This window comes from Terrabacter ginsenosidimutans (genome assembly GCF_039539425.1).
Lineage (GTDB): Bacteria > Actinomycetota > Actinomycetes > Actinomycetales > Dermatophilaceae > Terrabacter > Terrabacter ginsenosidimutans.
On record NZ_BAABDC010000002.1, the window covers coordinates 797,643 to 902,404 of the forward strand.

At 70.8% G+C, this 104,762-nt stretch carries 103 protein-coding genes, 1 pseudogene and 1 riboswitch (1 of these 105 only partly in view); of the genes and pseudogenes, 55 read left to right on the top strand and 49 right to left on the bottom strand.

All coding sequences use genetic code 11. The annotated features are described in order from the left end of the window. The 3 genes from ABD831_RS09755 to ABD831_RS09765 all read left to right on the top strand — a co-directional run. Nucleotides 1-1,804, top strand: the 3' portion of a protein-coding gene (locus tag ABD831_RS09755; RefSeq protein ID WP_344945050.1) for a molybdopterin cofactor-binding domain-containing protein. The gene continues 542 nt to the left of window position 1, outside the view; 1,804 of the gene's 2,346 nt are visible here — the last part of the coding sequence; the start codon falls outside the window, past its left edge; its stop codon occupies nt 1,802-1,804. An 11-nt stretch (nt 1,805-1,815) separates the two neighbouring features. Next, nucleotides 1,816-2,292, top strand: coding sequence for a 2Fe-2S iron-sulfur cluster-binding protein (locus tag ABD831_RS09760; RefSeq protein WP_142177654.1), 477 nt, complete (start codon nt 1,816-1,818; stop codon nt 2,290-2,292). Between the two features lie 197 nt (nt 2,293-2,489). Beyond that, entirely contained in the window at nt 2,490-2,672 is a 183-nt protein-coding gene (locus ABD831_RS09765) for a hypothetical protein (RefSeq protein ID WP_142177655.1), read from the top strand. 139 nt (nt 2,673-2,811) lie between these two features. Here the strand turns inward: ABD831_RS09765 and ABD831_RS09770 are convergent, their stop codons facing one another. Further along, a complete protein-coding gene (locus tag ABD831_RS09770; RefSeq protein ID WP_344945056.1) occupies nt 2,812-4,524 on the bottom strand; it encodes a serine/threonine-protein kinase in 1,713 nt (570 codons plus the stop codon). A 151-nt stretch (nt 4,525-4,675) separates the two neighbouring features. Here ABD831_RS09770 and ABD831_RS09775 point away from each other — a divergent pair, with 151 nt between their 5' ends. From ABD831_RS09775 to ABD831_RS09790, 4 genes are all read left to right on the top strand, one after another. After that, nucleotides 4,676-5,719, top strand: a complete 1,044-nt coding sequence (locus ABD831_RS09775) for a YihY/virulence factor BrkB family protein (protein ID WP_344945059.1) — start codon at nt 4,676-4,678, stop codon at nt 5,717-5,719. A gap of 83 nt (nt 5,720-5,802) precedes the next feature. Beyond that, the gene (locus tag ABD831_RS09780) at nt 5,803-7,017 is read left to right on the top strand and encodes an FUSC family protein (protein WP_344945062.1); all 1,215 of its coding nucleotides are present in this window, start codon (nt 5,803-5,805) and stop codon (nt 7,015-7,017) included. A gap of 141 nt (nt 7,018-7,158) precedes the next feature. Beyond that, nucleotides 7,159-7,359 (top strand): hypothetical protein, encoded by a 201-nt coding sequence (locus tag ABD831_RS09785; RefSeq protein ID WP_344945065.1) that lies wholly within the window; start codon nt 7,159-7,161, stop codon nt 7,357-7,359. Nucleotides 7,360-7,392: 33 nt separating this feature from the next. Further along, entirely contained in the window at nt 7,393-7,788 is a 396-nt protein-coding gene (locus ABD831_RS09790) for a MerR family transcriptional regulator (RefSeq protein WP_344945068.1), read from the top strand. Between the two features lie 15 nt (nt 7,789-7,803). On the opposite strand, the gene ABD831_RS09795 is transcribed toward ABD831_RS09790, so the two are convergent. Beyond that, nucleotides 7,804-9,594, bottom strand: a complete 1,791-nt coding sequence (locus ABD831_RS09795; RefSeq protein ID WP_344945071.1) for a hypothetical protein — start codon at nt 9,592-9,594, stop codon at nt 7,804-7,806. 185 nt (nt 9,595-9,779) lie between these two features. Between ABD831_RS09795 and ABD831_RS09800 the strand changes: the two genes are divergently transcribed. From ABD831_RS09800 to ABD831_RS09825, 6 genes are all read left to right on the top strand, one after another. Then, a complete protein-coding gene (locus ABD831_RS09800) occupies nt 9,780-10,433 on the top strand; it encodes an MBL fold metallo-hydrolase (RefSeq protein ID WP_344945075.1) in 654 nt (217 codons plus the stop codon). A 22-nt stretch (nt 10,434-10,455) separates the two neighbouring features. Next, on the top strand, nt 10,456-11,262 hold the full coding sequence (locus tag ABD831_RS09805; RefSeq protein WP_344945078.1) for an ABC transporter ATP-binding protein: 807 nt from the start codon (nt 10,456-10,458) through the stop codon (nt 11,260-11,262). After that, the gene (locus ABD831_RS09810; RefSeq protein WP_344945081.1) at nt 11,238-12,809 is read left to right on the top strand and encodes a hypothetical protein; all 1,572 of its coding nucleotides are present in this window, start codon (nt 11,238-11,240) and stop codon (nt 12,807-12,809) included. Before ABD831_RS09805 ends, ABD831_RS09810 begins: the two co-directional genes overlap by 25 nt. Nucleotides 12,810-12,929: 120 nt before the next feature. Beyond that, a complete protein-coding gene (locus ABD831_RS09815) occupies nt 12,930-13,103 on the top strand; it encodes a hypothetical protein (RefSeq protein ID WP_185744667.1) in 174 nt (57 codons plus the stop codon). Beyond that, nucleotides 13,100-13,789 carry a cytochrome b N-terminal domain-containing protein gene (locus ABD831_RS09820; protein ID WP_344945083.1) on the top strand — a complete coding sequence of 230 codons (690 nt, stop codon included), beginning with the start codon at nt 13,100-13,102 and terminating at the stop codon, nt 13,787-13,789. Before ABD831_RS09815 ends, ABD831_RS09820 begins: the two co-directional genes overlap by 4 nt. Next, complete coding sequence (locus tag ABD831_RS09825) at nt 13,786-14,727, top strand: serine/threonine-protein kinase (protein ID WP_344945085.1); 942 nt, start codon at nt 13,786-13,788, stop codon at nt 14,725-14,727. Before ABD831_RS09820 ends, ABD831_RS09825 begins: the two co-directional genes overlap by 4 nt. A 70-nt stretch (nt 14,728-14,797) precedes the next feature. On the opposite strand, the gene ppgK is transcribed toward ABD831_RS09825, so the two are convergent. Both ppgK and map read right to left on the bottom strand, forming a co-directional pair. Further along, nucleotides 14,798-15,556, bottom strand: a complete 759-nt coding sequence (ppgK, locus tag ABD831_RS09830; RefSeq protein ID WP_344945087.1) for a polyphosphate--glucose phosphotransferase — start codon at nt 15,554-15,556, stop codon at nt 14,798-14,800. A gap of 143 nt (nt 15,557-15,699) precedes the next feature. After that, nucleotides 15,700-16,596 (bottom strand): type I methionyl aminopeptidase, encoded by an 897-nt coding sequence (map, locus tag ABD831_RS09835; protein WP_344945089.1) that lies wholly within the window; start codon nt 16,594-16,596, stop codon nt 15,700-15,702. 111 nt (nt 16,597-16,707) lie between these two features. On the opposite strand from map, the gene ABD831_RS09840 reads away from it, so the two are divergent. Then, entirely contained in the window at nt 16,708-16,914 is a 207-nt protein-coding gene (locus tag ABD831_RS09840) for a methionine aminopeptidase (RefSeq protein WP_344945091.1), read from the top strand. A gap of 88 nt (nt 16,915-17,002) precedes the next feature. On the opposite strand, the gene panB is transcribed toward ABD831_RS09840, so the two are convergent. Then, nucleotides 17,003-17,896, bottom strand: coding sequence for a 3-methyl-2-oxobutanoate hydroxymethyltransferase (gene panB, locus ABD831_RS09845; RefSeq protein ID WP_344945093.1), 894 nt, complete (start codon nt 17,894-17,896; stop codon nt 17,003-17,005). Between the two features lie 266 nt (nt 17,897-18,162). On the opposite strand from panB, the gene ABD831_RS09850 reads away from it, so the two are divergent. From ABD831_RS09850 to ABD831_RS09865, 4 genes are all read left to right on the top strand, one after another. Next, nucleotides 18,163-20,487: an immune inhibitor A domain-containing protein gene (locus ABD831_RS09850; RefSeq protein ID WP_344945096.1), complete on the top strand. Its 2,325-nt coding sequence runs from the start codon at nt 18,163-18,165 to the stop codon at nt 20,485-20,487. Nucleotides 20,488-20,639: 152 nt separating this feature from the next. Then, a complete protein-coding gene (gene glnA, locus ABD831_RS09855) occupies nt 20,640-21,977 on the top strand; it encodes a type I glutamate--ammonia ligase (RefSeq protein ID WP_142177668.1) in 1,338 nt (445 codons plus the stop codon). 51 nt (nt 21,978-22,028) lie between these two features. Next, nucleotides 22,029-25,058, top strand: a complete 3,030-nt coding sequence (locus ABD831_RS09860; RefSeq protein WP_344945102.1) for a bifunctional [glutamine synthetase] adenylyltransferase/[glutamine synthetase]-adenylyl-L-tyrosine phosphorylase — start codon at nt 22,029-22,031, stop codon at nt 25,056-25,058. Then, the gene (locus tag ABD831_RS09865; RefSeq protein WP_344945105.1) at nt 25,055-26,323 is read left to right on the top strand and encodes an MFS transporter; all 1,269 of its coding nucleotides are present in this window, start codon (nt 25,055-25,057) and stop codon (nt 26,321-26,323) included. The genes ABD831_RS09860 and ABD831_RS09865 overlap by 4 nt, the downstream gene beginning before the upstream one ends. 67 nt (nt 26,324-26,390) lie before the next feature. On the opposite strand, the gene ABD831_RS09870 is transcribed toward ABD831_RS09865, so the two are convergent. The 3 genes from ABD831_RS09870 to ABD831_RS09880 form a co-directional block, all read right to left on the bottom strand. After that, the gene (locus ABD831_RS09870) at nt 26,391-27,410 is read right to left on the bottom strand and encodes a peptidoglycan-binding domain-containing protein (RefSeq protein WP_344945108.1); all 1,020 of its coding nucleotides are present in this window, start codon (nt 27,408-27,410) and stop codon (nt 26,391-26,393) included. A gap of 149 nt (nt 27,411-27,559) precedes the next feature. Beyond that, nucleotides 27,560-29,074 (bottom strand): MFS transporter, encoded by a 1,515-nt coding sequence (locus ABD831_RS09875; protein ID WP_344945112.1) that lies wholly within the window; start codon nt 29,072-29,074, stop codon nt 27,560-27,562. Next, nucleotides 29,071-29,514, bottom strand: a complete 444-nt coding sequence (locus ABD831_RS09880) for a DUF1810 domain-containing protein (RefSeq protein WP_344945116.1) — start codon at nt 29,512-29,514, stop codon at nt 29,071-29,073. The genes ABD831_RS09875 and ABD831_RS09880 overlap by 4 nt, the downstream gene beginning before the upstream one ends. Before the next feature lie 238 nt (nt 29,515-29,752). Here ABD831_RS09880 and ABD831_RS09885 point away from each other — a divergent pair, with 238 nt between their 5' ends. The 4 genes from ABD831_RS09885 to ABD831_RS09900 all read left to right on the top strand — a co-directional run bounded on the left by ABD831_RS09885 (nt 29,753) and on the right by ABD831_RS09900 (nt 33,986). Beyond that, nucleotides 29,753-31,471: a SulP family inorganic anion transporter gene (locus tag ABD831_RS09885; protein WP_344945119.1), complete on the top strand. Its 1,719-nt coding sequence runs from the start codon at nt 29,753-29,755 to the stop codon at nt 31,469-31,471. Nucleotides 31,472-31,633: 162 nt separating this feature from the next. Further along, nucleotides 31,634-31,789 carry a hypothetical protein gene (locus tag ABD831_RS09890; RefSeq protein WP_344945121.1) on the top strand — a complete coding sequence of 52 codons (156 nt, stop codon included), beginning with the start codon at nt 31,634-31,636 and terminating at the stop codon, nt 31,787-31,789. After that, nucleotides 31,789-32,262, top strand: coding sequence for a DUF6069 family protein (locus ABD831_RS09895; protein ID WP_344945125.1), 474 nt, complete (start codon nt 31,789-31,791; stop codon nt 32,260-32,262). Before ABD831_RS09890 ends, ABD831_RS09895 begins: the two co-directional genes overlap by 1 nt. A gap of 11 nt (nt 32,263-32,273) precedes the next feature. Then, entirely contained in the window at nt 32,274-33,986 is a 1,713-nt protein-coding gene (locus ABD831_RS09900) for an alpha/beta hydrolase (RefSeq protein ID WP_344945128.1), read from the top strand. A 340-nt stretch (nt 33,987-34,326) separates the two neighbouring features. Here the strand turns inward: ABD831_RS09900 and ABD831_RS09905 are convergent, their stop codons facing one another. The 3 genes from ABD831_RS09905 to ABD831_RS09915 all read right to left on the bottom strand — a co-directional run bounded on the left by ABD831_RS09905 (nt 34,327) and on the right by ABD831_RS09915 (nt 36,658). Next, entirely contained in the window at nt 34,327-35,127 is an 801-nt protein-coding gene (locus tag ABD831_RS09905) for a hypothetical protein (protein WP_344945131.1), read from the bottom strand. A 77-nt stretch (nt 35,128-35,204) separates the two neighbouring features. Continuing rightward, nucleotides 35,205-35,924, bottom strand: a complete 720-nt coding sequence (locus ABD831_RS09910; RefSeq protein ID WP_344945134.1) for a hypothetical protein — start codon at nt 35,922-35,924, stop codon at nt 35,205-35,207. Beyond that, nucleotides 35,921-36,658: a potassium channel family protein gene (locus tag ABD831_RS09915; protein ID WP_344945137.1), complete on the bottom strand. Its 738-nt coding sequence runs from the start codon at nt 36,656-36,658 to the stop codon at nt 35,921-35,923. The genes ABD831_RS09910 and ABD831_RS09915 overlap by 4 nt, the downstream gene beginning before the upstream one ends. An 811-nt stretch (nt 36,659-37,469) precedes the next feature. On the opposite strand from ABD831_RS09915, the gene ABD831_RS09920 reads away from it, so the two are divergent. From ABD831_RS09920 to ABD831_RS09930, 4 genes and pseudogenes are all read left to right on the top strand, one after another. Beyond that, nucleotides 37,470-37,652 (top strand): hypothetical protein, encoded by a 183-nt coding sequence (locus ABD831_RS09920; protein WP_344945140.1) that lies wholly within the window; start codon nt 37,470-37,472, stop codon nt 37,650-37,652. Then, nucleotides 37,652-38,596, top strand: coding sequence for an SDH family Clp fold serine proteinase (locus tag ABD831_RS09925; RefSeq protein WP_344945143.1), 945 nt, complete (start codon nt 37,652-37,654; stop codon nt 38,594-38,596). The genes ABD831_RS09920 and ABD831_RS09925 overlap by 1 nt, the downstream gene beginning before the upstream one ends. A 108-nt stretch (nt 38,597-38,704) precedes the next feature. Beyond that, nucleotides 38,705-38,830: pseudogene (locus tag ABD831_RS22240) on the top strand (helix-turn-helix domain-containing protein); the annotation flags it as partial. A gap of 58 nt (nt 38,831-38,888) precedes the next feature. Further along, on the top strand, nt 38,889-39,179 hold the full coding sequence (locus ABD831_RS09930; protein WP_344945145.1) for a helix-turn-helix domain-containing protein: 291 nt from the start codon (nt 38,889-38,891) through the stop codon (nt 39,177-39,179). A 70-nt stretch (nt 39,180-39,249) separates the two neighbouring features. Here the strand turns inward: ABD831_RS09930 and ABD831_RS09935 are convergent, their stop codons facing one another. Then, the gene (locus tag ABD831_RS09935; RefSeq protein ID WP_344945148.1) at nt 39,250-39,966 is read right to left on the bottom strand and encodes an HIRAN domain-containing protein; all 717 of its coding nucleotides are present in this window, start codon (nt 39,964-39,966) and stop codon (nt 39,250-39,252) included. Nucleotides 39,967-40,756: 790 nt separating this feature from the next. Here ABD831_RS09935 and ABD831_RS09940 point away from each other — a divergent pair. Then, nucleotides 40,757-41,395: a hypothetical protein gene (locus ABD831_RS09940; protein ID WP_344945151.1), complete on the top strand. Its 639-nt coding sequence runs from the start codon at nt 40,757-40,759 to the stop codon at nt 41,393-41,395. A 52-nt stretch (nt 41,396-41,447) separates the two neighbouring features. Here ABD831_RS09940 and ABD831_RS09945 read toward each other — a convergent pair whose 3' ends face one another. The 3 genes from ABD831_RS09945 to ABD831_RS09955 form a co-directional block, all read right to left on the bottom strand. Next, nucleotides 41,448-42,314 (bottom strand): hypothetical protein, encoded by an 867-nt coding sequence (locus ABD831_RS09945; RefSeq protein ID WP_344945155.1) that lies wholly within the window; start codon nt 42,312-42,314, stop codon nt 41,448-41,450. Between the two features lie 242 nt (nt 42,315-42,556). Next, entirely contained in the window at nt 42,557-43,978 is a 1,422-nt protein-coding gene (locus ABD831_RS09950; RefSeq protein WP_344945158.1) for an AAA family ATPase, read from the bottom strand. Nucleotides 43,979-44,236: 258 nt separating this feature from the next. Further along, on the bottom strand, nt 44,237-44,413 hold the full coding sequence (locus ABD831_RS09955) for a helix-turn-helix domain-containing protein (protein WP_344945161.1): 177 nt from the start codon (nt 44,411-44,413) through the stop codon (nt 44,237-44,239). Nucleotides 44,414-44,490: 77 nt separating this feature from the next. On the opposite strand from ABD831_RS09955, the gene ABD831_RS09960 reads away from it, so the two are divergent. Together ABD831_RS09960 and ABD831_RS09965 are read left to right on the top strand one after the other, a co-directional pair. Continuing rightward, nucleotides 44,491-44,724: a helix-turn-helix domain-containing protein gene (locus ABD831_RS09960; RefSeq protein WP_344945164.1), complete on the top strand. Its 234-nt coding sequence runs from the start codon at nt 44,491-44,493 to the stop codon at nt 44,722-44,724. Next, entirely contained in the window at nt 44,724-45,671 is a 948-nt protein-coding gene (locus ABD831_RS09965) for a tyrosine-type recombinase/integrase (RefSeq protein ID WP_344945168.1), read from the top strand. The genes ABD831_RS09960 and ABD831_RS09965 overlap by 1 nt, the downstream gene beginning before the upstream one ends. Before the next feature lie 151 nt (nt 45,672-45,822). Here ABD831_RS09965 and glnA (ABD831_RS09970) read toward each other — a convergent pair whose 3' ends face one another. Continuing rightward, a complete protein-coding gene (gene glnA, locus ABD831_RS09970) occupies nt 45,823-47,247 on the bottom strand; it encodes a type I glutamate--ammonia ligase (protein ID WP_142177680.1) in 1,425 nt (474 codons plus the stop codon). A gap of 196 nt (nt 47,248-47,443) precedes the next feature. Between glnA (ABD831_RS09970) and ABD831_RS09975 the strand changes: the two genes are divergently transcribed. Further along, nucleotides 47,444-47,929, top strand: coding sequence for an RDD family protein (locus ABD831_RS09975; protein WP_142177681.1), 486 nt, complete (start codon nt 47,444-47,446; stop codon nt 47,927-47,929). 84 nt (nt 47,930-48,013) lie between these two features. On the opposite strand, the gene ABD831_RS09980 is transcribed toward ABD831_RS09975, so the two are convergent. From ABD831_RS09980 to lipB, 5 genes are all read right to left on the bottom strand, one after another. After that, nucleotides 48,014-48,748, bottom strand: a complete 735-nt coding sequence (locus ABD831_RS09980) for a DUF4191 domain-containing protein (RefSeq protein ID WP_344945175.1) — start codon at nt 48,746-48,748, stop codon at nt 48,014-48,016. 5 nt (nt 48,749-48,753) lie between these two features. Beyond that, complete coding sequence (gene lipA, locus ABD831_RS09985; RefSeq protein WP_344945178.1) at nt 48,754-49,779, bottom strand: lipoyl synthase; 1,026 nt, start codon at nt 49,777-49,779, stop codon at nt 48,754-48,756. 145 nt (nt 49,780-49,924) lie between these two features. Continuing rightward, complete coding sequence (locus tag ABD831_RS09990; RefSeq protein ID WP_344945181.1) at nt 49,925-50,974, bottom strand: ABC transporter permease subunit; 1,050 nt, start codon at nt 50,972-50,974, stop codon at nt 49,925-49,927. After that, nucleotides 50,971-51,933 carry an ABC transporter ATP-binding protein gene (locus tag ABD831_RS09995; RefSeq protein WP_344945184.1) on the bottom strand — a complete coding sequence of 321 codons (963 nt, stop codon included), beginning with the start codon at nt 51,931-51,933 and terminating at the stop codon, nt 50,971-50,973. Before ABD831_RS09995 ends, ABD831_RS09990 begins: the two co-directional genes overlap by 4 nt. Nucleotides 51,934-52,044: 111 nt before the next feature. After that, nucleotides 52,045-52,704 (bottom strand): lipoyl(octanoyl) transferase LipB, encoded by a 660-nt coding sequence (gene lipB, locus ABD831_RS10000; RefSeq protein WP_344945187.1) that lies wholly within the window; start codon nt 52,702-52,704, stop codon nt 52,045-52,047. 36 nt (nt 52,705-52,740) lie between these two features. Between lipB and ABD831_RS10005 the strand changes: the two genes are divergently transcribed. Continuing rightward, the gene (locus ABD831_RS10005; RefSeq protein WP_344945190.1) at nt 52,741-53,808 is read left to right on the top strand and encodes a Gfo/Idh/MocA family protein; all 1,068 of its coding nucleotides are present in this window, start codon (nt 52,741-52,743) and stop codon (nt 53,806-53,808) included. Between the two features lie 154 nt (nt 53,809-53,962). Further along, complete coding sequence (locus tag ABD831_RS10010) at nt 53,963-55,534, top strand: serine/threonine-protein kinase (RefSeq protein WP_344945193.1); 1,572 nt, start codon at nt 53,963-53,965, stop codon at nt 55,532-55,534. Here ABD831_RS10010 and ABD831_RS10015 read toward each other — a convergent pair. From ABD831_RS10015 to lpdA, 3 genes are read right to left on the bottom strand one after another with little or no spacing between them, the layout of a single operon-like run. After that, nucleotides 55,512-56,420, bottom strand: coding sequence for a TIGR01777 family oxidoreductase (locus ABD831_RS10015; RefSeq protein ID WP_142177689.1), 909 nt, complete (start codon nt 56,418-56,420; stop codon nt 55,512-55,514). The two genes, ABD831_RS10010 and ABD831_RS10015, sit on opposite strands and share 23 nt — an antisense overlap. Before the next feature lie 25 nt (nt 56,421-56,445). Beyond that, on the bottom strand, nt 56,446-58,290 hold the full coding sequence (gene sucB / locus ABD831_RS10020) for a 2-oxoglutarate dehydrogenase, E2 component, dihydrolipoamide succinyltransferase (protein ID WP_344945197.1): 1,845 nt from the start codon (nt 58,288-58,290) through the stop codon (nt 56,446-56,448). A gap of 31 nt (nt 58,291-58,321) precedes the next feature. After that, the gene (lpdA, locus tag ABD831_RS10025) at nt 58,322-59,701 is read right to left on the bottom strand and encodes a dihydrolipoyl dehydrogenase (protein WP_344945200.1); all 1,380 of its coding nucleotides are present in this window, start codon (nt 59,699-59,701) and stop codon (nt 58,322-58,324) included. Nucleotides 59,702-59,903: 202 nt separating this feature from the next. On the opposite strand from lpdA, the gene ABD831_RS10030 reads away from it, so the two are divergent. Beyond that, nucleotides 59,904-60,251, top strand: a complete 348-nt coding sequence (locus ABD831_RS10030; protein ID WP_344945203.1) for a hypothetical protein — start codon at nt 59,904-59,906, stop codon at nt 60,249-60,251. A gap of 147 nt (nt 60,252-60,398) precedes the next feature. Then, nucleotides 60,399-60,587, top strand: a complete 189-nt coding sequence (locus ABD831_RS10035) for a DUF5302 domain-containing protein (protein ID WP_020145427.1) — start codon at nt 60,399-60,401, stop codon at nt 60,585-60,587. Between the two features lie 79 nt (nt 60,588-60,666). On the opposite strand, the gene ABD831_RS10040 is transcribed toward ABD831_RS10035, so the two are convergent. After that, the gene (locus ABD831_RS10040) at nt 60,667-62,136 is read right to left on the bottom strand and encodes a leucyl aminopeptidase (protein ID WP_344945210.1); all 1,470 of its coding nucleotides are present in this window, start codon (nt 62,134-62,136) and stop codon (nt 60,667-60,669) included. Between the two features lie 195 nt (nt 62,137-62,331). Between ABD831_RS10040 and gcvT the strand changes: the two genes are divergently transcribed. Beyond that, nucleotides 62,332-63,450 (top strand): glycine cleavage system aminomethyltransferase GcvT, encoded by a 1,119-nt coding sequence (gcvT, locus tag ABD831_RS10045; RefSeq protein WP_344945213.1) that lies wholly within the window; start codon nt 62,332-62,334, stop codon nt 63,448-63,450. 219 nt (nt 63,451-63,669) lie between these two features. On the opposite strand, the gene ABD831_RS10050 is transcribed toward gcvT, so the two are convergent. The 6 genes from ABD831_RS10050 to ABD831_RS10075 are packed head-to-tail and all read right to left on the bottom strand — an operon-like array spanning nt 63,670 to nt 69,388. Further along, on the bottom strand, nt 63,670-64,479 hold the full coding sequence (locus ABD831_RS10050; protein WP_344945216.1) for an adenosylcobinamide-GDP ribazoletransferase: 810 nt from the start codon (nt 64,477-64,479) through the stop codon (nt 63,670-63,672). Further along, entirely contained in the window at nt 64,472-65,089 is a 618-nt protein-coding gene (locus ABD831_RS10055; RefSeq protein WP_344945219.1) for a bifunctional adenosylcobinamide kinase/adenosylcobinamide-phosphate guanylyltransferase, read from the bottom strand. The genes ABD831_RS10050 and ABD831_RS10055 overlap by 8 nt, the downstream gene beginning before the upstream one ends. Beyond that, nucleotides 65,086-65,934: an ECF transporter S component gene (locus tag ABD831_RS10060; RefSeq protein ID WP_344945222.1), complete on the bottom strand. Its 849-nt coding sequence runs from the start codon at nt 65,932-65,934 to the stop codon at nt 65,086-65,088. Before ABD831_RS10060 ends, ABD831_RS10055 begins: the two co-directional genes overlap by 4 nt. Continuing rightward, on the bottom strand, nt 65,931-67,553 hold the full coding sequence (locus tag ABD831_RS10065) for an ATP-binding cassette domain-containing protein (RefSeq protein WP_142177697.1): 1,623 nt from the start codon (nt 67,551-67,553) through the stop codon (nt 65,931-65,933). The genes ABD831_RS10060 and ABD831_RS10065 overlap by 4 nt, the downstream gene beginning before the upstream one ends. After that, nucleotides 67,550-68,629 carry an energy-coupling factor transporter transmembrane component T gene (locus ABD831_RS10070; protein WP_344945227.1) on the bottom strand — a complete coding sequence of 360 codons (1,080 nt, stop codon included), beginning with the start codon at nt 68,627-68,629 and terminating at the stop codon, nt 67,550-67,552. Before ABD831_RS10070 ends, ABD831_RS10065 begins: the two co-directional genes overlap by 4 nt. A 15-nt stretch (nt 68,630-68,644) precedes the next feature. Continuing rightward, nucleotides 68,645-69,388, bottom strand: coding sequence for an SCO2322 family protein (locus ABD831_RS10075; protein ID WP_344945229.1), 744 nt, complete (start codon nt 69,386-69,388; stop codon nt 68,645-68,647). Nucleotides 69,389-69,481: 93 nt separating this feature from the next. Beyond that, nucleotides 69,482-69,631, bottom strand: a riboswitch (cobalamin riboswitch). A 34-nt stretch (nt 69,632-69,665) separates the two neighbouring features. Between ABD831_RS10075 and ABD831_RS10080 the strand changes: the two genes are divergently transcribed. Together ABD831_RS10080 and ABD831_RS10085 are read left to right on the top strand one after the other, a co-directional pair. Further along, on the top strand, nt 69,666-69,881 hold the full coding sequence (locus ABD831_RS10080) for a hypothetical protein (protein ID WP_344945232.1): 216 nt from the start codon (nt 69,666-69,668) through the stop codon (nt 69,879-69,881). Further along, nucleotides 69,878-71,242 (top strand): serine hydrolase domain-containing protein, encoded by a 1,365-nt coding sequence (locus ABD831_RS10085; protein ID WP_344945235.1) that lies wholly within the window; start codon nt 69,878-69,880, stop codon nt 71,240-71,242. Before ABD831_RS10080 ends, ABD831_RS10085 begins: the two co-directional genes overlap by 4 nt. Before the next feature lie 37 nt (nt 71,243-71,279). Here ABD831_RS10085 and ABD831_RS10090 read toward each other — a convergent pair whose 3' ends face one another. The 3 genes from ABD831_RS10090 to ABD831_RS10100 all read right to left on the bottom strand — a co-directional run bounded on the left by ABD831_RS10090 (nt 71,280) and on the right by ABD831_RS10100 (nt 73,355). Further along, entirely contained in the window at nt 71,280-71,858 is a 579-nt protein-coding gene (locus ABD831_RS10090) for a DUF3043 domain-containing protein (protein WP_344945237.1), read from the bottom strand. Nucleotides 71,859-71,925: 67 nt separating this feature from the next. Continuing rightward, nucleotides 71,926-72,513, bottom strand: coding sequence for a protein-L-isoaspartate O-methyltransferase family protein (locus tag ABD831_RS10095; protein WP_344945240.1), 588 nt, complete (start codon nt 72,511-72,513; stop codon nt 71,926-71,928). 32 nt (nt 72,514-72,545) lie between these two features. Next, nucleotides 72,546-73,355 (bottom strand): methyltransferase domain-containing protein, encoded by an 810-nt coding sequence (locus tag ABD831_RS10100; RefSeq protein ID WP_344945244.1) that lies wholly within the window; start codon nt 73,353-73,355, stop codon nt 72,546-72,548. A gap of 51 nt (nt 73,356-73,406) precedes the next feature. Here ABD831_RS10100 and ABD831_RS10105 point away from each other — a divergent pair, with 51 nt between their 5' ends. After that, on the top strand, nt 73,407-74,774 hold the full coding sequence (locus ABD831_RS10105; RefSeq protein WP_344945247.1) for a dipeptidase: 1,368 nt from the start codon (nt 73,407-73,409) through the stop codon (nt 74,772-74,774). A gap of 59 nt (nt 74,775-74,833) precedes the next feature. Here the strand turns inward: ABD831_RS10105 and ABD831_RS10110 are convergent, their stop codons facing one another. Both ABD831_RS10110 and nadA read right to left on the bottom strand, forming a co-directional pair. Beyond that, nucleotides 74,834-75,640 carry a metallophosphoesterase family protein gene (locus ABD831_RS10110; RefSeq protein WP_344945251.1) on the bottom strand — a complete coding sequence of 269 codons (807 nt, stop codon included), beginning with the start codon at nt 75,638-75,640 and terminating at the stop codon, nt 74,834-74,836. Between the two features lie 6 nt (nt 75,641-75,646). Next, a complete protein-coding gene (gene nadA / locus ABD831_RS10115; protein WP_344945254.1) occupies nt 75,647-76,867 on the bottom strand; it encodes a quinolinate synthase NadA in 1,221 nt (406 codons plus the stop codon). A 109-nt stretch (nt 76,868-76,976) separates the two neighbouring features. Here nadA and ABD831_RS10120 point away from each other — a divergent pair, with 109 nt between their 5' ends. The 6 genes from ABD831_RS10120 (at nt 76,977) to aat (ending at nt 82,409) form a co-directional block, all read left to right on the top strand. Further along, nucleotides 76,977-77,702 carry an SDR family NAD(P)-dependent oxidoreductase gene (locus ABD831_RS10120; protein ID WP_344945257.1) on the top strand — a complete coding sequence of 242 codons (726 nt, stop codon included), beginning with the start codon at nt 76,977-76,979 and terminating at the stop codon, nt 77,700-77,702. Beyond that, nucleotides 77,699-78,793, top strand: a complete 1,095-nt coding sequence (locus tag ABD831_RS10125) for an S-adenosylmethionine:tRNA ribosyltransferase-isomerase (protein WP_344945260.1) — start codon at nt 77,699-77,701, stop codon at nt 78,791-78,793. Before ABD831_RS10120 ends, ABD831_RS10125 begins: the two co-directional genes overlap by 4 nt. 86 nt (nt 78,794-78,879) lie before the next feature. Beyond that, nucleotides 78,880-80,046 (top strand): glycerate kinase family protein, encoded by a 1,167-nt coding sequence (locus tag ABD831_RS10130; protein WP_344945263.1) that lies wholly within the window; start codon nt 78,880-78,882, stop codon nt 80,044-80,046. Nucleotides 80,047-80,175: 129 nt separating this feature from the next. Continuing rightward, nucleotides 80,176-80,553 (top strand): iron-sulfur cluster insertion protein ErpA, encoded by a 378-nt coding sequence (gene erpA / locus ABD831_RS10135; RefSeq protein WP_020145450.1) that lies wholly within the window; start codon nt 80,176-80,178, stop codon nt 80,551-80,553. 141 nt (nt 80,554-80,694) lie between these two features. Next, nucleotides 80,695-81,681, top strand: coding sequence for a carbohydrate kinase family protein (locus tag ABD831_RS10140; protein ID WP_344945267.1), 987 nt, complete (start codon nt 80,695-80,697; stop codon nt 81,679-81,681). A gap of 53 nt (nt 81,682-81,734) precedes the next feature. Further along, nucleotides 81,735-82,409, top strand: a complete 675-nt coding sequence (gene aat / locus ABD831_RS10145; protein ID WP_344945270.1) for a leucyl/phenylalanyl-tRNA--protein transferase — start codon at nt 81,735-81,737, stop codon at nt 82,407-82,409. On the opposite strand, the gene ABD831_RS10150 is transcribed toward aat, so the two are convergent. Both ABD831_RS10150 and ABD831_RS10155 read right to left on the bottom strand, forming a co-directional pair. Further along, the gene (locus ABD831_RS10150) at nt 82,378-82,635 is read right to left on the bottom strand and encodes a sulfurtransferase TusA family protein (RefSeq protein WP_344945273.1); all 258 of its coding nucleotides are present in this window, start codon (nt 82,633-82,635) and stop codon (nt 82,378-82,380) included. The genes aat and ABD831_RS10150 overlap by 32 nt on opposite strands. Next, a complete protein-coding gene (locus ABD831_RS10155; RefSeq protein ID WP_344945276.1) occupies nt 82,632-83,903 on the bottom strand; it encodes a cysteine desulfurase family protein in 1,272 nt (423 codons plus the stop codon). Before ABD831_RS10155 ends, ABD831_RS10150 begins: the two co-directional genes overlap by 4 nt. Nucleotides 83,904-84,047: 144 nt before the next feature. Between ABD831_RS10155 and ctaC the strand changes: the two genes are divergently transcribed. The 3 genes from ctaC to ABD831_RS10170 are packed head-to-tail and all read left to right on the top strand — an operon-like array spanning nt 84,048 to nt 87,156. Then, the gene (gene ctaC / locus ABD831_RS10160) at nt 84,048-84,974 is read left to right on the top strand and encodes an aa3-type cytochrome oxidase subunit II (RefSeq protein ID WP_344945279.1); all 927 of its coding nucleotides are present in this window, start codon (nt 84,048-84,050) and stop codon (nt 84,972-84,974) included. Beyond that, complete coding sequence (gene ctaD / locus ABD831_RS10165) at nt 84,974-86,749, top strand: aa3-type cytochrome oxidase subunit I (protein ID WP_425582802.1); 1,776 nt, start codon at nt 84,974-84,976, stop codon at nt 86,747-86,749. Before ctaC ends, ctaD begins: the two co-directional genes overlap by 1 nt. 5 nt (nt 86,750-86,754) lie before the next feature. Further along, the gene (locus ABD831_RS10170) at nt 86,755-87,156 is read left to right on the top strand and encodes a cytochrome c oxidase subunit 4 (RefSeq protein WP_344945282.1); all 402 of its coding nucleotides are present in this window, start codon (nt 86,755-86,757) and stop codon (nt 87,154-87,156) included. Between the two features lie 93 nt (nt 87,157-87,249). Here the strand turns inward: ABD831_RS10170 and ABD831_RS10175 are convergent, their stop codons facing one another. The 7 genes from ABD831_RS10175 to ctaE all read right to left on the bottom strand — a co-directional run bounded on the left by ABD831_RS10175 (nt 87,250) and on the right by ctaE (nt 94,038). After that, nucleotides 87,250-88,107 (bottom strand): NAD-dependent epimerase/dehydratase family protein, encoded by an 858-nt coding sequence (locus tag ABD831_RS10175; RefSeq protein WP_344945285.1) that lies wholly within the window; start codon nt 88,105-88,107, stop codon nt 87,250-87,252. A gap of 310 nt (nt 88,108-88,417) precedes the next feature. After that, entirely contained in the window at nt 88,418-88,771 is a 354-nt protein-coding gene (locus ABD831_RS10180; protein WP_344945288.1) for a metallopeptidase family protein, read from the bottom strand. A 52-nt stretch (nt 88,772-88,823) separates the two neighbouring features. Next, nucleotides 88,824-89,414: a DUF2231 domain-containing protein gene (locus ABD831_RS10185; RefSeq protein ID WP_344945293.1), complete on the bottom strand. Its 591-nt coding sequence runs from the start codon at nt 89,412-89,414 to the stop codon at nt 88,824-88,826. Between the two features lie 174 nt (nt 89,415-89,588). Beyond that, entirely contained in the window at nt 89,589-91,352 is a 1,764-nt protein-coding gene (qcrB, locus tag ABD831_RS10190) for a cytochrome bc1 complex cytochrome b subunit (RefSeq protein WP_344945296.1), read from the bottom strand. After that, a complete protein-coding gene (qcrA, locus tag ABD831_RS10195; RefSeq protein ID WP_344945299.1) occupies nt 91,349-92,458 on the bottom strand; it encodes a cytochrome bc1 complex Rieske iron-sulfur subunit in 1,110 nt (369 codons plus the stop codon). Before qcrA ends, qcrB begins: the two co-directional genes overlap by 4 nt. A 49-nt stretch (nt 92,459-92,507) precedes the next feature. Then, entirely contained in the window at nt 92,508-93,314 is an 807-nt protein-coding gene (gene qcrC, locus ABD831_RS10200; RefSeq protein WP_344945304.1) for a cytochrome bc1 complex diheme cytochrome c subunit, read from the bottom strand. A gap of 61 nt (nt 93,315-93,375) precedes the next feature. Next, nucleotides 93,376-94,038, bottom strand: coding sequence for an aa3-type cytochrome oxidase subunit III (ctaE, locus tag ABD831_RS10205; protein ID WP_185744669.1), 663 nt, complete (start codon nt 94,036-94,038; stop codon nt 93,376-93,378). 213 nt (nt 94,039-94,251) lie between these two features. On the opposite strand from ctaE, the gene ABD831_RS10210 reads away from it, so the two are divergent. Together ABD831_RS10210 and trpD are read left to right on the top strand one after the other, a co-directional pair. Beyond that, on the top strand, nt 94,252-94,722 hold the full coding sequence (locus ABD831_RS10210; RefSeq protein ID WP_344945308.1) for a response regulator: 471 nt from the start codon (nt 94,252-94,254) through the stop codon (nt 94,720-94,722). A 3-nt stretch (nt 94,723-94,725) separates the two neighbouring features. After that, entirely contained in the window at nt 94,726-95,775 is a 1,050-nt protein-coding gene (gene trpD, locus ABD831_RS10215; protein WP_344945310.1) for an anthranilate phosphoribosyltransferase, read from the top strand. Between the two features lie 17 nt (nt 95,776-95,792). On the opposite strand, the gene ABD831_RS10220 is transcribed toward trpD, so the two are convergent. Together ABD831_RS10220 and ABD831_RS10225 are read right to left on the bottom strand one after the other, a co-directional pair. Next, nucleotides 95,793-96,077, bottom strand: coding sequence for an Lrp/AsnC family transcriptional regulator (locus ABD831_RS10220; RefSeq protein ID WP_344945312.1), 285 nt, complete (start codon nt 96,075-96,077; stop codon nt 95,793-95,795). Nucleotides 96,078-96,096: 19 nt separating this feature from the next. Continuing rightward, nucleotides 96,097-97,899 carry a DEDD exonuclease domain-containing protein gene (locus tag ABD831_RS10225; protein WP_344945315.1) on the bottom strand — a complete coding sequence of 601 codons (1,803 nt, stop codon included), beginning with the start codon at nt 97,897-97,899 and terminating at the stop codon, nt 96,097-96,099. A 217-nt stretch (nt 97,900-98,116) separates the two neighbouring features. Between ABD831_RS10225 and ABD831_RS10230 the strand changes: the two genes are divergently transcribed. Both ABD831_RS10230 and ABD831_RS10235 read left to right on the top strand, forming a co-directional pair. Then, nucleotides 98,117-98,422, top strand: coding sequence for a hypothetical protein (locus ABD831_RS10230; protein WP_344945318.1), 306 nt, complete (start codon nt 98,117-98,119; stop codon nt 98,420-98,422). Nucleotides 98,423-98,527: 105 nt separating this feature from the next. Next, entirely contained in the window at nt 98,528-99,835 is a 1,308-nt protein-coding gene (locus ABD831_RS10235; protein WP_344945321.1) for a hypothetical protein, read from the top strand. Between the two features lie 3 nt (nt 99,836-99,838). Here ABD831_RS10235 and ABD831_RS10240 read toward each other — a convergent pair whose 3' ends face one another. After that, a complete protein-coding gene (locus ABD831_RS10240; protein ID WP_344945323.1) occupies nt 99,839-101,629 on the bottom strand; it encodes an AMP-dependent synthetase/ligase in 1,791 nt (596 codons plus the stop codon). A gap of 219 nt (nt 101,630-101,848) precedes the next feature. Here ABD831_RS10240 and ABD831_RS10245 point away from each other — a divergent pair, with 219 nt between their 5' ends. From ABD831_RS10245 to ABD831_RS10260, 4 genes are read left to right on the top strand one after another with little or no spacing between them, the layout of a single operon-like run. Beyond that, complete coding sequence (locus tag ABD831_RS10245) at nt 101,849-102,292, top strand: SRPBCC family protein (protein ID WP_344945326.1); 444 nt, start codon at nt 101,849-101,851, stop codon at nt 102,290-102,292. Nucleotides 102,293-102,298: 6 nt separating this feature from the next. Next, complete coding sequence (locus tag ABD831_RS10250; RefSeq protein WP_344945328.1) at nt 102,299-102,931, top strand: hypothetical protein; 633 nt, start codon at nt 102,299-102,301, stop codon at nt 102,929-102,931. Then, on the top strand, nt 102,928-103,896 hold the full coding sequence (locus ABD831_RS10255) for an ROK family glucokinase (RefSeq protein WP_344945330.1): 969 nt from the start codon (nt 102,928-102,930) through the stop codon (nt 103,894-103,896). The genes ABD831_RS10250 and ABD831_RS10255 overlap by 4 nt, the downstream gene beginning before the upstream one ends. 48 nt (nt 103,897-103,944) lie before the next feature. Beyond that, entirely contained in the window at nt 103,945-104,634 is a 690-nt protein-coding gene (locus ABD831_RS10260) for an endonuclease/exonuclease/phosphatase family protein (RefSeq protein WP_344945334.1), read from the top strand. Here ABD831_RS10260 and ABD831_RS10265 read toward each other — a convergent pair. Next, the coding region (locus ABD831_RS10265) for an integrase core domain-containing protein (protein WP_344945408.1) at nt 104,631-104,762 on the bottom strand (132 nt) is incomplete at its 5' end. The genes ABD831_RS10260 and ABD831_RS10265 overlap by 4 nt on opposite strands.

Sequence of the window (104,762 nt, forward strand, 5' to 3'; positions counted from 1 at the left end):
GGTCAAGGGCGGCGTCGTGACCGCTCCGGACGGCAGCAGCCGGACGTATGCCGAGCTGTCGGGTCCCGCTGCCGCCTCGACCACCACCGCCGTGGACGTGGCGCTCGCCCCGACGAGCTCCCTCGACGTCGTCGGCACCCCGCACGGGCGGGTCGACGCCCTCGAGGCCGTGACCGGACGCAAGCGGTTCACGATGGACCTCGACGTGCCCGACGCACTGCCGACCATGGTGTGCCGGCCGCCGACGCTCAACGGCACACCCCGCAGCGTCGACAACCTCGCTGCCGTCCAGGGCATGTCCGGGGTCACCGACGTCGTCGTCGTCGACACCGGCGTCGCGGTCCGTGCCGCGACGTTCGGCCAGTGCATCGACGCCGTCCGCGCGCTGCGGGTCACGTGGGCAGGCGGCACCGTCGAGGGCGAGTCGGACGACTCGGTGCTGCGCCGCCTCAAGGACGCCGAGCTGCCCATGGCGGTGCCGAAGGTGCCGTTGCTGACGCAGACCGTCGACATGAGGTTCGAGTTCATGTTCCGCAGCAGTGCGGCGCTCGAGCCCAACTGCGCCATCGCCGACGTCCGGGACGACCGGGCCACGGTCTGGGCCGGTCTCAAGGCACCGATCGTCGCCCAGCGCAACATCGCCAAGGCCCTGGGCCTGCCCGTCGCGGCGGTCACCGTGAACGTCGTGACGGGTGGCGGCTCCTTCGGGCACAAGCTCTTCGGCGACGCGGCGATCGAGGCCGCCAACATCTCCAGGGCGATGGGCAAGCCCGTGAGGCTCATGTGGCACCGGGCCGACGAACCGCGCCAGGGGCGCACGCACCCCATGGCGACCTCGCGCATCCGCGCCACGCTGCTCGCAGGTCAGGTGCTCACCTTCGAGCAGCGTCACACGAGCATCAAGACCGACTTCTCGCACGGTCTGGGTGAGCGGCTCACGGCCATGGCCTCGGAGCTGCCCGCAGGCCTCGGCAACCTCGGACTCGCCGAGTCGATCTTCACCCTCACCCAGGAGCTGCCCTACGACTTCGGGGTCGTGACCCAGCTGCTCAGCGAGGTCGACATGGGTTTCAACACCGGCAGCATGCGCAACATCTACTCGCCCGACGTCGCGTGCGCCAACGAGCTGTTCATCGACCAGCTCGCCAAGAACCTGCGTCAGGATCCCGTCGCGTTCCGCCTCGCGTTCCTGCGCCACGAGCGCGTCAAGGCGTGTCTGCGCAAGGTCGCCGAGGTCGGTCAGTGGGGTCGCGCCATGCCGGCCGGCACCGCGCAGGGCATCGCGGTGCACTCCGAGTACAAGGGGGCCACGGCAGTGCTCGTGGAGATCGATGCCCGACCCGAGACGGTGGGGCGCCAGGTGCGCGACGCCGTGACCGGGCCACGCGTCACCAAGGCCGTCATCGCCGTCGACGCGGGGCTCGTCGTCAACCCGCGCGGCCTCGAGGCCCAGATGATGGGCGGCGTCTCCGACGGCATCGCGCTCGCGCTCACGAGCAGCAACCACCTGCAGGACGGGCACTTCCTCGAGGCGAGCTGGGACAACTACTTCTACACGCGCCAGTGGAACGTCCCGCCGAGCTTCGAGTGCGTCGTCATGCCCTCGGACGCACCGCTGCCCGGTGGTGCCGGCGAGGCCGGCGTCGCGGCCTCGGTGGCGGCGACGGCGTGCGCCTACGCGCGCGCCACGGGGACCGTCCCGACCCGCTTCCCGGTCAACCACGGGACGGTGTCGTTCACCCCCAAGACCTTCGTCCCACCCGTGCCGCCGTCGCCCACCGACGGCCTGGCCCACACCTACTGAGGAGCACACGCATGGCACAGCACACCTTCCGGGTGAACGGCGAGGCCGTCACCGTCGACGTCGCCGACGACGTCAGGCTCCTCTGGGTCCTGCGCGACGTCCTCGGCATCACCGGGCCCAAGTACGGCTGCGGGATCAACGTCTGCAAGGCCTGCACCTCCCACCTCAACGGCAAGGCCTTCAACCCGTGCTCCGTCCAGGTCAAGGACGTGGGCCCGGACGACGAGATCACCACCATCGAAGGCCTTCCCGACACGGTCGGCGCCGACCTGCACCCCATGCAGGAGGCGTGGCTCGAGCGGGACGTGGCCCAGTGCGGCTACTGCCAGCCCGGCCAGATCATGGCCGCGGTCGCGCTCGTCCGCAAGGTCCGGGCCGAGGGCCGCCAGATCACCGACGACGACCTGGACGGCATACGCAACGTCTGTCGGTGCGGCACGTACAACCGCATCCGGGAGGCCGTGCGGGACGGCGCAGCGCGCATGTAGGCGCGCATGTAGGCAGGTCCGGAGACCGCCGACCCCAGGGGGTCGGCGGTCTCCGGCTGTCCTCCCTTGCACTTTTCTTGGGACTTTCTTGCAGAAATCGGGCATTGGGGATGATTCGTCGCATTGTGGCTGGTACACCTGTCCCTGGCACACACCGGCCACAGGACGAGCCGGCTGCCGCGACCAGGGAGACCTCGATGAGCGCAATGACGCCGGGCGACGACGAGACCATCGCGACGGTGATGACGGGCACGGAGCGGGCCGCGATGCTCGAGCGCCTGGTGCAGGCCTGCACGACCAGTGTCGTCGCTCCCGTCGGCGCCTCGCGGAACCGAGCGGGCCACTCCAATCGTTCACTGGTCATGTGGCGCTGCCCGTGACGGTCTGACCGGTCACGTCGGAGCCACTCCCGAGCACCCCGCCCACCGCGGCGCCCCGCCCACGAACTGAGGGCACGGCCACCCGAACGCGGTCGGCGGGGGCTCGGCACGTCCGGGCACGAGCCCACCCGTCCGTCGGTCAGAGCTGGCGGCTGCTGAGCACCGACGACCGGTCGATCTTGAGGACCCCGCCGTCGTCGACGAGGGAGTACGACGTGCGTTCCTCGAAGCGGCGGCCGTCCTTGAAGGCGTAGCGCAGGGTCGCGACGACCGAGCCGGGAGCCGATCCCGAGGCCTGCCGCACGTCGACGGCCTTGACCGAGTTCCAGAACCGCTCGTAGGTCGTTCGGCTGCCCGCGGTGGTCGACCGGTAGCGATCCGTCAGGCGCGCCCATCCGGCGTCGGTGTTGCCTGGCAGCAGCGCGTAGTAGTCGCGAACGGCACGAGCCAGCTCGGCGTCGGTGGCGCCAGACGGTGCCGTTGTCGACGGAGCGGTCGAGGGTTTCGTCGACGGTGTCCGGGACGTCGACGGGGAGGGTTTCGCGGGCGTGCTCGCCGAGGGCGACGGCTGGTCGGCCTTCGACGTCGAAGGCGTCGCCGAGCTCGCTCGCGGTGTCGCGGGTGACGTCGCCGCAGGGGGCGCCGCCTGACCGCTCGGGGCGGTCCCGTCGCCCTGGAGCGTCCACACGAGGAGCCCGACCCCCACGAGGGCGACGAGTCCGGCGAGCACGAGCATGCCTCGCCGGCGCCTGCTGGGCGGGTCGTCGCGGACAGCCGGCGTGCCGCGCGGTGGGGTGCCGAGTGGATCCGCGTATGCCGTGGGTTCGGTCGGGCCGGTCGGGCCGGCTGGACCCACTGGGCCCTCGATGGGCGAGGGGGCTGCCGAGGACGGCGAGGCCAGCGGCGCGGCGGCGAGGGCCGCCGTCTGTTGCGTCGGCGGGGTCGGTGTCGGTGCTGCGGCGGCAGCCGGCAGCACCCGGGTCCGCGTCGGGCGGTCGTCCGGCGGCAGGGGGTCAGCCCGGTGGCCAGGGCGTCCCGCGGCGATCCCGGCGAGCTCGACGGAGACCTCCTGCATCGAGGGCCGGTCCTCGGGAGAGGCGGCCAGCATCGAGAGGAGGACGGCGGTCAGGGGACCCTCCGACGGCGGATTGATCTCCCCCGACGCGACGCGGTGCAGCAGGGCCATCGCGTTGTCGCCGGTGCCGAAGGGTGGCGATCCCTCGACGGCGGCGAACAGCGTCGCGCCGAGCGAGAAGACGTCCGAGGCCGCCGTGGACGACGCGCCGCGAGCCACCTCGGGGGCGAGATAGGCCGGCGTGCCGGTGACCATGCCCGTCGAGGTGAGCGACGCGTCGCCGAGGGCGTGCGAGATGCCGAAGTCGGTGATGCGTGCCGTGCCGTCATCGGCGACGAGCACGTTGCCCGGCTTGACGTCGCGGTGCACGATGTCCGCCCGGTGGGCGGCCGCGAGGGCGGACGCGAGCTCGCTGCCGACCCTCGCCACCTCACGAGCCGGCAGGGGCCCGCGCTCCGCCAGGACGGTCTGGAGGCTGCGGGAGGGGAGGTACTGCATGACCAGGCACGGCTGACCCTCGTGGTCCACGACGTCGAAGACGGGGACGGCGTTGGGGTGGTGCAGACGCGCCGTGATGCGAGCCTCCCGCATGGCACGGTCGTGGGCGATGCGCGCCTCGGCCTCCGGGAGTCCGACGGGGGAGTGCAGCTGCTTCACGGCGACGGCGCGGTTGAGCCGCTCGTCCCAGGCCAGCCACACGTGCCCCATGCCGCCGGAACCGATCCGGTTCATCAGCCGGTACCGCTCGGCGATGAGGACGGGTGGTGCTTCCGCCATCCTCGTCTCCTTCCGGTGCGTGTGCGGGTTCGGGCGCGTCGTCGGGTGAGTCGTACCCACACCAGCGCCCCATGCTGCCATTGGCCGACTGGGCGGGTGGAACCGGGGGGCGGCACGTGCGACCCCCTCGTCCACTGGGTACGCGAGGGTCATGGCACCTGCACACGACCACGGGCGTGACGTCTCGGAGCGAGACCACCGCACGCCCGACACCCCTCCCGACACCCCTCCAGAGAGCCCGACCGACCTCCCTCGCGCCTCTCTCGTCGCCGTCCTCAAGCGGGCCCGGGTCGAGTTCAAGCGCGACAACCTCACCGACCTCGCGGCGTCGCTCACCTACTACGGCCTGCTCTCCATCGCCCCGGCGCTCGTCGTGCTCGTCGCGGCCCTCGGCCTCCTCGGCCGCGACGCGACCTCCCAGGTGGTCAGCCAGGTCCAGGCGATCGCCCCCGGCTCCAGCGCGGACTTCGTGCGCACCCTCATCGCCCAGGCGCAGGCGAACCGGACCGGCGCAGGTCTGGGAGCGGTCCTCGGCCTGCTCGTGGCCCTGTGGTCGGCGTCCGGCTACGTGTCGGCGTTCATGCGGGCCTCGAACGTCATCTACGACATCCCCGAGGGGCGGCCGATCTGGAAGACCGTGCCGATCCGCATCGGGGTCACCCTGTTCGCGGTCGTCGTCATGATCGTGAGCGCCGTGATCGTCGTGGTCAGTGGTCCGGTCGCCGAACAGGTCGGCGGACTCGTCGGCGCGGGCGACACGGCGCTCCTCGTCTGGGGCGTGCTCAAGTGGCCCGTCCTCCTGGTGCTCGTCTCGGTGCTCTTCGCGGTCCTCTTCTGGGCGAGTCCCAACGCCAAGCAGGGCGGCGTCAAGTGGGTGAGCCCCGGCGGCATCATCGCGGTGGTCATCTGGCTCGTCGTCTCGGGGCTCTTCGCCGTCTACGTGGCCCTCTTCTCGTCGTACAACAAGACCTACGGCTCCCTGGCAGGCGTCGTCGTGTTCCTCGTCTGGCTCTGGCTGACGAACATCGCGATCCTGCTCGGTGCCGAGGTCAACGCCGAGCTCGACCGCAGCCGGGCCATCGCCCAGGGCGTGCCCGAGGACCTCGAGCCCTTCGCCGAGCCGCGCGACACGAGGGCCATGGACGACATCGACAAGCGCGCCGCCGCCGAGGCGTCCGAGCGAAGGTCGGTCTGATCGCCCGCGCCCTAGAGTTGTCCCGTGGCAGACGCGGCAGGCGCCTTGCTCAACGGGTCGGCACCGTGCAGGGGCGGCGGCTCGTGAGCCAGTGGCAGGACGACACCAGGCAGCGCCTGCGTGCCCTCGGTCGGGCGTTGCGCCAGGCGGGTCCGGAGCGGGACGCGCTGCTCCTGCTGGTCAAGGCCGCCATCGCGACGGTGTTGGCCTGGCAGTTCGCCGTGCGGGTCCTCAAGAGCCCGGTCCCGTTCTACGCACCGATGGCGGCCCTGCTCGTCGTCGACCGCACGATGGTGCGGTCCCTGTCGGCGAGCGCCCAGCGCATAGCCGCAGTGGTCCTCGGGCTCAGTGTCGCCTGGGTCGTCTCGACCGTCTTCGGCGTCTACTGGTGGACGATGTTCGGCGTGATCCTCGTCGCCCTCGTCATCGGGCGGTGGTCCAGGCTCGGGGACCACGGCATCCAGGTCCCGGCGATGGTGCTTCTGTCGCTCATCACCGCCAAGGGGACCAACGAGGAGTTCACCTACCTCACGATCGTCGAGACGATTGCCGGTGGCGTGATCGGGGTGGCCACCAACGCGATCGTCTTCGCGCCCCTGCACCTGACGAAGCCACGCCAGCGGGTGGCGGTGCTGGCCAGGCAGGTGCGCGAGCTGCTGGAGGAGATGGCCGAGGGGCTGAGGGGTGACTGGGACGCCCGTGCGGCGAACCGGTGGTACCGGCGCGGCAGCGAGATCGCGGACAAGGCGCCGTTCGTGATCGATGACATCCGCACGGGTCGCGAGAGCATGCGGTTCAACCTGCGCGACAACCTGCGACCCGCTGACGTCGACTGGGAAGGCTACGAGCACACGGTCACGACCCTGCGCCGGACGCTCTGGCAGGCAACCGGGATCGCGCGGACGCTCGTCGACGCCGCCGACGAGCGGGGGCACCAGCCCACGCCGTCGGACTCGTTCCTCGCCGAGTACGCCGACGCCCTCGCCGCCCTGGCCGTCGCCGTGTCCAAGTTCGGCCGTCATGACGACGAGGCGACGGCAGCGTTCGACGCCGGCATCGCGAAGGCATACGACGTCCTGACGACGCTGCGCGAGCAGGTGCGCACGACCCCGCTCGAGGACCCCGACGAGTGGCCGGTCTACGGCTCTCTCATCAGCGACTCCCTGCGGGCCATCGCCGAGCTCGAAGCGGCGCGCGAGTCAGCCGTCCTGCCCACGGACACCGGCAACCTTCGGTTGCCACCGACCTCGTCACCGCTGTGGGGGCGACTGCGCCGGCAGCGTGGGAGCAGTCGCTGACGCCCGGCGCGTAACCCTGCCGGGAGCGCGGTCGTTCCCATGGCGCGCGACCGCGAGGGCCGCACTCAGGGCGGTGCCCGTGTCCGGGGCGCCGGCCGGGGATCACACCATGCGGTCGTCCGCCGACGAGAGGAGGGGCCCGTGCCGGAGCCGACCTGCAGTCCCGGTCTGCCCGAGAGTCCGCCCGTCGCCGCGAGCCAGTGCTGGACGTGGCCCGCGGCGCAGCACCGGAGGATGAGCGCCGTCGTCGGCGTGGGGCGCAGCCGGCAGCGCCGGCTCCGAGCCGGGCTGTGCCGCACCAGGGCCGGTGGGCGCGGGCAGGGCACCCCGCCACCCGCTTGACTTCGAGTGCACTCCAGGGCCCAGCATGGGTGGGTGACTGTCACCGCACCGGTCGAGGGAATGACCATCGCCGAGGCCGCCGAGCGCACCGGCCTGACTCCCCACACCCTTCGCTACTACGAGCGCGACGGCCTCATGCTGCGAGGGGTGCGCCGCACGAGCTCCGGGCACCGCGTCTACACCGACCTCGACCTCACGTGGGTGACGATGCTGACGCGCCTGCGCGCCACCGGGATGTCGATCCGCGAGGTCAAGGCGTATGCCGCGTTGTGCCGCCAGGGGGACGGCAACGAGGCCGAGCGCCTCCCACTGTTGCAGACCCACCGCGCCCGGGTCCTCGCCCAGCTCGCCGAGGTCCACGAGCACCTCGAGGCGATCGACGTCAAGATCGGCATGTACGCCTCGAAGGTGGGACGCGTCGACGCCTGAGCGGGCGTGTGCGGACTAGCGACGCAGTGCATCGCGCAGGTTGACCACGAGGACGACCACCGCGAGGGACACCAGGACCCAGTAGCTGACGAGCTGCCAGTGGTCCGCGAACTCACCCGCCAGCGCCACCAGGCCGATGACGATGACGACGCGGACGGCATACGCCAGCAGGAAGCCGCGGGTGAAGGCCTCGATGCCGAGGACCAGCACGAGCAGCACCACGGCGCCGAGGGGCCGGTCGGTGAGCTCGGGCTTGAACAGGCCCGCGACGAGATAGACGACGATGGGCGTGCTGACGATCGCCCACGCCCCGAGCAGCCGGTCGCGGGAGCGCTCGCTGGAGGTGATCGGGGTGCGCCGGTGCGACAGGTGCGCGTGCGGTGATGGTGCCGACAGGCCATCGTCCAAGGCGCGTTGCATCCGGAGACGCTCGTCGTGCAGCCGCACCGCGTCCATGCGCACCGTCATCAGCTCGTTCTCGTCCGAGGCCAGGCGCCGCACGTCGGGACTGTCGGGTCCGAGCCCCGCGGCTCGGGTCGTCAGGGAACGGGCCAGGACCTCCGACTCCGAGGCGAGGTCGGTGAGCCGCCGGTCGATCTCCCCGATGCGGTCGGCCACGAGAGTCACCTCGGCCTCGGGGCTCGGCGCGACCTTGGCAAGGCCCGCCCAGCCGACGGGGTCGCCCCAGGAGGCTCGCACCGTGGCGTCACGTTCGTAGCGCGGGCCGGCCGGGCCGCGCTCTCCGCCGAGCCGGTCCTTGGTGTCGTGGCCCCAGAGGCCGCGGAAGTCGCGCACCCACGGTGTCTCGTCGTCGATGACGACCGGGTGCCAGGCGAGCTCGCCGGACGGGCCGATCGAGGTCCCGTCCCCCCGCGCGTAGTCGATGTAGGGGATGCCCAGTCCCGAGCCCTGGGCGGCGCGTGCCCACGGGGCGAAGAGCCTGGCGACCTGCCGCGCCGCCGGAACGAGTCCGCCCCACGACGGGGGGACGACGGTGATGAGGTAGTCGCCGGGCAGGTAGGCGCCCGAATGGGATCCAGCGCCGGCGTGGACGACGGGATGCCGTCCGTCCACGACCGTGAGGTCGGGGTCGTCCCAGCGGCGCCGGAGGTCGTCGCCGGTCTCGTCGTGCGCGCTGAAGACGACCCAGCGGGGCGGCGGTAGGCCGTCGTCGTCGACGGTGCCGCTGCCGTCGAGGTAGACGGTCACCTGCTCCCAGTCGGCCTCGTGCTCGTTGACGCCGGAGAAGCCCGAGCGCCAGTTGTTGAACGCGTAGAAGAACCAGTACTGGCACACGGTCCAGCCGTCGGTGCGCACGACGCGGCCGTAGTACGTCGGGCGCTCAGGTGACAGGTGCTGCTGCTGGGCGGTGTGGGCGGCCGCGGCGCTGCCGCCGGGGACCGAGCCGCGCAGCAGGAGCGAGAGGCGGCTCAGGGTGTCGATGGTTCGGCCGAGCAGCCCGACCTGGGCGAGCCGGCTGCCGGACCGGAAGCCGTGCCGGGACCGGAACAGGGCTCGGGGACGTGCCCGGCGGAGCCGCTCGAGCACCGATCGCGGCGCCGTGATCCCGGACAGGGACAGGCCCGGTCCCTCGTGGTCGGCACCCAGCGCGGCGAGCCGCGCGAGGTCGAGGTCTCCGGCCGACGCGAGGACCGCCGTCGCACCGGCCTCGTCGCGGACGAGGCTGGCGTGGCCGACGTAGGCGTCGACGGCGACCGGCACGAAGAGCTCGCCGCGAGTCAGCCGGACCACGGGCTCGTGGGCGCGCAGCAACGCGAGGTCGTCGCCCAGCGGCCGCGCGTCCACCCGCCGTACCCCCGTTCCAGCCGAACCATGAGACCCGACCCGACCCGCCGACGCGGTCGTTCAGCCCCTCGCCTGCCCGTCCTGCGGCGAGTCTGTCACCTGGCCGGATCGGCCGCACGGCCTTGGGCCGGGCCTGAGGCTGTGTCTCGCAGGTCGGTACACACGGGGCGTGGTTAGGTGGTGCCATGCGCGTGACTCACCTCGGACATGCCTGCCTCCTCGTCGAGGTGGCCGACCGCCGCATCCTCATCGACCCGGGCAGCTTCTCGTCGGGGTTCGAGGACCTCACGGGGCTCGATGCGGTCCTGGTGACCCACAACCACGCCGACCACTTCGACCCGGAGCGGGTGGGCACCCTCCTGCGGTCCAACCCGGGCGCCACGGTCCACACCGACCCGCTCACGGCCGAGAAGCTGCGCGACGAGGGACTGTCCGCCGTCCCCTCGCGACAGGGGGAGGACTTCGCCGTCGGCGACGTCACGGTGAGCCCGGTCGGCGAGCTGCACGCGTTCAACCACGCCGCGATGCCGCGCATCCCCAACGTCGGCGTCGTCCTGCGGGCCGAGGGTGAGCCGTCGCTCTTCCATCCCGGTGACGCCTACGACGGCGAGCCCGGGCAGGTCGACGTTCTCGCCCACCCGCTCAACGCCCCGTGGGCGGCGAGCCGTGACTCGATCGCCTTCGTCGGGCGCATCGCCCCGCGGGTCTTCATCCCCGTCCACGACGCGCTCCTCAGCGAGGTCGGTCACCGCATGTACTCCGGGCACGTCGAGCAGTACTCGGGCGTCGAGGGCCTCACGTACGTCGCGCTCCGCGACGCCGAGTCCGCAACCTTCTGACGCCTGGGCTCGGGGGAGGGGCATGAGCGACATAGTGGATCTGCCTGCGCCGCAAGGTGGTCCGATCGAGGGTCCAGCCATCGCGGTGCGCGGGCTCGGCAAGCGCTTCGGTGACCTCATCGCCGTCAAGGGCATCGACCTCGACGTGCCGCGCGGGTCCTTCTTCGGCCTGGTCGGACCCAACGGGGCCGGCAAGACGACGACCCTGTCGATGGTGACGGGCCTGCTGCGTCCAGATGCGGGGCAGGCCTTCGTCCTCGGTCGCGACGTGTGGTCCGACCCCGTCGCGACCAAGCGCCTGCTCGGCGTGCTCCCGGACGGGCTCAAGCTCTTCGACCGCCTCACCGGCCTGCAGCTGATCACGTATGCCGGCCTGCTCCGTGGCCTGTCGCGCGAGCTCGCGTCGGAGCGGGCGGCCGAGCTGGTGGCCGCGCTCGGGCTCACCGAGGCGCAGGGCAAGCTGGTGGTCGACTACTCGGCGGGGATGACGAAGAAGGTGACGCTCGCGTCGGCGCTCGTCCACGCCCCGCGGGTGCTGGTGCTCGACGAGCCGTTCGAGGCCGTCGACCCGATCTCGGCCGCGACGATCCGGCGCATCCTCTCGGGGTTCGTCGAGTCCGGCGGCACCGTCGTGCTCTCGAGCCACGTCATGGACCTCGTCGAGCGCCTCTGCACGCACGTCGCCGTCATCTCCGACGGGCTCGTCCTGGCGACCGGCGAGCTGGACGTCGTGCGCGGGGGCCGCTCGCTCGAGGAGCGTTTCGTCGACCTCGTCGGCGGGTCGACCGAGGTGGTGGGGCTGTCGTGGTTGCGCACCTCGTCCGACTGAAGCTCACCCTGCTGCGCAACATCTTCCGGCGCAGCCGGGCCCAGGCGATCGGTGCCGTCATCGGCATCCTCTACTTCGCGGTGCTGGTCTCCGGTCTCGCCGTCATCCTCGCGTCCTTCCGTGGGTCGCTCGACGCAGCACGCGTCGTGATCCCGCTCGCGGGCGCCGCGGGCATCGTCCTCTGGACGGTCGTGCCGCTCTTCTCGTTCGGCTCCGACCCGACGCTCGACCCCGGGCGCTTCGCCACGTTCGCCGTGCCGCACCGGGAGCTGGCCGTCGGCCTGGTGGCGGCGGCTCTCGTCGGCCTCCCGGCCATCGCCTCGACGGTCCTGTCCGTCGGCGTCGTGGTCGCCTGGTCGCACACCCCGGCGTCGACCCTCGTGGCCGTCGTCTCGACGGGCATCGGTCTGCTCACCGCGATCACGACGAGCCGCTGGGTCTCCGCGATGATGACGAGCGCGATCTCGAGCCGTCGCGGGCGTGACGTCATCGCCGTGCTCGGCCTCCTGCTGCTCGTCGTCATCGGCCCGGTCATCTCGGTCGTGGCCAACCTCGGTAGCGACCTGCGCGGCCTCGCCACGGCTGCCGCTCGTGTCATCGCGTGGTCCCCGGTCGGCTGGGCCTGGGCCGCCCCGGGTGACGTGGCCGCCGGCGACGTCGGCATCGGGCTCGTGCGGCTCGCCCTGGCCGCCGGGCTGTTCGTGGTCGTCTTCGGACTGTGGTCACGGGTGCTGCGGGGCGAGGTCGACGATCCCCGAGCCGTGTCCCGGAGCGACTCGGGTGCGTCGCTGGGTGACGACCTGGGACTGCTGGCCCGACTGCCCGGCACCCCACTCGGAGCCGTGGCGGCGCGGGTGCTGACCTACTGGCGCCGCGACCCGCGCTACCAGATCAGCATGCTCATGACCCCGGTGGTCCCGCTCGCGCTGCTCATCCCGTTCTACTCCGGCGACATCGCGTGGACGCCCCTGCTCATGGGCCCGCTCGTCGCCTTCCTCCTCGGCTGGAGCGAGCACAACGCCGTCGCCTACGAGTCCGATGCCCTGTGGCTGCACATCGTCTCCGGCATCTCGGGCCGCGACGACCGGCGGGGTCGTCTCGTGCCTGCCGTCCTGCTCGCCGCCGTCCTCGTCCCCGTCTACGTCCTCGTGGGGATCGCCGTCGCGGGCCGGTGGGAGCTCCTCCCCGCAGCGCTCGGCCTGTCGGTCGGCCTGCTCGGAGCCGGGTATGCCGTGTCGAGCGTCATGAGCGTGGTGCTGCCCTATCCCGTGCCCGAGTCGGGCGAGAGTCCGTTCAACGCGCCCCCGGGGGCGGCCGGGATCACGATCGCGGCCCAGTCGTTGGCCAGCCTCGGCACCATCGTGCTGGCCGCCCCGACGATCCTGCTCGCGTGGCTGGCGTGGCAGGGCTCCGCGTGGGCGGTCTGGGTCGCCGGTCTCGTCGGCGTCCTCCTCGGCATGGTCGTCGGGGTCACTGGGGTGGGCGTCGGCGCCCGCCTCTACGACCGGCGTGCGCCCGAGCTGCTGTCGGCGCTGCGGCGCGCCTGAGGCCCGCGACCGAAGATCCGATTCCCGTGCGCGGGCGCGCAGGTCGGCCTACTCTTACGTTGTGTAGTAGATCTGCGCCGGGCAGGAGGACTCACATCTTCGCTCTCCCGGAGGCCAGAGATGATCACCCAGTTCCTCGCCGTGTCAGAGCCCGTGCCCGCAGGACCAGTCGTCCAGTGGGGCTGGGTGACGATCACCGTCGCCAACCTCGTCGTCATCCTCGCGATGATCGTCGTCTTCGTGCTGGCGCTCGTGCTGCCGTTCCCCGCCTCGCACGAAGACGAGGACCGATGAGCCGGGTCCCGGTCTCCGAACGCTCCTCGTCGATGGAGTCACCGGAACGCCGGGGGAGCACCACGTGGACCGCAGCCCTGACCAGGTGGGTCGAGGGGCTCGTGCCGAAGGGCCAGTGGCTGCCCGACCGGCAGCCGGCCTACGTCGCCTCGTGGATCTACGTCTTCGGGGTCGCCTGTCTCGCCAGCCTCGTCGTCATCATCGTGTCCGGTCTGGTGCTGACCCTGGGCGGGGCGACCTGGTGGCACACGAGCTCGGTCGGGCACTTCGTCAACTCGGTGCACCTGTGGAGCGTCGAGCTCTTCTTCGCCACCATGGTGATCCACCTCTGGGGCAAGTTCTTCATGGCCTCGTGGCGCGGGAACCGCGGACTCACCTGGGCGACGGGCGCGCTCGCCTTCTTCGGGTCACTGGGGACGGCATTCACGGGTTACCTCATCCAGACCAACTTCGACTCGCAGTGGATCTCGACGCAGGCCAAGGACGGGCTCAACGCCGCGGGCATCGGTGCGTACTTCAACGTCATGAACCTCGGCCAGATGATGCTGTGGCACGTCTCGCTGCTGCCCCTCGTCGTCGGCGCGATCGTCACGGTCCACCTCGTCCTCGTGCGACGTCGCGGGGTGGCGCCCCCTATCGGCGCGACGGATCCGACCGCGAGCGGCAGTCAGGAGCCGGAGTCATGACTGCGAGAACCGGAGGCTGGGGACCCACGCCCGATGCCCACGCCTTCCCCACCCGGCGCTACGACCTCGTCAAGGAGTTCGTCATCGCGCTCGCGGTGATGACCGTGCTCTCCGTCATCGCAGCCCTTGTCTTCTCGTCGCCTGACGAGCCCGCGATCTCGTTGCAGCAGTGGGCTCGTCAGGCGCCGGCCGATGTGGTCGCCACGGCTGCCGGCGAGCTGGCCGGGACCACGACGAGCGCCGGCTACGGCCCGCCGTACAACACCGCCGGCGAGGGCCAGAACCTCGGTCCCGTCAACCTGCAGGCGCTCCCGGGCGTGACGCAACCGGTCGACTCGGCGAAGGACCTCGTCCTCGACCCCGTGCGGACCCTCACCTCCGATGTCCCCGCTGCCACTGCCGTGCGGGTCTGGGAGGCCGCAGCCCCGGACCGTCAGCAGGCGTGGGCCACGGCTTACGTGGACGCCCTGGCCAACGCGCCGGACGGGGACCCGGCCAAGGTCGCGAGCGGCGACTACGGTCCGGTCCCGGCCATCGCGGCCGCCGAGCTGCGGCTCGCCGACAGCGGCGCCCTCGAAGGCCTGCTCACGTCCCGGACGAGCTTCTTCGGTGTCGACAGCACCAAGGCCCTTCTCCTGCTCGCCGACGGCACGCACCTCGAGGACGCGGCCCGGGCCCAGAACCTCGGCGGCGACCAGTGGGGCATCATGAACGAGACGGGCAACTACCCGGGCCAGCCGTGGCTGTGGCTCTACTCGCTGTGGTACCAGGTGCCGCCGTTCGCGACGTCCGACAACGCCGACATCCAGGTCTGGGCGCTCATGATCGTGCTCAGCATCGGCTTCGTCTGCATCCCGTGGATCCCGGGACTGCGCACCCTGCCCCGACACCTGGGAGTGCACCGCCTCGTCTGGCGCAGCTGGCGCTCCCGTCGCTGAGGCGCGACGGCACTGCGGCGGTCGGCACGGCGTTCGCAGTGCCGACCCGCCGCGGGCGGTCGCCTTGGCGTCAGGCCCGGTCGGCGGCGAGGTGCGCCGCGCCGATGATGCCGGCCTGGTTGCGCAGCTGGGCCGGGACGATCGGGCAGCGCAGCTTCAGCTTCGGCAGGAAGTCGTCGCTGTCCTTGGAGATGCCCCCGCCGACGATGATGAGGTCGGGGGAGAAGAGCTTCTCGATGGTGTCGTAGTAGGTCTGCAGCCGCTCGACGTACTCGTCCCACGAGAGGCCCTCGATGTCCTTGACCGACGAGGCCGCCCGGTCCTCGGCGTCGTAGCCGTCGATCTCGAGGTGTCCCAGCTCGGAGTTCGGCACGAGCCGGCCGTCGTGGATGATGGCGCTGCCGATCCCGGTGCCGAGGGTGGTCAGGATGACGAGGCCCTGCACGCCCTTGGCTGCGCCGTAGTACATCTCGGCGAGGCCCGCGGCGTCGGCGTCGTTGAGCACGGTCACCGCTCGCCCGGTGTGCTCCTTGATCAGCGCCTCGGCGTCGGTGTTGATCCACGAGGGGTCGATGTTGGCAGCCGAGAGCACGGTGCCACGGATGACGACCGCCGGGACGGTGACGCCGATGGGGGAGCCGCCCGTGACGTCGGCGAAGTGGTCGACGATCTGGTCGACGACCTCGGCCACGGCATCGGGGGTGGCCGGCTTGGGCGTCAGGATCTTGAGCCGTTTGCCGGCCAGCTCTCCCGCCTTGAGGTCGACCGGGGCACCCTTGATGCCGCTGCCGCCGATGTCGATGCCGAGGGGCTTGCCGTGCTTGGCCATGGTCCGTGCTTCCTTGTCGAGGACGTGGTCGAGGGTCAGCTGGTGGTGCGAGGTCGTGCGAGGTCGTGCGAGGTGGAGCGGCGTGCGAGGTCGTGAGACGTGCCAGGTGGTGCGACCTGCGAAGGTCCGCGCCGGTCAGCGGTTCAGGCGGTGGCGCCGGTGGCGCCGGTGTCGACGTCCGGGAGGGTGAGGATCTCGTGGCCGTCGTCGGTGATGAGGATGGTGTGCTCGAACTGGGCCGAGCGCCGGCGGTCCCGGGTGACCACGGTCCAGCGGTCGTCCCACATGTCCCACTCGTGGGTGCCGAGGTTGAGCATCGGCTCGATGGTGAACGTCATGCCCGGCTCGATGACGGTCTCGTAGTGGGGGGCCGCGTCGTAGTGCGGCACGATGAGGCCGGAGTGGAACTCGAGTCCGATGCCGTGCCCGGTGAAGTCACGCACGACGCCGTAGCCGAAGCGCTTGGCGTAGCTCTCGATGACCCGGCCGATGACGTTGATCTCCCGGCCCGGTCGGGCGGCGCGGATGCCCCGCATCATGGCGTCGTGGGTGCGCTCGACGAGGAGCCGGGACTCCTCGTCGACGTCGCCCACGAGGTAGGTCGCGTCGGTGTCGCCGTGCACGCCGTGGATGTAGGCCGTCACGTCGATGTTGACGATGTCGCCGTCCTCGAGCGGCCGGGCATCGGGGATGCCGTGGCAGATGACTTCGTTGACGCTCGTGCACACGGACTTCGGGAAGCCCTTGTAGCCGAGTGGCGAGGGGTAGGCGCCGTGGTCGAGCATGTACTCGTGGGCGACGGCGTCGAGCTCGTCGGTGGTGACGCCGGGGGCGATGGCCTTCGAGGCCTCGACCATGGCGGTGGCCGCGATGCGCGAGGCGATCCGCATCTTCTCGATGGTCTCGGCGTCCTTGATCCGCAGGTCGCCGTCCTCGCGCGGGTTGGCCACGTCGACGTAGTGCGGCCGTTCGATCGAGGCGGGCACCGGTCGGCGCGGACTGAGGGGGTGGGGTGACACCCGCGGCTGGAGCAACGGCATACGGTGGAGTCTAGGTCGTCGGTGGGTGCCGTCCACGCGTTGCGTTCACGACGCGGACCCGCCCGCCCCGGTGTGAAGTGGCAAGAGTCCGATGAGAGAAGGAGTGCGCACGTGAGCTTCTGGTACAACGTCGACACGGGTCAGGTCGAGACCGATGAGAACCGCAGCCGCGGCGAGCAGGTGCTCGGCCCGTACGCCACCGAGGCGGAGGCGCGAGCCGCCCTGGACACCGCCCACAAGAAGACGGAGCAGTGGGACTCCGAGGACCGCAACTGGAACGAGCGCGGGGTATCAGGGACGGGTGAGGGCGACGCCTGAGCCCGACCTCAGCCAGCACGTCACGTGAGCCCGTCCGGTCCAGACCGGACGGGCTCACGTGTGAAGCCGGGGTGGGCGCGGTCGCGGGTCAGGACTCGAAGGAGTGCTCGGTGTCGGGGAACGCGCCCGACTCGACGTCGGCGGCATACGCCCGTGCGGCACCCAGCAGGGTGCCGCGCAGATCGGCGTACTTCTTGACGAAGCGGGGGGCCTTGCCGGAGCGCAGTCCTGCGAAGTCGCTCCACACGAGCACCTGGGCGTCGGTGCCGTTGCCGGCGCCGATGCCGATCGTCGGGATGCTGAGCACCTCCGTGACGCGGGCGGCGACGGGCGCCGGCACCATCTCGAGCACCACGGCGAAGGCCCCGGCGTCCTGCAGGGCGCGCGCCTCGTCGACGAGGGCGTCAGCGGCGTCACCGCGCCCCTGCACGCGGTAGCCGCCGAGCTGGTGCTCGCTCTGGGGCGTGAAGCCGACGTGGGCCATCACGGGGATGCCCGCGTCGGTCAGTGCCTTGACGAGCGGGACCATCGCGGTGCCTCCCTCGAGCTTCACACCGTGGGCGAGACCCTCCTTCATGAGGCGGACGGCGCTCGCGAAGCCCTGCTCGACGGAGGCGCCGTAGGAACCGAAGGGCATGTCGGCCACGACGAGGGCGCGGCGGGCGGCCGACGACACGGCCCGCACGAGCGGGATCATCTCGTCGAGCGTGACGGGGACCGTGGTCTCGTAGCCGAAGACGTTGTTGCCGGCCGAGTCGCCGACGAGGAGGACGGGGATGCCCGCCTCGTCGAAGATCTGGGCGGCATACATGTCGTATGCCGTGAGCATCGCCCACTTGCGGCCCTCGGTCTTCATCGCGTGCAGGTGGGGGATGCGCACCTTGCGCGGCGACGGAGCGGTGTCCGCCGTCGCCGCGGATGGCTGCTGGGCCCGGCTGCCGGCACCGTAGGGACTCTGCTCCTCGGGGGCGTCTGTGCTCATCCGGGGAGCATATCGGTGGGGTGACGACCGACCCCCTGCTGCTGGCCGGCGGTCCATGGGGCTGGTGTGACGCGTATCCGATCTCGGCCGGGAATCCAAGACTGCCGGGTCGTTCCTTTACGAAGATTTTACGTTTCTTGCGCTGAACTACCTTGCAGCACAAGTTTTTTCGATTCCCCTGTGACTGGACGCCACATTGTCTGTGATCTGTGTTCTTATACGCGAGGCGCCCGATTTGCGGCGCCTTGTGACCAGGAGGACAGATCGTGAACAAGCGCCACTGGAGTGCTGTCTCAGGGTTGGCCGTGGGGGCGCTCGTCGTCACCGGCCTGACGGCCCCGATGCAGGCTCAGGCAACCCCCCTTGCCAAGGCCCCGGTCAGCGGAGACCCCGCTGCGGCCCAGGCCTCGCAGCCAGACAACCTGCCCAACCCCCTTGCCGACGCACAGGCGGCCGAGCGCAAGGACGCCATCGCCAAGCTCCTCAAGGGCGAGGCCTCGACCAAGACGATCAACGGCAACCGCGTCATCGAGGTCAAGAGCAAGGGCAAGGACGGCAAGCCGGGCAAGTCCAAGTACGTCAACTACCCGGTGAACCGTGAGGAGGACATCTTCACGATCCTCACGGACTTCGGCACGCAGACGAAGGCCCCGTTCGACACGACGCCGGGCCCGGTGCACAACCAGATCGCCTCGCCGGACCGCAACTGGGACGGCAACGCGACCGACGACAACTCGACGTACTGGACCAAGGACTTCAACCGGGACCACTACCTCGAGATGATGTTCGGCAACGGTGAGTCCTTCAAGGACTTCTACCAGAAGCAGTCCAACGGCCGCTTCCTCGCCAAGGGCGACGTCTCCGACTGGGTGACCGTCCCCTACAATGAGGCCCGTTACGGTGCCAAGAACAACGCCGACGGCTACTGGAACTACGTCAAGGACACGGCGACGGCCTGGTACAACGCCCAGAAGGCGGCCGGCAAGAGCGACGCCGACATCAAGACGTACCTCGCGCAGTTCGACAAGGTCGACCGCTACGACTACGACGGCGACGGCAACTTCAACGAGCCCGACGGCTACATCGACCACTTCCAGGCGATCCACGCCGGAGAGGGCGAGGAGGCCGGCGGAGGCGCCCAGGGCGTCAACGCCATCTGGTCGCACCGCTGGTATGCGTTCTCCAACCAGGCCGGCGTCACCGGGCCGAACTTCAACAAGCTCGGTGGTGTGCCGCTCGGAGACTCCGGCATGTGGATCGGTGACTACACGACCGAGCCCGAGAACGGTGGCCTCGGCGTCTTCGCGCACGAGTTCGGTCACGACCTCGGTCTGCCCGACCTCTACGACACCAACGGCGGCGACAACAGCACCGCCTTCTGGACGCTCATGAGCGGTGGCTCGTGGCTCAACCACGGCAAGGACTCCATCGGCACGACGCCGGGCTACATGGGTCCGTGGGAGAAGCTGCAGCTCGGTTGGCTCGACTACAAGACCGTGCCCTTCGGTGAGAACACCTCGGTCAAGCTGAGCCAGGCGGACCTGTCCACCAAGAACGGCTCGGTGCAGGCTCTCGTCGTCCCGCTGCCCGAGCGCACGGTGACCGCCGACCGCAACACGCCCCACTCCGGCAAGGCCGAGTGGTGGAGCGGCTTCGGCGACAACCTCAACTCGACGCTGTCGCGCACGGTCGACCTCACGGGCGCCAAGACCTCGGCGTCGATCAACGCGTGGGTCCAGGGCAACCTCGAGCAGGACTACGACTACCTCTACGGTGAGGTGTCGACCGACAACGGCGCCACGTGGAAGCAGGTCGGCACGCCGGTCAACGGCGTCTTCGGCTGGGCCCAGAAGTCGTTCGACCTGTCGGCCTTCAAGGGCCAGACCGTCCAGTTCCGCTTCCGCGTCGCCACCGACGGTGGTGTCTCGAGCGAGGCCTTCGTCGACGACATCGCCGTGACCACTGACGGTGTCGCCGGCACGGTCGACGACGTCGAGTCGGGTGCTGGTGCCTGGACCGCCAAGGGCGGCTTCTCGGTCATCGACGGCACGACCTCGAAGCAGGTGCAGGACTTCTACCTCGCCGAGAACCGCGTCTACAGCGGCTACGACAACACGCTGAAGACCGGCCCGTACAACTTCGGCTGGGGCAACAGCAAGCCCGACTGGGTGGAGCGCTTCCCGTACCAGAACGGCATGCTCGTCTGGTTCGCCAACGGTGAGTACGGCGACAACAACACGATCGACCACCCGGGTGGTGGCCTGGTCCTCCCGGTCGACGCCCGCCCGGCGCCGGTCATGCTCAACAACGCCGACGGCAGCAAGACGATGATGGGCAACCGTCGTCAGCCGTTCGACGCCACCTTCGGCCAGGAGGCCACCGACGCGGTGAGCTTCCACCGCAACGGCGTCGAGACCGTCGTCCCGTCGCAGCCGGCCATGCCGACGTTCAACGACTCGGACGTCAACCGTTACTGGTCCTCGGCGAACAAGCTGGGGTCCACCAAGGTGGCCGGCTCGGGCACGACGATGACCGTGACGAAGACCCGTGACGGCCGCGACGAGCTGCAGGTCATGGTCAAGTTCAAGTGACACCCGCGTGACCTCCGGGTCATGACCGCGAGGGCCCCCGGGACGTCCCGGGGGCCCTTCGCGTCGCCCACCCCACGGCATACGACCGGGCTCTCGTCCCGAAGGTCGTGTGTCGCAACATCCGTGAAACACCGATGCGGCAGGATCGACACATGAACCGTCAGGAAGAGTTCGTGCTGCGCACGATCGAAGAGCGCGACATCCGCTTCGTCCGTCTGTGGTTCACGGACGTCCTCGGCACCTTGAAGTCCGTCGCCGTCGCGCCGGCCGAGCTCGAGGGCGCGTTCGCCGAGGGCATCGGCTTCGACGGTTCGGCCATCGAGGGCTTCGCGCGGGTCTACGAGGCCGACATGCTGGCCAAGCCGGACCCGTCGACCTTCCAGATCCTGCCGTGGCGCGGCGACCCTCCCGGGACGGCACGGATGTTCTGCGACCTGCAGCTGCCCGACGGCACCCCGAGCTTCGCCGACCCGCGGCACGTGCTCCAGCGCGCGCTCACCAAGGCGGCCGACCTGGGCTTCACCTTCTACACCCACCCCGAGATCGAGTTCTTCCTCCTCGAGCAGGGACGGGACGCGAACGGCCGCCCGATCCCGGTCGACGACGCCGGCTACTTCGACCACGTGCCGCACGGCACCGGCCACGACTTCCGTCGCGCGGCGATCACGATGCTCGAGAACATGGGCATCTCGGTCGAGTTCAGCCACCACGAGGGCGCCCCGGGCCAGAACGAGATCGACCTGCGCTACGCCGATGCCCTGAGCACGGCCGACAACATCCAGACCTTCCGCACGGTCGTCAAGGAGGTCGCCCTGACCCAGGGCATCTACGCGACCTTCATGCCCAAGCCCTTCTCCGAGCACCCCGGGTCGGGCATGCACACGCACCTGTCGCTGTTCGAGGGTGACTCCAACGCGTTCTTCGAGGCGGGAGCGCCCTACCAGCTGAGCAAGGTCGGCCGTCAGTTCATCGCCGGCCTGCTGCGCCACGGGGCCGAGATCGCCGCCGTCACGAACCAGTGGGTCAACTCCTACAAGCGCCTGTGGGGCGGGGGAGAGGCGCCGGCCCACCTCACGTGGGGCCACAACAACCGGTCCGCACTCGTCCGGGTCCCCATGCACAAGCCCAACAAGGGCCAGTCGACGCGCGTCGAGGTGCGCTCCCTCGATGCCGCCTGCAACCCCTACCTCGCGTTCGCTGTCCTGCTCGGTGCGGGTCTCAAGGGCATCGAGGAGGGCTACGAGCTGCCCCCGGAGACCGAGGACGACGTCTGGAGCCTCACGGACTCGGAGCGCCTGGCGATGGGCATCAAGCCCCTGCCGTCCTCGCTCGGACGAGCCCTGGAGGTCATGGAGGAGAGCGAGCTCGTCGCCGACATCCTCGGCGAGCACGTCTTCGACTTCTTCCTGCGCAACAAGCGCCAGGAGTGGCTCGACTACCGCCGCGAGGTCACCCGCTTCGAGCTCGACCGTTACCTGCCTCGCCTCTGACGGTCAGCCATCAGTCCGAGCGACCCACTGGCACCTAGCGATTCGACACCGATGTCATCACGCACCAGCACCACCGAAGGGGCCCTGGCCCGGCTCGGCTTCGCCGACCCCGACCGGGCCGTCGGTCTCGTCGAGGACCGGGCGCTGCTGCCGGTCCGCGCTGCCGTCGCCGGTGGCCAGCTCGACGAGCTGGCTGGGGTCATGGGCGACACGGCCGATCCGGACCAGTGCCTGCTCGGGCTCGTGCGCGTCGCAGAGGCCCTCGGCAAGCTCGGCGACGACCCGGACTGGGGGATCTCGGCCCTCGCGGCCGAGCTCGCCCTGCCGGGCGTGGGACGGGAGCGCGTCCTGGGCGTCCTGGGCGCCTCGACCGCCCTCGTCGACGAGCTGGTCCGCCACCCGGAGCACTGGGTCGACGCCGCCCGGGCGGAGCGGCGTCCCGGGGAGCAGGTGCGCGCAGCCCTGGTTCATGCGGTGACCGAGCGCGGCGGCCTCACCGCGCACGACGCCCTGCGCATCGCCTACCGGCGCGGACTGCTGCAGATCGCGGCGCTGGACGTCACCGCGGACGACCCGCTCGCCGAGATGCCGGCCGTCGGTGAGGCCCTTGCCGAGCTGGCCGAGGCCGCGCTCGAGGCCGCGCTCGTCATCGCCCGCGAGGAGTACGGCGACGGCCACGAGGCCTGCCGGCTCGCCATCATCGGGATGGGCAAGACGGGCGGTGGTGAGCTCAACTACGTCAGTGACGTCGACGTCATCTTCGTCGCCGAGCCGGCCGACGGTGCCGACGAGGAGACCGCCCTGCGGGTCGGTACCGCACTCGCGACCGCGACGATGCGGGCCTGCTCGACGCCGACCCCGGAGGGCAGCCTCTGGCCCGTCGACGCCGCCCTGCGCCCCGAGGGCAAGCAGGGTCCGCTCGTGCGCACCATCAGCAGCCACAAGGCGTACTACGAGCGCTGGGCCAAGACCTGGGAGTTCCAGGCGCTGCTCAAGGCGTGGGTCTCGGCGGGGGACAAGGAGATCGGGCTGCGCTACAAGTCCGAGATCTCGCCGATGGTGTGGGAGGCGGCCGGGCGCGACCACTTCGTCGAGGACGTCCAGGCGATGCGTCGCCGGGTCGAGCAGCACGTGCCCGCCAACGAGGCCGGCCGTCAGCTCAAGCTGGGTCCGGGAGGCCTGCGCGACGTCGAGTTCAGCGTGCAGCTGCTCCAGCTCGTGCACGGTCGCACCGACACCGGCCTCCGCTCCGCGACGACGCTGGAGGCCCTGTCCGCCCTCGCCCGTGGCGGCTACGTCGGCCGTGAGGACGCCGCCGTCCTCGACCGGGCCTACCGGCACCTGCGCTGTCTCGAGCACCGCATCCAGCTGCACCGACTGCGACGCACGCACCTGATGCCGGTGACCGAGCCCGACCTGCGCCGGCTCGGTCGCGCCATGGGGCACCGCACCCACCCGGAACGTGCCGTCGTCGCCGACCGACAGGCCGCGGCGCGCGAGGTGCGCCGGCTGCACGAGCGGCTCTTCTACCGTCCGCTTCTCGCTGCGGCGGCCAAGCTCAGCCCCACCGAGGCCCGCCTCAGCCCGGAGGCCGCGCGGCAGCGGCTGCTCGCGCTCGGCTTCCGCGACCCGGCCGGCGCCATGCGCCACCTCGAGGCCCTGACCACCGGCGTCAGCCGGCGTGCGGCGATCCAGCGGACCCTGCTGCCGGTCATGCTCGGGTGGTTCGCCGACGAGGCCGACCCCGACGCCGGCCTGCTGTCCTTCAGGCGCGTGTCCGACGAGCTCGGCACGACCCACTGGTACCTCAAGATGCTCCGCGACGAGGGACGCGCCGCCGACCGGCTCGCCCACTGCCTCGCCCGCAGCAGGTATGCCGCGGACCTGCTCGTGCGCTCGCCGGAGAGCGTCTCGATCCTCGGCGACGACAACGGCCTGACACCGCGGAGCCGAGAGGCCATCACGGCGACCATGCAGTCGGCCGCGGGCCGGCGTGAGTCGGCCGCCGACGCCGTGGCCGCGGTCCGTGCGATCCGGCGCCACGAGCTGCTCCGCATCGTCATGAGCGACCTCGTGGGTGTCATCGACCTGGCGGGGGTGGGCGCAGCGCTGACCGACCTCACCGGTGCGACGATCCAGGTCGCGCTCGAGGCGGCCACCCGGGAGGTCGAGCAGCGCGAGGGCGGGCCCGTCGGCGGGGACATCCTCGTCGTCGCGATGGGCAGCCTCGGGGGTCGTGAGCTCGGTTACGCCTCCGACGCCGACGTCATGTTCGTGCACCAGCCGCACCCCGGCTCCTCGGAGCAGGAGGTGCAGACGCGGGCCACGATGGTCGTCCAGGAGCTGCGCAAGCTCCTGTCGGGGTCAGGCCCTGATCCCGGCCTGGGGCTCGACGCCGACCTGCGTCCCGAGGGCAAGGCCGGCCCGATGGTGCGCAGCGTCGACTCCTTCCGCACCTACTACGAGCGGTGGGCGCTCACGTGGGAGTTCCAGGCCCTGCTGCGAGCCACCCCGATCGCCGGACCGCCGGCGCTGGCCGGGGCCTTCCTCGCCCTCATCGACCCGTTGCGGTGGCCCGAGGGCGGGATCAGCGAGAGCCAGGTGCGCGACATCCGCACCCTCAAGGCTCGCGTGGAGAGCGAGCGTCTGCCGCGCGGTGCCGATCCTCGAACCCATCTCAAGCTCGGTCGTGGCGGCCTCACCGACGTCGAGTGGGTCGTGCAGCTGCACCAGCTCGAGCATGCCCATTCGCGGCCGGCCCTCCGCGTGACGGGCACCATGGCGGGTCTCGATGCGCTCGGCGCCGAGGGCCTCATCTCGGCCGAGGACGTCGACGCCCTCCGGGAGGCGTGGCGCCTCGGGGCGCTCATGCGCAACGCCGGAGTGCTGTGGCGCGGGCGACCCATCGACAGCGTGCCGTCGGACCTGCGGGACCTCGACGGCATCGGTCGGATCATGGGGCGTTCGGCCGGAGAGGGCGCTGCTCTCGCCGAGCTCTGGCGCCGGGTGGCGCGGCGATCGCGTCATGCCACTGATTTCAACTTTTACGAGTCCCCACCTCGGGGTAGCGTCGTCCCGTGATTCGGAGCGAGGGCGAGGCCGGCAGCGTGCCGACGTACGGCGCCGTTCTCCGGGTGCCGCGCTACCTGCCGATCTTCCTGGCCAATGCGCTGTCCATGTGGGGCGACTACATCGCGCGGGTCACGATCGCGGCCGTGGTCTACCAGCGGACGAGCTCGCCGCTGGCGACGGCGACGACGCTGGCCGTCAGCCTGGTGCCGACCTTCTTCGGGCGCAGTCTCGTGGGTCCCATCGTCGACCGGTTCCCCTACAAGTGGGTGCTCATCTGGTCCCACCTCGTCCGGGCCGCCTGCGTGCTCGGGCTCATGTGGCTCGTCTTCAGCAGCTCGGCGCCGTGGGTAATGTTCCTCGTCCTCTGCGCGCTCGAGCTGGTCGGTGGGGCCTCGACGGCGTCCAACATGGTGCTCCTCACCGACCTCTTCGAGGACCGTCATCTCTACGCCCGGGCCGTTGGTCTCGGCGCGATGTCCGAGCAGTTCAACCAGGCGATCGGCCTGGCCGTCGGGGGCGGGATCGTCGTGCTCCTCGGTCCGGAGACGGGTCTGCTCCTGGACCTGCTCACCTTCGTCGCCGCTGCACTCGTCATCCTCTTCGTCGTACCGCTTCGAGCCGTCACCGGCCAGCGTGGGCGCGGCCTTCGTGGCTTCTTCCACGACCTCTCGACCGCCGCCGGCGACCTCGCCCGTCACCCGGTCCTGGCGCGGCTCGTGACCCTGAGCGCGGTGGCCAGCCTGGGAATCGCCGCGCCGGAGGCGCTGGCCATCCCCATCGCGGGCCACAACGGCTGGGGCGGCGTGCTCATGGCAGCGCCCATCGTCGGGGCCATCGTCGGCATCCTCGTCATCGGCCGACGTGACGTGCACCAGCAGAACCAGTCCATCGTGCCACTCGCCCTGCTCATGCCTCTGCCGCTGCTGCTGACGACGCTGGAGCCGCCGATCTGGGTCGTCGCGGGGCTCTTCTTCGTGTCCGGCACGCTGCAGGCGTTCATGGTGCCGCTGCAGGCGACCTTCGCCCTCGTCACCGAGCCCGCCCTCCGCGGTCGCATCTTCAGCCTGGCCGGCAGCGTGTCCATCGCCGCGGCAGGTCTGTCCTTCCTGGCCGCCGGCTGGGTGGGCCAGCACACGAGCGCCCACATGGGCGTCTCGATCTGTGCAGCCGTCTGCCTCGCGCTGATCGCGATGGTCGCCGCCACCTGGCCTCACCGCCGCGTGCGCACCGCGGTGGACCACGCGTATGCGGGGCCGTCCTCCCGCGCAGCCTGACCGGCGCGCAGCCAGTCCGACGCGTTCGCCGCCGGGGCCCGCAGGTCCCGACGGCGGGGTGGTCGGATCAGCGTGGCATGCCGTTCGCGGTGAGCAGCGCACGCCAGGTCGACGCGTAGGCGACGCCGCTCGCCGTGATCCCGTGCTTGGTCTGCCAGGCCTTGAGACGACTGGTCGTCACCGACGCGAACGTGCCGGTGACCGGAGAGACGCCCACAGCCTTCTGGAGGGCCTTGACGGCAGGGCCGGACATCCCGGGGCGCAGCACCATGCCCGAGCGGGGCACCAGCTCCTTGAGCAGCGCGCTGGCTCCCGTGGGCGCCTTGACGATGGCGTAGCGAGGACAGGGCCTGGCATTGGGCGCGGCGTTCCCGGCCGACCAGTTGAGGTCGGCGGGACGGCACGGACCCCAGTCGACCGGGGCGACGGCCTTGCTCCAGAAGGAGGTTCGCCCGTTGGCGCCCTCCCACGAGAGGCTGAGGTGGATGTGGTTGCGGTGGCACGCGGTGTCGTAGGCCGACGACGGCGTCGTCGCGCAGGTGCTGTAGGGCCGCCAGCCCTCGGAGGAGCGGTAGGAGCTCCACATCTTGTTGTTCCAGATGATGTACATGACCCCGAGACGCCGGGCGTTGGCGTAGCGGTTGCCGACCTTGTCGGTGCCCAGCAGCCAGGCCAGGACCGCGTCGGCCTCGGCACGTTCGGTCGTGTTGCGCACGTTGAAGAAGGTGTCGACCGCGCGACCGTCGAAGTGCTCGGAGGACGGCGTGGTCGCCGAGGTGCAGCTGCGGGACAGGCCGTAGGTGTTCGCGTAGGTCGCCTGGATGAGCTGGGCGAGCTTCAGGGAGCCCGTCCGCGTGCGGAGGTCGCAGCCCGTCGGCGGGACGTAGGGCGAGAGGCCCTCGATGGCGGCCGGCAGACCGGCGGGAGTGGCCGGGACCCGGACGCCACCCGCCGACGCGCTCGGGGCGGCTGCGGGCAGGAACACCAGGGAGGCGACGGCGGACAGCACGAGGCCGAGGCGCCCGAGGCGCCCGAGGCGTCCGAGGCGTCCGGGGCCGGGGTGGCGAGACTCTGGGGTGGGCTTCATCGGTACGTCCAGACACAGGTTGGGAGACGAGGTCACCGGCCGAGGTGCACGGTCACGCGTTCGATTGAAACCTTTTGTCCGATTTCGCGCAGCGAGTTGGCAAAATCGGATCGACGTCGTCGCTGCTGCCGAGACGAGGCGGTATGCCGTCAGGCGGGCTCCCGCGCACCGCGGCGGCGGTTGCGCAGGTCCAGAGCGCTTGCGCCGAGGGCGACGGCGACGAGCACCGCGGCCACCCGCAGGGCCCCCGCGGCATCGAGGCTGCCACCGGCGGCGATGCCCGAGTAGAAGACGGCTCCGACGAGCGCGATGCCTGCTGCCGTGCCGATGCGCTGGCCGGTCTGGAGGAGTCCGCCGGCGGTGCCGGCCCGCTCCACGGGGACCCGGTCGACGGTCAGGGTGATGTTGGGGGAGATGACGAGACCGCTGCCGACACCGGCGACCAGCAGTGGCCCGGCGAGCCACCAGCCGAGCGAGGAGTCGTGGACCGCGCCCAGGACGACGTCGACCCAGAGCAGGCCGAGCAGGACCACCGTCAGCCCGACGGTCACCAACGAGCGCTCGAAGCGACTGACGAGGCGTCCGCCGATAGCCGAGGTCACGGCCGATCCGGCGGCGAACGGAGTCACGGCGAGCCCGGCCAGCAACGGGGTGAAGCCGAGCTGCTCCTGGAAGAAGATCGTCAGGACGAAGAAGATGCCGGTGAATCCGGCGAAGTAGATGGTGCCCACGGCCGCACCGGGCGCGTAGCCGGGCACGCGGAAGAGCGCCAGGTCGACGAGCGGGCTGCGACCTCGTCGGGTGTAGGACCGCTCCCACGCGAAGAAGGCGATGAGGAAGGCCAGACCGACCACCGCCACCCACCACGGGACGCCGGCGCCACCCCGACCGGTCTCGACGACGGGCAGCAGGATGCCGAGCACGCCGGCACCGAGGAGCACCACTCCCACGGGATCGGCGTCGATCCTGCTCTCCGGGTCCCGGGCGGGCGGGTCGGGCAGCCAGCGCATCGCGAGCAGCACGGCCGCGGCCGCGATCGGCAGATTGACGATGAAGATCCACCGCCAGCCGGTCTGCTCGCCCAGCCCGTTCAGGATCACGCCGCCGACGACGGGCCCGACCGCGGTGGAGATCCCGATCGTCGCGCCGAGCAGGCCGAAGGCGCGCCCGCGCTCTGCGCCACGGAAGAGCTGCTGGATCAGGCCTGACACCTGCGGGTTGAGGATGCCCCCGGCAGCCCCCTGCACGAGCCTCGCCACGACGAGCAGGGCGCTGTTCGGAGCTAGTCCGCACGCGAGGCTCGCCAGCCCGAAGAGCACGACACCGACGACGAAGACGGTGCGCCGTCCCAGGACGTCGCCGATGCGTCCGGAGGGCACGAGGGTCAGGCCGAAGGCCAGGGCGTAGCCGGACACGACCCACTGCAGGTCGCTCGGGCTGGCCTGCAGGCCCGTCTGGATCGAGGGGAGGGCGACGTTGACGATGCTGACATCGAGCAGGGTCATGAAGCCGGCCACGAGGCAGACCCACAGCGCCTTCCAGCGCCGCGGGTCGGCCTCACCTGACCCACGCTCGTCCCGGGCCGGCGAGGCGTGCCCGTGAGCCGTGCCCGGGGGGCGGTTCCGGCCCGTGGCGTCCGCCGCGCGGATGCCGTCGCCGGTCACGATCCGAGGATCCCTGTCGTCGCGTCGTCCCGTCGTCCGCCGAAGAAGTGCTCGAGCACTCGCACGAAGGGCTCGGCGTCGCTGACATCCTGCGCCGCCCGCTCGAAGAGCGTCATCGACGAGCGCAGCTTCGTCGCGTCCACGGGGCCGAGCACCTCGGCCGCATCTGTCGTCCCCAGTGCAGCGAGTGCCTCGGCGCACTCGCGCAGGCGTGGTCCGAGAACCGGGTGGCCCAGGTAGGCGCGGGCCTCGGGAAGTCCGGACACGGCATACAACCTCGCTGTCTCGCTGTGGCCGAGGCCGGCGACCTGCGGGAAGACGAACCACATCCAGTGGCTTCGCTTGGCGCCGGCCCCAAGCTCGGCCAGGGCGCGCGCGTACGTGCCGCCGGCGTCCTGGGCACGCACGAACCGCTCGAGGTCGAAGGAGGTGTCGCTCATGCCTCTGACGTACCCGACGCAGGACCCGCTGGGACCCGCAGCGCGTTCCCCCGCACCGAATCTCATCCTGACGGGGTGAGCATCCGCCCGTCGGCGCAGACCTAGCATGAGGCACGTCCCCAGGGAGACCGCCCATGACCTCAGTAGCCGCCCCGCTGCCTCCGTCGTTCACCACGCAGGACCACCTCGCGCGACCGCGACGGACCCACGGCCTGAACGGCACGAGCAGGCCTGGACGATGACCGAGACGCCACGGCGGACCTGGAACCTGGTTCCCCTCATCGGCCAGCTGCGGTCCTACGACCGGGCCTGGCTGAGGGGCGACCTCATCGCGGGGGTCACGGTGGCCGCCCTCATCGTGCCCAAGAACCTCGGCTACGCCGGTATCGCCGGGATCCCACTGCAGAACGGCCTCTACGCGGCCGCCGCCGGAGCACTCGTCTACGCCGTCTTCGGCAGCTGCCGACAGATCTCCGTCGGCCCAAGCTCCGGACTGGCAGCGGTGGCCGCGAGCGCCGTGCTCGCCGCTGGGCTCGTCGATGAGGCCGACGTCGCCAGCTTCGTCGCCGGGATCACGCTGGCGTCAGGGATGCTGTTCCTGCTCCTGGCTGTTCTCAAGATGGGTTGGATCGCCCGGTTCCTCTCGCGCGCAGTCGTCACGGGCTTCCTGTTCGGTGCCGCCATCGACGTCGTCATCGGCGAGCTGCCGAAGCTGACGGGCACCGAGGTCTCCGGGTCGAACCCGATCCAGGAGCTGTGGTCCTGGTTCGGCACCCTCGGCGACACCCAGACCGCGACCGTCGTCGTCGGAGTCGTCGCCCTCGTCGTCGTGTTCGGGCTCAGGGCGGTGGCACCGCAGGTGCCCGGCGCGCTGGTGCTCGTCGTGGGCGGGCTGATCGCGGCCGCCGTCTTCGACCTCGGGGCGAAGGGTGTGGCCCTCGTGGGCGACGTGCCGAGCGGGCTGCCCTCCCTCCAGCTGCCCGACCTGCAGCTGATGTGGGACCACGCCGCCACCACGTCGCTGGCAGCGGTCGCGCTGCTCCTCATCGGCTTCTCCCAGACCGCAGGGGACGCACGCGCCTTCGCGGCGAAGCACCACTACCGGATCGACATCAACCAGGAGTCGACCGCGCAGGGGCTGGCCAACACCGCCTCCGGGATCGTGCAGGGGATGCCGGTCTCGACGAGCCTGTCGGCGAGCTCGCTCAACGACCATTCGGGGGCCAAGACCGGCGTGGCGTCGCTGACGTCGGGTGTCACCGTCATCCTCACCCTGCTCTTCCTCGCCCCGCTCTTCTCCAACCTCCCCAAGCCGGTGCTCGCGGCCCTCATCATCGAGGCCGTCGTGATGGGCATGATGAACGTCCCGGAGATGCGACGGCTCGCGCGCGTCCAGCGTTTCGACTTCTGGATCGCGGTCGCCGCCATCGCCGGAACCCTGATCTTCGGGGTCCTTGCGGGCGTCATCATCGGGATCTTCCTCTCGCTCATCTGGCTCGTGTCCGTCGCCACCCGTCCGAAGATGCCAGCTCTCGGCCTCGAGTCGGGCACCCAGGTCTTCAGGGAGGTCGACGAGCACCCGGAGGACACGGTCTTCCCGGACGTCGCGGTGATCCGTCTCGACGGCGGGCTCTTCTTTGCCACCGCGGACGCGTTCGACGACCGTCTCCGCGAGGTCATCCAGGGTGGATCCGGGCTCGCCGGGGTCGTGCTCGACTGCGGCGGCATCAACTTCATCGACTCCCAGGGCGTCGACAAGATGGCCGACCTGGTCGAGGTGGCGCACGACTCCGGGGTGACCTTGCGCCTGGCGCGTCTCAAGCCGTCGGTGCGCGCCACCCTCGAGCGCGATGGCGTCATCGAGCGTCTAGGGGCCGATCACATCCACGGCAACATCTACCGGGCTGTCGAGGCCGAGCGGTCGCGCGGCGGAGGTGGGCACAGCGGAGCCGACTAGTGCCGTGACCGAAGGCGCCCCTCGTGGAGGTGCGTGAGCTGGGGCGGCAGATGCGGATATGGCCCTCAGAGGACGATGTCCCGCGAGCCCCCGGTCCAGCATCGTGGGTCTCGTCGAAGGGTCCGGTCGCTGGGGGGCCGGACCGCGCCTCAGGGGAAGGGGATGTCCGCCATGGACATGGAGCGTCTGACGACCATGAAAGGCACGCCGATGAAGATCCTGGTGACCGGGTTCGAAGCACTCAGCAGCCGTCCGCCGAGCGCGGGGTCTCGGCTTGGCACGCTCCTCCTCGCGTGCACCCGGGGGGTGGGGGTGTGATGGCACGCGCCGCCGCTCCGGGAGAGCCCCCTCACGTCGCCGTGGACGCCCGTCGGCTGTGGACGGGAGGCGCTGCGACGGCCTGCGTCGCGGCCCTTGTCGCGTGGATCGGAGTGCTGGTGGGCCAGGGGGTGCTGGACATCAGCCTGACGACGACAGCCGTGGTGGTGCACGTGAGCGACTCGCTCTCGCTGAACTACGCCGTCACGGCCTTCCTCATGGCCCTCGCCGCGACCGCCATGGCCCATCTGCTGTCGGCGACCACTCCGAGGCCGCGAGCCTTCTTCTCGTGGATCGTCGGCCTGGTGACGCTGGCCGCGATGATCCTCCCGTTCGCCCGCGGGGGAGAGACCGACGCGGCCGTCTGCGTCGGCGTCATCAACCTCGCTCTGGGTCTGTGCATCGGCTCGCTCCTCGCGGCGGTGCTCTCCCGCACCGTGGTCGACACCGAGCGCTCCTGGCAGCAACCCTGATGGCTGCGGAGGTGTCTGACCCCCCACGCTCCGACGGCACGGACGCCGCGGCCGAGGCCACGCAGCCCGTGCCGGCGGTGGACGGCCCCGGCCGGATCCGGTGGCTGTTGCACTGGACCCTCCCCGGGTGCTGGGGTGCCGTCCTCTTCGCAGCCCTGTCGTTCACGCCCTCGCTGCTCCCGCGCGGTGGCTTCGTCCAGGGCCTGGTCTGTGGGATCACCGCAGCCATCGGCTACGGCCTGGGTGTCCTGGCCGCATGGCTGTGGCGCGCCTTCGCGGACCGCGAGGCTCGAGTGCCCACACGATCGTCCTGGCGGGTCTTCCTGCTCGTCGCCGCCGTCCTGCTGGTGGTGTCCTTCGCCCTCGGGCAGTACTGGCAGCACGAGATCCGGGCACTGATGGGGGTGACGGAGTACAACGTCGCCCTGGTCGTCGCGTCGCCGGTGGTCGCGGTGTTCTTCTTCGCACTGTTCCTTCTCACCGGGCGGGGCATCCGATGGGTGTACCGCCGGGTCGCCCACCTCCTCGCTCGCGTCTTCGGCCGGCGAGCGGCCGCAGCGACGGGCTGGGTGCTCGTGTCCGTAGCCGTCGGCTTCCTCGTCAGCGGCGTCCTGCTCGACGGCCTGGTGACTGCGATGGACGAGGCCTTCTCCGTCCGGAACGGGATCACCGAGGAAGGCGTGACCCAGCCGTCCACCGGCCTTCGGTCGGGTGGACCGGGTTCGCTGGTCCCGTGGGACTCCCTCGGTCGGGAGGGCCGGACGTTCGCCGGATCGGGTCCCACTGCCAGCGACATCGCGACGATCGTCCACCACCCCGCTGAGGAGCCGATCCGGATCTACGCCGGTCTGGACTCGGCGGCCGACGCCGAGCAGCGGGCCGCGCTGGCTGTCGACGACCTCCAACGGGCGGGCGGCTTCCAGCGGGCGAACCTGCTCGTCCTGACCACGACCGGCAGCGGCTGGGTCGACCCCGCGCTGGTCGCTCCCTTCGAGTACCTCGGCGGCGGCGACGCAGCGACCGTCGCCATCCAGTACTCCTACCTGCCGTCGTGGCTGTCGTTCCTGGTCGACCAGACGAAGGCCCGGGAAGCAGGCCGCGCCCTCTTCGACGCGGTGTACGAGCGCTGGTCGACGCTGCCTGCGAACCAGCGCCCGAAGCTGTTCGTGGGTGGTGAGAGCCTGGGGACGTTCGGCGGCGAGACCGCCTTCAGCGGTGAGTACGACCTGCGCAACCGCACCGCCGGGACCGTCTTCGCAGGACCTCCCAACTTCAACACGTTGTTCCGCGACTTCAGCGACCACCGCGACCCGGGCAGCCCGGAGATCCAGCCGGTGTACAAGAACGGCCGCACGGTGCGGTTCGCAACGGACGCCGGAAGCTCGCTCCCTCCGGCGGCCCAGCCATGGGAGGGGACGCGGGTCCTCTACCTCATGCACCCGTCCGACCCGATCGTCTGGTGGACCCCTCACCTGCTCCTCACCGAGCCCGACTGGATCGGCGAGGCGGCGGGCAAGGACGTCCTCCCACAGATGTTCTGGATGCCCTTCGTGACCTTCTGGCAGGTGAGCGCGGACCTGCCGTTCTCCACCGGGGTGCCGCCGGGTCACGGCCACAAGTACACGACGGAGTACGTCGACGGTTGGTATGCCGTGATGCGACCGAGCGGCTTCACGCCGGCGGACCTGACGGCACTGAGGTCGGCGATCTCGGCCCTGGGGTAGTCCCCCACACGGCCGCGGCCGTGGTGGTGGCCTTGGTGGTGGGCCCCGCGCCGGGACCTGGACGGGGCACGACAGCACGACGCCCACGCCAGGGGGTCCCGTGGCGTGGGCGTCGCGTCAGGTCAGGGCCGGTTCCGGCCCGTGCCGTCAGATGTCGAAGTACATCTCGAACTGGTCGTGCATGACGTGTCGTCGCTGGGTGGCGACGGAAAGAGCCGCTGACCTGCGCAGACTCGATTCCGCAGTGATGGTCATTGACTGAAATCCTTGGTTCGTCTGCGGCCAATCTGCGGCCAGCGGCTGACTGGGCATGGGGCCTCCGGCGTGAGCAGGGGGGCGGTCACGGGGCCTTGCCGAAGACGATGACCGCATCTCCGTCCGAACCGTCGCTGGTCATGAACTCGACCCAGTCGTCGGTTCGGTTCAACATGGGGTGGGCAAAGGACGGCAAAGTCGGGATGAGGTTGCGCAGGTCGACGGAGGTTCGGTCGGGTCCGTACTTGACCCATTCGCTTACATCCGGAAGCCCGCTCGTTATTGGGGGGCCAAGCCCCAGTCGTTCAGGCTCCCTGTCGCTCGGGACAAGGCACCACGTGAGCGGGGGCCACACGATGTCTGCGAACGTCCAGTGCACGACTCTTTCGCGCAGGACCCGCATCGACCACACGCCGCTCGAGAGCAACCCTTGACCCGGGAAGGCTGCGTGCGTGCGTGCCATTGTCAAACTGAGTTGATCTGGCCATCTCACCTGACCAGCTCCGCGGGTGCTGTCCTGTCTGAGGTCGTCTGCGAGATCCGGAAAGATGACGCGCAGTCGGGGGTTGATGGCAAACATCCCGAACAGCACCGAGCGGGAGACCAACCCCGGTGCGAATGATGCAGCGGGGGCTTGGCCCGGCACGATGGCTAGGCGGCTTGCGATGGGGGTCGAGAGACGCTCGACCTGCCGGGCGAAATCGGCGTAGGGAACATCGAAGGTGTTTCCGGCGCGGTTGTTGCAGTCCTGGCACAAACCACGCACCCACATCCCGCCCGCGGTCCAGCGGCCCGGCTGGCGCACGCCGTTCAGCACGATGTCGGGGGCTCGGAGTACCACATTTGTGTTGCCTGATGCCCGAGGGGGCACGTGGGCCTTCGACATCTTGCGCACGTCGCCGCAGAGACCGCAGGCTCGTACGGCTACCGAGGAGAGCGTGCTCCCGATCGGCGTGTGGCGGGTCACAGTCCCGTCAGGAGCCGCGACGTAAGGGCACGAATGGCGCCGATATCTCGCGGGTCAAGGCTGCTCGAGTGCTGCTTAGCCACCGGGCCGAACACGCCGTGGGCCCAGGCGCGGTAGTGCAGGAACCACCACCGTAGGACCGAGCCGGCGAGCTCGGATCGCATCGTCACTAAGGCCGACCGGTTGTCCGGCATGGCGAGCCCCTCGAGAACGTCCGGGCGCGCCGTCCACGTCAACCGCTCCGCGGCCTCCCAAGTCGCGGCGGGGCCATTCCGCTGGACTTCGTGCCCGGCGAGCATTTCGAAGTCGCGGTAACGACCGGTGGAATCCGACCACTGGGCGAGTGCCTCGAAGATGGTCGGGAGATAGGGGTCGCCGGCCACTAGCTCAACCAGGCTGGCGATGTACGCAGCTGCCGGAGCTCTACCCAGGCGCTCGCCCAGCGCCCGATCCACGTCGGGGCGCAGGAGAAGGAGCCGATGAGCGTACGTATGCCGAATCTCGTCGGCGGGCCATGGCAGCCCGTCCGCCTCAGCGGACAGGCCGATCGTCAGCTTCAAAAGGCGCTCTGCACCCGAGGCGAGACAGGTCCATGCGGCTGCCCCACTGCTCAATCGCCAATCGGGACGCACGATCATCGAGACACCCTCGACCAGCAGAGTCGTCGTGGTCTCGGCCTCACGTATGAGCGCGAGTGCCCGAGGGTTCGGCGTCATGAGGGCGAGCCTAGGCGCAAGCCCGCCAGTTCTTCGCGAAGCGCGCGGACCTCGGCGGTCAGGGCCTCGATGTCGCGGCGCGTGGCGGCCTGCGACTCGCCTTCCACCTCGCGGACCTTGTCGAGCAGCCACGACGCGAACGATGCTGTGACGATGCCGAGCAGGGCGATGCCTGCGAGCATGAGGCCGCCGGCAATGAACCGGCCGGTGGCCGTGGTGGGGTAGCGGTCGCCGTAGCCGACGGTTGTCACGGTCGTGGCAGCCCACCACAGGGCATCCCCGAAGCTGGTGATGTTCGGCTCCGACGACTGTCTTTCAGCGTCGAGGATCGCAAGCCCGGCGACAGAGAGGACGAGCGCCGTGGCTCCGCTCACGTAGACGCCGACCCGGCCTCTGAGGGATCCGCCCATAGCGCGGTTGAGCACGGAGAGAAGGGTGACGAGGCGTAGCAGTCGAAGGGGCCGCAGCAGCGGTAGGACGACCACGGCTAGGTCGAGCAGGTTAGTGCGTACGAAACCGGCGCGACGCCGCGATAGGCCGAGCCGGACGGCGTAATCGACGGCGAAGGCTGCCCATGCAAACCAAGTCGCCAACTCGCACGCCTGCGCCAGAGCGGGGGCGAGGCCGGGCCGCAGGATGGGCAGCGCGTATGCCAGGAGAAACACGACAGCGAGTAGCGTCAACGGCCACTCGGCGCCCCGCTCCCAGTGCTCGCGGCGGAACTCATCAGTCATGGCGAGACAGTGCCACGACCGGCGCGTCTCGCGGCACTCGACGCGCACGGCAAATTGCGCGCGAGCCCGACGCAGGACTCAGCTGTCGGAGTGCAGAGGGAGGCCCGGGGCGCCGGCCCATCGGTCAATGGCGGACTGCGCCGCGGCGTCGCAGCCTTCGAGTCCGTTGCTGCCGTACTCGCGGAGGACCGAGCAGACCTGCGTTATGGCTCCCACTGTCAGCGCCGTCTCGCTTGTTTGCTGCGGCGCCAGTACCCCTACCGATCGAGCCCTGACTACCAACCAGCTCCGAAGACGAATACTGCCGCCACGATGAGCGCGCCGCGCCGACTTGCCTCGCGCTCACGACGCTTCATGAACGCCTCTAGGTCTTCACCCTCGCGATGTGCCATGCCGTGATTGTGAGGCTTCCCGCTCGCCTCGGCCCGGCTCCCGCGTCTATCGACCGATCGGCGTCAGCAGTTCGGGCGCGAGCCATTGCTGCACGACCACGCCCTCAGGCTCGATCACATAACTGACCAAGGCAACCCACCGGTCGTCGCGCTTCTGCCACTCGAGCACTATGCCGGGGTGTGGTCCGGGTGCGTCTGGTCCGCCGCGGACCCAGCAATGCCGTCGGCTGGGGGGTGTTGGGGGAATCGGGTGCTTGTGTCCCCGTCCCGATCCGCCGCCCATGACAACAGTGTGACGGATGGTCGAACGGGTGTTCGACCATCGGGGTGTCCCTCGTGCTTCGCGACTCAGGGAACTGATGACGCGCTATGTTTCGTTCATCCGATCAACAGGGAATCACTCTCCAGGGGAAGCCGACGTGGACAACACAGTTCTGCTCGAAGGTGTGCAGGAGATCAGCGACGCCATGCCGCTATATGAGCGCTACCTCGAACTAACCGCTCTGGACGCGTTGCCCCCGGCGTCAGGCGTGCATCGTGATCTGCCACAGTTCTACGCTCCCGCGATTGCACCGCTGACCGTCACCTTCACGCCCGCCTGATGGCGTCGTGGAACGACCTGCTCGCGGAGTTCCAGGCGCGAGCAGGTGATGACGTTGCGCTGCAGCAGTGGCTCGATATCACGCGGACACAGGCTGTCGCTGACGTCAGTCGCTTGCGCGGCGACCGTCAGGTGATGGTGTACGCATCCGCCTTTCTGCAGAAGCCGTCCGTGCCGTCCGAGAGCCTGATGATCACGCACGAGGATCTGAACGGCTTCATGAGTGCCATCTATGGGATGGACTGCACCAAGGGGCTGACGCTCGTCATCCACACGCCGGGCGGTGTCACTAACGCTGCCGAGACGGTGGTGGCCTACCTTCGCTCCAAGTTCACTGACATCGAAGTCATCGTTCCGGCCATCGCCATGTCCGCGGGCACCATGATCAGCCTTGCGGCCAACCGGGTCATCATGGGTCGCCAGAGCCAGTTGGGTCCCATCGATCCCCAGATGGTGGGTGGGGGACGTCAGGCGTCGGCGCGAGCAATCACAGAACAGTTCGAGCGCGCGTCCGGCGAAGTGTTGGCGAATCGAGACCTTGCGCATGTGTGGGCGCCGATCCTCTCTAGCCTTGGACCGGCCCTCCTGCAGGATGCCCAGAACGCCCTTGACTACTCCGAGCGCATGGTGGCTGAGTGGGTGAGCAAGTGGATGTTCGAGGGCGACGCTAATGCTGAGGCCCGCGGACAGGCCGTGGCCCACCACTTCAACGACGCCAGTACCCACAAGAGCCATGGGCGCCGGATCGATCGAGACGAAGCGAGGCGCATGGGTGTCGTGATCGAGGATCTCGAAGACGATCAGGCGTTGCAGACCGCTGTTCTCAAGCTCTACCACCTCATGACGATCCTGTTCGAGCAGAGCCCGATGACGAAGATGATCCTGTCGTCTACGGGGGCCACGTGGGTGAAAAACTGGGCTGGCGTAGCACAGCCTTCGCCGTAGGAGCGTAAGAGTGCCCTACCCTGGCCGCCCCGTACTGGAGGTGCTACCTGAGTTCGTCGCCACTGCCTCGACGCGCCAGAACCCCAATAGACGCCCAAGCAGCGCGGGCGTCTATTGGGGTTCTGCGCCGTTCAGTACCAAGCAGGCCGGTCGATTCACGAGCTCGCGGAGCTGACAGGCCGCAGCCAATCGGCTGTGCGCCGGGCGCTCGACCAAGCCGGCATTGCCCGTCGCGGACGTGGCGCTCAACCGGTTGGGGATCGGGCCAACGTCACCAGACATCATCTGGGCCATGCTCAGCAAAGGATCCGAGTCCGCGAGGGAAGGTGCGTCGCGACTGACGCCGCGGTTCTACACGCTCGACGACGTCGCCGTACTGCTGGCCACGACCTTGGCACAGGTCTACTCGCTCGTGCGCTCCGGCGATCTGCCGGCTATCAAGATCGGCGGGCGAGGGCGCTGGCGGGTCGAGGTCACGATGCTCGACCAATGGATCGCGGACCAGTACGAGGTCACTCGCGCCTATATCGCGGAGAATCCGATGTCGGACGCTCCAGGCAAGGTTGCTGCTCCAGAGGTATAGCCTGCCTGATCGTGTGGCGCGACGACGCCCAGCGGCACGCCAAGTTTCATGCCAGGACTGAGAGTTCGTCTCAGCGTGGTCCCATGAAGGCGGGCCGCGGAAAGGTTGCTGGACGCGTGGACCGCAGATGATCGATCAGTTCAGGCTCAGCGGCGAGAATGGCCACCTGATCGGTCACGACACCAGCCCGGTTGCCTCGCAGGCTGATCGCCTCGAGCACGGCGCCCCCGTCGATGATGCGCGACATGATGCGGGCCTTTTGCTTGTTCACATAGCCGATGACTGGAGCGCCGTCTGCGTCGGCGGTGATGGCCACGGCGTTCGCGTCGTAGGGGTTGTCCGGCTCCCGGCGTAGGCGGACCGAGACGCCCGGAGAGAAGTCGCCCGCCTTGCAGGCTGCCTTGTAGTAGGTCTCGCCGCGCACGTTGACGACGAAGATCCCGACGCCCGGCAGGCGACGATCGTTGGGACTGACGAGCAGGCCTGTGCTGTCCTCGCACAGGCGTAGCCCGTCCTGGTAGGGGATCAGGTGCAGGGGAGGCATTCCGCCGACTGGCGCAGTGAAGCGACTCTTGTCCCCGTCTGCTGGGACGTACCACTTTGGCTGAGGCTCATCGTCGTCGTCCGCCACCGGATAAGAGGGCGTGAATGTCGCAGGTGTCGGCGGCGTTGCCGTCGGGATTCGCGTGGGTGCCGACGAGGCGGTGCGCGGTTGAGGAGTCTGCGTGGTGGTCGCCGGGGGATCGCTGGAGCGCAGGGCGCCGAGGATTCGCTCTAGCCAAGCCATGCCGGCAATGTAGCCGCCCGCACGGCCTTAAGCGCTTAGGCGACTCGATTGGCGGAGGCCGGAATTGCTGAGGCGACGTCTTACACAACTTTCAGCGCTCAAGGAGGTCGACCTTGCCGTAGAGCGGGAGGTCATGTAGTGACCACTTGGGGCTCACCGAGGAAGTAGTCCAAGGCTTGACTGGATGGAATGCTGTTGGCCGCTGCCCAGGCGGTAATCGCTCGGCAGCGGTGTCCGGCGGCGAGGCTGGCGAGGGCCCAAGCATCTCGCCCTTCGGCCGGGATGCCAGAGAGTCGCATGCTGGCGTGAAGGCCTCCAGTGACAGCAGCCAAAGCTTCAACGCTTGCGCTAGCAGTCGCCACGGCGACCCGGTCCTCATTGGTCAGCCACGTCTCGACCCGGCCGTCGGCGAAGCGGTCGACGTACGGGTGGCTGACCTGCCGCCGCTTAGCCACGGCTCAGTTCCGCCTTGATCGCGTTGTGTGCTGCCCAGCGGACATTCGCCGCGTGTCGACGCTTCTTCGAGAGGGCATCCGGCACCCGGTTGCCGTCCTCTTCGGGCACAAGGGTCACCCGCGAGCAGCGCGAGCGCTTCTACGCCAGCCTGCGAGCGGCGGAACTGCGCGTCATCCAACAGGGCCCGACACTCTGACCTATTCATGGCCCTCTGATGAACGACGCTTCACGGCTCGGTTCAAATCGGGCCATTGCGGTGCTGCTTTGCGCGCGCCCGTGTAGCGTCGGCCGTCGGTCCCCCGACGCTGGGGGAGGGTTCAGGGGAGGCAAGACTTTGAGCGACTTCGGCATATGTGCCCGGTGCGATGAGACGGTCGCGCTGGCCGACAACGCCAACAGGGTCGTCGTTGCGCACGTGGCCAACGGCAAGCTGTGCTCCGGCGGCGGCAAGGCACCGAGACCATTGAAGTACACCGGGACCCGCACGGCCCCTTCGTCACATGTCGGCGCCCAGGCCGCTTCCGGTACCGGGTCTGCTGCGAATTCGCAGCTGACGTTGCAGGAGAAAATCTTGACCACCTTGGTCGTGGGCGGACTACTCGTATGGCTCATCGTCAGCATCGTGAGCGGCCGTATTCACCAGGCGCAAGCCGATGAGCGCGTTCGGCAGGGCGTGGCAGAGGTGTGCAACAACTACAAGCAGGCCGTCGCTACGCACTCGGGGGAACTGACCTTTCTGGCCTCGAATGTGAACTATTCGGAGGACATCGACTCCACGGAGTTCGCGGCGAAGGTGAAGGAGGCCTGCCCCGCCGATGTCAGTGCTCTGGACGCGCAGTGGCACCCGGCAAGCGAAAACGCGGGGGTCCAGATGTCCGACTGCGAGCGCCGCATTTACGCCGTCACTCACGTGGGTCGATTCACCGACGAAGAAGAGAACGAGCTGATTCGTGGCATCAGGGCAACTTGCTGAGTTGCCGGGGCAGTGGCGAGGCCCGGACGGGGAATCGTCCGGGCCTCGGCGCTCATGCCGGCGGCTGCGGGAAGTACCGCTCGCCCAGCTCCCTCTCATACGACGTGACGCGGTAGCGCTCGGCCGCCTCGATCTCCGCTAGCCGCATTGCGTCGTGCTCGGAGCCGTGACGGTGCACCGACTCCCGCCACCACAAGGGCGGGACGACGTCGCCACGGTCCTCCAGGTAGACCTCACCAGTGAGGGCTGGGTGCGCATCCTCTCCCAGCGCACGTCGGATCGCCGGGCCCGCGGCGTCGAGCTCGCGCTGCGCCTTGCTCATGTCGGGGTCGCGCCTCGTGACGGACACCCACTCCGTGAGCTGAGGGTCGAGTTCCTCGGCGAGGGCCTCGGCGGCTGCCTTCGCCGCTCTGAACTCGGCAAGCGCCTCGAGCAGCGCCGGGGCGGCCGCGGTGAGCCCGGACCGGGCAACTGTGAGCCGCTCACGAGCCGCGTCGGCGCGCTTCGGTGCCTCTTCGGCGGCAACGACCTCGTAGCTGTTGCGAGCGGTGGCCAGCTCCTCGCGGCGCAGGGCGACGACCGCATGCCGGCGACGCTCCTCGGCATCCCAGTCTGTCGCCTTTGACTTCGGCAGCGACTTGCCGGCGCGGACGGCCGCCAGGTCGGCGGTTGCGACGTCCCGGGCCTCCTCATCGCGATCGGCCGGCAGGACCGCGAGCTCGCTTTCCGCGGCTGCCAGGACGTTGTCCGCCTCGAGGACGGACTGCCACGCCTCGGCGGCACGATCGGTCTCGCAGTGCACGGGCTTGCGGCTGACGAGGTGGTTGCGTCGCCAGTCGCCGGCGTGGGATGTGAACCCGCGCCTGTTGCCAGTGATGGGCCGGTAGTCGAGCTCGAACGCGAACGGATTCTCAGTCATGGTGGTGCTCCTTCATTCGGTGATCGGATCGGCCGCGGGAGCGCGGGCGACGTAGCAGGCCGAGCCGGTCGGCTCGACAGTGTGAGGGAGATGCCTGCCCTCGAAAGGGGCGGTGTGCTCGTGCAGGGCTTCACTGCCTCCGTCTGCACCGTCCCCCGTCTCCCTCCTAGGGTCGGGAGACGGGGAAACGGTCAACGACCGTGTCCCGGAAACGGTGGGAAACAGTGGGAAACGGTGCTCGGTCAAGCCGATCCCCCCGGGGTGGTGGGTGGCTCGACAACGAACCGAACCGGACCCGCGTAGTGAAGTGAGGCGTTCCTGGGGCCAGACTCGACGCGGACGTGCTCGTGCTCGACCATCCAGCGCAGAGCCGCCGCCTTGTCCTCCACACGCCCGCGGATGGCCTGGTAGAGCGCCCTGGTCGTTGAGCCGGGGTGGACGTCGATCTCGTCGCGCAACTTCATCCGCAGCTCCACCCAACGACGCACCGACGTGTCCGCGTCGCCGTCTCGGCCCGGCCCCGACTCGACCAGGGCGATGCTCTCGCCGTATGGCTTGGCCTGCAGCGTGATGTCGAAGCCGGACTCGCCGTCCTTCATCTTGGCGACGCGGACTCGTAGCCGATCGTCGGACTTCTTGCAGTGCAGGACGAAGTCGGCGTCGTCCTCGATCGCGGAGGAGCCTCGGGCGTCGTTGTCGCCCTTGTCGGTGTGTGCCACAACGATGACGGTGCAGCGTTCGCCGTGCTCGGCGCGCTCCTCGGCTGCCTGTGCGATGAGGTGAAGGCGTTGGGTGATGACGCTCATGTCCGAGGCGCTGTTCTGGTCGGCGGCGCCGGCGCTGCGGTTTAGCGTGTCGACGATGACGACGTCGGGCTGGAACTCGCGGACGAAGTCGAGTAGCCCATGGAATTCGCTCTTGCCGCCGTGCAGGTTGACGGTGCCGTTGCGCACCACGATCGAGGCCTTCTGCTTCTCGGTGAGCGTGATGTCCTTGGCCCCAACGGCGGCGTCGATCCGCTTCCGCATAGAGCCGACGCCCTCGCCCTCGAGGATGAGGGCGCGGCCGTAGCCGCCGACCTCGACGAAGCGGCCTCCGTGCCAGTTCGGGCCGTGGGGCCACGCGATGGTCGAGACGGCGATGTCGAGGGCGAGGAAGGTCTTGAAGGAGCCATCACGGCCGGTGATGTAGCCGATGCCACCCTGTGGGACGACGCCGTGGATCATCCATTCGGGATCGGGCATGTCGGCCAGCCCGTCGTAGGTGAAGTACTCGTTCCGTTCCTCCGCGATGACGGGCTGAACGAGCGGCGGCGGCGTCTGCCGAGGGTCGAAGCGCGCGTCGAGGATGAGGCGCCGCTGCAGCGAACCCTCCCAGCCTTGTGGCCGACAGATCCGGCAGAACGGGTTGCCCTCACCGAACGAGTTGTGCTCACGCTCGTGGGTTAGAGCAACCTCCTCGCCGAGAATGCGGGCCTGCTGCATCACCCGCATGCTCGGCTCCATGCCGGCCGGTAGCGGCATGAGGTCGGCCTCAGTCCACCCGGCGGCAAGGTGGGCGATCCGCTCACCGGTAACAGGATGGCGGCGCTCCGGCTCGCCCGTGTTTCGGTCGAGGCCCATGAGGAGGGCGATGGTGCGCGTGTTGAGGATGTCTGCGCTCATGGCAGGCCACCTGTCAGGATGAGATAGGCAAGAGCGCACAGGCCGCCGTGCATGCTTGCTCGTGCGGCTATGGAACGGCCATGGGCTCCAAGAAAGTGGGCCAGGTCTGAGACAGTTGGTGTGGTGATAGCTCCGGCGGTTCTCTTGCGCTTGGTCTTTCGGCGCGAGAGGGCCGCTTGTGCGTGAGCGGACGTCATCGGTGATTTGCTCCGTGTGCTCGGGCTGGCCGGGGCAGGTCGGCCGAGCGGTTCGTGTGGCTCAGGCGGACTCTGCGAACTTCTGCTCGACGAAGCGCTCGAGGTCGCTTCGCCGGCAGACGATTCGCTTTCCGATCCGAACGAACTTCGGACCTGAGCCTTGGGCTCGCCAGTAGCGGACGGTCGCGACAGGCACGCGCAGCGCCTCGGCAACCTCATCGACGGTCATGAGTTCCATAGCTGCCTCCGCAGGTAGAGATTTTCTATACCTTCGGACGATAGCACCAAGTAGAGATTTCCGATACTCTCTCGGCTATGACAGTTACGGATCAGCAGATCGGGAAGCGTGTCCGAGAGCGCCGCGAGCGCCGCGACTTCTCGCAGGCACAGGTGGCAGCCGCGATGAATGTCAAGGGATTTCACACGTGGACGAAGGTGATTGTGAGCAGGGTGGAGCTGGGTACTCGCGCACTCAAGCTCCGCGAGGCGCAGGCTCTTTGCGGTGACGCGATCCTCGGCTGCACGCTCGATGAATTGGTGGCTGGCTGATGGGCAGCGTCAAGCGGCAAGAGAATGGGACGTACCGGGCTCGTTACCGAGACACGGACGGCAAGGAGCATCTGCGCCGGTTCAAGCGCTCGGCGGAGGCGCGGTCGTGGCTGGCTGACCAGGAGGCGGCCGTGCGTCGCGGCGACCACATCGACGCCAGGACGGCGCGGCTGACTGTGGGGGAGTGGCTCGACCGCTGGCTCGAGGGCTATGGCTCACGCCGCGCCTCCACGGTGCGACAGGCCAACGTCCACGCGCGGATCATCCGACAGGAGTTTGGCGATCGGCGTCTGGGCGACATCCGCCCGAGCGAGGTCAAGGCCTGGGTCGCCCGGCTGGGCGAGAAGTACGCCGACAGCACGCGCTACGCGATCTACCGACGCTTCTCCCAGGTGATGTCGGACGCTGTCCATGACGGGCTCATCCCCAGGTCACCCTGCAGCCGGAAGACGTCACCGCGACAGGGCAGCCAGCGCCCCGAGGTCGCCACAGTGGAACAGGTCTGGGAGCTGCACGACGCGATGCCCGACCACCTCCGCCCAGCCGTGCTGCTCGGGGCCTTCGCTGGCCTACGCGTCTCGGAGGTGTGCGGCTTGCGCGTGACGGACGTCGACCTGATGCGCGGCATCGTGAGTCCCGCTCAGCAGTGGGGCGGTGAGCCGCTGAAGTCCGACGCGGCCCGGACGCCGGTTCCAATTCCCAGCGACCTTTCACTCATGCTCGCCGCCCAGGCCACGGGAGAGACCTTCGTCCTGGACGAGCTGGGCAAGCCACTGGGGCCTTGGGCCGTCGAGCGCGCGGTTCGCTATCGACGCGGCACAGTCCAGGGCCTGCCTCAAGGCTTCCGCTTCCACGACCTGCGGCACACTTACGCGTCGCTGCTGATCTCGCAGGGGCTTGATGTGAAAACGCGGTGCAGACGCGCATGCGCCACGCATCGGCGATGAGGACGCTCAACACCTACGGGCACATGTTCCCCGACACAGACGACAAGAGCCGCGACGCCGTGGCTACGGCATTCGCGGCTCGTCGTGCGGCCAAGTTGCGGCCAGCAGCGAGGCCCTGACCGCGTTTCCGCAGGTCAGGGCCTCATGCTGATCAGATGTCGAAGTACATCTCGAACTCGTGCGGGTGCGGACGGAAGCGGATCGGGTCCACCTCGTTCTTGCGCTTGTAGTCGATCCACGTCTCGATGAGGTCCTCGGTGAAGACGTCACCCTCGAGCAGGTAGGCGTGGTCGGCCTCGAGCGCGTCGAGCACGGCCGGCAGGGAGCCGGGGACCTGCTGGATCGCGTCGTGCTCCTCGGGCGGCAGCTCGTAGAGGTCCTTGTCCACCGGCTCCGGGGGCTCGATGCGGTTCTTGATGCCGTCGAGGCCCGCCATGAGCTGGGCGGCGAAGCAGAGGTACGGGTTCGCCGACGGGTCCGGGACGCGGAACTCGATGCGCTTGGCCTTGGGCGAGGTGCCCGTGATCGGGATGCGCACGCAGGCCGAACGGTTGCGGGCGGAGTAGACCAGGTTGACCGGGGCCTCGTAACCGGGGACCAGGCGGTGGTAGCTGTTCACCGTCGGGTTGGTGAAGGCGAGCAGCGACGGTGCGTGCTTGAGCAGACCGCCGATGTACCAGCGTGCGAGGTCGGACAGGCCGCCGTAGCCGCGCTCGTCGTAGAAGAGGGGCTCGCCGTCCTTCCAGAGCGACTGGTGGGTGTGCATCCCCGAGCCGTTGTCACCGAAGAGCGGCTTCGGCATGAAGGTCGCGGTGTGACCCTGCTTCCAGGCGGAGTTCTTGACGACGTACTTGAACTTCATCAGGTCGTCGCCGGAGTGCAGCAGGGTGTTGAAGCGGTAGTTGATCTCCATCTGGCCGGCGGTGCCGACCTCGTGGTGGCTGCGCTCGACGTTGAGACCGACCTCCTTGAGCTCGAGGCAGATCTTGTCGCGGAAGTCGGCGAAGTGGTCGACGGGGGAGACGGGGAAGTAGCCACCCTTGTAGCGCGTCTTGTAGCCCTTGTTGCCACCCTCCTCCTCGCGGCCGGTGTTCCACGCGGCCTCGATGGAGTCGAGGTAGTAGTAGGACGCGTTCGACTTCGTCTCGAAGCGCACGTCGTCGAAGACGTAGAACTCCGCCTCGGCACCGAAGTAGGCGGTGTCGGCGATGCCGGTGGACTTGAGGTACTCCTCGGCCTTGCTCGCGATGTTGCGCGGGTCGCGGCTGTAGCGCTCGTCCGTGAAGGGGTCGAGGATCGAGAAGTTCATGACCAGCGTCTTCTCGACGCGGTACGGGTCGATGAAGGCGGTGGCGGGGTCGGGCACGAGCTTCATGTCGGACTCGTGGATCGCCTGGAAGCCGCGGATCGAGGACCCGTCGAACATCTGACCAACGGTGAAGAAGTCCTCGTCGACCGACTCAGCCGGCACGTTGAAGTGCTGCATGACACCGGGCAGATCGCAGAACCGAATGTCGACGAACTTGACGTCCTCGTCCTTGATGAACGTGAGGACCTCGTCAGCTGAGCTGAACATCCAACCTCCTGATGTGGGGCGAGGTCGTCCGGGTCCTGGGCTCGTCAGAGCGGCAGGGACCGAGGGACGGCCTCGTGCTGTCGGTGTCGACACTATCGACTGCCGATTTCTCTGCCATGACCCTCATGTTTCGCCGGTGTTACGGATGGACAGGGCCGGGCAAAGGGCACGGACCGCGTCTCGTTACGCTGGTCCCGTGGTGGACCGCAAGGACTTCGGGTCATGGCTCCAGGGGCCCCGTGAGCGCACGAGCGCCGGCGAGCAGTACCGGGGCCGCGACCTCGGCCTGCCGCAGCACGGCCCCGGCTCGGTGGCCGGCTTCGGCATCCGCTTCGTCGGGGTGCTCATCGACTGGGGGATAGCCTCGGTCATCGCCCGCGGCCTCTTCGGGGTGCCCCTGCCGTTCTCGCAGCCGCCGGCGTCCGGGGGACAGGGCTTCGTGGTGCTGGCGGTCTTCGGTGTCATGCACCTGCTGCTGGTCGGCACGGTCGGCCTCACGATCGGCCACCGGGTCGTGGGTCTGCAGGTGCGCTCGCTGGGTGGCACCGGTCGGGTCCTGCCCCTCCAGGCCCTGGCCCGCACCCTGCTGCTCTGCATGTTCATCCCCGCGGTCGTCTGGGACCGCGACGGTCGTGGCCTGCACGACAAGGTGCCGGGCACCGTCATCGTCCGCACCCGCTGACGGTCGAAGAGCCGTTCGCCCCCCACATCGAAAGAGCAGCCCCTCCCCGAGGGGAGGAGCTGCTCTTTGGACCAAGGCGGGGGATCACTTGCCGCGCAGAGCCTTCCGGTCCATGCGGGCACGCATCGGGTCGACGCCGGGCGGCAGGGGAGCGCGCAGGCCTCCGAGGGCCTTGAGGCGCTTGTTGACGAGGGCCATCTCGTCCTTGGTGATCTGCGGCTTGAGGCGCTGGACCTTGCTCGCGAGCTTGGGCAGCGGAACCTCGTTCTCGCCCGAGCCGACGCGCAGCGTGATGACCGGGACCCCGGGGGCGACCCGCTCGACGCGCTTCTTCTCGGTGGCGAGCAGCTTCTGGACGCGGGCCGTCGGGCCCTCGCCGACCAGGACGACGCCCGGTCGGCCCAGGGCGCGGTAGACCATCGCGGCAGAGCTGATGTCGCCGGGGCGGGCGACATCGGCGGCGACTGGCTCGCGGTCGGTGTACCAGCCGCGGCGGATCGAGGTGAGCGCGGCGCCGGCAGCGCCGGCCTGGCCCTCGATCTGGCTGTAGGCGGCGCGCTCGGCGCGTCGGCTCATGATGATCGTCGCGGCGAGGACGCCGAAGAGCACGCCGAAGATGCCGAAGATCCACGGCAGCTTGACGAGGAAGCCGACGACGAGGAGCACCCCGAAGACGACGAGGAACGACAGCAGCATGAACCAGCCGATGAGCGGGTCAGCTTGCTTGGAGACCCGGTAGACGTCTCGGATCTGGGACAGTCGTCCCTGCTTCTTCTCCTGGGGCGCGCTGCTCGCGTCGCCGTCCTTGTTGCGTGCCATGGTGCTCAGGATACGGCGCTCTGGGCGCGGGCCACCAACGACGCCGCCTCCTGGCGGGCGGGGGACTCGGCAGCCTCGGCGAGGTGGGACAGGTGGGGCGGGATCTCGCGCCCCCACTTGCGCATCGCGGTCGCCCAGAGGCGTCCCGCGCGGTAGGACGAGCGCACGAGCGGGCCGGCCATGACGCCCTTGAAGCCCATCTCCTCGGCCACCTCGGACCAGTGCACGAACTCCTCGGGCTTGACCCACCGGTCGATGGGGTGGTGCAGCTTCGAGGGACGCAGGTACTGGGTGATCGTCAGGATGTCGCAGCCCGCCTCGTGGAGGTCGCGGATGGCCTCCTCGATCTCGGTGTCGGTCTCACCCATGCCGAGGATGAGGTTGGACTTCGTGACCAGCTGTGCCTCGCGCGCCATCGTCAGCACCCGGAGCGACTTCTCGTAGGTGAACGCGGGCCGGATGCGCTTGAAGATGCGCGGCACGGTCTCGAGGTTGTGGGCGAAGACCTCGGGGCGCGCGTCGAAGACCTGGCTCACGAGCTCCGGCTTGGCCCCGAAGTCGGGCGGGAGGATCTCGACGCCGGTGTTGGGGTTGAGCAGGTGGATCTGGCGGATCGTCTCGGCGTAGAGGCCGGCGGCTCCGTCGGGCTGGTCGTCGCGCGCGACGCCGGTGACGGTCGAGTAGCGCAGCCCCATCCGGGCGACCGACTCGGCCACGCGGCGCGGCTCGTCGAGGTCGAGGAAGGTCGGGCGGCCCGTCGCGATGTCGCAGAAGTCGCAGCGCCGGGTGCAGACGTCACCCCCGATGAGGAAGGTGGCCTCCTTGTCCTCCCAGCACTCGAAGATGTTGGGGCAGGCGGCCTCTTGGCACACCGTGTGCAGTCCCTCGGACTTCACCATCGAGTGCAGGGCGGTGTACTCAGGACCCATCTTCGCGGTCGTCCTGATCCAGGACGGCTTGCGCTCGATGGGGGTCTCGGCATTGCGCGCCTCGACGCGCAGCAGACGACGGCCGTCGGGAACGACAGACACACGGGCTCCTTGGTCGGGATTTGCTGCTCCGCACAGGTTACGCCCCATCCCGGACATCGCCGGACGCCGGCAGGCGCCGTGGGTGCGCAGGCACGCGAGGTCCCGACCGACGGCGTATGCCGTCTGCTGCCCTCCCGCACGCCCGTCAGGTGACGTCGCGCCGACGGAAGGCGACGAGACCGGCCAGCACCACGAGGACCAGGACGCACAGCAGGTACACCCAGCCGTGCGTGTAGGTGAGGGTCTGCTGGCCCTGCTGGCACTCGGTGGCGGTGCACGTCTCGGCGAAGTAGGTGGTGCCCTTGTCGATGAACGCCTCGATGTTCTTCAGCACCGACCACTGCTGGAGGCGGCCCTGCAGGAACGCCTGCACGACGATGCCCTCGACCACGACGGCGAAGCCGAGCACGACGCCGATGACGGCGGCCGTGTGCCGCAGCAGCAGCCCCAGGGCCGCCCCGACGACACCGGCGCCGAGAGCCAGGGCCACGGTGCGCAGCCCGAGCACCCACAGCGGATCTGCGAGTGCAGGCGGCACGGGCAGCTGGAGGTCGGAACCGGGCCGGTTGACGACCGCGATCATGCGGGCCCCCAGGTTGGCCAGGACCACCCCCAGGACCGCGACGCCGGTGCCACCGACGGCGGCAGCCGCGAGCTTGCTCGACGCGACGCGGAGCCGTCGTGGCTGGAAGGTGAGCCACTGGCCCATCGACCCGGACGTGAACTCGGCACCCACGAACCCCGCGCCGACGAGCAGGGCGACGAAGGCGAGCACGAGGGCGCCGACCTTGGTGATGTCCTCGGTGATCGTGTCGGCGACCGGCAGCACGACCCCCATCTGCTCGAGGGTCGGTGTCTGGCTCTGTGCGTCGCAGCCGAAGTCGAGGGTCTGGTCACCGCTGCGGTCGCGCTCGATCGCCTGCTGCTTGCGGCACTCCTCCGCCATGCGCGGTGCCTCCTGCTGCATGGTCCGGAAGTCGGCGAGGTGCTGGGCGACGCGCTCGGGACTGCTCTCGCTGTAGGCGTTGTAGACGCTGGCGCCGATGAAGAGCACCACCGCGACGACCGCGACCCTGGTCAGTCGGCGCCACCACAGGCGACGCAGCTCGACGCCGACCAGCCCGGCGAACGACGTGCCCCTCGGCCGCCGCTCGGTGCGCGGCCTGGAGTCGGGGGAGACGAGGGTCTCGCTCATGCCGCACCTCCGCCCACGTGGCCACCGGCGACCTGGTCGGCCTCGCCCCCGAGGCCCTGGTCGGCGGTGAGCGCGAGGAACGCGGACTCGAGGTCGGGGCGGACCGGGACGAGCTCGCTGACGAAGAGCCCGTGTCCGGCGAGCGCCCGCGTGACCGACGACGGGTCCTCCGCAGCGACCACGAGGTGCTCCCCGTCACGGGTGGGCGTGAAGCCCTCGTCGCGCAGCACCTGCTGGGCGCGGTCGGGTGAGGCGACGCGAACGCGCACCTGGGCGACCCCGGAGCCGCCGAGGATGTCGCTGACGGTGCCCTCGGCGAGCAGGGTCCCGTGCCCGATGATGCTCACGGTGTCGGCGACCTGCTCGACCTCGGCGAGGATGTGCGAGCTGACGAGCACCGTCTTGCCTTGCGCGCCAAGGGATCTCATCGTGTCACGCACCTCGCGGATGCCGGCCGGGTCGAGCCCGTTGGTCGGCTCGTCGAAGATCAGCAGGTCCGGGTCCTTGAGCAGCGTGGCCGCGATGGCGAGCCGCTGCTTCATGCCGAGGGAGAAGCCGGCGTATCGGTCGCGTCCCCGGTCACCGAGGTGCGTCGCCTCGAGCACCTCGTCGACGCGGTGCCGCGGGCTGCCGATCGCACCGGCGAGCAGGACGAGGTTCTGTCGGGCCGTGAAGGCGGGGAAGAACTTCGGGGACTCCACGATCGCACCCACCCGGTCGATGACGTGGGGCAGGCGCCCGGGCACCGCCTGGCCGAACACCTCCGCGGTGCCCGAGTCGGCGCGCACGAGCCCGAGGAGCATCCGTATCGTCGTCGTCTTGCCCGACCCGTTGGGACCGAGGAACCCGTGGACCCCGCCGAGCGGCACGGCCATGGACAGGCCGGTGACGGCGACCCGTCGTGATCCTCGGCTCAGGTACGTCTTGCGAAGGTTGACGGTGCGGACGGCGACGTCCATCGATCCCCCTGGTTCGACCGGCTGGTGGTCGACACCCTAAGGGGTGCCATCGCCCGACCGGGCGGGGACTCACCGGTCACGACACGGCATACGCCCCCGAGGGCACGGGGATCAGGCCAGGACGCGACGGTTCGGTCGGAGCGTCGGCAGGATGTCGGCGAGGTGCTTCTCGACGTGGGGGATCACCTCGGTGACCGGCACGTCCCGCCCGAGCTCGAACGACAGCGAGGTCACGCCGGCACCGACGATGCCGCACGGGATGATCACCTTGCCCCAGGACAGGTCGGGGTTGCAGTTGAGGGCGAAGCCGTGCATCGCGACCTGGCGGCTGACGCGGATGCCGATGGCGCCGATCTTGCGGCGAGGACCTCGGTCGTCCTCGGCGATCCACGTGCCGCTCTCGCCCTCGACCCGACCCGCCTCGACACCGAAGTCGGCGCAGACCCGGATCATCATCTCCTCGATGTGCCGGACGTAGCCGACCACGTCGATCGGAGCCGGCAGGCGCACGATCGGGTAGCCGGTGATCTGACCCGGACCGTGCCAGGTGATCTTGCCGCCCCGGTCGACGTCGATGACCGGCGTGCCGTCCGTGGGCCGCTCCTGCGGCTCGGTGCGCTTGCCGGCCGTGTAGACCGCACGGTGCTCGAGGAGGTAGACGGTGTCCGGCTCCTCTCCCGCGACGACCTTCGCGTGGGTGTCGCGCTGGACCTGCCAGGCCTGCTCGTAGTCGACGAAGTCGGGGTCGAGGCCGAGGTGGACGAAGCGCATGCGGTCACCCTACGCCGGGCGGCATACGATGCCGGAATGCCTGCCACCGACCCGTCCCCGTCCACTCCGCTCCGTGTCGGACTCGTCGGCTACGGCTCCGCGGGTCGGGGCATCCACGCGCCCCTCATCGTCAGGGCGGGGCTCACGGTGGCCGCGGTGTCGACGTCGAACGCGACCCGCGCCGACGAGGTCCGTGCCGACCTGCCGGACGCCGAGGTGGTTCCCGACCTCGAGACGCTGCTCGCCGTCGAGGGGCTCGACCTCGTCGTGCTGGCCTCGCCGAGCGGCGTGCACGCCGAGCAGGCGGAGCGGGTCATCGAGGCAGGCCTTCCGCTCGTCGTCGACAAGCCCCTCGCCGTCGACGCGAGCCGTGCCCTCGACGTCGTGGACCAGGCGGCGCACCGCGGGGTTCCGCTCACGGTCTTCAACAACCGGCGCTTCGACCCGGAGCTCGCAGCTCTGCGGATCGTGCGTGACCAGGGGATCGTCGGCGAGATCTGGCGCGCCGAATACCGTTGGGACCGTTGGCGTCCCGTGCCCAAGCAGCGTTGGCGCGAGCAGGTGACGGCGGAGGAGGGCGGCGGCCTGCTCCTCGACCTCCAGACCCACCTCGTGGACCAGGCCGTGCTGCTGCACGGTGAGGTCGAGTCCGTGTACGCCGAGGTGGACTCTCGCACGACGGTCGCCGAGGACGACACCTTCCTCGCGTGCCACCACACCTCGGGCGTCGTCAGTCACGTCATGTCGAGCTCGGTCAACGGCGCGCCGGGCCCGCGCGCCCGCGTCAACGGCTCGGCCGGGTCGTTCGTCATCGGGCGGCAGTTCGACGACGTCAGCTCCTTCACCGAGTTCGAGAACGACGGCGACGCGGTCGGCTGGGTCGTGCGCGGAGACGAGCGGGAGCCCGGTCCCGTCGTGACCGACGCCGACCAGGCCAACTTCTACCGCGCCGTCGCGGCGGCGCTCGTGTCGTCGGACCCGCAGGCCACGATGCCGGTCGACCCGCGGGACGCCGTCCACGTGCTCGCCGTCGTCGACGCCGCCCGGATCAGTGCCCGCGACCGGCGCGTGGTCGACGTCGTGACGCCCGGCCAGACCCCCTGACGCCGGCTCTTCGCAGCACCGATCCGCGTATGCCGTGTGGGCCGGTCCGTCAGGAGCGTCCGGTGGTCGCAGGTCCGGGCTGACGGACGTGCTGGTCGTCGGCGCCTGTGGACGACCCGCTCCAGGGTGGCGGCCCGGCTGCTTGCATGATCGCGTGAGCGACAACGAGCGCCGGCAGCCGCCCCCGAGGCCCGAGGTCCCGGGGCACCACGTCGAGGCCGTGATCGGGACCGGGTCGTCGGCCGTCGTGTGGGCCGGCACCGACGCCACCGGTCGCCGAGTGGCGATCAAGGTGCCGCACCGCGGCCGGGACGAGCTCGACCGGCAGCAGTCGATCGCCGAGCAGCAGGTGCTGCTCGCAGTGCACCACGACCACCTCGTACCCCTCCGGTCAGTGGTGCCCCTCGCCGACGGCCGTGACGCCTTGGTCTTCGACGTCGTCCGAGGTGCCCAGCTCGCCGGCATGGTGCGCAGCCGCGGACACCTCCGGCCGGGTGAGGTCGTCACCGTCCTCACCCCGGTGTGCGAGGCCGTCGCCCACCTGCACTCCGCAGGTGGCCTGCACGCCGACATCTCGCCGGCCAACATCACGGTGACCCACGACGGTCGGCCGGTCCTGCTCGACCTCGGCGCCGCACGCGTGGCCGGCTGCGATCCCGGCGCCGTCGTGGGCACGCCCGGGTTCGTCGCCCCGGAGGTGCGACTCGGGTCCGAGCCGGACGAGGCCGCCGACGTCTACGCACTGGGCGCCGTGGCGTGGTTCTGCCTCACCGGCAACGGGGCTCCCGACACGATGATGCGCCTCGACCACGAGACGATCGTCAGCCATGTCGGCCGCGAGCTCGCAGACGTCGTGGCGGTCGCCATCGACCCCGAGGGGGAGCGGCGACCCAGCGCTGCCGAGCTGGCCCGGCTCTTCTTCGAGGCCGTCGCACCTGAGCCCGTCGAGGTCGTGGTCGGCTCCGACGGGGCCTCGGCACTGACCCACCGGCTGCGGGCGGACGCCGGGCGCGAACCGGCCGTCGTCGAGCCGCCGGCGAGGCGCTGGCCCGGACGGGCGCTGGCCACGGCCGTCGTCGCCGTGCCGCTGCTGGCTGCCGCCGGTTGGGCGCTGGCGGCCCGCGGGCCCGACGTGCCGCGCGAGCGCCCCGGGGTCGTCGTCCCGGGCGCCGGCCACGCCGCCCAGCCGACGGGGACCACCCCCACCTCGCGCGGCCAGAGCTCGAGCGTGGCCGACGCGGCGCCGGTGCGGCCGGCGGCGACCCCCGCGCCGGCCGCACGGTCGACGACGCCCGGCGTCCAGGTCACCGACCGGGTGCTGCAGGACGCGGCGAGCCCGTCCCTGCGGGCCGAGGACCTGCTGCAGGCCCTGAGCGACCGTCGCGCGGCAGCGCTCGCGTCCCGGGACGTGGCCGCGCTCTCCGGCGTCCACGCGCCCGGCTCGCCGAGTCTCTCCAGCGACCGGGCGCTCGTGTCCGGGCTCGTCGACTCCCGCACGAGGTGGGAGGGGCTCCGGCTCGAGGTGGCCGAGGCCGTGTTCGTCTCGGGGTCACCGTCCGAGGCGGTGGTGCGCGCCCGCGTCGACTGGACGGCATACGTCCTCGTGACCGCCGCGGGCACACGCGTCGAGCGACCGGCCGACGTCGGGCGTCAGCTCGACTTCCGACTCGTGCGCGGCGACCAGGGCTGGCGCATCGGCGCGATCAGCGCCGGACCAGCCACCTGACCGCACTGTCGAGGTCGGGGTGCTCGAAGACGAAGCCCGAGGCGAGCAGGGCTGCGGGCTCGACCCGCTGGCTGGCGATGACGTAGTCGGCGAACTCACCGATGACGGCACGCAGCGCGAAGCGGGGCGCGGGGACGAACGCCGGGCGGGACAGCGCCGAGCCGATGGCCGACGCGATCTCCCGTTGGCGTGCGGACCCGGGCGCGGTGAGGTTGAACGGTCCGGTGAGCTCGGGTCGGTCGATGAGGTGCAGGATCGCGCGCACCTCGTCGACGAGGGTGATCCACGGCCACCACTCGCGGCCGGAGGCCATCGGCCCACCGAGGCCCAGGCGGCCGAGGAGCACCACCTGCTCGAAGGCCCCACCCCGGTGTGCCATGACGAGACCGGTGCGGACGAAGGCGACCGGCAGCCCGGCATCCACGGCAGGCTGGGCCGCGCCCTCCCAGCGCACGACGACGCCGGCCAGGAAGTCCCGGCCCGGCGGGCTCGACTCCGTCAGGTGCTCCTCGTCGCGGTCGCCGTAGTAGCCGACGGCCGAGGCGTTGACGAGACGGATGGTCTCGCCGGTGCGCTCGCGGTGCGCGAGCAGCGCCTGGACGACCGTGCCCGTGGCGTCGGTGCGGGACCGCTCGACCTCACGCTTGTGCTCGGCGTTCCAGCGACGGTCGCCGATGCCGACCCCGGCAAGGTTCACGACCGCCGCGACCCCGTCGAGTGCGGCCTCGTCGAGGCGCCCCCGGGCAGGATCCCACTGGATCTCGTCCGGCGCGGAGGGGGAGTGGCGCACGAGCCGGACGACCTCGTCGCCACGGTCCTCGAGCGCACGCCGAAGCGCGCCGCCGATCAGGCCGGACGAGCCGGTGACGGCGACGCGCTTCGTCAAGGGGTGCTCCTCATGCTGGGGAACCTCAGGCCTCGAACTGGCCCTCTTCGAGCCTGGCCTTCATCGTGCCGAGGAACCGCGCAGCGTCGGCCCCGTCGACGATCCGGTGGTCGTAGGACAGGGCGAGGTACATCATCGAACGGATGGCGATGGTCTCGCCGCCGTCGGCGTCGGTGACGACGACGGGCCGCTTGACGATCGCGCCGGTGCCGAGGATCGCCACCTGCGGCTGGTTGATGATCGGCGTGTCGAACAGCGCGCCACGGCTACCGGTGTTGGTGATCGTGAACGTGCCGCCAGCCAGGTCGTCCGGCGTGATCTTGTTGCTGCGCGTGCGCGCGGCGACGTCGGCGATCGCGCGGGCGAGCCCGGCGATGTTGAGGTCGCCGGCGTTCTTCACGACCGGGACGATGAGGCCCTTCTCCGTGTCGACCGCGATCGAGAGGTTCTCGCTGCCGTGGTAGACGACCTCGTCGCCGTCGATGCTCGCGTTGACCATCGGGTGCGCCTTGAGCGCCTCGGTGGCGGCCAGCGCGAGGAACGGCAGGAAGCTGAGCTTGGTGCCCTCGCGGGCCTCGAAGTCGCCCTTCACCTTGGCTCGCAGCCGTGCCACCTTGGTCAGGTCGACCTCGACGACGGTCGTCAGCTGCGCCGAGACCTGCAGCGACTCGACCATGCGGGTCGCGATGACCTTGCGCAGACGGGTCATCTTCTCCCGGGTGCCACGCTTGGGCGAGACCGAGGCGGACCCGCTGGGTGCCGTCGATGACGTGGCCGCGGCAGGTGCCGCGGGCGCGGCAGCAGCCGCCGGCGCGGGAGCCGGGGCCTTCGCGGCCTCGGCCGCGTCGAGCACGTCCTGCTTGCGGATGCGACCGCCGACACCCGTCCCCGTCACGGAGCCGAGGTCGACGTCGTGCTGGGTGGCGAGCTTGCGCACGAGCGGCGTGACGTACGCGGCGGCGTCGTCGCGAGACGGCGTCGCAGCGGCGGGCTGGGAGGCGGGCTCGGAGGCCTGGGGCGCCTCCGGCGACTGCTGCGCCGGGGCGCGCTCGGCGTCGGCGGGCTTGCCCGCGGCCTCCGGTGCCGCCTCCTGCGGCTGCTCCTGGGCCGGAGCCTTGGGTGCCTCGGCCGCCGGCTCCGGGGCCTTCTCCGGCTCAGGCGCCTTCTCGGGCTCCGGGGCCTTGTCGGGCTCGGGTGACGCGGCGGGCGCGCCGCCGATGACGGCGAGGTCCGCGCCGACCGGGACGGTGTCGTCCTCCTGGACGAGGATCTTGGTGAGCGTGCCGGCGACGGGCGACGGGATCTCGGTGTCGACCTTGTCGGTCGAGACCTCGAGGAGCGGCTCGTCGACGGCGACCTCGTCGCCCTCGGCCTTGAGCCAACGCGTCACGGTGCCCTCGGTGACGGACTCGCCGAGTGCCGGCATCGTCACCGTCTGGCCCTCGCCTCCGGACGAGGAGGAGGCGGCCGCCTGCGGCTGCTCGGCCTGCTGCGCCTCGGGCTCGCTCGTCGCAGCCTGCGGCTCCTGCTCGGTGCTGGGGGCCTCGGGGGCGGGGGCGGCCTGCTCGGGCTCGGGCTGGGCCTCGGGCTGCGACTCGGCGGCCGGGGCGTCGCCACCGGAGGCCGGGGCGCTGCCGTCACCGATGACGGCCAGGTCCGCGCCCACGGGGACGGTGTCGTCCTCCTGGGCGAGGATCTCCTGGAGGGTGCCCGCCACGGGGGAGGGGATCTCGGTGTCGACCTTGTCGGTCGAGACCTCGAGCAGGGGCTCGTCGACCTCGATGCGGTCACCGACGTTCTTCAGCCAGCGGGTGACGGTCCCCTCGGTGACTGACTCACCCAGGGCCGGCATGGTCACGCGTTCTGACATGACGTGTTCTCTCCTCTTCCCAGTTTCTGGCTCAAGCGTGTGCGTGCAGGGGCTTACCCGCCAAGGCCAAGTGTGCCTCGCCGAGAGCCTCGTTCTGTGTGGGGTGCGCGTGGATGAGACCGGCGACGTCCTCCGGGTGCGCCTCCCAGTTGACGATGAGCTGAGCCTCACCGATCTGCTCACCCATCCGGGCGCCGATCATGTGGACACCGACGACCGGCCCGTCGACCTGGCGCACGAGCTTGACGAAGCCCTGCGTCCCGAGGATCTGGGACTTGCCGTTGCCGCCGAGGTTGTACTCGTACGTCGCGACGTCACCGTGCTTCTCGCGGGCCTGAGCCTCGGTCAGGCCGACGCTCGCGATCTCGGGGTCGCAGTAGGTGACGCGCGGGATGCCGCTCTCGTCGATGGTCGCGGGCGCCAGCCCGGCGATCTCCTCGGCGACGAAGATGCCCTGGGCGAAACCTCGGTGCGCGAGCTGGAGGCCCGGGACGATGTCGCCGACGGCGTAGACGCCCGGGGCGCTCGTGCGCAGGCGCTCGTCGGTGGGCACGAAACCACGGTCGACGGTGACGCCGGCTGCCTCGTAGCCCAGTCCGTCGGTGACCGGCCCGCGGCCGACGGCCACGAGCAGGAGGTCGGCCTCGATCGTCTCGCCCGACTCGAGCGACACCGAGACGACGTCGCCGTGCTGGGTGGCCCCGGCGAAGCGCACCCCGGTCTTGAACGAGATCTTGCGCTTGCGGAAGGACCGCTCGAGCTGCTTGCTGATGGCCTCGTCCTCGGCCGCGACGAGTCGGGGCAGGGCCTCGACGATCGTCACCTCCGAGCCGAAGCTCTTGAAGACGGAGGCGAACTCGACGCCGATGACGCCGCCGCCGAGCACGATGACCCGGGCCGGCACGTGGTCGATGGACAGGGCCTGCTCGCTCGTCATGATCCGGCCGCCGATCTCGAGGCCGGGCAGCGACTTCGCGTAGCTGCCGGTGGCGAGCACGACGTTGCGGCCAGTGAGCCGGCGGTCACCGACGACGACGGTGTGGGGGCCGTCGAGAACGCCTGCGCCCTCGACGTAGTCGATCTTGGCGGCCTTGACGAGGCCCTGGAGCCCCTTGTGCAGCCGGCTGACCACACCGTCCTTGTAGGCGTTGACGCCGGACATGTCGACCGACTCGAACGTCGTCTTGACGCCGAACGAGGCGCCCTCGCGGGCGACGTCGGCCACCTCGGCGGCGTGGAGCAGCGCCTTGGTGGGGATGCAGCCCTGGTGCAGGCACGTGCCGCCGAGACGCCCCTTCTCGACGAGCGCCACCGAGAGGCCCAGCTCTGCCGACCGGAGTGCGCAGGCGTAGCCGCCCGACCCTCCACCGAGAATGACGACGTCGTAGTCGCTGGCGGCATCAGCCGGCATGTGAATGTGCTCCTTCGGGGCGGATCGTCCACTCCGGCCGGGGTGCAGCAGGAGCAGGGGGGACGTGCCGGAGTACGCGTTGGTGGGCGTACAGGCGGTGTGCAAGAGCATCTTGTCATTGATCGTGGGTGAGGGCACAGGCAGGTCACGGCCCCGCGCGTGCTGTCCTCGTGCGCACGGTTCGACCACGTACAGTGCCGACATGGGCTGGTTCTCACGACGCGGCAGCCGCAAGGGTCTCGCCTTCCCCGGCCGCTCCGACGGACCCAAGATGGAGATCGACCGGAAGGCGGTCGAGCAGCACCTGCGCTCCTTCGTCGAGTCCCGGCTCGGTGTCGAGGCCTACGTCGAGCCGGCCACGAGCGTGACGCCCACGACGATCGTGCTCATCGCCTGGGACGGCGAGTGGACGCGCCGCGCGGTGGGCTCGCCCAAGGACGGCTTCGAGATCAGCCAGAAGCTCGGGGTCCCGGTCTACGACGTCAACAAGACCGGCTACCCCAACCGGATGCGCGAGTGGAGCAAGCGCCGCCGGCAGGGGGACGCGTGAGCCGGCCACCCGGCATGCGGCAGTCTCGTACCGCGGCGGGTCGGCCCGCGCAGGAAAAGGGAGTGGACCGGGCTACGGTTCGCTGACAGGGTGAAAGTTGTTCAGTCCGTGCCGGATTCGGCGCCACAGCACACAGGAGGTTCTCGAATGTCGAAGCAGGATGGCGAATCCAGCGGTCCCAGCGAGGAGATGAAGGCCAAGTTCCGCGCCGCGCTCGACAAGAAGCACGCGCACGGCGGCAAGGACGTCTCCGACGACCACGACCGCACCAAGGTGCACGGTGCCCACGGCCCCGCCAAGGCCCAGCAGATGTTCCGTCGCAAGTCCGGCGGCTGAGCGCAGCCGCACCGACGCGAGGAGGCCACGTTCCGACCGGAACGTGGCCTCCTCGCGTCAGACGGGTGTCAGAGGAACGTCACACGTAGGACTCGGCGAGCCCGACGAGGGTCCGCACACCGAAGCCGGTGCCACCCTTGGGCCAGTAGCCGGTCGGCGCCTTGTCGTTGAACGCCGGACCGGCGATGTCCAGGTGGCTCCAGGGGATGCCCTCGCCGACGAACTCGGACAGGAAGATGCCGGCCGTGAGCATGCCGCCCTCCACGCCGCCCTTGTGGGCCAGGTCGGCGTTGATGGACTCGAGGGCGGGGCGCAGCTCCTGGGGCAGGGGCATGGGCCACATCGCCTCTCCGACCGTGGCGGCTGCCTCGAGCACCCGGGTGCGGAAGGCGTCGTCGTTGCCCATGACCGCCCCGGTGTTGGCGAGGGCGACGACCTGTGCGCCCGTCAGCGTCGCGATGTCGACGATGGCGTCGGGCTTGCTCTCCGAGGCGAGCGCGATGCAGTCGCCGAGGACCATGCGTCCCTCGGCGTCGGTGTTGAGCACCTCGACGGTCTTGCCGCCGCGCATCGTCACGACGTCGCTCGGGCGCTGGGCCGTGGCGCTCGGCATGTTCTCGGCCAGCCCGAGGTAGCCGGTGACGGCGATCGGCAGACCGAGCTCGGCGATCGCGAGGACGGCGCCCGCGACCGCGGCCGCACCGGCCATGTCGCACTTCATCGTCAGCATGCCGTTCGCGGGCTTGATGCACAGGCCGCCCGAGTCGAAGGTGATGCCTTTGCCGACGAACGCGATCGACGCCTTCGGCCGCGATGGGGTGTAGCTGAGGACCGCGATCCGCGGGTCGTTGGCGGAGCCCTGGCCGACGCCCACCGTGCCGCCGAAGCCGCCCGCGCGCAGCGCCTTCATGTCGTAGGACCTGAGCTTGACCTTGGTGCCCTTGACGCGGTCGGCGAGCGAGTCGACGAACGTCTCCGGGTAGAGCAGGTTCGGCGGCAGGTTGACGAGGTCGCGCGTGTAGGCGACGGCCTCACCGAGCGCCGCGGCCCGCTTGACCGCCTTGCGCGAGGCCGCGTCGGCCGGGCCGACGAGCGCGACCGCGTCGACGGCGTCGGTGCTCGTCGTGCCGGCCTTCGACACGGCGTACGCCCCGAGGGCCACGCCCTCCGCCACGGCGGAGACGATCTCGACGGAGGTGCCCGGCACGACGACCGCGACCTTCTTCTTCTTGCTGAGCGAGCGGATGGCGCCCCCGACGCCCTTGCGGAGGTCCTCGAGGGCTCCGGTCTCGCCCGACAGGGCGCCGACACCCACGAGCACGACGAGCTTGGCAGCGACGTCCGGCACCGCGGCCAGGGTCGTCACCTCGCCGACCTTGCCGGCCAGCTCGAGGTCGGTGATGACGGACTTGAGGTGCGACACGGTCTTGCGCGGGAGGCCGTGCCCGGGGGCCGGCGTCGCCCCACCGTCAGCGGGCACGAGCGCCACGACGAGGGCGTCGCCGGGGGTGTCGGCAGCCGAGCGGTTCGAGATGGTCAGGTTGGCCACGAGGGACTCCTTGGTCGGGGTGCTTCCGGCCGCACGGTTCCCAGCGTCCTGGGGTGCGGGCGGAGCGTGTGTGGTGGTGCGCGTCGTCGGTGCAAGGGTGCGTGCACCAAGGGTGCCCACGTCGCCCCGCAGGTGGGCGGCGTTCGATGATAACGAGCAATGGCGGCATACCCGGTGGGCGGTAGGTTGGCGCCCATGACGACAGCGACGTCGGGGACGACCTCCCCGCTGACCTCACCCCTGCACGACCGCCACGTGGCCCTGGGCGCCAAGATGGCCGACTTCGGCGGCTGGGACATGCCGATCGAGTACCCCGGCGGCGGCGTCGTCGCCGAGCACACCGCGGTGCGCGAGCGCGTGGGTGTCTTCGACGTGAGCCACCTCGGCAAGGCCTCGGTGACGGGTCCGGGGGCGGCGGACTTCGTCAACGCGTGCCTCACGAACGACGTGCGCCGCATCCAGCCGGGCTCGGCTCAGTACACGCTCTGCTGCGACGACTCGGGCGGCGTCGTCGACGACCTCATCGTCTACCTCAAGTCCGACGACGACGTCTTCCTCATCCCCAACGCCGCCAACACCGCCGAGGTCGTGCGACGTCTGCAGGCCGCCGCGCCCGAGGGGATCACGGTGACCAATCTCCACCGCGACTTCGGCGTCCTGGCCGTGCAGGGCACGAAGAGTGACGAGGTGCTCGAGTCGCTCGGCCTGCCGACGGGTCATGACTACATGTCGTTCGTCGAGGCCGAATGGCAGGGCGTCCCCGTCATCGTCTGCCGTACGGGCTACACGGGTGAGCGGGGCTATGAGCTCGTGCCGCGCTGGGACGACGCCCCCGCGCTGTGGGACGCCCTCGTCGAGGCGATCGCGCCGTTCGAGGGCAAGCCCTGCGGACTCGGCGCGCGCGACACGCTGCGCACCGAGATGGGCTACCCGCTGCACGGCCAGGACCTCTCGCTGCAGATCTCCCCGGTGCAGGCCCGGGCGGGCTGGGCCGTCGGCTGGAAGAAGGACACCTTCTGGGGCAAGGCGGCCCTCGAGGCCGAGAGGGCCAACCCGACGCGTCTCATGCGCGGACTGCTCGTGACGGGACGCGGCATCCCCCGCGCCCACTGCACGGTCTCGTGGAACGGTACGGCTGCCGGGGAGGTCACCTCCGGCACGTTCTCTCCCACGCTCAAGCAGGGCATCGCCCTGGCACTGCTCGACCCTGCGATCGCCGACGGCGAGACGGTCGAGATCGACGTGCGCGGGCGCACGCTCGAGGCGACCGTGGTCAAGCCGCCGTTCGTGCAGGTGCAGGTCCGCGAGTCCTGAGCGTCCTTCTCCGACAACGTATGCCGGGTGGTGCCCTCCGACAGCGTATGCCGGGTGGTGCCGTGAGGACGCCACCTGCCCCGCCCACCGTCGACAGGCCAGGAATGGCCCCCTGCCACCCGTCGAAAGGCCACGAACGGCCACCCGACGCCGCATCCGTGGTGGGCTGTTCGGGGCCTGTCGAGGGTCAGGGCTGGGCCATTCGTGGCCTGTCGACGGTCAGGGGTGGGGGAGGGCCGTGACGGCGAGGGCGGCCGTGACGAGTCCGACGGCCAGGGCGATCTCGACGGCGGCCCCGATGACGTCGCCCGTGATGCCGCCGAGGCGCCGCACGGCATGACGTCGGGTCACGACGGCAGCCATCGTCGCGGTGAGCACGACCGCGCTGCCGGCGAGGGCTGCGGCCCACCACGAGATGCCGGGGAGCGTGCCTGAGAGCCAGGCGCCGAGCGCGGCGGCGAGGGCAGCCACGGTGACCACCACCGCCACGAGGCGCGTCCGGCCCACGGTGCCGGCTACGCCCTGACCGAGTCCCTGCCGGCGCGCGGGAGGTATGCCGTCGCGGGCGCACACCGCACAGGCGAGGCGGCTCGCCGCGAGCGCGACCAGGGCCAGCGCGGTCCCAGCCGCGCTGGCGAGCAGAGCTGCTAGGCAGGCGGTGTCGAGCAGGAGCACGAGGACGACCGCCGCGGCACCCGCCGGACCGGTGTCACCTCGCCGCATCACCTCGAGCGACCGTGCGGGGTCGTGGCCGGACGTGAGACCGTCGGCCAGATCGGCGAGACCGTCGAGGTGCAGTGCGCGGGAGATCAACGCCGTGACCACGAGCGCCAGCACGGCGACCACCGCCGTCGGCGCCCATCCCCGCGTCGACAGGGCGCCGAGCCCGAGCCAGACGAGGGCTGCCGGTGCCGTGGTGAGGGGTGCGAGGAGCATCGCGCGACCGAGGATGGACCGGTCGACGAGTGCCGGCGGGTCGACCGGCAGCGCCGTGAACGTGCCGATGGCGAGCCGCCACGCATCACGCATCCAGTGTCCTCGACCTCGGCTGCCACGGCACGAGAGGAGCATCGCCCAGGTCGATGACCCGTCCCGCGACGACCAGGTGCACGTGGGCGGCGACACGCGAGACGAACGCGTTGAGCCGGCCCAGCTCGTCCTGGAAGAGGCGACCGGATGCCGACGTCGCCACGAGCGACCACCCGACCTCGTTGGTCACGACGACCACGGGCGCTGTTGCCGCGCAGAGGGACTCGACCAGGCGGTCGGTCTCCCGCCGCACTGTGGCGGATGCGGTGTCGAGATCGTCCCAGCCGGCATCGTCGACGACGGCAGTGAGCCAGGTGCCGAGGCAGTCCACGAGCAGCGGCCCCGTCGCATGGTCGATCGCGGCTGCGACGTCCGTCGTCTCGAGGGTGCGCCACGACTCGGCCCTGCGGGCGCGGTGGGTCTCCACGCGCCGGCCCCACTCGGGGTCGGCCGGGTCGACCTGCCGCCCGGTCGCGACGTAGGTGACGTCGGAGTGGTCGCGCAGCAGGTCCTCGGCGTGGCGGCTCTTGCCGCTCCGGATCGGCCCGGTGACGAGGGTCGTCGTCCTGGCCCTGCCGAGGGGGGCGGCGGCTTCGGTCGCGCCGCTCACCGCGCCTGCTCCGTCTCGTGCACCGGGGCCGCCTCGGTCGCGACGGCCGGTTCGAAGGCGACAGGCACCCCGAACGCGGCCCGTCGGGCTCCCCGCCGGAAGACCCGCAACAGCGCCGGCCCGGCCAGCAGCACGAGCACCGCGTTGAGCGCCCCACGGGGAAGGTCCCACCCGAGCGAGGTCGCGAGGTAGAAGAGGCCGTAGTGGGCGAGGTTCTCGGTGAGCGGTGCCCCCGGGACGAAGCCCATGCCGGTCGGGGCGCTGGTCCCGAGGAACGGCCAGAACCAGAGGTTCATGAAGAGCCCGAACGCGAGTCCTGTGACGAGGGCGTAGGCCGCGAGCACCCAGCGTTCGGCGCGCCCTCCTGCGCGGGCGGGCAGCAGGCCAGCCCCGAGGCCGATGCCCCCGGCGCAGATCATCTGGAAGGGCAGCCAGGGCCCGACCCCGCCGGTGAGCAGCGCCCCGGTCGTGACGGCGAGGGCCCCGGAGACGAAGCCGACGCCGGGCCCGAGGACGCGACCCGCGACGATGACGACGAAGAACATCGGTTCGAGACCTGCGGTGCCGGCACTGAGCAGGCGCAGACCACCACCGGCCGCTGCCGCCACTCCGAGGACCGCGATCGTCTTGGCATCGAGCCGTCCGGCGGTCACCTCGGCGAGACAGACCACGGCGAGCAGCCCGAGCAGGACGGCGAAGAGCCACGGGGCGTCGTTGCCGTGGTCACGGGCGAAGTCGCCGTTCACGAAGAAGGGCCACGTGAACGCGACGAGCCCGACGGCACCGACCGCGCCGACGGCGACGACAGCGGGCCAGCGCAGCGGGATGACGCGACGGCCGGTCACGCGATCCTCGCCAGGGCTCCGGCGACCTCGGCGACCGTGAGCCAGGTCTGGGGCAGGAGCACCTTGGTGACCTGTGGCGCGAACGCCGGTGAGGACGCGAGCACCTCTCGGGCGGGACCGTCGGTGACGATCTCGCCGTCGGCGAGGATGACCACGCGGTCGGCGACCTCGGCCGCGAGCTCGACGTCGTGCGTGGCCAGCAGGACCGTCGTGCCCCGGGCTGCCAGGCCGGTCAGCACCTCACCGAGCCTCTTCTTGGCGCCGTAGTCGAGTCCACGCGTCGGCTCGTCGAGCAGGAGCACCTCGGGTGACCCCGCGAGGATCACCGCCAGGGCGAGCTCCAGGCGCTGGCCCTCGGACAGGTCGCGTGGGTGGACGGTGGGGTCGATGCCGTCGGAGATGCGCTCGAGCAGGGCCCGGGCCGTCCCGGGCGCGGCCCCGAAGTCGTCGTCGGCGGCCGCGCACTCGGCCGCGACCGTGTCGGCGTAGAGGAGCAGCTCGGGCTGCTGCGGCACGAGCCCCACGGTGCGCACCCTCTCGCGGGCGGACCGGGCGTGCGGGTCCACGCCCTCGGCGCCGACGCGCACCCGCCCGCCGGCCAGGCGGTGCTGTGCCGCGACGGCGCCGAGCAGGGTGGACTTGCCGGCGCCGTTGCGACCCATCAGCGTCGTCACCGACCCGCGAGCCACGGCGAGGTCGACCCCGTCCAGCACGATGCGCCCGCCGCGCGAGACGCGGACGCCGGTGAGGTCGACGGCGTGGCCGGGCCCGGTGACGTGCAGGTCGGCGACCGGTCGGGGCGTGCTGTCGCCGAGAGCCTCGCGCAGCGACGCAGCCTGTCGGCGCGCGTCGCGGATCGACAGGGGGGTCGGCGACCATCCGACGAGGCGGGACAGGCCCACCACCGGCGGGTAGATCAGGGAGCGGAGCATGGCCTCGGCCGGGTCGAGCAGCTCGGACACCCGTCCGTCGTCCACGAGGACGACGCGGTCGGCGTGGTGCACGACGCGCTCGAGCCGGTGCTCGGCCAGCACGACCGTGACCCCGAGGTCGTGCACGATGCGGTGGAGCGAGGCCAGGACCTCTTCTGCGGCAACAGGATCCAGGGCCGACGTCGGCTCGTCGAGCACGAGCACCCGCGGGCCCGCCGCGAAGAGGGCGGCGATCGCGACGCGCTGCTGCTGACCCCCCGACAGGGTGCGCACGGACCTCGCCCGCAGCGGCGTGAGGCCGAAGAGGTCCAGCGTCTCCTCGACCCGGCGGCGGATCGTCGTCGAGTCCAGGCCCATCGTCTCCATGCCGTAGGCCACCTCGTCCTCGACGACGTCCGTGACGAACGTCGACGACGGGTTCTGCTCGACGAGGCCGACGACGGTCGCGAGGTCACGCGGGCGGTGCTCGGCCGTGTCGAGGCCGTCGACGGTGACGCGGCCTGTCAGGGTGCCCCCGCTGAAGTGCGGCACGAGCCCGTTGATGGTGCGCAACAACGTCGACTTGCCGCTGCCCGTGGGGCCGACGACGAGGACGAGCTCGCCCTCGGGGATCTCGAGCGTGACGTCGTGCAGGCTGGGAGCGGGGGCATCGGCATACTGCACCGTCGCGTGCTCGAAGGTGATCACGGAGCGACCTCCCGGGGACGGGGTGTGAACCACGCGGGCGTCGCGGCGACGAGCAGCGCCAGGACGGCGAGCAGCGGGACCTCGGGCAGCTCGGCCCGCTGGCTCGGGACGACGCCCTCCCAGCCGCGCACGGAGGCGACCACGAGACAGGCAGCCGGCACGGTCCCGGCGAGCACCGTCGCGGTCTCGGTCCACGTCCACCGGTCGCGGCGATGGCCGGACCGGGGGTCGCGCGATGCGCCGACGACGAGGCTGGAGCCGGCGAGCACCGCCCCGAGGACGAGGACCGGCAGCCCCAGCACGCCGCCGGCCGATGAGTCGAGCAGGCCGTAGAGCCCGGCCAGCACCCCGACGAGTCCGGCGAGCGCGAGGCCGGTGGCGGCGCGCCGGCTCGTCGAGGTCGAGTGGACCGCGCGGCCGTAGCCCCGGGACTCCATCGAGGCGGCGAGCCCGAGCGACCGCTCGAACGCCGTCTCGAGCACCGGCACGGTGAGTCGCGCCATCTCTCGCAGGCCCCGCCCGTCGCGACCCCGGAGGGTACGGGCCGCCCGCACGTCGCGGGCGTCGGTGAGCAGCTGCGGCGCGAAGGTGAGGCCCACGACGACGGCCGTGCCGACGTCGTAGAGCGTGGCCGGTAGGTAGCGCAGCAGCCGCCGCGGGCTCGCCAGCGCGTTGGCGGCGCCGAGACACGCGAGGACCGCTGCGAGGCGCAGGGCGTCGTATGCGGCATACAGGAGCGACTCGAGCGTCACCGTGCCGCCCAGGCGCACGGCGGCGGCCCAGTCGGGCAGGGGCACGCTGGGGAGGGTCACGACGACCGTCCCACCGACGATGCCGTTGCCGAGCAGCGCGGTCATGACGATGCGGAACGCCACGACCACGGCACCGATCACGAGGAAGGCCGGCAGCGGGTTCGGCGTGGCCGGGTCGTGTCGCTCCGCGACGACGAGCAGGCAGACCCCGATGACGAGGAGCAGGAGCACAGGGTTGGTCGTGCGCGACGCCGCCGTGGCAAGGCCCAGCCCCCACAGCCACCATGCTGCAGGGTGCTGGAGCCTGGCCTTGACCCGTGCCACGCGCGTCGTGGCTCCTCAGACGTCCCGGCGGGCGCGCGACCGCGAGCGCACGAGCAGGTAGGCGACGAGGGCGAGCAGGACGAGACCGGCGATGACGTAGGCCGCCACCGACCCGCCGGAGGTGCCGGAGGCCGGCGCAGCGGCGACGTCGGTGGCGGTGGCAGCCGGCGTCGTCGCAGCGGCAGTGGGGCTGGCCGCGGGCGCCGCGATGGTCACCGGCTGGTCGGCGGCCTTGGCCTCGGGACTGACCTCCTTGACGGCTCCACCGCAGTCACTGGTGGGATAGCCGTCGACGCCGCAGACCAGGCCCTTCTCCACACGGACGTCACCGGCAAGGGCCAGCACGGCCGAGCTCGTGGCGTCGGCCGCGACCACGGCGCACAGCGCCTTGGGGGCGGGAGGCGTCGCGTTGTCAGCTGCATCGGCAGGGCGGCCGAAGTCGACGACGAGCCCCACGCGCTTCTTGCCCGCCTCGGCGGGCGTCGAGCCGCAGACCTGGTCGAACGTCATCACGGCTCGCGGGTAGCGGGTCGAGGCCTCGTCGGCGACGGCGAAGCGCCAGCCGTCGACGCTGCCGTCCTTGGGGACCGTCTGGTCCGGGCCCTTCTGGGCGAAGGCCCAGGCGCCGTCCGCGAGCTGGTAGAAGCCCCAGTAGCGGTAGGCGGCGGCATGGGCTGGCGCAACCGTCAGGGCGGAGAGCAGCGTCGCCACGAGGGCGGCGAAGACGACCCGGAGCGGGGCACGACGGACAAGGGACACGGTTTCCTCCTCGCGGTCGGACACCATGTCGGGTCTGCTGGCTGACGCCGGCCCGGCGGGGTGACTCCGGTCCGCATTCCACGACAGACTGACAAAGGAGCCGGTAGGACGCGGGTTTTCCGACTGGTCACCCCGAGCCGGCTGGCGGCGGGGAGTGGCTTCACGGTTGCGGGTCAGCGCCGGAGTCACACCGGCTTGCCCCATCGTCCTTCGGTTAGGCGAACCGTCGCACGTGGGGCTGCCACGCGTCAAACGAGCCGCCAACTAGGGTGGCCACATGAGTGCTGACTGGACCTGGCTGTTCCTCGACGCCCACGGGAATCCGGTGGAGGGGGAGGGCCTGACGACCACGGGCTTCCCGACCCAGAGCGACGCCGAGAGCTACCTCGGGGAGTCGTGGCGTGAGCTGCTCGACGCCGGCGTCGAGGCCGTCACCCTGCGTGAGCACGATGCCGTCGTCTACGGTCCGATGAGCCTCCGGGCGGCGGAGTGAGCGCGACGCCGGCGGGCCGCGACACGACCCTGTCGGCCGGGCTCGAGCGCGACCTCCTCGCCCGTGTCGTGACGGCGCAGCGCACGTGGCGCTCGCCGGGGGTCAGCGTCGGTGTCGTCCGGGACGGACACCTCGTCTGGTCGGCGCACGTGGGCTCGGCGCGCCTCGGGACGAGCCCGGCGTCGGCCACCGACGACACCCAGTTCATGATCGGCTCGGTGACGAAGACGTTCACCGCGCTGACGGTCATGTCGCTTCGTGACGAGGGCCGGCTGTCCCTCGACGACACGCTAGAGACCCATCTCCCCGGCACGAGGCACGGGCGGGTTCCGTTGCGGCAGATGCTCGCCCACGCCTCCGGCTTGCAGCGCGAGCCAGTCGGCAACATCTGGGAGAGCCTCGAGGCCCCCGAGCGCGAGGAGTTCCTCGCCGGTGTGGAGGACGCCGAGCAGGTGCTTCCCGGTCACCACGCCTTCCACTACTCGAACCTTGCCTACGGTCTGCTCGGCGCGGTGGTCGAGCGCGTCACCGGGCAGGACTGGGAGCAGGTCGTGCGAGAGCGCGTGCTGGACCCCCTGGGGATGACGCGCACCGGACTCGCTCCCGCGGACGACCGTGCCGTCGGCTACCAGGTCGACCCCTACGCCGGCACGGCGAGCGAGGAGCCCTTCTTCAGCCTGGGCGCGACGGCCCCGTTCGGGGGGCTGTGGTCGACCGTCGCCGACATGGGCCGCTACGCCGCCTACGTCGCGAGCCCCGACGGCCGCGTCGTGCAGCCCGACACCGTCGAGGAGATGTGCCGGCCGATCATCATGACCGACGTCGACGGCTGGAGCGGCGCCTACGGTCTCGGCTTCGGCATGGGGCGGCGCGGCGACCGAGTCTACGTCGGGCACGGGGGCGCCATGCCTGGCTTCCTCACCGGCCTGCGGGTCCGGCGCAAGGACGGCGTCGGGGCGGTCGTCTTCGCCAACGCCACGTCCGGGGCGTTGACCCTCGGGCTCGCCACCGACCTCGTCGAGGCGGTCATCGAGGCCGAGCCCTCGCTCGCGGCGCCGTGGGTGCCCGAGACGGAGCAGCCCGGCCTCACCGAGCTGCTCGGCCTGTGGTGGTCCGAGGGCTCGCCCATCACGTTCTTCGTCCGCGAGGGTGAGCTGTGGTCGCGGCTCGCCGATGACGAGCAGCTGTCCGAGACGCGCTATGCCGCCGAGGGCACCGACCGTTTCCGGGCCGTGGCCGGCCGGGAGCGGGGCGAGGTCCTCGAGGTCGTCCGGGCGGCCGACGGCTCGATCGACAAGCTCTACTTCGCGACGTATGCCGTCACGCGGGCGCCGCTCGCGTTCGCGGACCTGCAGCCCTGACCGTTGCGTACGTCCCGGCCGGGCGACGTCGCGTCGCTCAGGCCGGGTGCTGCCCGCGCGCGACCTGCGGCTTGGGCATGCGGGTGCGGCGCATCTGGAAGGCGCGCATGATGGCGTACCACGCGTCGCCCTTCTCGGCGCCGCCGAACTTGTCCTCGACCTTGCGACGCGTGCGGCGCCACATGAGCAGGGCGTCGCCGATGGCCACGAGGATCAGGCCGTAGACGAGCACGAAGACGAGCAGCAGGGCCCAGTTGGTGCGCACGAAGCTGAGCAGCAGCACGATGAGCATGACCGGGAGCATGAACTCGCCGATGTTCCAGCGGGCGTCGACGGTGTCGCGGATGAAGCGACGGCGCGACCCCTTGTCACGGGCCGGGAGGTACTTCTCGTCGCCGGTCATCATGCCGGCCCGCTGCTTGGCCATCGCCTCGCGCCGGGCCGCCTTGTCCTGCGCGCCGGCCGCCTTGCGGTCGGTGACGATGAGCGGACGCTTGTTGAGCGCCTCCTGCTCGCGCCGCTTCGGCGTGGGCCGGTTCTTGGCCCCCGGGCGCGCCGGGTCGGTCGAGACCGTGCTGGCGAGCTCGTCGTTGATGGTCTTCTTGCGTCCGAACACGGAGCCACTCTAAGCCGAAGCGGGTGCCAGTCCCGCATCGCGCCCGCGGGCCGTGGCATACGACCCCTCAGCCCGGTGCGTCCGGGGCCGTGCGCAGCGGCACGAACCGGTAGCGCCCGTGCTGGGTCGTCGTGAGGACGTCGTGGTCGCGCACGACGAGGGTCATGGTGCCCGCGACCGGGACGACGAGCCGACCCGGGTCGCGCAGCTGGTCGAGGAGCGGCTGGGGGAGTGCCGTGGCGTTCGCCGAGACGAGGATCCGGTCCCACGGGCCGTGGGCGGGGTCACCGAGCACGCCCGGCTCTGCCGCCCGGATGGTGGCCCACGGCACACCTGACCGGGCGAGGTTCGCGGCGCCCCACCGAGCCAGCTCGGGCTCGAGCTCGACCCCGACCACCTCACCGCTCGGACCGGTGAGGTGGGCCAGCAGGGCGGTCGTCCAGCCGGAACCGGAGCCGACGTCGAGCACCCGCTGGCCGGGTCGCACGTCGAGCAGGCGCAGCATGTCGTCGACGGTGCTGGGCTGCGAGCTCGTCTGCCCGTGCCCGATGAGGATCGGGACGTCGTAACCGGCGCGCGAGCGGGCACCGCGCGGGAGGAAGTCGGCACGCGGAACGGCCGCGAACGCCTGCTGCAGCCGGTCGGCTCCGTCCATGGTCCGAGCCAAGCACGCGGGGAGCGCGGTCGTCAGCCCTTGCGTCGCGCGACGACGTGGAGGAGGGTGCCGAGCGCGCGGTACGGGTCGGTCGAGCCGAGCCTCTCCTCGACGTCGAGCAGCGTGGTCAGCTCGTCACCCTCGGGTGCCGGCTCGTCGACGGCGACGTCGTCGCTCGCGACCCGGATGCCGTACCAGGCGGTCACCTCGAGCCCGGCGGCCTCGCAGTCGGCCGTCAGCGAGGCGAGCGTGTCGGCCCGCGCGTCGACGCCGATCTCGTTGCGGTAGCGGGCGTCCCGGCCCTCCTCCGCGGCGCGGCGCATCTCGTCGAGCATTGCGAGGGCGGCCGGCCAGTCGTGCCGGACTGCTGGACGCCAGGCCATCGCGTCGCCGTTGCGCGCCGCGATCGACACGATGCCGCCGGGTGCCACCCGCCGGGCCAGCCCGGCGACCGCCGCGCGGCTCTCGGGCAGGTACATCAGCACGCCGTGGCACATGACGACGTCGTATGCCGTCGGCCGCGTCACGCTCGCCAGCCCGGCGAGGTCGGTGGCCACGAGGGTGACGTGCTCGCGCTGCCCGGGCGTGAGCCCGGCGGCGGCCTGCTCGAAGGCGGCCCGCATGCGCCCGTCCGGCTCGACCGCGGTCACCGAGTGCCCACGCCGGGCCAGGCGCAGCGCCTGCGTGCCCTGGCCGGCGCCGACGTCGAGGACGCGCAGCGGCCCCCGGGGCAGGTGTGCGGCGAGCTGGCGGGTGACCATCTCCTGGCGCACGACGTTGCGCAGGTTGCCCAGGCGCTCGAGCCAGGGCTCCTGCCCGGCGACGAACGTGTTGTCTCCCATCTGCCCGAACCTACCGATGGGTGCTGACGGCGCGTGGGTAGGGTCGGGCTCGTGACTGACGACGCCCTCACCCCCGACCAGATCCAGCAGATCCGCAACCGCGTGGCCGAGCTCATGCCGCAGGTGCGAGCCGACCTCGAGGAGCTCGTGCGCATCCCGAGCGTGTCGGCCTCCTCCTTCGACCAGAGCCAGGTGGCGCGCAGCGCCGAGGCCGTGGCCGAGCTGCTCCGCCGGGAGGGTCTCGACGTCGAGATCGTCGTCGAGGGTGGGCGGCCCGCCGTCATCGGCCACCTCGACGGACCCGAGGGTGCGCCGACGGTGACGCTCTACGCCCACCACGACGTGCAGCCTCCCGGCGACGACGCCGACTGGGACACGCCTCCCTTCGAGCCGACCGAGCGCGACGGCCGCCTCTACGGGCGCGGCGCAGCCGACGACAAGGCCGGGGTCATGGCGCACGTGGCCGCGCTCCGGGCGCACGCGGGCAGCCTGCCCGTCGGCGTCACCGTCTTCGTCGAGGGTGAGGAGGAGTACGGCTCCGCGTCGCTGCCGACGATCCTCGAGAAGCACGGGCACCGGCTCGCCGCCGACGCGATCGTCATCGCCGACTCCGGCAACTGGGCCATCGGCGAGCCCGCCCTGACGACCACGCTGCGTGGCGGCGTCCGGTGCGTCGTCCGTGTCGAGACGCTCGACCACTCCGTGCACTCAGGGATGTTCGGCGGCGCGGCGCCGGACGCCGTCACGGCGCTCATCCGCCTGCTCGCCTCGCTGCACGACGAGGAGGGAAACGTCGCCGTCCAGGGCCTCGACGAGGGCACGGCCGCCGAGCTGGACTACGACGAGGCCCGCTTCCGTGAGGAGTCCGGGCTGCTGGACGGCGTCGGGCTGATCGGGTCCGGCTCGATCCTCACGCGCCTCTGGAACAAGCCGTCCATCACGACCATCGGCATGGACGTCACCTCGGTCGACAAGGCGTCGAACACCCTCGCCGCCAGGGCTGCTGCCAAGGTGTCGATGCGCCTCGCGCCGACCCAGGAGCCCCAGGCCGCGTTCGAGCTGCTCAGGGCGCACCTGCTCGACCACGCTCCGTGGGGTGCCAAGGTGACGGTTGACCTCGAGGAGCACGGCTCTGGCTTCGCCGCCGACGCCGACGGTCCCGTCTACGACGAGGCGCGCGCGTCCTTCGCCGACGCGTGGGGCACCGAGCCCGTCGACATGGGTGTCGGCGGCTCGATCCCGTTCATCTCCGACTTCGTCGCGCGCTTCCCCGAGGCCTCGATCATCGTCACCGGTGTCGAGGACCCCGACACCCGGGCCCACGGCGCCAACGAGTCGCTGCACCTGGGCGAGTTCGAGAAGGTCTGCGTGGCCGAGGCGGTCTTCCTCGCCCGGCTGGGCGCCCTGCCCCGCGCCTGACGCCCCGCTCGTCCGGTCGTGGAGGCGATGGGGGACAGCGCGTCCCGTGGTCGAGGCCGTCAGGCCGTGGTGACCGCCGAGCCCCGGTAGCGCTGCTCGCGCAGCTCCAGGGCGTAGGCCTCGGCGCCCGGCATCTCGAGCGCGAGGGCCACCTCGACCTCGGCCTCCACGTCGTAGGGCACCCGCACGAAGCTGATGCCGACGTGACCCGGCTCGGCAACACCCCGGCCGGTCCGGTGGCCGGGGTCCGGCCGGGGCTCGGTCGGGGTGCCCTCGAGGATCACGTAGGGGGCGCCGGGGCCGTCGAGCGCGTTGCCCACGGACCCCGCGTTGAAGACCGTGATGCCGTAGTCGACCGCGAGGTAGGCGCCGTGGATGTCGCCGTAGCCGACGATCGTGGGCACGGGTCCCTGACCCGTGAACTCGGTCTGCTCCACGAAGGCGCGGTGGTCGTCCTCGGACGTCGGTGCGAACACGCGGGTGAACTCGCTGACGGGTGAAGCGTGGAAGAAGCGGATCGGCTGGCCGCTGAGGTGCATCTCGTGGACGTTGGGCAGCTCTGCGAGCCAACGCAGCTCGGCCTCCGACAGCTCGTCACGCACCCACTGGGTGTGTTCCCACGGCTGCACGGGGTCGCGCGCGATGAACGCGTCCCAGTTCCCGCGCACCGTGGCCACGCAGTGCTCCTGCGTGAGCCGAATGCACTCGGACCCGCGGGGGCCCTTGCCGACGACGTCGCCCAGGTTGACGATGTGCTCGATGCCGCGGCGGGCGATGTCGGCGAGCACGGCCTCGTAGGCGGTGACGTTGCCGTGCACGTCGGAGACGACGGCGACCCGGTGGAGGTCGCCTGCGGGTGCGGCCACCGGCCGTCAGTCCTTGTGCGTCGTGCCGGGCAGGGCGAGCATCCGGTCGAGCGCCGCACGGGCGTCGGCGGCGACGGCCGGGTCGACGTGGATCGGGTTGACGACGCGGCCGTCCACGAGCGACTCGAGCGCCCACACGAGGTGGGGCAGGTCGATGCGGTTCATCGTCGAGCAGTAGCAGACGTTCTTCTCCAGGAAGGCGATCCGCTGCTCGGGGAACTGCTGCGCGAGGCGGCGCACGAGGTTGAGCTCGGTCCCGACGACCCACGACGTGCCGGCCGGAGCGGCGGCGATCGTCTGGATGATCTTCTCCGTCGAGCCCACCTCGTCGGCCCGCTCGACGACCTCGTACTGGCACTCGGGGTGGACGATGACCTTGACGCCGGGGATCTCGCGGCGAGCGGCCTCGACGGCGTCGACGGAGAAGCGTCCGTGCACCGAGCAGTGCCCGCGCCAGAGTATCATCCGGGCGTCCTCGAGCTGCTGGCGGGTCAGGCCGCCGTTGGGGCGGTGCGGGTCCCAGACGACGCAGTCGCCGAGGGACAGGCCGAGCTCGCGCACCGCGGTGTTGCGGCCGAGGTGCTGGTCGGGGAGGAAGAGCACCTTGCCGGTGCCGGTGCCGTCGAGCCCGACGCCGCCGACCTGCTCGAAGGCCCAGTCGAGGGCCGTGCGCGCGTTGGAGGAGGTGCAGATCGTGCCGCCGTGGCGTCCGGTGAAGGCCTTGATCGCGGCGGAGGAGTTCATGTACGTCACGGGGACGGTCTGCCCGGCGACGCCGGCCGCCTCGAGCTGCTCCCAGCAGTCCTCGACCTGGGCGATCGCGGCCATGTCGGCCATGGAGCACCCGGCGGCGAGGTCGGGCAGGATCACGGTCTGCTCGTCGCTCGTCAGGATGTCGGCGGACTCCGCCATGAAGTGCACGCCGCAGAAGACGATGTAGGGCGCGTCGGGCCGGGCAGCAGCGTCCCGCGCGAGCTTGAACGAGTCTCCCGTGACGTCGGCGAACTCGATGACCTCGTCGCGCTGGTAGTGGTGTCCGAGCACGAAGACGCGGTCCCCGAGGGCGGCCTTGGCGGCGCGGGCGCGCTCGACGAGGTCGGGGTCGGACGGCGCCGGCAGGTCGCCCGGGCACTCGACGCCACGCTCCGTGTGCAGGTCGGTGCCCTGGCCCAGCACGAGGAGGGGCAGCGGGGCGGGAGCCGGGGCCGAGTGCGTGTCGGTCGTCATGAGCAGATCGTATGCCGCCGCGCGGGCTCCCAGCGTTCGGGCACTTGACCTCAAGTCGGCTTCATGTCTGACGCTGTGGCCATCGACCACGACGACCACAGGAGTCACGATGCCCACCGCACTCATCACCGGCGCCACCCAGGGCCTCGGCCGGGCCCTCGCAGAGGCGCTCGCCGTCCGGGGCTGGGACCTCGTCGTCACGGCCCGCGACGACTCGCACGTCGCCCGGACCGTCGCCGGGCTTCGGGGCCACGGTCACGACGTCGTCGGCCTCGCCGGTGACATCGCCGACGCCGTCCACCGGGACGAGCTCGCCGACCTCGCCATCGAGCTGGCCGGTCCGCGCGGCCTCGACCTGCTCGTCCACAACGCGAGCACGCTCGGGCCGCTCCCGCTGCGTCCCCTGCGCGACCTGACGACGGACGACCTCGCGGCCGTGCTCGCCGTCAACGTCCTCGGCCCGCACGGGCTGACCCGTTCGCTCCTTCCGTCGCTGGTCGCCGCTGCAGGGACCGTCCTCGCCATCTCGTCGGACGCGGGTGTCGAGCACTACGAGACGTGGGGGGCCTACGGCGCCAGCAAGGCCGCGCTCGACCACCTGACGTCCACCCTGGCCGCGGAGCTGCCGACCCTCCGGGCGTATGCCGTCGACCCCGGCGACATGCGCACGGCGATGCACCAGGCCGCGTTCCCGGGCGAGGACATCAGTGACCGGCCGCTGCCGGAGGAGGTCGCCGTCCCGGGGATCCTGGCGCTGCTCGAGTCGCGCCCCGCGAGCGGGCGCTACCGAGCCGCGGACCTCGTCGCAGCCGCGGGCTCTGAGGTGGCCTCGTGAGCGCGTCCCTCGCGCACGCCCCCCACACCCTCTTCCGTGTCACCGACGACCTCACGGCGGACGCCCCGCCCGAGGCGAGGGGACTCGGACGCGACGGTGTGCGCCTGCTCGTCGCGTCGGAGCCCTCCTCCGGTGAGGTGCGCATCGAGCACACGGCCTTCGCCGCCATCGGCGAGCACCTCGCACCCGGCGACCTGCTCCTCGTCAACAACTCGGCGACCGTGGCCGGCGAGGTCGACGGACGGGTGTCCGGACGTGGCGCGGTCGTCGTCCACGTCGGGACCGAGCTGGACGACGGCACGTGGGTCGTGGAGCTTCGCGCCGCACCCGCCGCCGCGCACCCGGTGCTCGACGCGTTGGAGGGAGATGTCGTCGAGCTCGCCTCGAGCGGCCCCCGGCTACGCCTCGAGTCGCCCTACCCCGGGCCCGACCCGTCCCCGACCGGCCGGGGCAACCGGCTCTGGCGCGCGACGCCGCTCGACGACCGCAGCCTCCCGGAGCACCTCGCGACGCACGGCCGGCCCATCGCGTACGGCTACCTCCGGTCCAGGTTCCCCCTCGACGCGTACCAGACCGTCTTCGCTCGAGTGCCGGGTAGCGCCGAGATGGCGAGCGCCGCCAGGCCGTTCACCGCCGACCTCGTGACCCGGCTCGTGTCGTCCGGGGTCCTCGTCGCCCCCGTCACGCTGCACACCGGTCTGTCGTCGCAGGAGGCCGGGGAGGCGCCGCAGGCCGAGAGGTTCGCGGTGCCGATGGAGACGGCCGACCTCGTCAACCTCACGAGGTCCCGGGGCGGCCGGGTCGTCGCCGTCGGCACGACCGCGACGCGGGCCATCGAGTCCGCGGCGCGTCCGGACGGCCGGGTGCAGGCCGCGGCGGGCTGGACCGACGTCGTCATCTCACCGGACCGGGCCGCCCGCGTGGTCGACGGGCTCGTCACCGGCTGGCACGACCCCGACGCCTCACACCTGCTCCTCGTCGAGGCGGTCGCGGGCGCCGACCTGGCCCAGCAGGCGTACGACGAGGCGGTCGCCCACCGCTACGCCTGGCACGAGTTCGGCGACGCCGGTCTCTTCCTGCCGCACCGCTGAGCCCTTCGAGGTCCTCGCGCGACTCCCGTGACGGCCGCTGCCACCTCGACCGGGGAAGGCGGCCCCCGAGTGGGAGGATTCCCGACGTGCACGTGATCATCGCCCCCGACTGCTACACCGGCACCCTCACCGCGTCGCAGGCCGCCGCCGCCATCGCCGACGGCTGGACCCGGAAGGCACCCGGGGACCGGTTGACGCTCGTGCCGCTCTCCGACGGCGGGCCGGGCTTCGTCGACGTCCTCGCCGAGAACCTCGACGGCGAGGTGCTCGCGGTGGTCACGACCGACCCGCTCGGCCGTGAGGTGCCCGGCACCATCCTGCTGACGACCGGCGCCGGCGGCCGCACGGCATACGTGGAGTCGGCCCAGGCGGCCGGGCTGCACCTGCTCGCCCCCGACGAGCGTGACCCGACCCGCACGACGACGACGGGCGTCGGCTCCCTCGTCATGGCGGCGCTCGAGGCGGGCGCCCGACGCGTCGTCATCGGTCTCGGCGGCTCTGGCACCAACGACGCGGGGGCGGGGCTGCTCGCCGCTCTGGGGGTCGGCCCGAAGACGCGCCTCGGCCAGGGCGGCCTGGCCCTCGGAGCCACGACCGCGGACGACCTCGCTGGTCTCGACGCGGCCCGCGAGCGCCTCCGCGGGATCGACCTCGTCATCGCGAGCGACGTCGACTCACCCCTGCTCGGGCTCAAGGGCGCCAGCGCCGTCTTCGCTGCCCAGAAGGGCGCGTCGGAGGAGGATGCGCAACGGCTCGAGAACGCTCTCGGTCACTTCGCGAGCGTCGTGTCGCGCGTGCGCCCTCCGGCCCGCGACCTGCTGACGGGCACCCTCCTCAAGCCCGAGCGCGAGCCCGGTGCCGGTGCCGCCGGAGGCCTCGGCTACGCCCTGCACCTCCTGGGCGCCCGCCGCGTCTCGGGCGTCGAGGCCGTCCTCGACGCCGTCGGTTTCGTCGACCTCGTGGCCTCCGCCGACCTCGTCGTCACGGGGGAGGGCACCTTCGACTGGCAGTCCCTGCGCGGCAAGGTCGTCGTCGGTGTCGCCGAGGCGGCCGCCCGCGTCGGGGTCCCCGTCATCGCGGTGCCGGGCCAGTCGCTCGTCGGCCGCCGCGAGGCCATGACGGCCGGCCTGTCGGGGGTGTATGCCGTCGCGGAGCGCCCCGAGCAGGTGGCCGCCGCGCTCGCCGAGCCCGCGGCCCGCCTCGCCGACCGCACGGCGCGCGTCGCACGGACGTGGTCGCCGTCCGCGTCCTGAGACGCCCGATCCGGGGAGGATGCGCAGTTCCTGCGGCGTCCGACGTATCCTTGGAGGCGCCGGGAACACATCCGGCGCGGCATGGGTTCTCACCTCTGACCCATGTTCCACGAGCTGAAGGACCAACACATGAGTGTCGAGACGAACGCATCTCCCGCCGAGGTTCAGACCGAGGCTCCCGCCCACGGTGTCGTCCTGACGGACGTCGCGGCGACCAAGGTCAAGAGCCTGCTCGAGCAGGAGGGTCGTGACGACCTCCGCCTGCGCGTCGGTGTCCAGCCCGGTGGCTGCTCGGGCCTGATCTACCAGCTCTATTTCGACGAGCGCAGCCTCGACGGTGACCTCGTCCGCGACTTCGACGGTGTCGAGGTCGTCGTCGACCGGATGAGCTCCCCCTACCTCGAGGGCGCCACGATCGACTTCGCCGACACGATCGAGAAGCAGGGCTTCACCATCGACAACCCCAACGCGGGCAGCAGCTGCGCCTGCGGCGACTCCTTCAGCTGAGCCGCCTCCGGCGCACCGCACGTCCGAAGGGCCCGACCGTCACGGTCGGGCCCTTCGTCGTCCTCGGGTCTGCGTCGGGTCGGCGTCGGGTCGGCGTCGGGTCGGCGTCGGAGGCAGGCCGCCGGCGGGTAGGTTCGTCCCGTGCAGATCGCCATCACCGGTTCCATCGCCACCGACCACCTCATGACCTTCGACGGGCTCTTCGCCGACTCCCTCGTCGTCGAGCAGCTCGACAAGATCTCCCTGTCGTTCCTGACGTCCGACCTGCAGGTCCGACGGGGCGGGGTCGCCGCGAACATCGCGTTCGGCATGGCCAACCTCGGCCAGCGCCCACTGCTCGTCGGCGCGGTCGGCGAGGACTTCACCGACTACCGCAGCTGGCTCGAGCGGCACGGCGTCGACTGCGGGGCGGTGCACTACTCCGAGTCCCAGCACACCGCGCGCTTCATCTGCACGACCGACCGTGACATGGCCCAGATCGCCACCTTCTACGCGGGCGCCATGTCCGAGGCCCGCGACATCGAGCTCGCGCCGGTCGCACAGCGGGTCGGCGGCCTCGACCTCGTCGTCGTCGGCGCCAACGACCCGGAGGCCATGCTTCGCCACACGGACGAGTGCCGCTCGCGGGGCATCCCGTTCGCGGCCGACCCCTCGCAGCAGCTCGCCTTCTGCGACGGTCCCACCATCGCCCGCCTCATCGACGGCGCCGAGTACCTCTTCACCAACGAGTACGAGAGCCACCTCGCCTGCCAGAAGACGGGCTGGACCGAGGACGAGCTCGCCGACCGCGTGCGCGTGCAGGTGAAGACACGCGGCAAGGACGGCGTCACGGTCCGCGTCCGCGGCGAGGAGCCGGTCGAGGTCGGCGTCGCCCGGGAGGTGCGCAAGGCCGACCCCACGGGCGTGGGCGACGCGTTCCGCGCCGGCTACCTCACCGGGCTCGCCGTGGGACTGCCGGTCCGTCGCTGCGCCGAGCTCGGCTCGATGCTGGCCACCTACGTCATCGAGACGGTCGGCACCCAGGAGTACGCCCTCGGCAAGGAGCGCTTCCTCGAGCGGCTGGCCGAGGCCTACGGTCCCGAGTCGGCCGACGAGATCGGTCCCCACCTGACCTGCCCGCGGCCATGACACCGTCGTCCACCGGTCGCTGACGGCGCCCCACACCGAGCCGGGAACCGACCGTGCCCACGCCGCCGCCGCCCACCCCCTGGGACTTCGCGCTCGAACGCGTGCCGCCGGGTGAGGACCTCATCGGCATCGGCGCCGACCTCGACGTCGCCACCCTCTTCGAGGCGTACTCCGTCGGGGTCTTCCCGATGGGGATCGGCGACCACGGGGCCGAGCCGATCGGCTGGTGGTCACCCGACCCGCGCGGCATCCTCCGGCCCCGTGAGCTCAAGGTCAGCCGGTCGCTGCGCAAGGCGGTCGCGCACTTCGACGTGCGCGTCGACACCGACTTCCGGTCGGTCGTCGAGGCGTGCGCGGCGCCCGACCGGGACGGCCGCTGGATCACTCCCGAGATCGTCAACGCCTACGTCGCCCTGCACGACGCCGGCTGGGCGCACTCGATCGAGACCTGGCAGGACGGCGAGCTCGTCGGTGGTCTCTACGGGGTCGCCATCGGCGGGCTCTTCGCCGGCGAGTCGATGTTCCACCACGTCCGTGACGCCTCGAAGGTCGCGCTCGTCGGCCTGCGCGACCTGCTCATCGCCGACGGCGACCCGCGGCGTCTCGTCGACGTCCAGTGGCAGACACCGCACCTGGCCACGTTGGGTGTGCGCGAGGTCCCGCGCGAGGAGTACCTCGCGATCCTGCCCACCGTGCTCAGGGCGCCCCTTCCCGCGTGCTGGGCCTGACCACCTCGACGACGTATGCCGTGTGGTCGGCCTCCGTACGCGCCTCGACGAGGCGGTGGCCGCGCATCCGGCACCATGCCGGCACGTCGTGGGCGGCGGCGGGGTCGGTCGCGAGCACCGTGACGAGCCGGAGGTCCGGCCGCTCGGCCACGGTGCGGGCCAGCCGGATCACGGGCAGCGGGCAGCGCTCACCGCGGGCGTCGACGACGGCCTCGTCCGCACTCACAGGTCGCCGACACCGAGCTGGTCGCGGACGCCGCGGACCGTCGGGTCGATGACGGCCGCAAAGGCCGCGACGTCGTCGGCCAGACCGGTGGAGACCGCCGGCAGGGGCAGGGTGACCCGCACGTTGCCGTGGGTCAGGACGCCCATCGCCGCGAGCACGTGGCTCGGCTCGAGGGTGCTGGACGTGCAGGCCGACCCGCTCGCGACGGCGAACCCGGCGGTGTCGAAGGCCCCGACGACGGCCTCGCCGTCGACGTAGAGGCTGGAGAAGGTGACGACGTGCGGGAGGCGGTCCTCGGCGTCCCCGACGACCTCGGTGTCAGGCACCGTGGAGGCCGCGGCGCGGATGTCGTCGACGAGGGCGCGAGCGACCCTCGAGTCCTCGGCGCGGGTGGCTGCCGTCTGCTGCCAGGCCTCTGCAGAAGCGAGCGCGATCGGCACCCAGGGCGTGACGTCCGTGCGACCGTGCTCGACGTCGGCGCGGGCGTCGGACCACTGCCACCGGACGCCTTCGCGCACGACGAGGATGCCGAGCGGGGGGCCACCCCAGGACCGGGCATCGCCAACGAGCACGTCCCAGGCGGCCGGCACGTCGTCGCGCCCCAGCGACGCCATCGCGTCGACGACGAGCGGTATGCCGCGGGCCTCGGCCGCCTCCCGGGCCTGGGCCAGGGGCTGGCGGGTGCCCACCTCGCCGTTCGCGCTCTGCAGCGCTGCCACGACGGTGCCCGGCACCGCCAGGGCGCTCCGCCAGGCGTCGAGGTCGAGCCGGCCCGTCCTGTCGACGCCCACCTCGGCCAGCAGCGACGCCTCGTCGGCCGCCGCCGCCCGCGCCCGGCCCGGGACGAGGACGGCGGAGTGCTCCACCGCGGAGGCCACGGTCCGACCTCCACGCCGGCGGGCGGCATACGCCAGCCCGTCGACGGCCCGGGCCAGCGCCGTGGGTCCGCTCGGCAGGAAGCTCACCTCGGACGGGCGGACGCCGAGGCCCGCGGCGACCACCTCCCGGGACCTGTCGAGCAGAGCACGGGCCCGGCGGCCCTCGGCGTGGAGGCGTGCAGGGTCGGCCCAGCCGACGTCGACCGCGGCCAGAAGGGTGTCGCGGGCGACGGGATGGAGGGGGCCGGCTGCTGCGTCGAGCAGCCGACGCGCGCCGGCACGGGGGAGGGGCTGGCGGCCGGCCGGGAGCCCGCCGGACGCCCGCTGGGAGCCTCCCGACGGGCCGGACGGGGCGGGTCCAACGTTCGTGCCCGGATCGTGACTGACCACCCCGCAACGTTAGCCGCCCCCTGCGGACAGCGTGACAAGTGGGACGGTAGGGTTGCGCCGTGGGCCTTGCTGCCCAGACGGTTTGACGTGAACACGTTCGACGCGCGCCCTGCGCGCCAACGTACGGAACGAAAGGTGCACCTGGTGCCTGAGCACGAAGACACCCCAGCGGCTTCGCCGGTGGTGACGACGCTGGTAGGCGAGACCGGGCGGCGACGCACGGGACTCCGCATCGCGGGGATCGCCGGCCTCGCTGCACTGGCCCTCAGCGGTTGCCAGGGACAGGTGTCCAACGGATACCTCCCGCCGGTGGTTTCCGACAGCGGCCAGCGGGTCACAGACCTCTGGGTCAACAGCTGGATCGCCGTTCTCGCCGTGGGTGCCATCACGTGGGGCCTGATGCTCTACGCCGCCATCCGCTTCCGCAAGCGCAAGGGCGACGAGACCCTGCCGGTCCAGCTGCGCTACAACGTGCCGATGGAGATGCTGTACACCGTCATCCCGGTGTTCATGGTGGCCGTCTTCTTCTACTACACGGCTCGTGACGAGGCCAGGCTCGTCGACACGAGCACGAAGAAGGACCTCACCGTCAGCGTCGTCGCCAAGCAGTGGAGCTGGGACTTCAACTACATCGACTCCAACGTCCACGAGACCGGGGTCCACACCGAGCTGGACGGTACCGAGGGCAAGCGCGCCCAGATGCCCGTGCTCTACCTGCCCGTCAACAAGCGCGTCGAGTTCGTCCTCAACGCCCGCGACGTCATCCACAGCTTCTGGGTGCCGGCGTTCATGATGAAGATGGACATGCTCCCGGGCAAGACGAACAAGTTCCAGCTCACCCCGACCCAGGTCGGCACCTTCCAGGGCAAGTGCGCCGAGCTCTGCGGCGCCTACCACTCGCAGATGCTCTTCATGGTCAAGGTCGTCCCGCAGGCCGAGTACGACCAGGAGATGGCACGCCTGAGGTCCATCGGCCAGGAGGGCCTCATCCCCGTCGACGCCAGCCGTGAGCACATGGTCCCCGGCGACGCCAACAAGATCCCCGCACCAGCTCGCACCGGGAGCAACTGATGACGTCCGCAACGCTCAACCGTGAGGCCCAGGCCCCGGGCATGACGGCCGCGCGTCCGCGCCTGGCCAAGGGCCAGACGTTCGTGAAGTGGGTGACGACGACCGACCACAAGGTCATCGGCAACCTCTACTTCATCACCTCGTTCGTCTTCTTCCTGCTCGGCGGTCTGATGGCGCTGCTGATCCGCGCCGAGCTCATGGCGCCGGGCCTGCAGATCGTCGACAACCCCGAGCAGTACAACCAGCTCTTCACGATGCACGGCACGATCATGCTGCTGCTCTTCGCGACCCCGCTCTTCGCCGGCTTCGCCAACGCCGTGATGCCGCTGCAGATCGGGGCGCCCGACGTGGCGTTCCCACGCCTCAACATGTTCGCGTACTGGCTCTACCTCTTCGGTGGCCTCATCGCGTCCGCCGGCTTCCTGACGCCGCAGGGCGCGGCCGCGTTCGGCTGGTTCGCCTACGCACCGCTGTCCGACGTCAGCTACTCGCCGGGTGTCGGTGGCGACCTGTGGGTCTTCGGCCTGGCGCTCGCCGGTTTCGGCACGATCCTCGGCGCCGTCAACTTCATCACGACGATCATCTGCCTGCGCGCGCCCGGCATGACGATGTTCCGCATGCCGATCTTCACGTGGACCGTGCTGGTCACGTCGCTGCTGGCGATCCTCGTGTTCCCGATCCTCGCGGCTGCGCTCTTCGCCCTGGGTGGTGACCGGCGCTTCGGGATGCACATCTTCGACCCGGAGAACAACGGGGCGATGCTCTGGCAGCACCTTTTCTGGTTCTTCGGCCACCCCGAGGTCTACATCATCGCGCTGCCGTTCTTCGGCATCATCAGCGAGGTGCTGCCGGTCTTCTCGCGCAAGCCGATCTTCGGGTACAAGACCCTCGTCTTCGCCACGATCGCCATCGCGGCCCTCTCCGCCAGCGTCTGGGCGCACCACATGTACGTCACCGGACAGGTGCTCCTGCCGTTCTTCGCGGTGATGACGATGCTCATCGCCGTGCCCACTGGCGTGAAGTTCTTCAACTGGATCGGCACCATGTGGGGCGGCAAGGTCGTCATGGCCACCCCGATGCTGTGGGCCCTGGGCTTCCTCGTCACCTTCCTCTTCGGCGGCCTGACCGGCGTCATCCTGTCCAGCCCGGCGCTCGACTTCCACCTGTCCGACAGCTACTTCGTCGTCGCGCACTTCCACTACACCGTCTTCGGCACGGTGGTCTTCGCGATGTTCTCCGGCTACTACTTCTGGTGGCCCAAGCTGACCGGCCGGATGCTGGACGAGCGGCTCGGCAAGATCCACTTCTGGATGCTGTTCATCGGCTTCCACATGACCTTCCTCATCCAGCACTGGCTCGGCGTCGAGGGCATGGCCCGTCGCTACGCCGACTACCTGCCCGAGGAGGGCTTCCAGGCGGCCAACATCGTCTCGAGCCTCGGCTCGTTCCTGCTGGGCGCCTCGATGATCCCGTTCGTGTACAACGTCTGGAAGACCTGGCGCAAGGCTCCACTCGTGGAGTCCGACGACCCGTGGGGCTACGGCGCCTCGCTCGAGTGGGCCACCTCGTGCCCGCCGCCGCGGCACAACTTCACCTCGCTTCCGCGAATCCGCTCGGAGCGCCCGGCCTTCGACCTGCACCACCCCGAGAGCGTGGCCGGCGTCGCACCCGTCGCCGACCAGGGCACCCTCGTCCAGGTCATGGGCCCGGCCGACGTCGCCGGAGCCGAGCACGCCACCACCAGCCCTGCCAGCACCGAGAAGCGTGAGGACTGACCCCGATGCGCGTCGAGACCAAGCTCTTCCTCTACCTGTTCGTCTTCTTCGTCCCCGTCACGCTGATGTACGGCTTCTGGTCCAAGTGGGAGGAGCCGATCGGCGTCACGGCGCTGATCCTCACGGCCCTGCTGTTCGCGCTCAGCGGCTTCTACCTCTACATGACCGGCAAGAAGCTGCCGCTGCGACCCGAGGACAACGCAGCTGGTGAGATCGAGGACGCCGAGGGTAACTACGGCTACTTCGTCGCCAGCTCGTGGACGCCGCTGTGGCTCGCCGGCTCCGGCGCCATCATGTTCGCCGGCCTGGCGATCGGCTGGTGGCTCTTCATCATCGGAGCAGTCTTCGCCGTCGTCGCCGTGTGCCTGTGGGTGTTCGAGTCCTTCTCGGGGGAGTACTCCATCTGACACCAGCTCCAGCTGACGACGCAGGGCCCCGGTCATCGACCGGGGCCCTGCGTCATGCCCTGACCGGGGCTGAGCCGACACCGGCGCTGACCGTCAGGCGGGCACGCCTCGGCGCCAGCCGTGACGCGGAATGAAGCCGATGAGCCGGCGGGCCCGGGCGTTCGACAGCAGCGTCTGGTGCTCCGTGAGGTCACCACGGACCTCGACGTCCGGGAAGACCTCGGACAACAGCTCGGCGCTGGGCCGTTCCATGATCGTGTCGTCGCCCGCGATGATGACGTTGACCGAGCCGGTGGTGTCCGCCTCCAGGGCGTTGCGGCACGATGCCGCGGCGTCGCGCACGTCGATGTAGCCCCACAGGTTCCACATGCGCGCCGTGACGTCGTCCTGGAACGTCGGCACCCGGCGGTAGTCCTCGTCGGTGAAGATGTTGGAGAAGCGCAGGCCCACGAAGGGAATGCCGCTCCACGTGCTGATGTGCTCGGCCATCGTCTCGGAGAGCACCTTCGACAACGCGTAGGTCGACTCGGGGTAGGGGTAGTGGTCCTCGTCGACGGGCGCGTAGCGCGGGGGAGCGTCGGGTCCGAAGGCCAGTCCCAGCGTGGTCTCGCTCGAGGCCCAGACCACCTTGCGCAGCCCCAGGGTCTGGGCCGCGAGGAAGACGTGCGCGTTCATCGTGGTGTTCTCGGTGAGGGTCCGCGCGGCGGGTCTCAGGCCCGGGGCCGGGATGTTGGCCAGGTGCACCACGGCGTCCGCACCGGCGAGGACGTCGACGACCTGTCCGTGGTCGGTCAGGTCCGCCCTGAGGTATGCCGTGTCGATCCCGTCCGGTGCAGCGGGGAGGTCGGTGGCGAGGACCTGGTAGCCGTGCTCGAGCAGGTCCGCGACAGCAGCCCGGCCGGCCTTGCCGGCGGCTCCGGTCACGACGATGTGCGCTGGTGTGGTCGTCATGCCTGCACCCTAGCCGCGTGACCCGCCGGTCCGGACAGCGCGAAGGGGAAGGCCGTGGGCCTTCCCCTTCGATCCGATCCGGGCCTTCACGGCCCGAGCGGCTCGCAGTGCGATCGTGTGGGAGAGAACATCGGGGCGCACCTCCATCCGATCGGTTGAACGGTACCTAGACGTTAACTCCGGTGTGGTCCGAGGTAAAGGGCCACACCCACCGCACCCGACAATCCGTCCCGAATGCGAGACGTAGAGCGAGGAGCGACAAGGGGCTGCCGGGCTCACTCACTGCTCGTTCCGGGCTCGATCGACGCGGTCAGCCCCAGCCCAGCTCGTGCAGGTGCGCGTCGTCGATCCCGAAGTGGTGGGCGACCTCGTGCACGACGGTGATGGCGATCTCCTCACGCAGCTCCTGCGCGGTCGTGCAGAGGCGCTCCAGGGGTCCCTGGAAGATCGTGATCCGATCGGGAAGGGCACCCGCGCCCCACCAGCCGTCCCGCTCCGTCAGCGGGGTCCCGTCGTAGACGCCGAGCAGGTCCGGATCCTCCGGCGGCGGCTCCTGCTCGACGAGCACCACGACGTTGTCCATGGCCTGGGCGAGCTCCGGGGGGATGGAGTCCAGGGCCTCACCGACAGCGTCCTCGAACTCGGCGTCGGACAGGTGGTGCATGTGCCGAGTCTGTCATGAGGTCCTCGGCGCGGCTGCACGCGCTCCTTCGTGCTCAGTTGCCGTCGCCACCGCCGGACGGTGGCGTGGTCTGCGAGACGGCGTCGCCCCAGGCGGCCTGCGCTCCGCTGTGGCCGATCCGAACGACCTGGGTCGCTGTGCCGAGCGACGCCACGAGGCCGACGACAGCGGCACCCACGAGGAGCCAGCGGGGAACGGCGGCCACCCGTACGGAGGTCTCGGCGACCTCGGAGGCAGCGGCGGTCTCGGTGACCGCCGTGGTCCCGACGCCGTCCGCTGCCGACACCCCGGACGACCGTCGCTCTCCGCGGGCCACGACGTAGAGCAGGGCGGCTGCCACCGCGAGGACGACCACCCAGGGGAGCAGGCCCTCGGCCAGCTGCGAGTGGGTCTCGATGAGGTCGCTGTGCTCCACGTGGCGCTCCAGCGCCTCGCCCGACTCCGTCGACAGCGGCGTGAGCACCACGGCAGCCAGGGCCAGCGCCAGCGGCATCCAGCCCGCCCACCGGCGGAACCGTGGCCAGAGTGCTGCGAGCAGCACGGCCACGGCACCGGCCGGCACGACCACGGTGGTCGCGTGGACGATGAGCGGGTGGACCGGGAGACCGAAGATGGTGTCGAGCATGCGCCTGCCTTGTCAGTGGGGGAGCGGGACCGTGGTGCCTCCAGATGCTGTCCACGACATCTCAGAAACTTCTCACAACCGACAAATCACCACGCCTGGCGTCAGGCTGACAGATGCGGAGAGGGACCTCCCGAAGTGGGAGGTCCCTCTCGATCGCCCGCGCGAGTCCGCCGCTCAGTCGAGCTGCTTGTCCGCCTTGATCGTCTCGCGCTCACGGCCGGCGCCGGCGGGCTCGATCGCCTCGTGGCCACCGTCGGTGGTGGCGCCGTGCTCGTCGTGCTCGTGGTGGGCCGCCTCGAGCTCCGAGGGGGTCGGAGGCGCCACGCGGTCCCGGAAGTAGAAGTTCGAGAACTTCGCTCGCAGGCGCTCCTTGCGCGCGATCGGGCTGTCGACGCCGTTGGCGTCCTTGGCAGCCGTGAGCTGCAGCGGTGCGTGCGACTCGTGCTGGACCAGCACCCAGCGCTCCTCGGGCGTCAGCGGGGCGTGCACCTCTTCGAAGCGACCGTCCGCGTAGCGCCAGATGGTGCCGGTCTCGCGTCCGTGCAGGACCTTCTGGCGGTCCGCGCGCTGGAGACTGAGGCAGATGCGCTTGGTGATCCAGAAGGCCACCGGCGGCGCCACGAAGAACAGCACCCGCAGGGTCTGGGTGATGTCGTTGATCGACAGGTGCAGCTTGATCGCCATGAGGTCGTTGCCCGCAGCGAGGAAGAGCACGACGTACATGGAGATCCCGGCGATGCCGATCGCGGTCCGGGTCGGAGCGTTGCGCGGCCGGTCGAGGAGATGGTGCTCGCGCTTGTCACCGGTCACCCACGCCTCGACGAACGGGTAGACGCCGATGATGGTCCACATCAGGGGGAGCAGCACGAGCGAGCCCGGGAAGATGTTCATGCTGAAGGTGAAGCCGAACGCCTCGAACTCGAGGAACCCCGGCAGGAGGCGCAGCGCGCCGTCGGCGAAGCCCATGTACCAGTCCGGCTGCGAGCCGGCCGTGATGGGGGACGGGTCGTACGGGCCGTAGGCCCAGATCGGGTTGATCGTGACGACGGCCGAGATGAGGGCGATGACACCGAAGACGATGAAGAAGAAGCCACCGGCCTTGGCGATGTAGACGGGGAGCAGCGGGTACCCCACGACGTTCTTGTTGGTGCGGCCCGGTCCGGGGAACTGCGTGTGCTTGTGCAGGAAGACCAGCAGGATGTGGGCCGTGAAGAGTCCCACCAGGATGGCCGGGATGAGCAGCACGTGCGCGGAGTAGAGGCGCGGGATGATCGCCTCGCCGGGGAAGGCGCCACCGAAGACGAAGTACGACAGGTAGGAGCCGATGACAGGGGCCGACTGCATGAAGCCGTTCATGGCGCGGATGCCCGTGCCGGACAGGAGGTCGTCGGGCAGCGAGTAGCCGGCGAACCCCTCGATGCAGGCGAGCAGCGACAGGATGGTGCCGAAGACCCAGTTGATCTCACGCGGCTTGCGGAAGGCGCCGGTGAAGAACACACGGGCCATGTGCACGAAGACCGAGACGACGAAGATCAGCGCCGCCCAGTGGTGGATCTGCCGGATGAGCAGACCGCCGCGGATGTCGAAGGAGATCGCGAGGGTCGAGCGGTAGGCGTCCGACATCGTCACGCCCTGGAGCGGGACGTAGGAGCCGTCGTAGACGACCTGGCTGGCGCTCGGGACGAACCAGAAGGTGAGGAACGCGCCCGTCAGCAGGCAGACGATCATCGAGTACATCGCGATCTCGCCGAGCATGAACGACCAGTGGTCCGGGAAGACCTTCTTGGCGAGGAAGGAGACACCCTTGGCGCCGCCCAGGCGGTCGTCCATCCAGCCGGCGATGCCGCCCAGCGGCTTGGAGGCAGTCGCTCGCTCGTCTGCCTGGCGGTCGCCGGCGCGAAGTGCGTCGGCGGGGCGAGTGTCGTTGATGGTGCTCATCGCGCACGCTCCCAGAAGCTCGGTCCCACGGGCTCGGCGAAGCCCTGGGGGGCGACGAGGTAGCCCGCGTCGTCGACGGTGATCTTGAGTTGCGGCAACGGCCGCTTGGCCGGGCCGAAGATGACGGCGCAGTCCTCGGTGAGGTCGAAGGTCGACTGGTGGCACGGGCACAGCAGGTGGTGCGTCTGCTGCTCGTACAGGCCGACCGCGCAGCCCACGTGGGTGCAGATCTTGGAGTAGGCGACGACGCCGTCGACACCCCAGTCCTTGGCCTTCTGCACCTTGATCAGGTCCGGGTCGAGGCGGATCAGGATGACCGCCGCCTTGGCCTTCGCCTCGAGGACGTGCTTGCCCTCGTCGATGTACTTCTGCAGCGTCTCGGGCATCACGTGGAAGACCGAGCCGCTCGTGACCTCGTCGAAGCGGATGGGCGTCATCTCCGGGTCACGCATGAGCCGGATCGGCTTGCCGCCGTTGTCCTTCGGGTCCCAGATCGTGTGCTTGAGCTCCTCGATCGTGACCGGTCCGAGGGAGCCGGCAACCTGCAGGCCGAGGGGGAGGATGAAGAGCCCCAGAGCGCCGCCGAGCGAGTACTTCAGCAGGGGGCGGCGGTTGAGCTGGGTGGAGGCGACGCCTTCGTTGACGACGGCGACGGCCTTGGCACGCTGCTCGGGGGTCGACGCCTGCTCATGACGCTCCTCGACGATCTCCTCGTCGGACATCAGCGTCTTGGCCCAGTGCACGGCGCCGATGCCGATCAGGAAGATGGCGAAGCCGAGCGACAGGCCGAGCACGACGTTCTGCGTCTTGGCGATGCCGATGCCGGGGAAGAAGAAGGTCGACTCGTCGGGGATGGCGAAGTAGCTGACGAGGAACACGAGCGTGGCGAGCATCGACAGGCCGAACATCGTCGCGACCTGGCGCTCGGCGCGCTTGGCCGCCGCGGGGTCGTCGTCGGCAGCACGGTGGACGTGCGGCGGGAGACCGGGGTTCTCGAACTGGTCCACGCCCTTGATCAGCGACGCCGGGAGCAGATCGTGTCCGGCGTCGGACGCGGGCACGAGCGAGGTGCTCGTCCCGTGGTCCGTGGTCTCGTTGTCGTTCATCGGGTCGTGGTCCTGTCGTCGTTCGTGGTCGAGGCGATGCAACGCGGGGTCATGCGGCCTTCTTGCCCAGCCAGACCGCGCAGCCGATGAGGAGGCCGAGCCCGAACACCCAGGCGAAGAGGCCCTCGGACACCGGGCCGAGGTTGCCGAGCGTGAGGCCGCCGACGTTGGTCTCGTTCTCCTGCGCCTTGAGGTAGGAGATGACCTTCTGCTTCGCCTCGGGCGTGAGGTTCATGTCGTTGAAGACGGGCATCGACTGCGGGCCGGACACCATGGCCTCGTAGATGTGCTTGGGCGAGGTGCCCTCGAGGGCGGGAGCGTACTTGCCGCGGGTCAGGGCACCACCGGCGCCGGCGAAGTTGTGGCACATCGCGCAGTTCACGCGGAAGATCTGGCCACCCTCGGCGATCGCCTTGTTGTTCTCGGGCGTGCCGGGCTCGAGGACGGTCGTGTACTTCTCCTCGGGAACGGCCGGGCCGGGGCCGAGGGAGGCGACGTAGGCGGCGAGCGCGGCGATCTGGGTGTCGTCGAACTTCACCTTGTTCTGGGGTGCCTGGACGTTCGGCCCGGCAAGCGGCATACGACCCGTGCCGACCTGGAAGTCGACGGAGGCTGCGCCGACACCGACGAGCGACGGGCCCGACTTGGTGCCCTGCGCGGCGACGCCGTGGCACGTGGCGCAGTTGGCGATGAAGAGGTCCTTGCCCTGGGCGACGGCGTCGGCGGCCACGGTCGGCGCCGCGTTGGCGTCCCTGGGGGCGAGGAACGAGTAGGCGCCACCGGTCACGAGAAGGCCGAGCAGCAGCAGCACCGCGATCGCGGCGGGGTGTCGGCGTCGGGCGGCCAAGGCGTTCACTGTGGGTTCCTGTCGTCCATGGAGGTGGGGTTCGGGTTCGGGCGCGCGCTCATGCCGGAGGTCAGCGCAGGATGTAGATGGTCGCGAAGAGCGCGATCCACACGACGTCGACGAAGTGCCAGTAGTACGACGTCACGACCGCGCCGGTGGCGTTCGCGTGCGTGTAGCGCCTCGTGGTGAACGTGCGGGCGATGATGAGCAGGAAGGCGATCAGGCCGCCGGTCACGTGGAGACCGTGGAAGCCGGTCGCCATGTAGAAGACCGAGCCGTAGGCGTCGGAGCTCAGGGTGACGTTCTCGTGGACGAGCTCGGAGTACTCCATCACCTGGCCGGCGATGAAGAAGGCGCCGAAGAGGTAGGTCAGGACGTACCACTCGCGCATGCCCCAACCCTTGAGGTCGAGCAGCTTGCCGGTGCGCGCCTTCTGGCCGCGCTCGGCCTTCCAGACGCCGAGCTGGCACCACACGGAGGAGATCACGAGGACGAGGCAGTTGACGCTCGCGAAGGGGAGGTTGAGCTTCTCGGTCTGAACCGCCCAGAGGTCGCCGCGGACCGACCGGAGCTGGAAGTAGACCGCGAAGAGACCCGCGAAGAACATGAGCTCGCTGGAGAGCCAGACGATGGTGCCGACGGCAACCATGTTGGGGCGGGTCGCCGGGCCGTGATGGGCCGGGGTTGCCACTGCGCTTGAAGGAACTGCCGATGCTGTCGCCACGTTGGACATTATTCCCACATTCCTGTCCGGCTGTGCGAGTGACCCCCCGCTACGGGGCTCTTTCTCGCGCGGGTGTAGAGGATTCGTGACCATTCCGACACGAACCCTGAACAGCCGTGCCGTGGGCCGTCCGGAACCACCCTCCCACGGGCCCGGTTGCGGTGGCCCCGCGGGTCGGAGGTCGGTGCGCCGGGCCGTTCGCGGCCCCGGTAGCATCGGCGCATGACCGCCTCGAACGACAGCGCAGCGCAGGGCCCGTCCACCGACCTCTCGACGACGGTCGGGTCGCAGCGGCCGGTGGCGAAGGTCAGCGTGCTGCTCTACAGCGACGACATCACGACCCGCGACGCGGTGCGCGCGGCCGTCGGCCGTCGCCCCGCCAAGGACGTCGAGGTGATCCGCTGGCACGAGTGCGCCACCGCCGACGCCGTCATCAGCTCGGTCGAGGCGGAGCGTTTCGACATCCTCGTCCTCGACGGCGAGGCGGCGAAGGTCGGCGGACTGGGTCTGGCCCGCCAGCTCAAGAACGAGATCTTCGAGTGCCCGCCCATCGTCGTGCTGACCGGTCGCCCGCAGGACAGCTGGCTTGCCGCCTGGTCCCAGGCGGACCTGGCCGTCCCGCACCCGCTCGACCCGATCGCGCTGACGTCGGCCATCGCCACGCTCGCGCGCTCGGGCGTGCCCACGGCCTGACGCATGGCGCCGGACACGACGACCTGGCCCTCTGTTCTCAGCGACCTCATCGCCGGTCGGGACCTCGACCGGGCGAGGGCCGAGTGGTGCATGGGGCAGATCATGTCCGGGGAGGCCACACCCTCGCAGGTGGCCGGCTTCCTCATCGGCCTGCGCGCCAAGGGCGAGAGCATCGAGGAGATGCGTGGACTCGCCGAGCAGATGCTCGCCCACGCGCGGCGCATCGAGGTGCCCGGACCCAGCCTCGACATCGTCGGCACCGGCGGCGACCGGGCCCATACGGTCAACATCTCGACCATGTCCTCCATGGTCGCTGCCGCCGCGGGGGTCCGGCTCGTCAAGCACGGCAACCGGGCCGCGTCCTCGTCCTCGGGATCGGCCGACGTCCTCGAGGCCCTGGGCATCGACCTGTCGCTCCCTCCCGAGCGCGTCGTCGAGGTCGCGTCGGAGGCCGGCATCACCTTCTGCTTCGCCCAGACCTTCCACCCGTTGTTCCGTCACACGGCCGTGCCGCGACGTGACCTCGGCATCGGGACGGCGTTCAACTTCCTGGGCCCCCTGACCAACCCGGCGCAGCCCACCTATGCCGCCGTGGGGTGTGCGGACGCCCGGATGGCGCCGCTGCTGGCCGGCGTCTTCGCCGACCGGGGCAAGGACGCTGCGGTCTTCCGCGGTGACGACGGCCTCGACGAGGTCACGGTGTCGACGACGACGCACGTGTGGTGGGTGCGGGACGGGCTCGTCACCGAGCGCTCGCTCGACCCGACTCGTCTCGGGCTCGAGCTGCACCCCATCGAGGAGCTGCGCGGCGGCGACGCGGCGCACAACGCGGGCGTCGTCGTCGACGTCTTCGCGGGAGCCACCGGAGCAGTGCGCGACGCGGTGCTGCTCAACGCCGGCATCGCCCTCGCCCTGACGCAGCCGGACTCGGGATCCTCAGAGGCCGACTTCGACGCGGACCTCCGCGCTGGGATGGAGCGTGCAGCACAGGCGATCGACAGTGGCGCGGCCACGGCGCTCGTCGAGCGCTGGGTGTCCGCCACCCGCCGCTGACGGGCCTGCCGCTGGGGCTACTCGCCCTCGAGGCCGAGGCTGAAGGCTGCCTCGAGGTCGTGGGAGGAGTAGGTGCGGAAGGCGATGTGCGTCGACGTGCCGACGATGCCCTCGACCTTGTTCAGCTGGTCGGCGATGACGTCGGCGAACTCCTCGTGCGCCTTGACGCGCACCATGGCGATGAGGTCGGTGTCGCCCGTCACCGAGTAGACCTCGGACACGGCCGGGATGTCGGCGACGGCCTCGGCCACCTCGGGGATCCGGTCGACCTCGCAGCTGATCATGACGATGGCGGTGATCACGAGGACACCCTAGCCGGGACTAACCGGCGTGGCGCAGGCCGCCGCCGCGGCGACCGGTGCCCCCACGGTCAGGACGTCCGCCACCCGAGCCCGCGCCCGTGCGCGGGCTCGGCACGTCGTTGTCGAAGCCGACGACGTCGTGCGCGGCCGCGACCGCGGGCTCGAGCTCGCTGCGCACCGAGCCGGCGCCGCCGACCGGACACGTCCAGGACCCGTCGAGCTCGACGATGCGCACACCCGGCGCCTCGAGCCACCGAAGGAGGATCTCCGTCTCCTCGGTGAGCGCGGACGGCCGCTCGGGCGTGGGGGCGGGCACCACCTCGGCCGTGGCCTGCATGGACTGCACGTAGGGCATGGGGTCGGCTCCTCTGGGGCTGACCACCGTGCCCGCCAGGCGTCCATGACGGATCGAGACGAGCTCCCAGCCCCCGAGGTCGCTGCGGCGCGCGGCGACGAGCTCGGGGGACCGGACGAGCGGGGCGAGACGCTGGGCGCGCGCCGCTCCGCGCACGAGCTGCAGGAACCGGTCGCGGACCCGTGCCGCATCCTCGAAACGCTCCTGCGCCGCGAGCTCCTCGAGGCGGGCACGGAGCAGGTCCGCGGTGGGGCGGGCGTTGCCGGCGAAGATGGCGCGGCACTCCGCGACGACGACCGCGTAGTCTCCCTCGGACTGTGCGCCTGTGCAGGGGGCGCCGCAGCGGCCCATGTCAGCCAGGGCGCAGGCTGTGCCGCGGCCCGTCAGGCGGCCGGTGCACTGGCGCAACGGCACGACCTCGTGGACTGCGTCGATGGCGGACTGGGCCGTGACCCGGGAGCGGAAGGGCCCGATGTAGTGCGCGGCGTCGTCCCTCACCTGCTTGACGATCGACAGACGCGGGAAGCGCTCCTGCGTGAGCTTGACCCACATGGTCCTGCGGCCGTTCTTCGACCGGCGGTTGAAGCGGGGCTTGTGCTCGTCGATGAGTCGCAGCTCTCGGACCTGCGCCTCGAGCGCGGTCTGGCACACGACGGGATGGACCACGTGCGCGAGCCGCACCATCTCGGCCATCCGGCTGCGCTGCTCGGAGGCGGTGAAGTAGCTGCGCACGCGGGTGCGGATGTCGCGGCTCGTGCCGACGTAGAGGACCCGGTCGCTGCCGTCCTTGAAGAGGTAGACCCCGGGCGCGCTCGGCAGGGGGTCGGCCAGGAACCGCTTGCGTCGCTGCGACGGCGTGACCCGGGAGCTGTAGCTGGACAGCTCCTCGAAGGTGTGGACCCCGAGGTTGCCCACTCGCTCGATGAGGCCGTGCAGCACGTCGACCGTGGCGCGCGCGTCGTGCAGCGCGCGGTGGTCGGGGGTGGTGGGAGAGCCGAAGACCTGGGCCAGCGAGGACAGCCGGTGGTTGGGCGACTCGTCCCGCACGACGAGCTGGCGCGCCAGCTGGAGGGTGTCGAGGACCGGGAAGCCCGGCCACCGGGTCCCGGTGCGTGCGGCGGCGGCCTTGAGGAACCCGATGTCGAAGCCGGCGTTGTGCGCCACGAGGACGCTGCCCGCCGCGAACTCGAGGAAGGCAGGGAGTGCGCTGTCGATGCGCGGGGCATCACGGACCATCGAGTCGGTGATGCCGGTGAGGACGGAGATGAAGGCCGGGATGGGCTCCGCCGGGTTGACGAGTGTCTGGAACTCGCCGAGCACCTCGCCGCCACGCACCTTGACGGCGCCGATCTCGGTGATGCCGCACTGCGCGGGGGTGCCCCCGGTCGTCTCGAGGTCCACGACGACGAACGTGACACCGGCCAGGGGGGTGCCGAGGTCGTCGAACGTGGACTGGATGGCTTGCATGAGCCCGACCGTATGCCGGGGCGCCGACAACGCCACGGAGGCGCGGCGGACGCACCATGGGCGCACGGTCGCCCGCAACGTCCTGTGCCGCAAGGACGCCCGGGCTTCAGTGCCTCTGAGCGCGCTCGCCTGTGCGGTCGGACCGCGGGCACTGTCGGTGGGGGCACCTAGCGTCTTTCATGACAGATCGCAACGAGAGACGAAGGGTTGGACCGAGATGATGCTCGTCGACTGCCAGACCTGCCCGGTGCGGGACGTCCACTGCGCAGACTGCATGGTGACCGCCCTGACGGTCATGACCGCTCCCACCGCACTCACCGAGATGCACCTCCGTCCGGCCCCGTCCGGACCCCACTCCGAGCAGGGTGACGTCGTGACGGCACCGCTCGACCGTGCCGAGCGGCGGGCCGTTTCGGCCTTCCTCGCTGCCGGCCTCGTCTCGACGGCGACGGCCAACGCGCTCCGGGCCGAGCTCGACCCGGTCGAGACCGCATCGCACCACCGGACTCGCAGGGCAGTCTGACCGACGTCGCCGCCCGCCGTGGGCCGGAGACGCCCGTGGCACGATGACGCAGTGTGCAGCCCGAGCCTTCGTGCCCCTCGTGGGGTGAGGGCTGCAGTCGTCCTCGTGACGACCATGACCTTGGCGCTGGGTGGCTGCGCCGGGTCGAGCGCGCCTCCCGTTCCTCCCGGCACGGCCGGTGCAGCGGCGCCGACCGTGCGGGTCACGTCACCGGCGGCGACGGCCGACATCGACCCCAGCGCCTGGGCGGGCGCCCGCACCCGCGCGGTGACGGACCTGCTCAGGACCCGTGCCGCCGCGGCGGACCGAGGGGACGAGGCGGGGTGGCTGGCGCCGGTGAGCGGCGCCTCGACCGGATCCTTGCGCACCGCCCAGTCCGCCGTCTTCGAACGCATGAGGGCGATGGAGGCCGGGAACCTTCATCTCGTCACGGTCAGTGAGGTGACCGCACCCGTCCCGGCGCCCCGTGGCACACAGGTCGAGTGGGACGTGAGGGCGAGCCTCACCTACCGGCTTCGCGGCTTCGACGCGACGCCCCGGACCTTCGACCTCGACCTCACCTTCAAGGCTGACCCCTCCCGCCCGACCGATCTCGTCATCACCGCGTCCGCCCCCTCGGGGCGCCCGCAACCGTGGGACCTCGCCGGCCTCGTGGTCCGCCGCTCGGCCACGTCACTCGTGCTCGCGGTGGGCGCCGAGTCGCGGGTCGAGGAGGTGGTGGCCCGCGCGCGCACGGCCGCCTCGCGCGTCGCCGCTGTGTGGGGGAACTCCCGCCCCGCCGTCTGGATCTCTCCCGCCAGCGACGCCGACGCCGCACGCCTGCTAGGCCGCTCCGCCGACGACCTCCGGGGGGTCGCTGCCGCGACGGACGGCCCGCTGACCCCGGGGGAGCACGCAGGAGCGGACCGGATCGTCCTCGTGCCCGGCGCCTGGACGTCGCTGCGACCCGAGGGCCGCGACGTCGTCATGACCCACGAGCTGACCCACGTGACGGTCCGGGCCTCCACCACGCGCAGCGTGCCCGTCTGGCTCTCCGAGGGTTTCGCCGAGCTCGTCGCCTACCAACCCATCGACCTTCCGGAGGCCACGGTCGTCGCCCCGGCGCTCGACCGGATCCGGTCGTCCGGACTACCGGGAGCGCTGCCCGCCGATGCCGCCTTCGAGCCCGCCACGCAGACATTGGCCACGGCATACGGCCTCTCGCTGCTGGCGCTTCGTACCCTGGCCGACCGGTACGGCACCCAGGCTGTCGTGCAGCTCTACCGTGCGGCCGCGGGCGGGCTCGACGAGCCGACCGACCGGCTGGACGACCGTGAGGCGGCCGTCGACGACGCGTTGAGGTCGACCATGGGCACGACGCGCTCGGCACTCGTGCTGCAGTGGCAGGCGCGCATCCGCGACCTGCTGCACTGACCGTCAGGCGTAGAGCTTCTCCACCTCGTCGCCGAAGTCCTTCATGACGACGTTGCGCTTGAGCTTGAGCGATGGCGTGAGGTAGCCGTTGGCCTCCGTGAAGTCACCCGGAAGCACGGCGAACTTGCGGATCGACTCGGCCTTGGACACCGCGTCGTTGGCCCGGTCGACGGCCTCCTGCAGCGCTTCGAGCACCTTCGGATGGGTGCGCGCCTGCTCGAGCGAGACTCCCTCGACACCGTGGCTCCTGGCCCAGAGCGGCCACATCTCCTCGTCGAGCGTGAGCAGCACCGCGACGAAGGGCTTCTGGTCGCCGACGACGATGCACTGCGAGACGAGGGGATGGGAACGCAGGCGGTCCTCGAGCACGGCGGGTGCGACGTTCTTGCCCCCCGCCGTCACGAGGATCTCCTTCTTGCGCCCCGTGATGCGGAGGTAGCCGTCGTCGTCCAGCTCGCCGATGTCACCGGTGTGGAACCAGCCGTCGACGATGGCGTCGGACGTCGCGGTCGGGTTGTCGTGGTAGCGGGTGAAGACGCCGACGCCCTTGAGGAGGATCTCGCCGTCGTCGGCGATCCGGATGCCGGTGCCCGGGAGGGGCGGCCCGACGGTGCCGATCTTGATCTTGTCGGGGGTGTTCACCGCGACGGGTGCGGTGGTCTCGGTCAGGCCGTAACCCTCGAGGATGACGACGCCGATGCCACGGTAGAAGTGTCCGAGCCGGGTGCCGAGGGGGGCTCCGCCGGACACGGCATAGCGCACGTGACCACCCATGGCCGCGCGGAGCTTGCCGTAGACGAGGCGGTCGAAGACCGCGTGCTGGATGCGCAGCCCGAGCCCGGGGCCGCCAGCGTCGAGGGCCTCGCTGTAGGCGATGGCCACGGTCGCGGCACGAAGGAAGATCTTGCCCTTGCCCTCGGCCGACGCCTTGGCCTCGGCGGAGTTGAAGATCTTCTCGAAGACGCGCGGGACGGCGAGCACGAAGGTCGGCTGGAAGCCGGCGAAGTCGTCGAGCAGGGTCTTGATGTCGGCCGAGTGGCCCATGCGGGCCCGGCCGGCGACGCAGAGGACCTCGATGAAGCGCGCGAAGACGTGGGCGAGCGGGAGGAAGAGCAGCGTCGAGGCGTTGTCGGTCAGCACGACCTGGCCGAGCTTCTCGACGGCGTTCTCCACGAGGTCGAGGAAGTTGCCGTGCGTCAGCTCGCAGCCCTTGGGCCGACCGGTGGTGCCGGAGGTGTAGATGATCGTCGCGACCGACCCGCGGTCGAGACCGGCTCGGCGGGCGGCGAGGTCGGCGTCCGGGACGTCCCGACCCTTCTCCCGCAACGCGTCCAGACCTCCGCCCTCGATCGTGACGACGTCGCGCAGCGACGGCAGCTCGCCCCGGACCTGGTCGACGGTGGCGCGGTGGGCGTCGGTCTCGACGACGACGACGTGGGTGTCGGAGTCGGAGAGGATCCACTGCACCTGCTCGGCGGAGGAGGTCTCGTAGATCGGCACGACGACGGCGCCGGCACTCCATGCCGCGAAGTCGACCAGGGTCCACTCGTAGCGCGTGCGCGACATGAGGGCCACACGGTCGCCGGGCTCGATGCCCGACGCGATGAGCCCACGGGCCACGGCCGAGACGTCGTCGGCGAACTGGGCCCACGTCACGTGGGTCCAGCCCCCGGAGGGGGTCTTGCGGGAGAACGCGGTCTCGTTCGCGTTCTCCTTCGCGTTGCGCACGGGGAGGTCCGCGAGGCTTCCCTCCGTCGTGACGGGGGCAAGCGGTGCGACGACGTTGTCCTTCACTGTCACTCCTGATAGCGGGGGCGGAACTGTGCTGCACCTTACCGAGCGGTAACCGCGGCGGCCACGTCACCATGATCACAGGGCGTGCCTCGCGTCCGGGCGCGCCGGCCCTCGGCGCAGGGCAGCCGTCGTTCTCCATCTTGGCACGCAGCCGACGCGCCATGGCACCAGCCGGGCGGAGCGGCGTCCCCTCGCGGTCGACGCGATAGCCTTCGGCGCATGGCCGATCGCACCGAGTCCTCCATCGTCATCGACGCCCCGCCCGGCGAGGTGCTCGACGTCATCGCGGACTTCGAGGCCTACCCGGAGTGGGCGGGCGAGGTGAAAGACGTCGCCGTGCTCGCGGAGGAGGGCGACGGCTGGGCCGACCAGGTCCAGTTCACCCTCGACGCCGGCGCCATCAAGGACACCTACGTCCTGGACTACGAGTGGGACGTCGTCGAGGACGGCACGGGCGTCGTCTCGTGGTCGCTGGTCTCGGCGCAGGTGCTCAAGGCGATGAACGGCTCCTACACCCTGGTGTCGGACGGCGACGGCACGAAGGTGACCTACCGCCTCGCGGTCGACGTCAAGATCCCCATGATCGGACTCCTCAAGCGCAAGGCGGAGAAGGTCATCGTCGACACCGCGCTCAAGGAGCTGAAGAAGCGCGTCGAGGCCTGACCGACCGTGACCCCGACCGACGGCCCTGACGCGACACCCGAACGGGCCCAGCCGACGAGCGCGACCCACTCCTCGCCACCTGACGGCGCCTCACCTCCAGGCAGCGTCGCCGAGGAGGCAGCACTGCTCGTCGACCTGCTCTCCCGACGCACCTGGGCCGACCTCTCTGGTATGCCGTCTCGCGGGTCGCGGGACGACCGCGCGGACCGCGCCACGCACGACCACGGCAGCGCCGCGGGTCACACCGGTGACCCGTCCGGGGCCGCGGGCGTCGGGGGCGTCGGGGGTGTCGGGGGCTCCGAGAGGGCATCTCGGGAAGAGGGCCGACGTGACGGCCGCGCGGGTGAGTGCACGTGCGGAGGCTCCACCCCGTCCGCGTGCCGCGTCTGCCCGGTCTGCCAGCTCATCGCGTTCGTCCAGCAGGTCAACCCCGACACCATCGACAGGGTCGCCGACTTCATCGGCTTCGCCGCCACGGCCTTGCGCGACCTGGCCTCCGCGCAGCGCGAGCGCCGGGGCGAACCCGGCCCGGACTCTCCCGCCGACCCGGCTGCGGACACCGCTGGTGACACGGCCGGCGGCCCGGTCGCCGACGCAGCTTCCGACACCGACAGGACCCGACCGGGAGACAGCGTATGAGCAGGCGACTCGCCATCGGCATCGACATCGGCGGCACGAAGGTGGCCGGCGGCGTCGTCGACGAGACGGGAGCGATCACCCACCGCACCCGTCGCGACACCCCGCACCGGTCGACCTCGCCCAGCGTCGTCGAGAACACGATCGTCGAGTCGGTCGAGGAGCTGCTGGGACACGTGGACCCCGCCGACGTCGTCGCCGTGGGCATCGGGGCCGCAGGCTTCGTCGCCGAGGACCGCGCCACCGTCGTCTTCGCGCCGCACCTGTCCTGGCGCAACGAGCCGCTGCGCGATGCCCTCGCACAGCGCATCGACCTGCCGATCTCCGTCGACAACGACGCGAACGCCGCAGCCTGGGCCGAGGCGTGCTTCGGTGCTGCTCGCGGCGAGTCGCACGTCGTCGTCATCACCCTGGGCACGGGCATCGGCGGCGCGCTCATCATCGACGGCCACGTCCAGCGCGGCCGGCACGGCATAGCCGGCGAGTTCGGCCACATGCAGATCATGCCGGGCGGCATCCGCTGCGAGTGCGGCAACCGGGGGTGCTGGGAGCAGTACGCCAGCGGCAACGCCCTCGTGCGCGAGGCCCGGGCGATGATCGAGGCCGGGTCACCGGTCGTGGCCGACCTGCTCTCCCGTCTCGGGGGCGAGCCCACCGCCCTGACCGGGCCGTTCATCACCGAGGCCGCGCGCGAAGGCGACCCGACGGCGCGTGAGCTGCTCGCCGACATCGGGGAGTGGCTGGGCATCGGGCTGGCCAACCTCGCCTCGGCCTTCGACCCCGGCCTCTTCGTCATCGGCGGCGGCGTCAGCGCCGCCGACGAGATGCTCATCGGGCCGGCGCGAGAGGCCTTCCGTCGCCAGCTGCCGGGCCGCGGCTACCGCCCGGAGGCCCGCATCGTGCGGGCCGTCCTCGGCAGCGACGCCGGCCTCATCGGAGCCGCTGAGCTGGCGCGCGCCGACCACTGACCGGTGCTGGACGCGAGGCCGCTTCGTGATGGGCACGTGCTGCGCGTCATGAGCTACAACGTCCACGACCTGCTCGACGACCGCGCGGCCGCTGCCCGGGTGGTGCGCGCGGTGGCCCCCGACGTGCTGTGCCTGCAGGAGGTGCCGCGCCGGCTCACGACCGAGCTACGGCTCCCGCCCTTCGCGCGGGACTGCCGCCTGGTCTGGAGGCGCGGACGTCTCGGGACCGGAGGCACGGCTGTCCTCACGGCGCCGCGAGTCGTCGTCCACGACGTGAGGCGTGCTCGGCTCCGCGTCCGCTTCCCCGACCGGACGCGGGGGTATGCCGCCGCAACCGTCTCCCTCGCGGGCGGCGGCCTGTGCGCACCTCCCGTCACCGTCGTCAGCGTGCACCTGGGCCTCCGGCCGTCCGAGCGGTGGCGCCACGCCGGGGTGGTGCTCGGCGGTCTCGACGGCCGCGCCGTCGTGGCAGGGGACCTCAACGAAGGACCCGGCGACGCGGCATACGACCGCATCGCGGCACTCCACCCCGCCGTGACCGCCGGAGTGGCGACCTACCCCGCGCACCGGCCCACCGTCGTGCTCGACGCCATCTTCGCCGGACGAGACCTCCGAGTCGTCAGCACAGCGGCCGTCGTCGTCGACGAGCGGGACCTCGCGACGGGATCGGACCACCGGCCGGTCTGGGTCGACCTCGACCTGGCCGGGACCGGGCCACGGCAGCTCGCGCGCAGCTAGATGTACTGACCCGACAGGTTGGTTAAGCGGGTGATGGGTGGCTTGTTCCCGCACGCGGTGTGGGGTCGGTGGTGGTTGTACTCGTGGAGCCATGCTCGCAGAGCAGCTCGTCGTTCCTCTTCGGAGGC

Bases quoted from the DNA above. Each gene is read 5' to 3' on its own strand.
- glnA (WP_142177668.1), top strand. From the start codon at position 20,640: ATGAACCGTCAGGAAGAGTTCGTGCTGCGCACGATCGAAGAGCGCGAC.
- trpD (WP_344945310.1), top strand. From the start codon at position 94,726: ATGGCGCCGGACACGACGACCTGGCCCTCTGTTCTCAGCGACCTCATC.
- map (WP_344945089.1), bottom strand. From the start codon at position 16,596: ATGCCGTTGCTCCAGCCGCGGGTGTCACCCCACCCCCTCAGTCCGCGC.
- ABD831_RS10080 (WP_344945232.1), top strand. From the start codon at position 69,666: ATGAGTGCTGACTGGACCTGGCTGTTCCTCGACGCCCACGGGAATCCG.
- qcrA (WP_344945299.1), bottom strand. From the start codon at position 92,458: ATGAACGACAACGAGACCACGGACCACGGGACGAGCACCTCGCTCGTG.
- ABD831_RS10035 (WP_020145427.1), top strand. From the start codon at position 60,399: ATGTCGAAGCAGGATGGCGAATCCAGCGGTCCCAGCGAGGAGATGAAG.
- ABD831_RS10255 (WP_344945330.1), top strand. From the start codon at position 102,928: ATGAGCAGGCGACTCGCCATCGGCATCGACATCGGCGGCACGAAGGTG.
- ABD831_RS09905 (WP_344945131.1), bottom strand. From the start codon at position 35,127: ATGTCGAAGGCCCACGTGCCCCCTCGGGCATCAGGCAACACAAATGTG.
- ABD831_RS10210 (WP_344945308.1), top strand. From the start codon at position 94,252: ATGACCGCCTCGAACGACAGCGCAGCGCAGGGCCCGTCCACCGACCTC.
- ABD831_RS10185 (WP_344945293.1), bottom strand. From the start codon at position 89,414: ATGCTCGACACCATCTTCGGTCTCCCGGTCCACCCGCTCATCGTCCAC.
- erpA (WP_020145450.1), top strand. From the start codon at position 80,176: ATGAGTGTCGAGACGAACGCATCTCCCGCCGAGGTTCAGACCGAGGCT.
- sucB (WP_344945197.1), bottom strand. From the start codon at position 58,290: ATGTCAGAACGCGTGACCATGCCGGCCCTGGGTGAGTCAGTCACCGAG.
- gcvT (WP_344945213.1), top strand. From the start codon at position 62,332: ATGACGACAGCGACGTCGGGGACGACCTCCCCGCTGACCTCACCCCTG.
- ABD831_RS10230 (WP_344945318.1), top strand. From the start codon at position 98,117: ATGATGCTCGTCGACTGCCAGACCTGCCCGGTGCGGGACGTCCACTGC.
- ABD831_RS09770 (WP_344945056.1), bottom strand. From the start codon at position 4,524: ATGGCGGAAGCACCACCCGTCCTCATCGCCGAGCGGTACCGGCTGATG.
- ABD831_RS09980 (WP_344945175.1), bottom strand. From the start codon at position 48,748: ATGGCACGCAACAAGGACGGCGACGCGAGCAGCGCGCCCCAGGAGAAG.
- ABD831_RS10260 (WP_344945334.1), top strand. From the start codon at position 103,945: ATGAGCTACAACGTCCACGACCTGCTCGACGACCGCGCGGCCGCTGCC.
- ABD831_RS09955 (WP_344945161.1), bottom strand. From the start codon at position 44,413: ATGGAACTCATGACCGTCGATGAGGTTGCCGAGGCGCTGCGCGTGCCT.
- ABD831_RS09910 (WP_344945134.1), bottom strand. From the start codon at position 35,924: ATGACGCCGAACCCTCGGGCACTCGCGCTCATACGTGAGGCCGAGACC.
- ABD831_RS10100 (WP_344945244.1), bottom strand. From the start codon at position 73,355: ATGGGAGACAACACGTTCGTCGCCGGGCAGGAGCCCTGGCTCGAGCGC.
- ABD831_RS09870 (WP_344945108.1), bottom strand. From the start codon at position 27,410: ATGAAGCCCACCCCAGAGTCTCGCCACCCCGGCCCCGGACGCCTCGGA.
- ABD831_RS09815 (WP_185744667.1), top strand. From the start codon at position 12,930: ATGATCACCCAGTTCCTCGCCGTGTCAGAGCCCGTGCCCGCAGGACCA.
- ABD831_RS09765 (WP_142177655.1), top strand. From the start codon at position 2,490: ATGAGCGCAATGACGCCGGGCGACGACGAGACCATCGCGACGGTGATG.
- ABD831_RS09990 (WP_344945181.1), bottom strand. From the start codon at position 50,974: ATGAGCGAGACCCTCGTCTCCCCCGACTCCAGGCCGCGCACCGAGCGG.
- ABD831_RS10095 (WP_344945240.1), bottom strand. From the start codon at position 72,513: ATGGACGGAGCCGACCGGCTGCAGCAGGCGTTCGCGGCCGTTCCGCGT.
- ABD831_RS09885 (WP_344945119.1), top strand. From the start codon at position 29,753: ATGACCGAGACGCCACGGCGGACCTGGAACCTGGTTCCCCTCATCGGC.
- ABD831_RS09965 (WP_344945168.1), top strand. From the start codon at position 44,724: ATGGGCAGCGTCAAGCGGCAAGAGAATGGGACGTACCGGGCTCGTTAC.
- ctaD (WP_425582802.1), top strand. From the start codon at position 84,974: ATGACGTCCGCAACGCTCAACCGTGAGGCCCAGGCCCCGGGCATGACG.
- ABD831_RS10030 (WP_344945203.1), top strand. From the start codon at position 59,904: ATGGGCTGGTTCTCACGACGCGGCAGCCGCAAGGGTCTCGCCTTCCCC.
- ABD831_RS09820 (WP_344945083.1), top strand. From the start codon at position 13,100: ATGAGCCGGGTCCCGGTCTCCGAACGCTCCTCGTCGATGGAGTCACCG.
- ABD831_RS09930 (WP_344945145.1), top strand. From the start codon at position 38,889: ATGCTCAGCAAAGGATCCGAGTCCGCGAGGGAAGGTGCGTCGCGACTG.
- ctaE (WP_185744669.1), bottom strand. From the start codon at position 94,038: ATGTCCAACGTGGCGACAGCATCGGCAGTTCCTTCAAGCGCAGTGGCA.
- ABD831_RS09760 (WP_142177654.1), top strand. From the start codon at position 1,816: ATGGCACAGCACACCTTCCGGGTGAACGGCGAGGCCGTCACCGTCGAC.
- glnA (WP_142177680.1), bottom strand. From the start codon at position 47,247: ATGTTCAGCTCAGCTGACGAGGTCCTCACGTTCATCAAGGACGAGGAC.
- ABD831_RS09925 (WP_344945143.1), top strand. From the start codon at position 37,652: ATGGCGTCGTGGAACGACCTGCTCGCGGAGTTCCAGGCGCGAGCAGGT.
- ABD831_RS10050 (WP_344945216.1), bottom strand. From the start codon at position 64,479: ATGCGTGATGCGTGGCGGCTCGCCATCGGCACGTTCACGGCGCTGCCG.
- ABD831_RS09945 (WP_344945155.1), bottom strand. From the start codon at position 42,314: ATGACTGAGAATCCGTTCGCGTTCGAGCTCGACTACCGGCCCATCACT.
- ABD831_RS09895 (WP_344945125.1), top strand. From the start codon at position 31,789: ATGGCACGCGCCGCCGCTCCGGGAGAGCCCCCTCACGTCGCCGTGGAC.
- ABD831_RS09960 (WP_344945164.1), top strand. From the start codon at position 44,491: ATGACAGTTACGGATCAGCAGATCGGGAAGCGTGTCCGAGAGCGCCGC.
- lpdA (WP_344945200.1), bottom strand. From the start codon at position 59,701: ATGCCGGCTGATGCCGCCAGCGACTACGACGTCGTCATTCTCGGTGGA.
- ABD831_RS09915 (WP_344945137.1), bottom strand. From the start codon at position 36,658: ATGACTGATGAGTTCCGCCGCGAGCACTGGGAGCGGGGCGCCGAGTGG.
- ABD831_RS09800 (WP_344945075.1), top strand. From the start codon at position 9,780: ATGCGCGTGACTCACCTCGGACATGCCTGCCTCCTCGTCGAGGTGGCC.
- ABD831_RS09935 (WP_344945148.1), bottom strand. From the start codon at position 39,966: ATGGCTTGGCTAGAGCGAATCCTCGGCGCCCTGCGCTCCAGCGATCCC.
- qcrB (WP_344945296.1), bottom strand. From the start codon at position 91,352: ATGAGCACCATCAACGACACTCGCCCCGCCGACGCACTTCGCGCCGGC.
- ABD831_RS10005 (WP_344945190.1), top strand. From the start codon at position 52,741: ATGCCTGCCACCGACCCGTCCCCGTCCACTCCGCTCCGTGTCGGACTC.
- ppgK (WP_344945087.1), bottom strand. From the start codon at position 15,556: ATGGCCAAGCACGGCAAGCCCCTCGGCATCGACATCGGCGGCAGCGGC.
- panB (WP_344945093.1), bottom strand. From the start codon at position 17,896: ATGAGCACAGACGCCCCCGAGGAGCAGAGTCCCTACGGTGCCGGCAGC.
- ABD831_RS10225 (WP_344945315.1), bottom strand. From the start codon at position 97,899: ATGCAAGCCATCCAGTCCACGTTCGACGACCTCGGCACCCCCCTGGCC.
- lipB (WP_344945187.1), bottom strand. From the start codon at position 52,704: ATGCGCTTCGTCCACCTCGGCCTCGACCCCGACTTCGTCGACTACGAG.
- ABD831_RS09880 (WP_344945116.1), bottom strand. From the start codon at position 29,514: ATGAGCGACACCTCCTTCGACCTCGAGCGGTTCGTGCGTGCCCAGGAC.
- ABD831_RS10175 (WP_344945285.1), bottom strand. From the start codon at position 88,107: ATGACGACCACACCAGCGCACATCGTCGTGACCGGAGCCGCCGGCAAG.
- ABD831_RS09825 (WP_344945085.1), top strand. From the start codon at position 13,786: ATGACTGCGAGAACCGGAGGCTGGGGACCCACGCCCGATGCCCACGCC.
- ABD831_RS09860 (WP_344945102.1), top strand. From the start codon at position 22,029: ATGTCATCACGCACCAGCACCACCGAAGGGGCCCTGGCCCGGCTCGGC.
- ABD831_RS09775 (WP_344945059.1), top strand. From the start codon at position 4,676: ATGGCACCTGCACACGACCACGGGCGTGACGTCTCGGAGCGAGACCAC.
- ABD831_RS10180 (WP_344945288.1), bottom strand. From the start codon at position 88,771: ATGCACCACCTGTCCGACGCCGAGTTCGAGGACGCTGTCGGTGAGGCC.
- ABD831_RS09890 (WP_344945121.1), top strand. From the start codon at position 31,634: ATGTCCGCCATGGACATGGAGCGTCTGACGACCATGAAAGGCACGCCG.
- ABD831_RS09995 (WP_344945184.1), bottom strand. From the start codon at position 51,933: ATGGACGTCGCCGTCCGCACCGTCAACCTTCGCAAGACGTACCTGAGC.
- nadA (WP_344945254.1), bottom strand. From the start codon at position 76,867: ATGACGACCGACACGCACTCGGCCCCGGCTCCCGCCCCGCTGCCCCTC.
- ABD831_RS10245 (WP_344945326.1), top strand. From the start codon at position 101,849: ATGGCCGATCGCACCGAGTCCTCCATCGTCATCGACGCCCCGCCCGGC.
- ABD831_RS10170 (WP_344945282.1), top strand. From the start codon at position 86,755: ATGCGCGTCGAGACCAAGCTCTTCCTCTACCTGTTCGTCTTCTTCGTC.
- ABD831_RS10120 (WP_344945257.1), top strand. From the start codon at position 76,977: ATGCCCACCGCACTCATCACCGGCGCCACCCAGGGCCTCGGCCGGGCC.
- ABD831_RS09950 (WP_344945158.1), bottom strand. From the start codon at position 43,978: ATGAGCGCAGACATCCTCAACACGCGCACCATCGCCCTCCTCATGGGC.
- ABD831_RS09805 (WP_344945078.1), top strand. From the start codon at position 10,456: ATGAGCGACATAGTGGATCTGCCTGCGCCGCAAGGTGGTCCGATCGAG.